This window comes from Cronobacter sp. JZ38 (genome assembly GCF_008932145.1).
GTDB classification, from domain to species: Bacteria; Pseudomonadota; Gammaproteobacteria; order Enterobacterales; family Enterobacteriaceae; genus Cronobacter; species Cronobacter muytjensii.
In genome coordinates this window covers 173015-286633 of the sequence record NZ_CP017662.1, presented here as the reverse complement: position 1 = coordinate 286633, position 113619 = coordinate 173015, and the positions used below count along the sequence as shown (strand labels likewise).

The 113619-nt window shown below is 57.8% G+C and carries 108 protein-coding genes, 1 tRNA gene, 2 rRNA genes and 5 pseudogenes (2 of these 116 only partly in view); 90 read left to right on the top strand and 26 right to left on the bottom strand.

Features of this window, described 5'->3' with window-relative positions; translation table 11 throughout:
* The 3 genes from BJP61_RS01310 to BJP61_RS01300 form a co-directional block, all read right to left on the bottom strand.
* Nucleotides 1–364: ribosomal RNA gene (locus tag BJP61_RS01310) — 23S ribosomal RNA — on the bottom strand (it extends 2539 nt beyond the left edge of the window).
* A gap of 201 nt (nt 365–565) precedes the next feature.
* Nucleotides 566–641: transfer RNA gene (locus BJP61_RS01305), tRNA-Glu, on the bottom strand.
* A gap of 78 nt (nt 642–719) precedes the next feature.
* Nucleotides 720–2262 (bottom strand): 16S ribosomal RNA (locus BJP61_RS01300).
* The 16S and 23S rRNA genes sit together here with 1 tRNA gene alongside, the layout of an rRNA operon.
* Before the next feature lie 464 nt (nt 2263–2726).
* Here BJP61_RS01300 and BJP61_RS01295 point away from each other — a divergent pair.
* Nucleotides 2727–3428, top strand: a complete 702-nt coding sequence (locus tag BJP61_RS01295) for a FadR/GntR family transcriptional regulator (RefSeq protein WP_171997674.1) — start codon at nt 2727–2729, stop codon at nt 3426–3428.
* Between the two features lie 13 nt (nt 3429–3441).
* A complete protein-coding gene (gene mdtD, locus BJP61_RS01290) occupies nt 3442–4836 on the top strand; it encodes a multidrug transporter subunit MdtD (protein ID WP_171997672.1) in 1395 nt (464 codons plus the stop codon).
* Here the strand turns inward: mdtD and rbsR are convergent.
* The 7 genes from rbsR to kup all read right to left on the bottom strand — a co-directional run bounded on the left by rbsR (nt 4833) and on the right by kup (nt 12703).
* Entirely contained in the window at nt 4833–5825 is a 993-nt protein-coding gene (gene rbsR, locus BJP61_RS01285) for a ribose operon transcriptional repressor RbsR (RefSeq protein WP_161579449.1), read from the bottom strand. The two genes, mdtD and rbsR, sit on opposite strands and share 4 nt — an antisense overlap.
* Nucleotides 5826–5831: 6 nt before the next feature.
* On the bottom strand, nt 5832–6761 hold the full coding sequence (gene rbsK / locus BJP61_RS01280) for a ribokinase (RefSeq protein ID WP_171997671.1): 930 nt from the start codon (nt 6759–6761) through the stop codon (nt 5832–5834).
* 68 nt (nt 6762–6829) lie between these two features.
* Nucleotides 6830–7717, bottom strand: coding sequence for a ribose ABC transporter substrate-binding protein RbsB (gene rbsB / locus BJP61_RS01275; protein WP_038866444.1), 888 nt, complete (start codon nt 7715–7717; stop codon nt 6830–6832).
* A gap of 26 nt (nt 7718–7743) precedes the next feature.
* Nucleotides 7744–8709 (bottom strand): ribose ABC transporter permease, encoded by a 966-nt coding sequence (rbsC, locus tag BJP61_RS01270; RefSeq protein ID WP_171997669.1) that lies wholly within the window; start codon nt 8707–8709, stop codon nt 7744–7746.
* 7 nt (nt 8710–8716) lie between these two features.
* Nucleotides 8717–10222: a ribose ABC transporter ATP-binding protein RbsA gene (gene rbsA / locus BJP61_RS01265; protein ID WP_171997667.1), complete on the bottom strand. Its 1506-nt coding sequence runs from the start codon at nt 10220–10222 to the stop codon at nt 8717–8719.
* A 7-nt stretch (nt 10223–10229) separates the two neighbouring features.
* A complete protein-coding gene (rbsD, locus tag BJP61_RS01260) occupies nt 10230–10649 on the bottom strand; it encodes a D-ribose pyranase (protein ID WP_038866439.1) in 420 nt (139 codons plus the stop codon).
* 182 nt (nt 10650–10831) lie between these two features.
* Nucleotides 10832–12703, bottom strand: coding sequence for a low affinity potassium transporter Kup (gene kup / locus BJP61_RS01255; RefSeq protein WP_038866437.1), 1872 nt, complete (start codon nt 12701–12703; stop codon nt 10832–10834).
* A gap of 220 nt (nt 12704–12923) precedes the next feature.
* Between kup and ravA the strand changes: the two genes are divergently transcribed.
* Nucleotides 12924–14423, top strand: coding sequence for an ATPase RavA (gene ravA, locus BJP61_RS01250; protein WP_171997665.1), 1500 nt, complete (start codon nt 12924–12926; stop codon nt 14421–14423).
* Complete coding sequence (gene viaA, locus BJP61_RS01245; protein WP_038866432.1) at nt 14417–15868, top strand: ATPase RavA stimulator ViaA; 1452 nt, start codon at nt 14417–14419, stop codon at nt 15866–15868. The genes ravA and viaA overlap by 7 nt, the downstream gene beginning before the upstream one ends.
* A 2-nt stretch (nt 15869–15870) precedes the next feature.
* Here the strand turns inward: viaA and asnA are convergent, their stop codons facing one another.
* Entirely contained in the window at nt 15871–16863 is a 993-nt protein-coding gene (gene asnA / locus BJP61_RS01240) for an aspartate--ammonia ligase (protein ID WP_075192903.1), read from the bottom strand.
* 153 nt (nt 16864–17016) lie between these two features.
* Here asnA and asnC point away from each other — a divergent pair, with 153 nt between their 5' ends.
* The 22 genes and pseudogenes from asnC to BJP61_RS01130 all read left to right on the top strand — a co-directional run bounded on the left by asnC (nt 17017) and on the right by BJP61_RS01130 (nt 39409).
* Entirely contained in the window at nt 17017–17475 is a 459-nt protein-coding gene (gene asnC / locus BJP61_RS01235) for a transcriptional regulator AsnC (RefSeq protein WP_004386178.1), read from the top strand.
* An 89-nt stretch (nt 17476–17564) separates the two neighbouring features.
* A complete protein-coding gene (gene mioC / locus BJP61_RS01230; RefSeq protein WP_038866428.1) occupies nt 17565–18005 on the top strand; it encodes an FMN-binding protein MioC in 441 nt (146 codons plus the stop codon).
* A gap of 380 nt (nt 18006–18385) precedes the next feature.
* Nucleotides 18386–20274, top strand: a pseudogene (mnmG, locus tag BJP61_RS01225) (tRNA uridine-5-carboxymethylaminomethyl(34) synthesis enzyme MnmG).
* A gap of 57 nt (nt 20275–20331) precedes the next feature.
* Nucleotides 20332–20955, top strand: a complete 624-nt coding sequence (gene rsmG / locus BJP61_RS01220; RefSeq protein WP_075192905.1) for a 16S rRNA (guanine(527)-N(7))-methyltransferase RsmG — start codon at nt 20332–20334, stop codon at nt 20953–20955.
* Between the two features lie 611 nt (nt 20956–21566).
* On the top strand, nt 21567–21947 hold the full coding sequence (gene atpI / locus BJP61_RS01215; protein ID WP_038866421.1) for a F0F1 ATP synthase subunit I: 381 nt from the start codon (nt 21567–21569) through the stop codon (nt 21945–21947).
* 8 nt (nt 21948–21955) lie between these two features.
* Nucleotides 21956–22773: pseudogene (gene atpB / locus BJP61_RS01210) on the top strand (F0F1 ATP synthase subunit A).
* Between the two features lie 50 nt (nt 22774–22823).
* Entirely contained in the window at nt 22824–23063 is a 240-nt protein-coding gene (gene atpE, locus BJP61_RS01205; protein ID WP_000429386.1) for a F0F1 ATP synthase subunit C, read from the top strand.
* Nucleotides 23064–23127: 64 nt separating this feature from the next.
* On the top strand, nt 23128–23598 hold the full coding sequence (atpF, locus tag BJP61_RS01200; protein WP_004386171.1) for a F0F1 ATP synthase subunit B: 471 nt from the start codon (nt 23128–23130) through the stop codon (nt 23596–23598).
* Between the two features lie 14 nt (nt 23599–23612).
* Entirely contained in the window at nt 23613–24146 is a 534-nt protein-coding gene (gene atpH, locus BJP61_RS01195; RefSeq protein ID WP_038866416.1) for a F0F1 ATP synthase subunit delta, read from the top strand.
* A gap of 12 nt (nt 24147–24158) precedes the next feature.
* Complete coding sequence (gene atpA, locus BJP61_RS01190; protein WP_024551308.1) at nt 24159–25700, top strand: F0F1 ATP synthase subunit alpha; 1542 nt, start codon at nt 24159–24161, stop codon at nt 25698–25700.
* Between the two features lie 50 nt (nt 25701–25750).
* Nucleotides 25751–26614: a F0F1 ATP synthase subunit gamma gene (gene atpG / locus BJP61_RS01185; RefSeq protein ID WP_004386168.1), complete on the top strand. Its 864-nt coding sequence runs from the start codon at nt 25751–25753 to the stop codon at nt 26612–26614.
* A gap of 26 nt (nt 26615–26640) precedes the next feature.
* Nucleotides 26641–28023 carry a F0F1 ATP synthase subunit beta gene (gene atpD / locus BJP61_RS01180; RefSeq protein ID WP_007677766.1) on the top strand — a complete coding sequence of 461 codons (1383 nt, stop codon included), beginning with the start codon at nt 26641–26643 and terminating at the stop codon, nt 28021–28023.
* A gap of 20 nt (nt 28024–28043) precedes the next feature.
* Entirely contained in the window at nt 28044–28463 is a 420-nt protein-coding gene (locus tag BJP61_RS01175) for a F0F1 ATP synthase subunit epsilon (RefSeq protein ID WP_038866414.1), read from the top strand.
* Nucleotides 28464–29108: 645 nt separating this feature from the next.
* Nucleotides 29109–30479: a bifunctional UDP-N-acetylglucosamine diphosphorylase/glucosamine-1-phosphate N-acetyltransferase GlmU gene (glmU, locus tag BJP61_RS01170; protein WP_171997664.1), complete on the top strand. Its 1371-nt coding sequence runs from the start codon at nt 29109–29111 to the stop codon at nt 30477–30479.
* Nucleotides 30480–30702: 223 nt separating this feature from the next.
* Entirely contained in the window at nt 30703–32532 is a 1830-nt protein-coding gene (gene glmS, locus BJP61_RS01165) for a glutamine--fructose-6-phosphate transaminase (isomerizing) (protein WP_171997662.1), read from the top strand.
* A gap of 83 nt (nt 32533–32615) precedes the next feature.
* The gene (locus tag BJP61_RS01160) at nt 32616–33233 is read left to right on the top strand and encodes a hypothetical protein (RefSeq protein ID WP_171997660.1); all 618 of its coding nucleotides are present in this window, start codon (nt 32616–32618) and stop codon (nt 33231–33233) included.
* A gap of 252 nt (nt 33234–33485) precedes the next feature.
* Nucleotides 33486–34526: a phosphate ABC transporter substrate-binding protein PstS gene (pstS, locus tag BJP61_RS01155; protein WP_038866405.1), complete on the top strand. Its 1041-nt coding sequence runs from the start codon at nt 33486–33488 to the stop codon at nt 34524–34526.
* A 139-nt stretch (nt 34527–34665) separates the two neighbouring features.
* Nucleotides 34666–35625: a phosphate ABC transporter permease PstC gene (pstC, locus tag BJP61_RS01150; protein ID WP_038866403.1), complete on the top strand. Its 960-nt coding sequence runs from the start codon at nt 34666–34668 to the stop codon at nt 35623–35625.
* Complete coding sequence (gene pstA / locus BJP61_RS01145; protein ID WP_038866400.1) at nt 35625–36515, top strand: phosphate ABC transporter permease PstA; 891 nt, start codon at nt 35625–35627, stop codon at nt 36513–36515. Before pstC ends, pstA begins: the two co-directional genes overlap by 1 nt.
* Before the next feature lie 50 nt (nt 36516–36565).
* Nucleotides 36566–37339: a phosphate ABC transporter ATP-binding protein PstB gene (pstB, locus tag BJP61_RS01140; protein ID WP_171997658.1), complete on the top strand. Its 774-nt coding sequence runs from the start codon at nt 36566–36568 to the stop codon at nt 37337–37339.
* Between the two features lie 58 nt (nt 37340–37397).
* Complete coding sequence (phoU, locus tag BJP61_RS01135; protein ID WP_007754112.1) at nt 37398–38123, top strand: phosphate signaling complex protein PhoU; 726 nt, start codon at nt 37398–37400, stop codon at nt 38121–38123.
* A 113-nt stretch (nt 38124–38236) separates the two neighbouring features.
* Complete coding sequence (locus BJP61_RS01130) at nt 38237–39409, top strand: alpha/beta hydrolase-fold protein (RefSeq protein WP_171997657.1); 1173 nt, start codon at nt 38237–38239, stop codon at nt 39407–39409.
* A 138-nt stretch (nt 39410–39547) separates the two neighbouring features.
* Here the strand turns inward: BJP61_RS01130 and yieH are convergent, their stop codons facing one another.
* Nucleotides 39548–40213 carry a 6-phosphogluconate phosphatase gene (gene yieH / locus BJP61_RS01125; protein ID WP_171997656.1) on the bottom strand — a complete coding sequence of 222 codons (666 nt, stop codon included), beginning with the start codon at nt 40211–40213 and terminating at the stop codon, nt 39548–39550.
* Nucleotides 40214–40382: 169 nt separating this feature from the next.
* Here yieH and BJP61_RS01120 point away from each other — a divergent pair, with 169 nt between their 5' ends.
* Nucleotides 40383–41720 carry an NCS2 family permease gene (locus tag BJP61_RS01120; RefSeq protein ID WP_075192912.1) on the top strand — a complete coding sequence of 446 codons (1338 nt, stop codon included), beginning with the start codon at nt 40383–40385 and terminating at the stop codon, nt 41718–41720.
* A 35-nt stretch (nt 41721–41755) separates the two neighbouring features.
* Here BJP61_RS01120 and BJP61_RS01115 read toward each other — a convergent pair whose 3' ends face one another.
* The 3 genes from BJP61_RS01115 to BJP61_RS01105 form a co-directional block, all read right to left on the bottom strand.
* Nucleotides 41756–42322 (bottom strand): NADPH-dependent FMN reductase, encoded by a 567-nt coding sequence (locus tag BJP61_RS01115; protein ID WP_038866384.1) that lies wholly within the window; start codon nt 42320–42322, stop codon nt 41756–41758.
* A gap of 29 nt (nt 42323–42351) precedes the next feature.
* Nucleotides 42352–43101, bottom strand: coding sequence for a hypothetical protein (locus BJP61_RS01110; protein ID WP_161579443.1), 750 nt, complete (start codon nt 43099–43101; stop codon nt 42352–42354).
* 228 nt (nt 43102–43329) lie between these two features.
* Entirely contained in the window at nt 43330–44190 is an 861-nt protein-coding gene (locus BJP61_RS01105) for a LysR family transcriptional regulator (protein WP_171997654.1), read from the bottom strand.
* A gap of 241 nt (nt 44191–44431) precedes the next feature.
* On the opposite strand from BJP61_RS01105, the gene BJP61_RS01100 reads away from it, so the two are divergent.
* From BJP61_RS01100 to BJP61_RS21630, 22 genes are all read left to right on the top strand, one after another.
* The gene (locus tag BJP61_RS01100) at nt 44432–45178 is read left to right on the top strand and encodes a 2OG-Fe dioxygenase family protein (RefSeq protein WP_075192915.1); all 747 of its coding nucleotides are present in this window, start codon (nt 44432–44434) and stop codon (nt 45176–45178) included.
* The gene (locus tag BJP61_RS01095) at nt 45162–45644 is read left to right on the top strand and encodes a GNAT family N-acetyltransferase (RefSeq protein ID WP_161579442.1); all 483 of its coding nucleotides are present in this window, start codon (nt 45162–45164) and stop codon (nt 45642–45644) included. The genes BJP61_RS01100 and BJP61_RS01095 overlap by 17 nt, the downstream gene beginning before the upstream one ends.
* Nucleotides 45626–46348: an AzlC family ABC transporter permease gene (locus BJP61_RS01090; protein WP_161581088.1), complete on the top strand. Its 723-nt coding sequence runs from the start codon at nt 45626–45628 to the stop codon at nt 46346–46348. The genes BJP61_RS01095 and BJP61_RS01090 overlap by 19 nt, the downstream gene beginning before the upstream one ends.
* Nucleotides 46324–46650: an AzlD domain-containing protein gene (locus tag BJP61_RS01085; RefSeq protein ID WP_038866364.1), complete on the top strand. Its 327-nt coding sequence runs from the start codon at nt 46324–46326 to the stop codon at nt 46648–46650. Before BJP61_RS01090 ends, BJP61_RS01085 begins: the two co-directional genes overlap by 25 nt.
* Before the next feature lie 94 nt (nt 46651–46744).
* Entirely contained in the window at nt 46745–48181 is a 1437-nt protein-coding gene (locus BJP61_RS01080; RefSeq protein WP_161579439.1) for a methionine--tRNA ligase, read from the top strand.
* Nucleotides 48178–48642, top strand: coding sequence for a hypothetical protein (locus BJP61_RS01075; protein ID WP_171997653.1), 465 nt, complete (start codon nt 48178–48180; stop codon nt 48640–48642). The genes BJP61_RS01080 and BJP61_RS01075 overlap by 4 nt, the downstream gene beginning before the upstream one ends.
* Nucleotides 48633–49103: a GNAT family N-acetyltransferase gene (locus BJP61_RS01070; protein ID WP_038866356.1), complete on the top strand. Its 471-nt coding sequence runs from the start codon at nt 48633–48635 to the stop codon at nt 49101–49103. The genes BJP61_RS01075 and BJP61_RS01070 overlap by 10 nt, the downstream gene beginning before the upstream one ends.
* Nucleotides 49091–50344: an alpha/beta hydrolase gene (locus tag BJP61_RS01065; RefSeq protein ID WP_171997652.1), complete on the top strand. Its 1254-nt coding sequence runs from the start codon at nt 49091–49093 to the stop codon at nt 50342–50344. The genes BJP61_RS01070 and BJP61_RS01065 overlap by 13 nt, the downstream gene beginning before the upstream one ends.
* Nucleotides 50345–50348: 4 nt before the next feature.
* Nucleotides 50349–51986, top strand: a complete 1638-nt coding sequence (locus BJP61_RS01060) for an amino acid adenylation domain-containing protein (protein WP_171997650.1) — start codon at nt 50349–50351, stop codon at nt 51984–51986.
* Nucleotides 51964–52611: a cupin domain-containing protein gene (locus tag BJP61_RS01055; protein ID WP_171997647.1), complete on the top strand. Its 648-nt coding sequence runs from the start codon at nt 51964–51966 to the stop codon at nt 52609–52611. Before BJP61_RS01060 ends, BJP61_RS01055 begins: the two co-directional genes overlap by 23 nt.
* Entirely contained in the window at nt 52611–53660 is a 1050-nt protein-coding gene (locus tag BJP61_RS01050) for an FAD-dependent oxidoreductase (RefSeq protein WP_171997646.1), read from the top strand. Before BJP61_RS01055 ends, BJP61_RS01050 begins: the two co-directional genes overlap by 1 nt.
* On the top strand, nt 53657–54571 hold the full coding sequence (locus BJP61_RS01045; protein WP_075192923.1) for a hypothetical protein: 915 nt from the start codon (nt 53657–53659) through the stop codon (nt 54569–54571). Before BJP61_RS01050 ends, BJP61_RS01045 begins: the two co-directional genes overlap by 4 nt.
* Nucleotides 54568–55443: an alpha/beta hydrolase gene (locus BJP61_RS01040; RefSeq protein ID WP_171997644.1), complete on the top strand. Its 876-nt coding sequence runs from the start codon at nt 54568–54570 to the stop codon at nt 55441–55443. Before BJP61_RS01045 ends, BJP61_RS01040 begins: the two co-directional genes overlap by 4 nt.
* Nucleotides 55444–55450: 7 nt before the next feature.
* Nucleotides 55451–55849 (top strand): rhodanese-like domain-containing protein, encoded by a 399-nt coding sequence (locus BJP61_RS01035; protein ID WP_007732908.1) that lies wholly within the window; start codon nt 55451–55453, stop codon nt 55847–55849.
* A gap of 94 nt (nt 55850–55943) precedes the next feature.
* A complete protein-coding gene (locus BJP61_RS01030; RefSeq protein WP_038866342.1) occupies nt 55944–56321 on the top strand; it encodes a nuclear transport factor 2 family protein in 378 nt (125 codons plus the stop codon).
* Nucleotides 56322–56333: 12 nt separating this feature from the next.
* Nucleotides 56334–57674 carry a SidA/IucD/PvdA family monooxygenase gene (locus tag BJP61_RS01025; protein ID WP_171997642.1) on the top strand — a complete coding sequence of 447 codons (1341 nt, stop codon included), beginning with the start codon at nt 56334–56336 and terminating at the stop codon, nt 57672–57674.
* 33 nt (nt 57675–57707) lie between these two features.
* Nucleotides 57708–59000 carry a diaminobutyrate--2-oxoglutarate transaminase gene (ectB, locus tag BJP61_RS01020; protein WP_038866337.1) on the top strand — a complete coding sequence of 431 codons (1293 nt, stop codon included), beginning with the start codon at nt 57708–57710 and terminating at the stop codon, nt 58998–59000.
* A gap of 10 nt (nt 59001–59010) precedes the next feature.
* The gene (locus BJP61_RS01015) at nt 59011–60225 is read left to right on the top strand and encodes an NAD(P)/FAD-dependent oxidoreductase (RefSeq protein WP_171997641.1); all 1215 of its coding nucleotides are present in this window, start codon (nt 59011–59013) and stop codon (nt 60223–60225) included.
* A 9-nt stretch (nt 60226–60234) separates the two neighbouring features.
* On the top strand, nt 60235–60498 hold the full coding sequence (locus BJP61_RS01010) for an acyl carrier protein (protein ID WP_038866334.1): 264 nt from the start codon (nt 60235–60237) through the stop codon (nt 60496–60498).
* A gap of 1 nt (nt 60499) precedes the next feature.
* Nucleotides 60500–61453 carry a hypothetical protein gene (locus BJP61_RS01005; RefSeq protein WP_171997639.1) on the top strand — a complete coding sequence of 318 codons (954 nt, stop codon included), beginning with the start codon at nt 60500–60502 and terminating at the stop codon, nt 61451–61453.
* A gap of 1 nt (nt 61454) precedes the next feature.
* Entirely contained in the window at nt 61455–62081 is a 627-nt protein-coding gene (locus BJP61_RS21635) for an MFS transporter (protein WP_255485445.1), read from the top strand.
* Nucleotides 62033–62731 (top strand): MFS transporter, encoded by a 699-nt coding sequence (locus BJP61_RS21630; protein ID WP_255485444.1) that lies wholly within the window; start codon nt 62033–62035, stop codon nt 62729–62731. The genes BJP61_RS21635 and BJP61_RS21630 overlap by 49 nt, the downstream gene beginning before the upstream one ends.
* Before the next feature lie 86 nt (nt 62732–62817).
* Here BJP61_RS21630 and mnmE read toward each other — a convergent pair whose 3' ends face one another.
* The 5 genes from mnmE to rpmH all read right to left on the bottom strand — a co-directional run bounded on the left by mnmE (nt 62818) and on the right by rpmH (nt 66675).
* On the bottom strand, nt 62818–64182 hold the full coding sequence (gene mnmE / locus BJP61_RS00995) for a tRNA uridine-5-carboxymethylaminomethyl(34) synthesis GTPase MnmE (RefSeq protein WP_171997637.1): 1365 nt from the start codon (nt 64180–64182) through the stop codon (nt 62818–62820).
* A gap of 105 nt (nt 64183–64287) precedes the next feature.
* Nucleotides 64288–65937, bottom strand: coding sequence for a membrane protein insertase YidC (yidC, locus tag BJP61_RS00990; RefSeq protein ID WP_171997635.1), 1650 nt, complete (start codon nt 65935–65937; stop codon nt 64288–64290).
* 2 nt (nt 65938–65939) lie between these two features.
* Nucleotides 65940–66197 carry a membrane protein insertion efficiency factor YidD gene (yidD, locus tag BJP61_RS00985; protein WP_004386003.1) on the bottom strand — a complete coding sequence of 86 codons (258 nt, stop codon included), beginning with the start codon at nt 66195–66197 and terminating at the stop codon, nt 65940–65942.
* Complete coding sequence (gene rnpA / locus BJP61_RS00980) at nt 66161–66520, bottom strand: ribonuclease P protein component (protein WP_004386002.1); 360 nt, start codon at nt 66518–66520, stop codon at nt 66161–66163. The genes yidD and rnpA overlap by 37 nt, the downstream gene beginning before the upstream one ends.
* A 14-nt stretch (nt 66521–66534) precedes the next feature.
* On the bottom strand, nt 66535–66675 hold the full coding sequence (rpmH, locus tag BJP61_RS00975) for a 50S ribosomal protein L34 (protein ID WP_000831330.1): 141 nt from the start codon (nt 66673–66675) through the stop codon (nt 66535–66537).
* Nucleotides 66676–67283: 608 nt separating this feature from the next.
* Between rpmH and dnaA the strand changes: the two genes are divergently transcribed.
* The 5 genes from dnaA (at nt 67284) to yidA (ending at nt 74550) form a co-directional block, all read left to right on the top strand.
* Nucleotides 67284–68669, top strand: a complete 1386-nt coding sequence (dnaA, locus tag BJP61_RS00970) for a chromosomal replication initiator protein DnaA (protein WP_038866323.1) — start codon at nt 67284–67286, stop codon at nt 68667–68669.
* A 4-nt stretch (nt 68670–68673) separates the two neighbouring features.
* Nucleotides 68674–69774, top strand: a complete 1101-nt coding sequence (gene dnaN, locus BJP61_RS00965; protein WP_038866322.1) for a DNA polymerase III subunit beta — start codon at nt 68674–68676, stop codon at nt 69772–69774.
* Between the two features lie 139 nt (nt 69775–69913).
* Nucleotides 69914–70987, top strand: a complete 1074-nt coding sequence (gene recF, locus BJP61_RS00960; protein WP_171997634.1) for a DNA replication/repair protein RecF — start codon at nt 69914–69916, stop codon at nt 70985–70987.
* Nucleotides 70988–71015: 28 nt separating this feature from the next.
* Nucleotides 71016–73430, top strand: coding sequence for a DNA topoisomerase (ATP-hydrolyzing) subunit B (gene gyrB / locus BJP61_RS00955; protein ID WP_038866317.1), 2415 nt, complete (start codon nt 71016–71018; stop codon nt 73428–73430).
* Nucleotides 73431–73737: 307 nt separating this feature from the next.
* The gene (gene yidA, locus BJP61_RS00950; protein ID WP_038866315.1) at nt 73738–74550 is read left to right on the top strand and encodes a sugar-phosphatase; all 813 of its coding nucleotides are present in this window, start codon (nt 73738–73740) and stop codon (nt 74548–74550) included.
* Between the two features lie 120 nt (nt 74551–74670).
* Here the strand turns inward: yidA and BJP61_RS00945 are convergent.
* Together BJP61_RS00945 and BJP61_RS21625 are read right to left on the bottom strand one after the other, a co-directional pair.
* Nucleotides 74671–74828: pseudogene (locus tag BJP61_RS00945) on the bottom strand (type I toxin-antitoxin system Hok family toxin).
* A pseudogene (locus BJP61_RS21625) lies at nt 74806–74886 on the bottom strand (DUF5431 family protein); the annotation flags it as partial. The pseudogenes BJP61_RS00945 and BJP61_RS21625, both read right to left, overlap by 23 nt.
* Nucleotides 74887–75326: 440 nt before the next feature.
* On the opposite strand from BJP61_RS21625, the gene dgoR reads away from it, so the two are divergent.
* From dgoR to BJP61_RS00900, 8 genes and pseudogenes are all read left to right on the top strand, one after another.
* Nucleotides 75327–76010, top strand: coding sequence for a D-galactonate utilization transcriptional regulator DgoR (gene dgoR, locus BJP61_RS00935; RefSeq protein ID WP_171997631.1), 684 nt, complete (start codon nt 75327–75329; stop codon nt 76008–76010).
* On the top strand, nt 76007–76891 hold the full coding sequence (locus tag BJP61_RS00930; RefSeq protein ID WP_038866310.1) for a 2-dehydro-3-deoxygalactonokinase: 885 nt from the start codon (nt 76007–76009) through the stop codon (nt 76889–76891). The genes dgoR and BJP61_RS00930 overlap by 4 nt, the downstream gene beginning before the upstream one ends.
* A complete protein-coding gene (locus BJP61_RS00925; RefSeq protein ID WP_171997630.1) occupies nt 76875–77492 on the top strand; it encodes a 2-dehydro-3-deoxy-6-phosphogalactonate aldolase in 618 nt (205 codons plus the stop codon). Before BJP61_RS00930 ends, BJP61_RS00925 begins: the two co-directional genes overlap by 17 nt.
* A complete protein-coding gene (gene dgoD / locus BJP61_RS00920; RefSeq protein ID WP_075192935.1) occupies nt 77489–78637 on the top strand; it encodes a galactonate dehydratase in 1149 nt (382 codons plus the stop codon). Before BJP61_RS00925 ends, dgoD begins: the two co-directional genes overlap by 4 nt.
* A gap of 404 nt (nt 78638–79041) precedes the next feature.
* Nucleotides 79042–80378 (top strand): annotated as a pseudogene (locus tag BJP61_RS00915) (MFS transporter).
* A 137-nt stretch (nt 80379–80515) separates the two neighbouring features.
* Entirely contained in the window at nt 80516–81826 is a 1311-nt protein-coding gene (locus tag BJP61_RS00910) for an MFS transporter (protein ID WP_171997628.1), read from the top strand.
* Nucleotides 81827–81835: 9 nt separating this feature from the next.
* On the top strand, nt 81836–82768 hold the full coding sequence (locus BJP61_RS00905) for a 2-hydroxyacid dehydrogenase (protein WP_171997626.1): 933 nt from the start codon (nt 81836–81838) through the stop codon (nt 82766–82768).
* Nucleotides 82769–82836: 68 nt separating this feature from the next.
* Nucleotides 82837–84099: a DUF3748 domain-containing protein gene (locus tag BJP61_RS00900; protein ID WP_171997625.1), complete on the top strand. Its 1263-nt coding sequence runs from the start codon at nt 82837–82839 to the stop codon at nt 84097–84099.
* Here BJP61_RS00900 and BJP61_RS00895 read toward each other — a convergent pair whose 3' ends face one another.
* Entirely contained in the window at nt 84100–84426 is a 327-nt protein-coding gene (locus BJP61_RS00895; protein ID WP_038866294.1) for a YceK/YidQ family lipoprotein, read from the bottom strand.
* A 305-nt stretch (nt 84427–84731) separates the two neighbouring features.
* Between BJP61_RS00895 and ibpA the strand changes: the two genes are divergently transcribed.
* The 6 genes from ibpA (at nt 84732) to BJP61_RS00865 (ending at nt 88524) form a co-directional block, all read left to right on the top strand.
* On the top strand, nt 84732–85148 hold the full coding sequence (gene ibpA, locus BJP61_RS00890; protein ID WP_007729390.1) for a small heat shock chaperone IbpA: 417 nt from the start codon (nt 84732–84734) through the stop codon (nt 85146–85148).
* A 110-nt stretch (nt 85149–85258) separates the two neighbouring features.
* The gene (ibpB, locus tag BJP61_RS00885) at nt 85259–85750 is read left to right on the top strand and encodes a small heat shock chaperone IbpB (protein ID WP_038866292.1); all 492 of its coding nucleotides are present in this window, start codon (nt 85259–85261) and stop codon (nt 85748–85750) included.
* 105 nt (nt 85751–85855) lie between these two features.
* Complete coding sequence (locus BJP61_RS00880; protein WP_161579418.1) at nt 85856–86644, top strand: phosphotransferase; 789 nt, start codon at nt 85856–85858, stop codon at nt 86642–86644.
* A gap of 38 nt (nt 86645–86682) precedes the next feature.
* A complete protein-coding gene (locus BJP61_RS00875; protein ID WP_038866287.1) occupies nt 86683–87030 on the top strand; it encodes a DUF202 domain-containing protein in 348 nt (115 codons plus the stop codon).
* Nucleotides 87020–87361 carry a DUF202 domain-containing protein gene (locus BJP61_RS00870; protein ID WP_038866285.1) on the top strand — a complete coding sequence of 114 codons (342 nt, stop codon included), beginning with the start codon at nt 87020–87022 and terminating at the stop codon, nt 87359–87361. Before BJP61_RS00875 ends, BJP61_RS00870 begins: the two co-directional genes overlap by 11 nt.
* A gap of 71 nt (nt 87362–87432) precedes the next feature.
* Nucleotides 87433–88524: a cellulase family glycosylhydrolase gene (locus BJP61_RS00865; RefSeq protein WP_171997623.1), complete on the top strand. Its 1092-nt coding sequence runs from the start codon at nt 87433–87435 to the stop codon at nt 88522–88524.
* On the opposite strand, the gene emrD is transcribed toward BJP61_RS00865, so the two are convergent.
* The 3 genes from emrD to tisB all read right to left on the bottom strand — a co-directional run bounded on the left by emrD (nt 88427) and on the right by tisB (nt 90443).
* Nucleotides 88427–89605, bottom strand: a complete 1179-nt coding sequence (gene emrD, locus BJP61_RS00860; protein ID WP_075192940.1) for a multidrug efflux MFS transporter EmrD — start codon at nt 89603–89605, stop codon at nt 88427–88429. The two genes, BJP61_RS00865 and emrD, sit on opposite strands and share 98 nt — an antisense overlap.
* Nucleotides 89606–89822: 217 nt before the next feature.
* Nucleotides 89823–90278: a GNAT family N-acetyltransferase gene (locus BJP61_RS00855; RefSeq protein WP_038866279.1), complete on the bottom strand. Its 456-nt coding sequence runs from the start codon at nt 90276–90278 to the stop codon at nt 89823–89825.
* Between the two features lie 75 nt (nt 90279–90353).
* Nucleotides 90354–90443, bottom strand: coding sequence for a type I toxin-antitoxin system toxin TisB (gene tisB, locus BJP61_RS00850; protein ID WP_032803729.1), 90 nt, complete (start codon nt 90441–90443; stop codon nt 90354–90356).
* A gap of 1238 nt (nt 90444–91681) precedes the next feature.
* Here tisB and BJP61_RS00845 point away from each other — a divergent pair.
* From BJP61_RS00845 to tssG, 22 genes are all read left to right on the top strand, one after another.
* Nucleotides 91682–92176 (top strand): hypothetical protein, encoded by a 495-nt coding sequence (locus BJP61_RS00845; protein ID WP_038866276.1) that lies wholly within the window; start codon nt 91682–91684, stop codon nt 92174–92176.
* 24 nt (nt 92177–92200) lie between these two features.
* Nucleotides 92201–92707, top strand: a complete 507-nt coding sequence (tssJ, locus tag BJP61_RS00840; protein WP_038866274.1) for a type VI secretion system lipoprotein TssJ — start codon at nt 92201–92203, stop codon at nt 92705–92707.
* A 24-nt stretch (nt 92708–92731) separates the two neighbouring features.
* Entirely contained in the window at nt 92732–94075 is a 1344-nt protein-coding gene (gene tssK, locus BJP61_RS00835) for a type VI secretion system baseplate subunit TssK (protein ID WP_038866273.1), read from the top strand.
* 17 nt (nt 94076–94092) lie between these two features.
* Nucleotides 94093–95328, top strand: a complete 1236-nt coding sequence (locus BJP61_RS00830; protein WP_038866271.1) for a DotU family type VI secretion system protein — start codon at nt 94093–94095, stop codon at nt 95326–95328.
* Nucleotides 95329–95330: 2 nt separating this feature from the next.
* Nucleotides 95331–98948 (top strand): type VI secretion system membrane subunit TssM, encoded by a 3618-nt coding sequence (gene tssM / locus BJP61_RS00825; RefSeq protein ID WP_038866268.1) that lies wholly within the window; start codon nt 95331–95333, stop codon nt 98946–98948.
* A 16-nt stretch (nt 98949–98964) separates the two neighbouring features.
* A complete protein-coding gene (tagF, locus tag BJP61_RS00820) occupies nt 98965–99675 on the top strand; it encodes a type VI secretion system-associated protein TagF (protein ID WP_171997622.1) in 711 nt (236 codons plus the stop codon).
* Nucleotides 99676–99684: 9 nt separating this feature from the next.
* Complete coding sequence (gene tssA / locus BJP61_RS00815; RefSeq protein WP_038866264.1) at nt 99685–100707, top strand: type VI secretion system protein TssA; 1023 nt, start codon at nt 99685–99687, stop codon at nt 100705–100707.
* 75 nt (nt 100708–100782) lie between these two features.
* Nucleotides 100783–101307, top strand: a complete 525-nt coding sequence (tssB, locus tag BJP61_RS00810; protein WP_007713494.1) for a type VI secretion system contractile sheath small subunit — start codon at nt 100783–100785, stop codon at nt 101305–101307.
* 3 nt (nt 101308–101310) lie between these two features.
* Nucleotides 101311–102810 carry a type VI secretion system contractile sheath large subunit gene (tssC, locus tag BJP61_RS00805; protein ID WP_038866262.1) on the top strand — a complete coding sequence of 500 codons (1500 nt, stop codon included), beginning with the start codon at nt 101311–101313 and terminating at the stop codon, nt 102808–102810.
* Between the two features lie 67 nt (nt 102811–102877).
* Nucleotides 102878–103297, top strand: a complete 420-nt coding sequence (locus tag BJP61_RS00800; RefSeq protein ID WP_161579451.1) for a Rap1a/Tai family immunity protein — start codon at nt 102878–102880, stop codon at nt 103295–103297.
* Between the two features lie 6 nt (nt 103298–103303).
* Nucleotides 103304–103738, top strand: coding sequence for a T6SS amidase immunity protein Tai4 family protein (locus BJP61_RS00795; RefSeq protein ID WP_171997617.1), 435 nt, complete (start codon nt 103304–103306; stop codon nt 103736–103738).
* Nucleotides 103739–103788: 50 nt separating this feature from the next.
* On the top strand, nt 103789–104187 hold the full coding sequence (locus BJP61_RS00790) for a Rap1a/Tai family immunity protein (protein WP_171997615.1): 399 nt from the start codon (nt 103789–103791) through the stop codon (nt 104185–104187).
* Nucleotides 104188–104392: 205 nt separating this feature from the next.
* Nucleotides 104393–104875, top strand: a complete 483-nt coding sequence (locus BJP61_RS00785; protein ID WP_007713486.1) for a type VI secretion system tube protein Hcp — start codon at nt 104393–104395, stop codon at nt 104873–104875.
* Nucleotides 104876–104924: 49 nt separating this feature from the next.
* Nucleotides 104925–105290, top strand: coding sequence for a T6SS amidase immunity protein Tai4 family protein (locus BJP61_RS00780; RefSeq protein ID WP_171997613.1), 366 nt, complete (start codon nt 104925–104927; stop codon nt 105288–105290).
* 25 nt (nt 105291–105315) lie between these two features.
* Complete coding sequence (locus tag BJP61_RS00775; protein WP_171997611.1) at nt 105316–105708, top strand: T6SS amidase immunity protein Tai4 family protein; 393 nt, start codon at nt 105316–105318, stop codon at nt 105706–105708.
* Nucleotides 105709–105935: 227 nt separating this feature from the next.
* Nucleotides 105936–107870 carry a type VI secretion system-associated FHA domain protein TagH gene (gene tagH / locus BJP61_RS00770; RefSeq protein ID WP_161579412.1) on the top strand — a complete coding sequence of 645 codons (1935 nt, stop codon included), beginning with the start codon at nt 105936–105938 and terminating at the stop codon, nt 107868–107870.
* Complete coding sequence (locus BJP61_RS00765) at nt 107867–108661, top strand: protein phosphatase 2C domain-containing protein (RefSeq protein ID WP_038866240.1); 795 nt, start codon at nt 107867–107869, stop codon at nt 108659–108661. The genes tagH and BJP61_RS00765 overlap by 4 nt, the downstream gene beginning before the upstream one ends.
* 18 nt (nt 108662–108679) lie before the next feature.
* Nucleotides 108680–109675 (top strand): hypothetical protein, encoded by a 996-nt coding sequence (locus BJP61_RS00760; protein WP_038866237.1) that lies wholly within the window; start codon nt 108680–108682, stop codon nt 109673–109675.
* 25 nt (nt 109676–109700) lie between these two features.
* Complete coding sequence (locus BJP61_RS00755; RefSeq protein WP_171997609.1) at nt 109701–110540, top strand: type VI secretion system accessory protein TagJ; 840 nt, start codon at nt 109701–109703, stop codon at nt 110538–110540.
* The gene (gene tssE, locus BJP61_RS00750) at nt 110533–111102 is read left to right on the top strand and encodes a type VI secretion system baseplate subunit TssE (RefSeq protein WP_038866233.1); all 570 of its coding nucleotides are present in this window, start codon (nt 110533–110535) and stop codon (nt 111100–111102) included. The genes BJP61_RS00755 and tssE overlap by 8 nt, the downstream gene beginning before the upstream one ends.
* Before the next feature lie 2 nt (nt 111103–111104).
* A complete protein-coding gene (tssF, locus tag BJP61_RS00745; RefSeq protein ID WP_038866231.1) occupies nt 111105–112976 on the top strand; it encodes a type VI secretion system baseplate subunit TssF in 1872 nt (623 codons plus the stop codon).
* Nucleotides 112973–113619: the 5' portion of a type VI secretion system baseplate subunit TssG gene (tssG, locus tag BJP61_RS00740; RefSeq protein WP_161579410.1), read on the top strand. The gene runs 397 nt beyond the window's last position; the window shows 647 of its 1044 coding nt (coding positions 1–647); it begins with the start codon at nt 112973–112975; the stop codon falls past the right edge of the window. Before tssF ends, tssG begins: the two co-directional genes overlap by 4 nt.

Genomic DNA, 113619 nt, shown 5'->3' with positions numbered 1-113619 from the left:
GCTCACAGCCTGTGTGCCTTCGTGTACGGGGCTGTCACCCTGTATCGCCGGCCTTTCCAGACCGTTCCACTGACACACAAGCTGATTCAGGCTCTGGGCTGTTCCCCGTTCGCTCGCCGCTACTGGGGGAATCTCGGTTGATTTCTTTTCCTCGGGGTACTTAGATGTTTCAGTTCCCCCGGTTCGCCTCACAGCACTATGTATTCATGCTGAGATAGTGCAACGAATTGCACTGGGTTTCCCCATTCGGACATCGCCGGTTATAACGGTTCATATCACCTTACCGGCGCTTTTCGCAGATTAGCACGTCCTTCATCGCCTCTGACTGCCAGGGCATCCACCGTGTACGCTTGTTCGCTTAACCTCACAACCCGAAGAAGTCTTCGTGCTGCGAGTTTGAGAGACTCTGACACACCGCGCATTCCTTATTACGGAAGAATGCAGCAGCGTGTCTGTTTCAATTTTCAGCTTGTTCCGGATTGTTAAAGAGCAAATATCTCAAACGTGACTTAACAGTCATTTTTGAGATATTAATCGGTAACGCCTTTCACTCATTACCAGCAGGTGGCGTCCCTTAGGGGATTCGAACCCCTGTTACCGCCGTGAAAGGGCGGTGTCCTGGGCCTCTAGACGAAAGGGACTTCGCTTTCGCAGACAACCCTGCTTCTTTACTTTCTATCAGACAATCTGTGTGAGCACGCGAGGTTGTATCTTGCAGGTAAGGAGGTGATCCAACCGCAGGTTCCCCTACGGTTACCTTGTTACGACTTCACCCCAGTCATGAATCACAAAGTGGTAAGCGCCCTCCCGAAGGTTAAGCTACCTACTTCTTTTGCAACCCACTCCCATGGTGTGACGGGCGGTGTGTACAAGGCCCGGGAACGTATTCACCGTGGCATTCTGATCCACGATTACTAGCGATTCCGACTTCATGGAGTCGAGTTGCAGACTCCAATCCGGACTACGACGCACTTTATGAGGTCCGCTTGCTCTCGCGAGGTCGCTTCTCTTTGTATGCGCCATTGTAGCACGTGTGTAGCCCTGGTCGTAAGGGCCATGATGACTTGACGTCATCCCCACCTTCCTCCGGTTTATCACCGGCAGTCTCCTTTGAGTTCCCACCATCACGTGCTGGCAACAAAGGATAAGGGTTGCGCTCGTTGCGGGACTTAACCCAACATTTCACAACACGAGCTGACGACAGCCATGCAGCACCTGTCTCAGAGCTCCCGAAGGCACTCCCGCATCTCTGCAGGATTCTCTGGATGTCAAGACCAGGTAAGGTTCTTCGCGTTGCATCGAATTAAACCACATGCTCCACCGCTTGTGCGGGCCCCCGTCAATTCATTTGAGTTTTAACCTTGCGGCCGTACTCCCCAGGCGGTCGACTTAACGCGTTAGCTCCGGAAGCCACGCCTCAAGGGCACAACCTCCAAGTCGACATCGTTTACGGCGTGGACTACCAGGGTATCTAATCCTGTTTGCTCCCCACGCTTTCGCACCTGAGCGTCAGTCTTCGTCCAGGGGGCCGCCTTCGCCACCGGTATTCCTCCAGATCTCTACGCATTTCACCGCTACACCTGGAATTCTACCCCCCTCTACGAGACTCAAGCCTGCCAGTTTCGGATGCAGTTCCCAGGTTGAGCCCGGGGATTTCACATCCGACTTGACAGACCGCCTGCGTGCGCTTTACGCCCAGTAATTCCGATTAACGCTTGCACCCTCCGTATTACCGCGGCTGCTGGCACGGAGTTAGCCGGTGCTTCTTCTGCGAGTAACGTCAATGGCCAAGGTTATTAACCTTAACCCCTTCCTCCTCGCTGAAAGTACTTTACAACCCGAAGGCCTTCTTCATACACGCGGCATGGCTGCATCAGGCTTGCGCCCATTGTGCAATATTCCCCACTGCTGCCTCCCGTAGGAGTCTGGACCGTGTCTCAGTTCCAGTGTGGCTGGTCATCCTCTCAGACCAGCTAGGGATCGTCGCCTAGGTGAGCCGTTACCCCACCTACTAGCTAATCCCATCTGGGCACATCTGATGGCATGAGGCCCGAAGGTCCCCCACTTTGGTCTTGCGACGTTATGCGGTATTAGCTACCGTTTCCAGTAGTTATCCCCCTCCATCAGGCAGTTTCCCAGACATTACTCACCCGTCCGCCACTCGTCAGCAAAGCAGCAAGCTGCTTTCTGTTACCGTTCGACTTGCATGTGTTAGGCCTGCCGCCAGCGTTCAATCTGAGCCATGATCAAACTCTTCAATTAAAGTTTGATGCTCAAAGAATTAAACTGTTAGTTCGTAATGAATTAACTGTTGTTCACTTGAGACTTGATATTCGTTTATCGTCCGAAGACGTTAAGATATCAGTGCCCCGAGTGCCCACACAGATTGTCTGATAAATTGTTAAAGAGCGGTGCGACGCGGCCTTCAGCCTGCTGTCGCGAGGTGGCGTATATTACGCTTTCCTCTTTCAGAGTCAAGCGTTTATTTTCGCTTTCGTCTGCCTGACGGGCCGGCTCGTTTGCCGTTGTGCCGTGTCAGTGGAGGCGCATTATAGGGAGTAATCAGAATCTGACAAGAGGTAATTTGAAAAAAGTTTTTAAGCGCGGTTTTTTTCACCATTTATCGCGTAAAACCGCCATACAGCCTGTTATTTGCCGTTTTTTGCATCAGATCGGGCCCTGCGGTGGCATACTCTTAGCGTTGTACAGCTAAAGGAATTGCCATTATGTCGTTACTGGCGCATCAACAGGCGGCCCAAAAAAACCTTTCTTATGTCCTGGCAGAAAAACTGGCGCAACGCATCCTTAAAGGCGACGTTAAGCCCGGCGAGATTTTACCTGGCGAAATGGAGCTGGGAGAACAGTTCGGCGTGAGCCGCACGGCGGTAAGGGAAGCCGTGAAAACCTTAACAGCGAAAGGATTGGTTTTGCCGCGCCCGCGTATCGGTACACGTGTGCTGCCCCAGAGTCAGTGGAACTTTCTTGATAAAGAGCTGCTCACCTGGTGGATGGGCATTGAAGATTTCCCTACCGTGGTGAATCATTTCCTGGTTATGCGCCACAGCCTTGAGCCTCAGGCCTGCGCGCTGGCCGCGCTTAACGGCAGCGACGCGCAAAAACAGCAGTTCAAAAACACGCTGGAAGAAATGCAGGCGCTGCAAGTCTCTTTTAACCGCGAACGCTGGATAGAAGTGGACATGGCCTATCACGAGCAAATCTATGAGATGAGCGGTAATCCCTTTATGACCGCTTTCGCAAGCCTGTTCCGCTCAATCTATTACAATTATTTCACGTCGATAACGCACAACCAGGTTATCAAGCCCGAAATTCATCAGGCGATTGCGGACGCTATTATTGCGTCCCGAAGCGATGAGGCGTACCGCGCCTGTCAGGCGCTGCTACAGGCTTCCGCGTCGCCAGGAAAATAACAACAGGATCCGCATGACTAAAAAAGCGCGCAGTATGGCGGGCCTGCCGTGGATAGCGGCGATGGCCTTTTTTATGCAGGCACTGGATGCCACCATTCTCAACACCGCCCTGCCAGCCATTGCTCAAAGCCTTAACCGTTCTCCGCTGGCGATGCAGTCAGCGATTATCAGTTACACCCTGACGGTCGCGATGCTTATCCCCGTCAGCGGCTGGCTGGCCGACCGCTTCGGCACCCGCCGCGTTTTTATGATCGCCGTTTCTCTCTTTACTTTCGGTTCACTGGCCTGCGCGTTGTCAGGTTCGCTTGGCGAGCTGGTTATCTTTCGTATCGTGCAGGGTATCGGCGGCGCGATGATGATGCCGGTGGCGCGTCTCGCGCTCCTGAGAGCCTATCCCCGCAGCGAACTCCTGCCGGTGCTGAATTTCGTCACGATGCCCGGTCTGGTTGGCCCCATCCTTGGGCCGCTGCTCGGCGGCGTGCTGGTGACCTGGGCAAGCTGGCACTGGATATTCCTGATTAACATCCCGATTGGCGTCGCGGGTCTGTTTTACGCCCGTAAATATATGCCGAACTTCACCACGCCGCGTCGCCGCTTCGATATGCCAGGCTTCTTTCTGTTCGGCCTGAGTCTGGTGCTGTTTTCCAGCGGCATGGAGCTTTTCGGCGAACGCATCGTCGCGACCTGGATTGCTTTGTGCGTGATTATCTGCGGGCTGTTATTGCTGGCCGCCTACATCTGGCACGCCCGCGGTCATAGCGCCCCGCTGATCTCGCTCTCCCTGTTTAAGACGCGCACCTTTTCCGTTGGCATTGCCGGGAATATTGCCTCCCGCCTCGGCACCGGCTGCGTGCCGTTCCTGATGCCGCTGATGCTACAGGTGGGGTTTGGCTATCCGGCGTTTATCGCAGGCTGCATGATGGCGCCGACGGCGGTCGGTTCGATTATCGCTAAATCAGGCGTAACGCAGGTGCTGCGCTGGTTCGGGTATCGTAAAACGCTGGTAGGCGTCACTCTGTTTATCGGGCTGATGATTGCGCAGTTTTCGCTGCAGTCGCCGGATAACCAGGTCTGGCTGCTGATCCTGCCGCTGTTTGTCCTGGGCCTCGCCATGTCCACGCAGTTCACTGCGATGAACACCATTACGCTTGCGGATCTCACAGATGAAAGCGCCAGCGGCGGCAACAGTATGCTGGCGGTAACGCAGCAGTTGTCGATAAGCCTTGGGGTGGCCGTCAGCGCGGCGGTGCTGCGCTTCTATGAAGGGTTTGATAACGCCAACACCGTCGAGCAGTTCCACTACACCTTTATTACAATGGGCGTCATTACCGTGGTGTCATCGCTGGTCTTTATGCTGTTGCGTCCTAAAGATGGCCGCAACCTGATCAAAGAGCGCCACAAGGCTTAAGCCGAGCCGCGCTCCATCAGCACCGGCGTCAGTTGCAGGCGCTGCTGCTGGAGCTCCGGCTGCGCCATGCGATGGATGAGCACGTCGATGGCGAGCTCGCCCAGTTCATCTTTAGGTTGATGGATAGTAGTCAGCGGCGGAGTCATATAGCGTGCCAGTTCAATATCGTCGTACCCCACCAGCGCGATATCCTGCGGAATGCGCAGCCCGGCCTGGTAGAGCGCCTGATAGGCGCCGACCGCCATGGCATCGTTACCCATAAATACGGCTTGCGGCGGTTCGGGCAGTGCCAGTAGCGACTGCATCGCTCGCAGGCCGCCCGCAAATTCAAAGTCGCCAATGACTTCATAACCTTCCGGCACCGGCAGACCTGCGCGCCGCATCGCGGTGCGATAGCCTTCCAGACGCTGACGCGCCGGCGTCTTGTCCAGCGGGCCGGTCACGCAGGCGATTCGCGTAAAACCTTTTTCAATAAGATGCCGCGTGGCGATATCACCGCCCAGCAGCGAGTTATCCTGTATTACATCGCTGTCGCCGTCGAAGGGCGACCAGTCCATCATCACCGTCGGGATCGCCGGGTAGCGCGTCATAATCGCGGGCGAAGGCTGGTGCGTTTCGGTGCAGAGCAGTAACAAGCCGTCGACGCGCTTTTGCAGCAGCGTTTCCAGGTTGCGGTTCATCCGCTGTTCGTCGCCTTCGGTATTACACAACACCAGGCTGTAGCCGCGCTCAAAGCAGCTGCGCTCCACACCGCGCACCAGCTCGGAATAAAAGGGGTTGGAGCTTGCGGTGATCAGCATGCCGATGGTACGCGTCTGATTCAGCTTCAGGCTGCGCGCCAGCGCTGACGGCGCGTAATTCAGCGTTCGGACGGCATCTTCCACCCGCACACGAATGGCGTCGCTGACGAAGCGGTCTTTATTAATGACGTGCGAAACGGTTGAGGTGGAGACACCCGCAAGGCGGGCGACATCTTTCATTGTCGCCACGATGGCTTACCCCTGCTGCTGTAAGAAGGCGTCGATCTCGTCACGCCAGGGAACGGAAGGCTGCGCGCCGGGGCGCGTCACGGCAATCGCGGCGGCGGCATGAGCGAAGCGGATAGCGTTAAGCATCGGCGTACCTTCCAGCAATGCGGTGACCAGCGCGCCGTTAAAGGTATCACCCGCAGCAATGGTATCGACGGCCTTTACGCTAAAGCCGGGCACGCGCTGCCCTTCACCATTAATGCTAAGCCATACGCCGCGGCTGCCGAGCGTGATAATCACCGTTTCAATGCCTTTCTGATGCAAAACAGCGGCAGCCTGCGCGGCGCTCTCATCATGAGCGACCTTCACGCCGGTCAGTTTTTCCGCTTCGGTTTCATTCGGGGTAATGATGTCCACCAGCGCCAGCAGCTCATCGGAAAGCACGCGGGCGGGTGCCGGGTTAAGGATAACGGTAGTCTGGTGTTCATGTGCGATACGCGCCGCTGCGATAACGCTTTCCACCGGCGATTCCAGCTGCATCAGCAGCGCGCGGGCGTTGGCGATTTTCTCCCGCTGTGCTTCAACACGCGCCGGCGTTAGCGCCGCGTTCGCGCCCGCATGAATGCCGATGACGTTTTCACCTTCACCATTGACGAAAATCAGCGCCACACCGGTCGATTCGCCAGTGACGGCGCTGATGGGAGAAACATCGATATTATCGCGTGAGAGCTGCTGGCGAATGCGCTCGCCGATATCATCCTCGCCCACGCAGGCGATAAACGCGATATCCGCGCCGCTGCGCCCGGCCGCCACGGCCTGGTTGGCGCCTTTGCCGCCGAACGCCACCTGATACTGACTGCCGGTCACGGTTTCGCCCGGGGTGGGAAAGGCTTCGAGGTTAAGGATGTGATCGGCATTAATGCTACCGAGGACGACGAGGTTGCCAGCGCTTTTCATGTGAGTGTTCCTGTAAAGGCGCCACGTCCTGTGGCGCATTGCCCTGCTTTTCTTTTTTATGCGTGGTTTTATTGGATAACCAGCTTCAGGTCCACCGGAATACGGGCGCGAACTTTCTCGCCTTTCAGCACTTTATCCGCGGTCTGTACGCCGATAACGCCGATCTGCTCCGGCTGCTGAGCGACGGTCGCGCTCATCTTACCATCCTGAACCGCTTTCACGCCGTCAGCCGTGCCGTCGAAGCCCACTACCATGACATCGGTTTTACCGGCGGTCTGCAACGCGCGCAGCGCGCCCAGGGCCATTTCGTCGTTTTGCGCGAAGACGGCTTTCACGTCAGGGTGCGCGGTCAGCAGATTCTGCATTACGTTCAGACCTTTAGTACGGTCGAAATCCGCCGGCTGGCTGGCCAGCACGTTCAGCTTATGCGCATCCACAGCCTGCTTAAAGCCTTCGCCACGCTCGCGCGCAGCAGAGGTGCCGGCGATACCCTGCAACTCGATAACTTTCGCGCCGTCACCGGCTTTTTTCGCAATATAGTTACCGGCAATTTTACCGCCTGCGATGTTATCAGATGCAATGTGGCTGACTACGTCGCCTTTCGCCGCCATACGGTCCAGTGTGATAACCGGGATTTTCGCCTGGTTTGCCATCTTCACGGCGTTGCCTACGGCGTCAGAATCGGTCGGGTTGATCAGTACCAGTTTGGTGCCGCGAACGGTCAGGTCCTGCACGTTCGCCAGCTCTTTCGCCGGGTTGTTCTGAGAATCCAGCACCACCAGATCGTAACCCAGTTTTTCCGCTTCTTTCTGCGCGCCATCTTTCAGCGACACAAAGAACGGGTTGTTCAGCGTTGAAACGACCAGAGCGATGGTGTCTTTCGCCATCGCGTTGGCGCTGACGGTCGCGCTTAACGCAACGGCGGAAACCAGTGTAGCCAGCTTTTTCATATTCATAATCAGATGTCCTGTTGAGTAATGAGTTACTGCTTTTTGTTATCCACCAGCACCGCCAGCAAAATGACCACAGCTTTGACGATCATCTGGTAGTAGGGAGAAACACCTAAAAGATTCAGGCTATTATTCAGGAAACCGAGGATCAGCGCGCCGATCAGCGTCCCAACAATGCGACCTTTACCGCCCGCCAGACTGGTGCCGCCAAGCACGACTGCCGCGATGGCGTCCAGTTCATAGCCCACGCCCGCCAGCGGCTGCGCCGAAGAGAGACGCGCCACTTCAATCACGCCCGCGAGCGACGCCAGCAGACCGGAGAGCGAATAAACAATAATCTTGATTTTGTTAACGCTGATACCCGACAGGCGCGTCGCCGCTTCGTTGCCGCCCAGCGCGTAAATGTACCGGCCCAGACGGGTGTGATGCAGCACATACAAGGTCACCAGAAACACCAGCGCCATGATCCATACCGGCGTTGGGATGCCGAGCGGACGGCCAATGCCGAACCAGCCAAACAGGTCGCCATTTTCGTTAAAGCCAGTGCTGACAGGGCTGCCGTTGGTGTATTCAAGCGTCACCCCGCGCAGCAACAGCATCATCACCAGCGTGGCGATAAACGCCTGCACGCGGCCTTTCGCCACGATCGCGCCGGTTACCGCGCCGATAGCCGCGCCAAGCGCGAGGGCGGCGGCCACCGCCACCAGCGCGTTGACCTCAATACCGACGAGCGAGGCGGCAACCGCCCCGGTTAACGCCAGCAGGGAACCGACGGACAGATCGATACCCGAGGTGAGGATCACCAGCGTCATTCCGACCGCCATGATGGCGTTCACTGAGGTCTGCTGGAGAATGTTGAGCAGGTTATTAACGGTAAAGAAATTGGGGCTCAGGGTGGAGACAATCGCAATCAGCACCAGCAGGGCTATCAGCGACTTCTGCTCCATCAGCCACGCTTTTGTGAAAAAGCGACGAGTCGCAACGGTCTGGGTAGTCATACGTCTTTTACTCCTGGGTCACGCGATTGAGCTTGCCGACAGCCGCCGCCATCAGCAGTTCCTGGGTGGCCTGCTCGCGTGTGAATTCACCGCCGAGATGCCCTTCATGCATCACCATGATGCGATCGCTCATCCCCAGCACTTCCGGCATCTCCGAGGAGACCAGGATGATGCTCAGCCCTTCGGCTTTGAACTGGTTAATGAGCTGATAAATTTCTTTTTTGGCGCCGACGTCCACGCCGCGTGTCGGTTCATCAAGGATCAGCACTTTCGGGCGCGTCATTAATCCGCGGGCGATCGCCACTTTCTGCTGGTTGCCGCCAGACAGCAGACCGATGGCCTGATCCATTGAGGGCGTTTTCACGTTAAAAAGGCGGATAAAATCGCTCACGGCCTGCTGTTCGTCTTTATGCTTCAGACTGCCGACATCGCGGCTGAAATAGCGCAGTGCGGTCAGCGACATGTTTTCTTTCACCGACATGCCGAGCACCAGCCCGTCGCGCTTACGATCCTCGGAAATATAAACGATGCCGTTCGCCAGACCATCCTGCGGCGAGCGCGTCACCACGTCGCGGTTATCCAGCGTGACGCTGCCGCTCGTGCGCGGCAGCGCGCCGTACAGCACTTTCATCAGTTCGGTTCGCCCGGCGCCCATCAGCCCGGACACGCCCAGAATTTCTCCCCGGCGCAGCGTAAAGCTCACGCCGTTCACGCCAGGGCCGCTCAGGTTGTCGACTTTCAGGCGGATCTCGCCCGGCGCTTTGTCGAGATGGGGGTACTGATCTTCCAGCTTACGGCCGACCATCATTTCGATAAGCGTCTCTTCCGTCAGGGAACTGACTTCACGCTCGGCGATAAACTGGCCGTCACGCATGACCGTCACGTCATCGCAGATCTCAAAAATCTCTTTCATGCGGTGAGAGATATAAACGATGCCGCATCCCTGCGCTTTTAGCTCGCGGATGGCGCGGAACAGGGAATCCGTTTCGGTATCGGTCAGCGCGTCGGTCGGCTCATCCATGATGATGACTTTCGACTCAAAGCTCAGCACCTTAGCGATTTCCACCATCTGCTGATCGCCAATCGACAGTTCGCCCACCAGACGGCGGCTGTTAAAACGCAGGTTGAGCTTCGCCAGCAGTTTATCCGCCTCGGCATACATTCTTTTCCAGTCGATTTTGCCAAAGCGGCTGACAAACTCGCGCCCCAGAAAGATATTCTCCGCAATGGAGAGTTGCGGGATCAGGTTTAACTCCTGATGAATGATGCCGATACCGGCTTCCTGGGAGGCTTTCGGGCCGCTGAAGGCGGTCTCCTGACCAAGCCAGACCAGCGAGCCGGCGTCACGGGTATAAATACCGGTGAGCACTTTCATCAGCGTGGATTTACCGGCGCCGTTTTCTCCCACCAGCGCCATAACGCGCCCGGCATAGACGTTCAGCGTCGCGCCAGAGAGCGCCTTAACGCCGGGGAAGGATTTATCGATGCCTTTAAGCTGGAGTAATGGTTGCATGACGGCCTCAGAACGTGACGCCGGCGCAGAGAATGATATTCGCAAACGGGGAACACTCCCCGCTGCGAATGACCGCCTGACTGTCTGCGGTTTTTTGTTTGAACTGTTCATGGGTAACGTAATGAACAGCGATGGTATTTCCCTGGTGCTGCTGCAGCTGCCCGATATGGCCGAGCAACGTTTCGTGGAGCTGCGGATTATGCTGTTTAATCTCTTCTGCAAGGATTGCCGCTTCTACCTGCATTTCACGTGTCACGACATCAACGACCTGTAAAAAACCCGGCACGCCCTGGGTCAGCGCGAGATCGATACGTTCAGTCGTGGACGGGATCGGCAACCCGGCGTCGCACACCACAATGGTGTCGGTGTGGCCAAGACGCGAGATGACGGATGAAATGCCGGAATGAAGAACGGTGCCTTTTTTCATTTTATGCTCCATTAGCGAAACGTTTCGCTGATGGGGAGTTTATCCGGCAGAAAGAACAATAAACAAACATCACGTAACGAAACTGTGATCGTCATCGAAACGTTTCGCTTAAGGTAAAAAAGCGCGCGCGTTCGCCCATAAAAAAACGCCTTCCGGTGGCCGGAAGGCGTTTCGCTTAAGGATTAAATCTCTACCTGCGTTCCCAGTTCGATAACACGGTTAGGCGGGATCTCAAACTGATCCGGCGCCCGAAGCGCGTTGCGCTGTAGCAGCAGGAATAGCTTGCCGCGCAGGCGTAAATACCAGGGCCGCTTGTCGCCGATAATGAGCGACTCATGCGACATAAAGAAGGAGGTTTCCATCATCCGGCAGCTTAATCCCTCAAGCCCGCAGCGGTGGAACACCTCTTCCACATTCGGCGTTTCACGCCAGCCGTAGCTCGCCACCACGCGCCAGAACGTCGGCGACAGCTGTTCGAGCGTCACGCGTTTGACGTTATGAACGTAAGGCGCGTCTTCGGTACGCAGCGTCAGGAGGATCACACGTTCGTGCAGCACTTTGTTGTGCTTGAGGTTATGCAACAGCGCGAACGGAATAACGTTCAGCGCGCGGGACATATACACTGCCGTGCCCGGCACGCGAACCGGCGGCGATTTCTCCAGCGAGGTAATCATTGCATCGAGCGAATTGCCATGCTCGTGCATCCGGCGCAGCAGGCGGAAACGCTCGCTTTTCCAGGTCGTCATAATGATGAACATTACCAGACCCAGGCTTAACGGCAGCCAGCCGCCGGAGAAGAGTTTTTCAAGGTTCGCCGAGAAAAGCGGCACATCGACGCACATAAACGCCACCAGCATCAGCCCCACCAGAATGCGGTTCCAGTGCCAGTTTTTACGCGCTACGGTAGTAAAGAGAATCGAGGTCAGCACCATCGTGCCGGTTACTGCGATACCGTAAGCCGCCGCAAGATTACTGGAGTGCTCGAAGCTGACGATAACAATCACCACGGCGAAATAGAGCATCCAGTTCACCACCGGAATATAGATCTGGCCCGATTCCATTTCCGATGTGTGAATAATGCGCATCGGCGACAGATACCCCAGACGCACCGCCTGACGGGTCAGGGAAAAGACGCCGGAAATCACCGCCTGCGAAGCGATAACCGTCGCGAGCGTCGCAAGGATGAGCATCGGGATAAGCGCCCAGTCCGGCGCCAGCAGGAAGAACGGGTTCTTGATAGCCTCCGGCGTTTTCAGCAGCAGCGCGCCCTGGCCGAAGTAGTTCAGCACCAGCGACGGCAGCACCACGGAGAACCACGCTACGCGGATAGGCAGTTTGCCGAAGTGCCCCATATCGGCATACAGCGCTTCCACGCCGGTAATCGACAATACCACAGCCCCGAGTGCGGCAAACGAGACGGCTTTATATTCCAGGAAGAAATGCACCGCCCAGGCCGGGTTCAGCGCCTGTAGCACTTCCGGGTTGCCCATAATGCCCCGCGCGCCCAATACGGCCAGGATCAAAAACCAGGCGAGCATAATTGGCGCGAAGAGTTTCCCCACCATGCCGGTGCCGTGCTTCTGAATAATAAACAGCAGCGTCAGCACGACAATCGAGAGCGGAACGATATAAGGATCCAGCGAAGGCGCGGCGATTTCCAGACCTTCTATGGCCGACATCACTGAAATAGCAGGCGTAATCACCACCTCGCCATAAAAGAAACTGCCGCCGATAAGCCCGAGGATCACCAGCACCGACGTCATGCGCGCCGAGGTATTGCGACCGGCAAGCGACATCAGCGTCAGAATACCGCCTTCGCCGGCGTTATCCGCGCGCATCACGAACGTCAGGTATTTAAAGGAGACAACAAAAACCAACAGCCAGAAAATTAATGAAAGAAAGCCAAAAACAGCGTCCCGTTCCACGCCAAACCCAAACTGACCGGAAAGACACTCTCGTAACGTATAAAGCGGACTGGTGCCGATATCGCCGTACACCACCCCGATGGCCGCCAGCGTAATCGCAGGCAACGATTGCTTATTCTCAGTGCTCATAGACTAGTCTTCGTTGAAATCCCGTGTGCGCTTAGTCCCTTGGCCCACAAAAAGCGCACAGTATGCACGATTCGTTAAAAAATCGTACCCCTCAATCACCGACTCTTTACCCAAATCAAGCCAAATAGATAATGGCATCAATCCATTATCAGCATGAATATGAAACGTCTATACTCGCACCAGAAACCAGGCGGCGTAGTCAGAATGCAGAGTAACTATTATGGCTCAACCCAATTTATTGGCGGAAAGAATTTCACGTCTCAGCGCAGCGCTGGAAAAAGGGCTGTTTGAACGCAGCCACGCTATCCGTATGTGCCTGCTGGCGGCGCTGAGCGGCGAGAGCGTCTTTTTACTCGGCCCGCCCGGCATTGCCAAAAGCCTGATCGCCCGACGGCTGAAATTCGCGTTCCAGCACGCCCGTGCTTTTGAATATCTGATGACGCGATTCTCCACGCCGGAAGAAGTGTTCGGGCCGCTCTCCATTCAGGCTTTAAAAGATGAAGGCCGTTATGAACGTCTGACGGCGGGTTATCTGCCGGAGGCGGAAATCGTGTTTCTGGATGAAATCTGGAAAGCTGGCCCGGCTATCCTGAACACCCTGCTGACCGCCATTAACGAACGTCGCTTTCGCAACGGCGCGCATGAGGAAAAAATCCCGATGCGCCTGCTGGTCACCGCCTCCAACGAACTGCCGGAAGCGGACAGCAGCCTTGAGGCGCTCTATGACCGTATGCTGATTCGCCTGTGGCTTGATCGGGTGCAGGAGAAAAACAGCTTTCGCGCGATGCTGGTCAGCCAGCAGGACGAAAATGAAAACCCGGTGCCGCCGGGGCTACAGGTCAGCGATGACGAGTATCAGCAATGGCAGACCAGTATCAGCAACGTCAAACTGCCGGACCCGGTATTCGAGCTGATATTCACCCTGCGCCAGCAGCTTGATGCGCAGGCGAACGCGCCGTATGTCTCCGATCGTCGCTGGAAGAAAGCTATCCGCCTGTTGCAGGCCAGCGCCTTTTTCAGCGGTCGCGACGCCGTGGCACCCATCGACCTCATCCTGCTGAAAGATTGCCTGTGGCATGATGCCAGCGCGATGTCATTAATGCAGCAGCAAATAGCGTTGCTGATGACCTCCCATGCCTGGGGACAGCATGCGATGCTCAGCCGTCTGGGCGCTATTACCCAGCGCCGGATGCAGTTAGAGCAGCAGCACAGCGATAAAACGGCGCTGCGCCTTGAGAAGCAAAGCGGCATGTTCAGCCGCCGCCCGCAATACCAGTTGCCTGCGAACCTCACGGAGCCAACATTAACGCTGCTGCTGCAAAAGCCGCTTAAGCTGCATGATATCGACGTTATCCATGTGGCCTTTGCGAGAGAGGCGCTGGAAACGTGGCTGCAAAAAGGCGGCGAGATCCGCGGCAAGCTGAACGGTATCGGCTTCGCCCAGGCCCTGAATCTGGAAGTGGACGCCAGCCAGCATCTGGTATTGCGCGACGTAAGCCTTCAGGGCACGCGGCTGTCGCTGCCGGGCGCGGCCTCAACGAGCGGCCTGCCGGAGGAGATTAAACAGCAGCTGGAAGAGCTGGATAACGAGTGGCATCTGCAACACTCGCGCTTCAGCGAACAGCAAAAATGCCTGTTTGTTGAAAGCGACTGGTTAGGGCGCATTGAGGCCAGCCTCCAGGATGTGGGCGAGCAGATTAAACAGGCGCGCCAATGCTGACAGCGGATTCACTGAATCTCATTCTGGCTATCAGTGAAGGCGAGATGATTGAAGAGATCGTGATTGCGCTGCTGGCCTCGCCGCAACTGGCGGTATTTTTTGAAAAGTTTCCCAGACTTAAACATGCGCTGACGCAGGATATTCCGCGCTGGCGCGAACAGCTCAAAACCCGGCTGAAAGAGGCGCACGTGCCGCCGGAACTGGAAGAAGAGGTGATCGGCTATCAGAAAAGCCAGCTTCTCTCTACCAGCCAGTTTATCGTCCAGCTGCCGCAAATCAGCGCGCTGCTTAGCCGCCTCGGCTCGCCCTTTGCCGAGCAGGCTGCCCGCCTTATCGCCGATAACCCCCATTTCACACCTGCCCTGCATACGCTGTTTTTGCAACGCTGGCGGCTGAGCCTGGTCGTACAGGCCACCACTTTTAATCAGCAATTGCTGGAAGAGGAGCGGGAACAACTGTTGAGCGAAGTGCAGGAGCGTATGACCCTGAGCGGCCAGCTCGAACAGGTGCTGGTGGAGAACGAGCATTCCGCCGGGCGGCTCTGGGACATGAGCGACGGCAAGCTGCGGCGCGGCGATTATCAGCTCATCGTGAAATATGGGGACTTCCTGGCCAACCAGCCGGAGCTTTTGCAACTCGCCGAACAGCTGGGGCGCTCCCGCGAAGCGAAATCCGTACCGAAAAAAGAAGCGCCGCTGGAAACCTTCCGCACACTGGTACGTGAGCCCGCCTCGGTGCCGGAACAGGTCGATGGCTTACAGCGCAGCGACGACATTCTGCGCCTGCTGCCGCCGGAGCTTGCGACGCTTGGCATTACCGAACTGGAGTATGAGTTTTACCGGCGGCTGGTGGAAAAACAGCTGCTGACCTACCGACTACAGGGCGACGCCTGGCGCGAAAAGGTGATGCAGCGGCCGGTGACGCGACAGGATTACGACGAGCAGCCGCGCGGGCCGTTTATCGTCTGCGTCGACACCTCAGGCTCGATGGGCGGCTTTAACGAACAATGCGCCAAAGCGTTTTGCCTGGCGCTGATGCGCATTGCGCTCGCGGATAATCGTCGCTGCTTTATTATGCTGTTTTCGAGTGAAGTGGTGCGCTATGAACTGTGCGGGCGGGACGGGATCGAGCAGGCGATCCGCTTTCTGAGTCAGCGCTTTCGCGGCGGCACCGACCTGGCGAGCTGTTTTCGCGCCATCGCCGAAAAACTCCAGGGCGGCGAGTGGTTTGACGCCGATGCGGTGGTGGTTTCCGATTTCATCGCCCAGCGGCTACCGGATGACGTGGTAAGCCAGGTCAAGACGTTACAGCAGATCCATCAGCACCGCTTTCATGCGGTGGCGATGTCTGCTCATGGCAAGCCCGGTATCATGCGCATTTTCGATCATATCTGGCGCTTTGATACCGGGATGCGCAGCCGTCTGGTGCGCCGGTTACGACGCTGACGTTACAGCAGTTCGGCAACCGCGGCCTGCACCTGCTCCGGCCATACGCCGCACTGCACCTGACCGATATGCGGCAGTTGCAACAACAGCATGGTCAGACGCGACTGCCCGATACCGCCGCCGATTGTCTGCGGCATCTCACCGTTGAGCAGCGCCTGATGCCACTCCAGCGCAAGGCGATCCTGATCGCCCGTGAGAGCAAGCTGACGTTTAAGCGCATCGGCATCCACGCGGATCCCCATTGAGGAGATCTCAAACGCGTCTTCCAGCTGCGGGTTCCAGACCAGAATATCACCGTTAAGCCCCGCGAAACCGCCTTCGGTCGGCGTTGTCCAGTCATCATAATCCGGCGCGCGTACGTCGTGGCGTTTGCCGTCGGCGAGCTTACCGCCAATGCCAATCAGGAAGACCGCGCCAAGCTCCTTCGCTATCGCGCGCTCGCGACCTTTCGCATCCAGTTCAGGGAAACGGCGTTGCAGGGTTTCGCTGTGCACAAAGTGGATGGCGTCTGGCAGAAACGGCGTCAGGCCAAAGCGCTCCGCCGCCGCGAGCTCGGTCGCCTTGATAGCCGACCAGATGCTTTCCACCGTCTGCTTCAGCGTGCCGAGGTGACGCTCACCGTCGCCCATCACGCGCTCCCAGTCCCACTGATCCACATACACAGAGTGTACCGGCGAGAGCCTGTCTTCATCCGGGCGCAGCGCTTTCATATGCGTGTAGAGCCCTTCACCAGCGCTGAAGTCGTGCTGGCCTAGCGTTTTACGCTTCCATTTCGCCAGCGAATGGACGACCTCAAACTGCGCCTGCGGCAGCGTTTTGACATTGACCTGTACCGCTTTCTCACAGCCGGAAAGGTTATCCTGCGTCCCGTCGCCGACACGGCTGAGGATCGGCGCCTGAACTTCAAGCAGGCCGAGTTTTTCCTCAAGCTGGCGGGAAAAGTGGGCTTTTACAAAGCTAATCTGACGCTGGCGAGTGATGTATGCGGTTTTCATTATCGGGGGCTCCTGTACCTCTGTTGCTTTTGATTAAGCAATAAAAAAGGGGTTACATTCAATAATCCTCAATAAAAAAGGCCAATCACATTTTAATTCGGTAATATAGGCGGTATAAAAATGACGATTACTGAATAATTATAAGGAAAACGTATGGAAAATTATCAGATCGATAATCTGGACCGCGGCATTCTGGAGGCGCTGATGGCGAACGCGCGCACCGCCTATGCTGAGCTGGCCAAACAGTTTGGCGTAAGCCCAGGCACCATTCACGTGCGCGTCGAGAAAATGAAGCAGGCGGGAATTATCACTGGCGCGCGTATCGATATCAGTCCGAAACAGCTTGGCTATGACGTCTGCTGCTTTATCGGCATTATCCTCAAGAGCGCGAAGGATTACCCGGCTGCGCTCGAAAAGCTGGAAAGCCTCGATGAAGTTACCGAAGCCTATTACACCACTGGCCACTACAGCATCTTTATTAAGGTCATGTGTCGATCGATAGACGCGTTGCAGCAGGTGCTTATCAACAAGATCCAAACAATTGATGAAATTCAGTCCACCGAGACATTGATCTCGCTGCAGAACCCAATCATGCGTACCATCCGCCCGTGACGGCTATTTTTAATACCCATATTATCCACAGGTAGATCCCAGCCCCTTCACAGCGTACAATACGCGTCGTTTACTCAAGGCGGACATCCATGACAGACATTACCCTGATCAGTGGCAGCACTCTTGGCGGCGCGGAATACGTGGCGGAACACCTGGCTGAAAAGCTGGAAGACGCCGGTTATAGCACCGAAACGCTGCATGGCCCGCTTCTTGACGATCTTAAGCCTGCCGGTATCTGGTTGCTGGTGAGCTCAACGCATGGCGCGGGCGATCTGCCAGACAACCTGCAACCTTTATATGACGCACTGGCTGAACAACGTCCCGATCTCAGTAACGTTCGCTACGGCGCTATCGGTATCGGCAGCCGCGAATACGACACATTTTGCGGCGCTATCGAAAAGCTCGACGTGGTACTGACGGAATGTGGGGCTAAACGCGTCGGCGAACCGCTTAAGATCAACATTCTCGATCATGATATTCCGGAGGATCCGGCGGAAGTGTGGCTGGGATCCTGGAAAAATTTACTCTGATCGGCGGAAAGATCGCCATTCAGCTGTGGATAAAAGTGCTTAAAAGCTTGGATCAACCCGTAGTTATCCAAGGTATAAGTGTTGTTCGTTTTTTGAGTTGTGTATAACCCTCATTTCTGATCCCAGCTTATACGGTCTGGGATCACCGATCATTCACAGCAAGCGATCCCGGATAACCTTTTGATCCCAAATGGGCGATCAGGGTTATCCACAAGGGATGTCGATCCTAATAAGAGATCACAATAAAACAGATCCTTTAAATAAAAGATCTTCTTTTTAATACCAACGATCCCGGCGCTTTCTCACCAGGCTAAAGTTGAGTAGAATCCACGCCCCGGGCTAGCTAACCCTCTTTCGCACAACCGCGAGGTCATACCAACATGTTTTATCCGGATCCTTTTGACGTCATTATCATTGGCGGGGTCATGCAGGTACCGAGGCCGCAATGGCCGCTGCACGCATGGGTCAGCAGACCCTGCTTTTGACACACAATATCGACACGCTGGGACAGATGTCCTGTAACCCGGCGATCGGCGGTATTGGTAAAGGACATCTGGTTAAGGAAGTGGATGCCCTCGGCGGGCTGATGGCGACGGCGATCGATCAGGCCGGCATTCAGTTTAGAATACTAAACGCCAGTAAAGGCCCGGCGGTTCGCGCCACTCGCGCTCAGGCGGATCGCGTGCTGTACAAGCAGGCCGTACGTACCGCGCTGGAGAATCAGCCGAACCTGATGATCTTCCAGCAGGCGGTAGATGACCTGATCGTGGAAAACGATCGTGTCGTGGGCGCCGTCACGCAGATGGGCCTGAAATTCCGCGCCAAAGCGGTGGTGCTGACGGTCGGTACTTTCCTCGATGGCAAAATTCATATCGGGCTCGATAACTACAGCGGTGGCCGCGCAGGCGATCCGCCTTCCGTACCGCTGGCGCGTCGACTGCGTGAATTGCCGCTGCGCGTCAGCCGTCTGAAAACCGGGACGCCGCCGCGTATCGACGCGCGTACTATCGATTTCAGCGTGCTGGATCAGCAGCATGGCGATAACCCGATGCCGGTCTTTTCGTTCATGGGATCAGTCAGCCAGCACCCGCGTCAGGTGCCGTGCTACATCACGCATACCAACGAAAAAACCCATGATGTAATCCGCAGCAACCTCGATCGCAGCCCCATGTACGCGGGCGTCATCGAAGGGATCGGCCCGCGCTACTGCCCGTCGATCGAAGATAAAGTGATGCGCTTCGCCGATCGCAATGCGCACCAGATCTTCCTGGAGCCTGAAGGGCTGACCAGCAACGAAATTTATCCGAACGGCATCTCGACGAGTCTGCCGTTTGACGTGCAGATGCAAATTGTCCGTTCCATGAAAGGGATGGAAAACGCGAAGATTGTGCGTCCGGGTTACGCCATTGAGTACGATTTCTTCGACCCGCGCGACCTGAAACCGACCCTTGAGAGCAAATACATTCAGGGGCTGTTCTTCGCCGGCCAGATTAATGGCACTACCGGTTACGAAGAAGCTGCGGCGCAGGGGCTGCTGGCGGGCCTGAACGCCGGGCGTTACTCCGCCGAGAAAGAGGGCTGGGCACCGGGCCGTTCTCAGGCTTACCTTGGCGTTCTGGTGGATGATCTCTGCACGCTCGGTACCAAAGAGCCATACCGCATGTTTACCTCGCGTGCGGAATATCGGCTGATGCTGCGCGAAGACAATGCGGATTTACGTCTGACCGAAGCTGGTCGCGAAATGGGCCTGGTTGATGATGCGCGCTGGGCGCGTTTCAACGAGAAGCTGGAAAATATCGAACGCGAGCGCCAGCGTCTGAGAAGTACCTGGGTGACGCCGTCTTCGACCACCGTGGAAGAGATCAACGCAACGCTCACCGCGCCGCTTTCCCGCGAGGCCAGCGGCGAAGATCTGCTGCGTCGTCCGGAAATGACCTATGCTCAGTTGACCATGCTCGCGGCTTTCGCCCCGGCGCTGGAAGACGCGCAGGCGGCGGAGCAGGTTGAGATCCAGGTGAAATACGAAGGTTATATCGCCCGCCAGCAGGATGAGATCGAGAAACAGCAGCGCAACGAAAGCACGCTGTTGCCAGCGACACTTGATTATCGCCAGGTGAATGGCCTCTCGAATGAGGTCATCGCCAAACTCAACGATCACAAACCGGCGTCGATTGGCCAGGCGTCCCGTATTTCCGGGATAACGCCCGCCGCGATTTCTATTTTGCTGGTCTGGCTGAAGAAACAGGGGCTACTGCGCCGCAGTGCCTGAGTCAACACGCTTTTCGGGCCAGCCTTTGTCTGGCCCTTTTTACATGGAAAAACCGTTGTGCTGAATACACTGACCCGCCTGCTGGATGATGCAGGGATTTCGCTGCCCGAACACCAGAAGGCGCAGCTGGTGGCCTATGTCGATATGCTGAACAAGTGGAACAAGGCCTATAACCTTACGTCCGTACGCGACCCGAACGAGATGCTGGTGCGCCATATCATGGACAGTATCGTGGTCGAGCCGCATCTGAATGGCTCGCGCTTTATCGATGTCGGCACCGGTCCTGGGCTTCCAGGCGTGCCGCTGGCTATCGTGCGCCCTGACAGCCACTTCACTTTGCTGGATAGCCTCGGCAAGCGCGTGCGCTTTTTACGTCAGGTGCAACACGAGCTGAAGCTGGCAAACATTACGCCTGTGCAAAGCCGCGTGGAGGATTTCCCCGCCGAGCCGCCGTTTGACGGCGTCATCAGCCGCGCATTCGCGTCGCTCTCCGATATGGTGAACTGGTGTCATCATCTGCCGGGTGAGCAGGGCCGTTTTTATGCGCTAAAAGGCCAGCGTCCTGATGATGAAATCACCGCGCTGCCGGCCAGCTTTGCTGTTGAAAATATCGTCAGACTGACGGTTCCCCGTCTCGATGGCGAACGGCATCTGGTTATCCTTAAAGCAAACAGAACTTAATATTTATCAAAAAAAGCAGAAATAAGCCGCGGGCCGTGTGTTGGAAAAAAGCGCAGGCCCGATCGGTATAACAACATTTTATTTCACTTTTTATTAACTTGTTTGCAGCTTAAACATAACGAAGCACCCTTTGCACCAAAAAAACAATAGTCACGCACGAAAATATAAGGGCGCTATATTCAGCGTGAGACATGATAACGGGACGTGAATTGTTTCCCGTAGATGTCAATAAAAGGTTTTAATCGTGTTTCGGGGTGTTTTAGAAAAATTATGCGTTAAAGAGTTTTAAATACAGATAGTTATTAGGTTCGCATTCCTAAATGACCTGACAAGGTCTGCGCAGTAATTGTTTATAATGTGATCTCGTGCACGCTTTATTCGCAAGGTTCAGGCGCAATTTGCCGTTTTCGCTTTTGCTTTGAGGTTTGCAGGAAAGTTGCAAAAACACGGCCCTGAAAATTATTTAAACATTTATTCACCTTTTGGCTACTTATAGTTTGAAATCACGTGCTCGCCCCGTATAATTTGAGCGCTTTTTGAGGCTTGACTCAGAGCGTCAAAGAACGTTTTATACGACACGCGACATACCTCAAAGGGAGCAGTAGCAAAAAATGTCTGCGTCGCTTATGAGCAAAAAAGTGGCCCGCAAGCTTCTGCTCATCCAGTTACTCGCGGTGCTGGCAGCAGGATTGCTGTTTTGCCTCAAAGACCCTTTCTGGGGCCTCTCTGCATTGAGTGGAGGGCTGGCAGTGTGGCTGCCGAATGTGCTGTTTATGAATTTTGCCTGGCGTCATCAGGCGCATACACCCGCTAAAGGCCGCGTGGCCTGGTCTTTCGCTCTTGGCGAAGCGTTTAAGGTGGTTGCGACCTTTACCCTGCTGGTGGTGGCGCTGGCGTGTTTGAAGGCGGTTTTTTTGCCGCTGATGATGACGTGGGTTTCGGTGCTGGTTGTGCAGATACTGGCGCCAGCTGTAATTAACAACAAAGGGTAAGAGGCATCATGTCTGCAGGAGAAATCTCGACGCCGCAGGATTACATAGGCCACCATCTGAATAACCTTCAGATTGACCTGCGTACATTCTCGCTGGTGGATCCGCATAACCCCCGGCCACCTTCTGGACGCTCAATATCGACTCCATGTTCTTCTCGGTGGTGCTGGGCCTGTTATTCCTGGTTCTGTTCCGTAAAGTCGCGAAGCACGCGACCAGCGGCGTTCCGGGCAAATTCCAGACAGCGGTAGAGCTGGTTATCGGCTTTGTGCATGGTAGCGTGAAAGACATGTACCACGGCAAAAGCAAGCTTATTGCTCCGCTGGCCCTGACGATTTTCGTCTGGGTATTCCTGATGAACCTGATGGATTTGTTGCCTATCGACCTGCTGCCGTACATCGGCGAGCATGTGTTTGGCCTGCCTGCCCTGCGCGTGGTGCCGTCTGCTGACGTGAACATCACCCTCTCTATGGCGCTGGGTGTATTTATCCTGATTCTTTTCTACAGCATCAAAATGAAAGGCGTTGGCGGCTTTACCAAAGAGCTGACGCTGCAGCCGTTCAATCACCCGGTATTTATCCCGATCAACTTGATTCTGGAAGGTGTGAGCCTGCTGTCCAAACCGGTTTCTCTCGGTCTGCGACTGTTCGGCAACATGTATGCCGGTGAGCTGATTTTCATTCTGATTGCGGGTCTTCTGCCGTGGTGGTCACAGTGGATTCTGAATGTGCCGTGGGCCATTTTCCACATCCTGATCATTACGTTGCAGGCCTTCATTTTCATGGTTCTGACGATTGTCTATCTGTCGATGGCATCTGAAGAGCACTGATTTTTTACTCAACACTACTGCGTTTTAACTGAAACAAACTGGAGACTGTCATGGAAAACCTGAATATGGATCTGCTGTACATGGCTGCCGCTGTGATGATGGGTCTGGCGGCAATCGGTGCTGCGATCGGTATCGGCATCCTCGGGGGCAAATTCCTGGAAGGCGCTGCGCGCCAGCCTGATCTGATTCCTCTGCTGCGTACTCAGTTCTTTATCGTAATGGGTCTGGTGGATGCTATCCCGATGATCGCTGTGGGTCTGGGTCTGTACGTGATGTTCGCTGTCGCGTAGTAAACGAAATTGTCTGAATTAACAGGCAATATCAGAACATTAACCAGATAAGAGGCATTGTGCTGTGAATCTTAACGCAACAATCCTCGGCCAGGCCATCGCGTTTGTCCTGTTCGTTCTGTTCTGTATGAAGTACGTATGGCCGCCAATTATGGCTGCCATCGAAAAACGTCAGAAAGAAATTGCTGACGGTCTGTCTTCTGCAGAACGCGCTAAAAAGGATCTGGAGCTTGCACAGTCCAACGCGACCGACCAGCTGAAAAAAGCGAAAGCGGAAGCCCAGGTGATTATTGAGCAGGCGAACAAACGTCGCGCTCAGATCCTGGACGAAGCGAAAGCTGAAGCAGAGCAGGAACGTAACAAAATCGTGGCGCAGGCCCAGGCCGAAATCGAAGCCGAGCGTAAACGTGCCCGTGAAGAGCTGCGCAAGCAGGTTGCTATCCTGGCTGTTGCTGGCGCCGAGAAGATCATTGAACGTTCCGTGGATGAAGCTGCTAACAGCGACATCGTGAATAAACTGGTCGCTGAACTGTAAGGAGGGAGGGGCTGATGTCTGAATTTGTAACGGTAGCTCGCCCCTACGCCAAAGCAGCTTTTGACTTTGCCGTCGAACACCAAAGCCTCGACCGCTGGCAGGATATGCTGGCGTTTGCCGCTGAAGTGGCCAAAAACGAACAGATGGCTGAGCTTCTCTCTGGCGCCCTGGCGCCAGAAACGCTCGCTAAGTCGTTTATCGCAATCTGTGGTGACCAGTTAGACGCCAACGGCCAGAACCTGATTCAGGTGATGGCAGAAAATGGTCGTCTGAAGGTGCTTCCTGATGTTCTTGAGCAGTTCATTCAGTTACGCGCAGCCCTTGAGGCTACCGTTGAAGTCGAAGTGACTTCTGCCAGCGCGCTGAGCGATGAACAGCTTGCGAAAATCAGCGCCGCGATGGAAAAACGTCTGTCACGCAAAGTGAAGCTGAATTGCAAAATTGATAAGTCTGTAATGGCAGGCGTTATCATCCGTGCGGGTGATACGGTCATTGACGGCAGCGTGCGCGGCCGTCTTGAACGCCTCGCAGACGTCTTGCAGTCTTAAGGGGACTGGAGCATGCAACTGAATTCCACCGAAATCAGCGAACTGATCAAGCAGCGCATTGCTCAGTTCAATGTTGTGAGTGAAGCTCACAACGAAGGTACTATCGTTTCTGTAAGTGACGGTGTTATCCGTATCCACGGCCTGGCCGATTGTATGCAGGGTGAAATGATCTCCCTGCCGGGTAACCGTTACGCTATCGCACTGAACCTGGAGCGCGACTCCGTAGGTGCCGTAGTCATGGGGCCGTACTCTGACCTCGCCGAAGGCATGAAGGTGAAATGTACTGGCCGTATTCTGGAAGTGCCGGTTGGCCGTGGCCTGCTGGGCCGCGTTGTAAACACCCTGGGTGCGCCGATTGACGGTAAAGGTCCGGTAGAACACGATGGCTTCTCGCCAATCGAAGTTATCGCACCGGGCGTTATCGACCGTCAGTCTGTAGACCAGCCTGTACAGACGGGTTATAAGTCCGTTGACGCCATGATCCCAATCGGTCGTGGCCAGCGTGAGCTGATCATCGGCGACCGTCAGACCGGTAAAACCGCAATGGCTATCGACGCCATCATTAACCAGCGCGATTCCGGTATCAAATGCGTGTACGTGGCTATCGGCCAGAAAGCGTCCACCATTTCTAACGTGGTTCGTAAACTGGAAGAGCATGGCGCGCTGTCCAACACTATCGTTGTAGTCGCGACCGCGTCTGAATCCGCTGCGCTGCAATATCTGGCACCGTATGCCGGTTGCGCCATGGGCGAATACTTCCGCGACCGCGGCGAAGACGCGCTGATCGTTTACGATGACCTGTCCAAACAGGCTGTCGCTTACCGTCAGGTTTCCCTGCTGCTCCGTCGTCCGCCTGGACGTGAAGCATTCCCGGGCGACGTGTTCTACCTCCACTCCCGTCTGCTGGAGCGCGCATCCCGCGTTAACGCGGAATACGTTGAGAACTTCACTAAAGGTGAAGTGAAAGGTAAAACCGGCTCCCTGACCGCACTGCCGATCATCGAAACCCAGGCGGGTGACGTTTCTGCGTTCGTTCCGACCAACGTAATCTCCATTACCGATGGTCAGATCTTCCTGGAAACCAACCTGTTTAACTCCGGTATTCGTCCGGCGGTTAACCCGGGTATCTCCGTATCCCGTGTGGGTGGCGCTGCTCAGACCAAGATCATTAAGAAACTGTCCGGGGGTATTCGTACCGCGCTGGCGCAGTATCGTGAACTGGCGGCGTTCTCTCAGTTCGCTTCCGATCTGGACGAAGCCACCCGTAAACAGCTGAGCCACGGCCAGAAAGTCACTGAACTGCTGAAGCAGAAACAGTACGCGCCGATGTCTGTTGCACAGCAGGGTCTGGTACTGTTCGCGGCAGAACGCGGTTACCTCGAAGATGTGGAACTGGCGAAAATCGGCAGCTTCGAAGCCGCTCTGCTGGCTTACGCTGACCGTGACCACGCTCCGCTGATGCAAGAAATCAACCAGAACGGTGGCTATAACGATGAGATCGAAGGCAAGCTGAAAAGCCTCCTTGACTCCTTCAAAGCAACCCAGTCCTGGTAACGTCTGGCGGCTTGCTGTAAGGCAAGCCGCAAGGCATTGAGGAGAAGCTCATGGCCGGCGCAAAAGAGATACGTAGTAAGATCGCAAGCGTCCAGAACACGCAAAAGATCACTAAAGCGATGGAGATGGTCGCCGCTTCCAAAATGCGTAAATCGCAGGATCGCATGGCGGCCAGCCGTCCTTATGCAGATACCATGCGCAAAGTGATTGGTCACCTTGCTACCGGTAATCTGGAATATAAGCACCCTTACCTGGAAGAACGCGACGTTAAACGCGTGGGCTACCTGGTGGTGTCGACTGACCGTGGTCTGTGCGGTGGCTTGAACATCAACCTGTTCAAGAAACTGCTGGCGGATATGAAAGCATGGTCCGATAAAGGCGTTCAGTGCGATATCGCAATGATCGGCTCCAAAGGCGTTTCTTTCTTCAATTCAGTAGGCGGCAACATTGTGGCGCAGGTCACCGGCATGGGAGATAACCCTTCCCTGTCAGATCTGATCGGCCCGGTAAAAGTTATGCTGCAGGCTTATGATGAAGGCCGTCTGGACAAGCTTTACGTGGTCAGCAACAAATTTATTAATACCATGTCTCAGGCTCCGACTATCACTCAGCTGCTGCCGCTGCCGGCATCAGAAGACGATGAGTTGAAGCACAAATCCTGGGATTACCTGTACGAACCCGATCCGAAGGCGCTGCTGGATACCCTGCTGCGTCGCTATGTCGAATCGCAGGTTTATCAGGGTGTGGTTGAAAACCTGGCCAGCGAGCAGGCCGCACGAATGGTGGCGATGAAAGCCGCAACCGATAATGGCGGCAGCCTGATTAAAGAGCTGCAGTTGGTGTACAACAAAGCTCGTCAGGCCAGCATTACTCAGGAACTCACCGAGATCGTCTCGGGGGCCGCCGCGGTTTAACCAGGTTATTTCGTAGAGGATTCAAGATGGCTACTGGAAAGATTGTCCAGGTAATCGGCGCCGTGGTGGACGTCGAGTTCCCTCAGGATGCCGTACCGAAAGTGTACGATGCCCTTGAGGTAACGAATGGTAATGAGCGTCTGGTGCTGGAAGTCCAGCAGCAGCTCGGCGGCGGTATCGTACGTACCATCGCGATGGGCTCTTCCGACGGTCTGCGTCGTGGTCTGCCTGTTGCAGACCTTGAGCACCCGATCGAAGTGCCGGTAGGTAAAGCGACGCTGGGTCGTATCATGAACGTCCTGGGTCAGCCTATCGACATGAAAGGCGATATCGGCGAAGAAGAGCGTTGGGCGATTCACCGCGCGGCGCCGTCCTATGAAGAGCTGTCCAGCTCTCAGGAACTGCTGGAAACCGGCATCAAAGTAATCGACCTGATGTGTCCGTTCGCGAAGGGCGGTAAAGTCGGTCTGTTCGGTGGTGCGGGCGTAGGTAAAACGGTAAACATGATGGAGCTGATCCGTAACATCGCGATCGAACACTCCGGTTACTCCGTGTTTGCAGGCGTGGGCGAACGTACCCGTGAAGGTAACGACTTCTACCACGAAATGACCGACTCCAACGTTCTGGATAAAGTATCCCTGGTTTACGGCCAGATGAACGAGCCGCCGGGAAACCGTCTGCGCGTTGCGCTGACCGGTCTGACCATGGCTGAGAAATTCCGTGACGAAGGTCGTGACGTTCTGCTGTTCGTCGACAACATCTATCGTTACACCCTGGCCGGTACTGAAGTATCCGCCCTGCTGGGCCGTATGCCTTCAGCGGTAGGTTATCAGCCGACCCTGGCGGAAGAGATGGGCGTTCTGCAGGAACGTATCACCTCTACCAAAACCGGTTCTATCACCTCCGTACAGGCGGTATACGTACCGGCGGATGACTTGACTGACCCGTCACCAGCCACCACCTTTGCGCACCTTGACGCAACTGTGGTACTGAGCCGTCAGATTGCTTCTCTGGGTATCTACCCGGCCGTTGACCCGCTGGATTCCACCAGCCGTCAGCTGGATCCGCTGGTGGTTGGCCAGGAGCACTACGACACCGCTCGCGGCGTACAGTCCATCCTGCAGCGTTACCAGGAACTGAAAGACATCATCGCCATCCTCGGTATGGACGAACTGTCTGAAGAAGACAAACTGGTGGTAGCTCGTGCGCGTAAAATTCAGCGCTTCCTGTCCCAGCCGTTCTTCGTGGCAGAAGTATTCACCGGTTCCCCGGGCAAATACGTTTCGCTGAAAGACACCATCCGTGGCTTTAAAGGCATCATGGAAGGCGAATACGATCATCTGCCGGAGCAGGCGTTCTACATGGTTGGCTCCATTGATGAAGCCGTGGAAAAAGCCAAAAAACTTTAACGCCTTAATCGGAGGGTGACATGGCAATGACTTACCACCTGGATGTCGTCAGCGCAGAGAAAGAGATGTTCTCTGGTCTGGTCGAAAAAATCCAGGTTACGGGTAGCGAAGGCGAGCTGGGGATTTACCCGGGCCACGCGCCGCTGCTCACCGCCATTAAGCCTGGTATGATCCGCATCGTGAAACAGCACGGCCACGAAGAGTATATCTATCTCTCCGGCGGCGTGCTGGAAGTGCAGCCGGGCAACGTAACCGTGCTGGCTGACACCGCGATTCGCGGCCAGGATCTCGACGAAGCGCGAGCCCTGGAAGCGAAACGTAAAGCGGAAGAGCATATCCGTAGCTCCCACGGTGACGTGGACTACGCTCAGGCTTCCGCTGAGCTGGCCAAGGCGATCGCCAAACTGCGCGTTATCGAGTTGACCAAAAAAGCGATGTAACACCGGCTTGAAAGTCAAAAGCCAGCCAGGGCGACCCGGCTGGCTTTTTTTATTTCCGCTGCATGAGATATGAAAAGCTGTTTTATAATTTTTGTGATTTGAGTCACAAAATATTGATCGGTTAAAAAAAGCAGCGTAGACTTGGTTTTGTGAGACGGGTCACATTTTAATCGCGGAGAGCCTGTGAAACTTATCAATAAAATTATCTCTTATTTCAATAATATGAGCGTATCTTTCGGTACTTTCAATCTGTAATCTTCCTTTGTTGCCGGTGCCTTTCAGCGCATGGCAAACTTGGAAAGGGTCGCCAGAGCGCGGCCTTTTTTGTTTTTGTACGCCGTCCTTCTCTTCTGCACTTCCATTTCTCCCTTAGTTCAACGCCATCCGGTGGATTTTCGTCCGTTTTTACAGCGCTTTATTCCAGACGCAAAAAAACAGCATCTCATTGTTTTCTTAAGCGATAAAATTAGCAGAGACACCCTTTAAGTTCTTTTTAGCGTTTTGGCATGCATTCAGCGCCTGCATAACATGGTAAAAAAGGATAAAAGCGGCGATTTGCCAGCAATACGTTTTATGCTGAAAAATATGTAGAATTTCGGGCGCTAAATCGCTTTACTTCACTCACTTTCATAAGACAGGACGACTATGTCTAGCCATGCTATGAGCGTTGTGATCCTTGCCGCTGGCAAAGGCACACGCATGTACTCCGATCTTCCAAAAGTGCTGCACACCCTGGCCGGGAAGCCGATGGTGCAGCATGTTATCGACGCCGCAAAGCGTGTCGGCGCGCAAAATATTCATCTGGTTTATGGGCATGGCGGCGATCTGCTGCAAAACACCCTGAAAGACGCCTCGCTCAACTGGGTGTTGCAGGCAGAACAGCTTGGTACCGGTCACGCGATGCAGCAGGCCGCGCCGTTCTTCAGCGATGATGAAGACGTGCTGATGCTCTACGGTGACGTGCCCCTGATCTCGGTCGAGACCCTGCAACAACTCTGCGCGGCGAAACCCCAGGGCGGCATCGGTCTGTTGACCGTCAAGCTTGACGACCCGACCGGCTATGGTCGCATCACTCGCGAGAACGGCAAGGTCTCCGGCATTGTTGAGCATAAAGATGCCAGCGATGAACAACGCCAGATTAATGAAATCAATACCGGCATTCTGGTTGCCAACGGCGCGGACCTGAAGCGCTGGCTGGGGCAGCTCAATAACAACAATGCGCAGGGTGAATACTACATCACTGACATCATCGCGATGGCCTGGAATGAAGGCCGTGAGATAGCGGCAGTGCATCCGCAGCGTTTAAGCGAAGTGGAAGGTGTAAACAACCGTTTGCAGCTGTCGCGACTTGAGCGCGTCTATCAGGCCGAGCAGGCGGAAAAACTGCTGCTGGCGGGCGTCATGCTGCGCGACCCGGCGTGTTTCGATTTGCGCGGTACGTTGAAGCATGGGAGGGATGTCGAGATCGACGCTAACGTCATTATTGAAGGCGATGTCGTACTGGGCGATCGCGTGAAGATTGGCGCGGGCTGTGTAATTAAAAACAGCACTATTGGCGATGACTGCGAGATAAGCCCGTACAGCGTGGTAGAAGACGCGCGTCTCGACGCCGCCTGCACTATCGGGCCGTTCGCGCGTCTGCGTCCGGGCGCCGAGCTACTGGAAGGCGCGCACGTCGGCAACTTCGTCGAGATGAAAAAAGCGCGGCTGGGCAAAGGTTCTAAAGCGGGTCACCTGACCTATCTGGGCGACGCGGAGATTGGCGATAACGTCAATATCGGCGCGGGCACGATCACCTGCAACTACGATGGCGCCAACAAGCACAAAACCCTTATCGGCGACGACGTGTTTGTCGGCTCCGACACCCAACTGGTGGCGCCGGTGACCGTCGCCAAAGGCGCGACCATCGCCGCCGGCACCACCGTCACGCGCAATATTGCGGAGAACGAGCTGGTGCTCACCCGTGTGCCGCAGGTGCATAAGCAGGGCTGGCGTCGCCCGGTGAAGAAAAAGTAACAACACGGCGGGGGCGCTACGCTTGCCCGCGCTGTTATTGCGTTTGCCTGACAGGTCTGACGGCCATCAGGCAAACCCGGGTGAGGAGATAACAATAATTTCCCCCCACAAGCAGTACCTATAACGATAACCCCACTCTCTACAAGGCTCGGGGCGCCCGGAAAACGGGTAAACACAGGTCGTCGACAACGCATGGCGAAATGCCATTGTCAGGAACTTAATTATGTGTGGAATTGTTGGCGCAGTCGCGCAACGTGATATTGCTGAAATCCTTCTCGAAGGCTTACGTCGTCTTGAGTACCGCGGTTATGACTCCGCCGGTCTCGCGGTCGTGGACAGCGCCGGGTATATGACCCGCCTGCGCCGTCTCGGCAAAGTGCAGATGCTGGTTCAGGCGGCGGAAGAACATCCGCTGCATGGCGGCACGGGTATTGCCCACACCCGCTGGGCGACCCACGGCGAACCGTCTGAAGGCAACGCGCATCCGCATGTCTCCGGGCATATCGTGGTGGTGCATAACGGCATTATCGAAAACCACGAGCCGCTGCGCGAGCTGCTGAAAACGCGCGGCTACGAATTTGTCACCGAAACCGATACTGAAGTGATCGCGCACCTGGTGCACTGGGAGCTGGAGCAGGGCGGCACGCTGCGTGAAGCCGTACTGCGCGCCATTCCTCAGCTGCGCGGCGCTTACGGCACCGTCATCATGGATAACCGCGATCCGAGCGTCCTGCTGGCCGCCCGTTCCGGCAGCCCGCTGGTGATTGGCCTTGGCATGGGCGAGAACTTTATCGCCTCCGATCAGCTGGCGCTGCTGCCGGTGACTCGCCGCTTTATTTTCCTCGAAGAGGGCGATATCGCCGAAGTCACGCGCCGTTCGGTCGCGATTTTCAATACCCAGGGCGATGCGGTTTTCCGTCCGGAAATCGAATCCAGTGTGCAGTATGACGCCGGCGATAAAGGCATCTACCGCCACTACATGCAAAAAGAGATCTACGAGCAGCCGAACGCGATTAAAAATACGCTCGCTGGGCGTATCAGCCACGGCGAAGTGGATTTAAGCGAACTCGGCCCGAACGCCGATGAACTGCTGTCTCAGGTCGAGCATATCCAGATTGTCGCCTGCGGTACCTCGTACAACTCCGGCATGGTCTCTCGCTACTGGTTTGAAGCGCTGGCAGGCGTACCGTGCGATGTCGAAATCGCCTCGGAATTCCGTTATCGCAAATCTGCCGTGCGCCGCAACAGCCTGATGATCACGCTGTCGCAGTCCGGCGAAACCGCAGATACGCTGGCGGCGTTGCGTCTGTCCAAAGAGCTGGGCTATCTTGGTTCGCTGGCCATCTGCAACGTGCCGGGCTCGTCGCTGGTGCGCGAGTCTTCGCTGGCGTTGATGACCAAAGCCGGTACGGAAATCGGCGTGGCGTCCACCAAAGCGTTTACCACGCAGCTGACCGTTCTGCTGATGCTGGTGGCGAAACTCAGCCGCCTGAAAGGCGCGGACGCGTCCATCGAGCACGATATTGTTCACGGTCTGCAGGCGCTGCCAAGCCGTATCGAGCAGATGCTCTCTCAGGACAAACGCATTGAGGCGCTGGCGGAAGATTTCTCCGACAAGCACCACGCCCTGTTCCTTGGCCGCGGCGATCAGTATCCGATCGCGCTGGAAGGCGCCCTGAAGCTCAAAGAGATCTCCTACATTCACGCCGAGGCGTATGCGGCAGGTGAGCTCAAGCACGGCCCGCTGGCGCTGATCGATGCCGATATGCCGGTTATCGTGGTGGCGCCGAACAACGAACTGCTGGAAAAGCTGAAGTCCAATATCGAAGAAGTCCGCGCCCGTGGCGGCGTGCTGTACGTCTTCGCCGATCAGGATGCCGGTTTTAGCAGCAGCGACACCATGAACATCATCCCGATGCCGCATGTTGAGGAGGTTATCGCGCCGATTTTCTACACGGTTCCGCTGCAGCTGCTGGCGTACCACGTCGCACTGATCAAAGGCACCGACGTTGACCAGCCGCGTAACCTGGCGAAGTCTGTCACCGTGGAATAATCCTTTTTCACGCGTATGCTTCTCTGAAGAGGTTGCCGTCCGGCAGCCTCTTTTTTTATCAACATCAGGGAAATGGATGTGTTATGTCGTTTATGCAGCGCCTGGCCGGCATGCGGTTTTACCAGCTCATCATCTACAGCGCTGAAGTGGATGACGATATCGCGCATCGCAGGCTGCATCAGCTGAAGCTCAAAATGGCGCAGCGCCAGCATCTGCCGAAAGCCCGCTTCATCGGCACCTCGTCGTTTTATCATGTGCTGGTGGGCAGCACCTACATGATGCTCTTTAGCGCGGCACTGAATGTCGCGGCGCTGCGCCCGCCCTTTCCGCCGCTCTGGATTTTTGGCGGAGTTCTCTGGCTGATACTGCTGATGGCGGTTGCGTTTATGGTTGAAAAAGGGCGCCGCAGCGGGCTTAAGTTGCTTCTCTTCGCCTGGGTATTCCATCTGTCGTTAAGCGGAGCCGCACTGGGTGTCGGGCTGGTGCGCTGGCCTTTTTCGTGGGTGTTCTGGTTATGCTGGGGTGGGGGCGTTTTGATGGTGTGGCTGGCCTGGCGGATGATGAACAGTCGCGAAATGTTTACGCTCGTTCACTGGTGTCTGGCGAATAAAATGCGTCGCATCCATACCAAAGAACTTCAACGCCCCTCAGAAAAACGTGTGTTGAAGCGAAGAAAAAACCGTGAAATGCGGAACAGATAATGCGCACGCATTTATGACAAATCGCCGTTTTAGACTACTTTTACTGTGTCATAAAAAGAAAATTTTTCCTTCATCTCTGTGTCATAAAACTGCGTAATTTATTGAATTAAATATATTTTATTTAAGCTAAACTCGCGGGTCCGGCGCTGTCATAAAACTGTCATAATTCGTACATTTATCTGTCACCAAACTGTCCTATTTTGCTCACCGTAGCCACGAAACAATAAATTACGAACACCAGCAGGAGACATTATGAAAGTTATGCGTACCACCGTCGCAACTGTTGTCGCCGCGACCTTTTCCCTGAGCGCTTTCTCCGCTTTCGCGGCAGCAAGTCTGACTGGCGCGGGCGCAACATTCCCGGCGCCGGTGTATGCCAAATGGGCGGATACCTACCAGAAAGAAACGGGTAACAAGGTAAACTACCAGGGTATCGGCTCCTCCGGTGGCGTGAAACAAATCATTGCTAACACTGTTGATTTTGGTGCTTCTGACGCACCGCTTTCCGACGAAAAATTACAGCAAGAAGGTCTTTTCCAGTTCCCGACCGTGATCGGCGGCGTGGTGCTGGCGGTTAACCTGCCGGGCTTCAAGTCTGGCGAACTGGTGCTGGATGGTAAAACCCTCGGCGACATCTACCTTGGCAAAATCAAGAAGTGGGATGACGAGGCTATCGCCAAACTGAACCCGGGCAAAAAACTGCCTTCGCAGAACATCGCTGTGGTGCGCCGCGCTGACGGTTCCGGTACTTCCTTCGTTTTCACCAGCTACCTGGCGAAAGTGAACGAAGAGTGGAAATCGAAAATCGGCTCTGGCTCTACCGTTAACTGGCCGACCGGCCTTGGCGGTAAAGGCAATGACGGCATCGCCGCGTTCGTACAGCGTCTGCCAGGCTCTATCGGCTACGTCGAATACGCTTATGCCAAGCAGAACAACCTGACCTACACCAAACTGGTTTCTGCTGACGGCAAGCCGGTCGCGCCGACCGAAGAGAGCTTCTCTAACGCCGCCAAAGGCGTGGACTGGAGCAAATCCTTCGCCCAGGACCTGACTAACCAGAAAGGCGACGACGCGTGGCCTATCACCTCCACCACCTTCATTCTGGTTCATAAAGAGCAGAAGAAACCTGAGCAGGGCGCCGAAGTGCTGAAGTTCTTCGACTGGGCCTACAAGTCAGGCGCGAAACAGGCTAACGACCTGGATTACGCCTCTCTGCCGGACAGCGTGGTTGAGCAGGTTCGCGCCGCATGGAAAACCAACGTGAAAGACAGCAGCGGTAAAGCGCTGTATTGATCGAGATTTACCGATGATGGCGGGTGGCGCTTCGCTTATCCGCCCTACAAAAATCCGGTAACACGCTGTTTTTTGTAGGCCCGGTACGCATCACGCTGCCGGGCATCATTCAAAACAGAGTTTAACTGAAGAGTGAAATATGGCTGCCACCAAGCCTGTATTTAACCCCCCAGGTAAAAAGGGCGATATGATCTTCAGCGCGCTGGTCCGACTGGCTGCGCTGATTGTGCTATTGCTGCTGGGCGGAATTATCGTGTCGCTGATCTTCTCTTCCTGGCCGAGCATGGAAAAATTTGGTTTTTCCTTCCTCTGGAATAAGGAATGGGACGCGCCGAACGAAACCTTTGGCGCGCTGGTGCCGATTTACGGCACGCTGGTGACTTCTTTTATTGCGCTGCTGATCGCGGTTCCCGTGAGCTTCGGCATCGCGCTGTTCCTGACCGAACTGGCACCCGGCTGGCTGAGACGCCCGCTGGGTATCGCTATTGAACTGCTGGCGGCTATCCCGAGTATCGTGTACGGCATGTGGGGCCTGTTTATCTTCGCGCCGCTGTTCGCGACCTGGTTCCAGGAGCCGGTCGGCAATGTGCTCTCCAACATTCCGTTTATCGGCGCGCTCTTCTCCGGCCCGGCGTTCGGTATCGGCATTCTGGCGGCAGGCGTTATTCTCGCCATCATGATTATTCCTTACATCGCCGCGGTAATGCGTGATGTGTTCGAACAGACCCCGGTGATGATGAAAGAGTCGGCTTACGGTATCGGCTGCACCACCTGGGAAGTTATCTGGCGCATCGTGCTGCCGTTCACCAAAAACGGCGTCATCGGCGGCGTAATGCTGGGGCTTGGCCGCGCGCTTGGTGAAACAATGGCCGTCACTTTTATCATCGGCAACACCTACCAGCTCGACAGCGCCTCGCTCTTTATGCCGGGCAACAGCATCACTTCCGCGCTGGCGAATGAGTTCGCCGAAGCGGAATCGGGCCTGCACGTCGCGGCGTTGATGGAGCTTGGCCTGATCCTCTTTGTGATCACCTTTATCGTGCTGGCCGTTTCACGACTGATGATTATGCGTCTGGCGAAAAACGAGGGGGCGCGCTAATGGCGACTATCGAACTGCAAACCCCTACGGCGCTGGCGGAATCACGCCGTAAAATGCAGGCGAAGCGGCGAATGAAAAACCGCATCGCTCTCACGCTCTCGATGGCGACGATGGCGTTCGGCCTGTTCTGGCTTATCTGGATCTTATTCTCCACGGTATCACGCGGTTTCGACGGCATGTCGCTGGCGCTGTTCACCGAGATGACGCCGCCGCCGAACACCGCGGGCGGCGGGCTGGCGAACGCCCTTGCGGGCAGCGGCCTGTTGATCCTTTGGGCGACGGTTATCGGTACGCCGCTTGGCATCATGGCGGGGATTTATCTGGCGGAATATGGCCGTAAGTCGTTCCTCGCTGAAGTCATCCGCTTTATCAACGACATTCTGCTCTCCGCGCCGTCTATCGTGGTGGGGCTGTTCGTCTACACCATCGTGGTGGCACAGATGGAGCACTTCTCCGGCTGGGCGGGCGTTATCGCGCTGGCGCTGCTGCAAGTGCCGATTGTAATCCGCACCACCGAGAACATGCTCAAGCTGGTGCCGGACAGCCTGCGTGAAGCGGCTTACGCGCTTGGCACGCCGAAGTGGAAGATGATCTCCGCCATTACGCTTAAAGCGTCCGTGTCAGGCATTCTGACCGGCGTGCTGCTGGCTGTGGCGCGTATCGCGGGCGAGACCGCCCCGCTGCTCTTTACCGCGCTCTCTAACCAGTTCTGGAGCACGGATATGATGCAGCCTATCGCCAACCTGCCGGTGACGATTTTCAAATTCGCCATGAGCCCGTTCGCCGAATGGCAACAGCTGGCCTGGGCTGGCGTGCTGATTATCACCCTTTGCGTTCTGCTGCTGAATATCCTGGCGCGCGTGCTGTTCGCCAAACGTAAACACGGTTAATTTTTTGACGGCGTGGCGTATCGCGACGCCGGATAAGGAAAACGATTGAGATGAGTATGGTTAATACGACCCCGAGCAAGATTCAGGTTCGCGATTTGAACTTCTACTACGGGAAATTCCATGCCCTGAAAAACATCAGCCTGGATATCGCCAAAAACGAAGTGACCGCCTTTATCGGTCCGTCCGGTTGCGGTAAATCCACGCTGCTGCGCACCTTCAACAAGATGTTCGAGCTCTATCCGGAGCAGCGCGCAGAAGGCGAAATCCTGCTGGATGGCGAAAACATTCTGAACCACGCCCAGGACATCGCGCTGCTGCGCGCCAAAGTGGGCATGGTGTTCCAGAAGCCGACGCCGTTCCCGATGTCCATTTACGACAACATCGCCTTCGGCGTGCGCCTGTTTGAGAAGCTCTCCCGCGCCGATATGGACGAGCGCGTGCAGTGGGCGTTGACCAAAGCCGCATTATGGAATGAAACCAAAGATAAACTGCACCAGAGCGGGTACTCTCTCTCCGGTGGTCAGCAGCAGCGTCTGAGCATCGCACGCGGTATCGCGATTCGCCCTGAAGTGCTGCTGCTTGATGAGCCGTGTTCCGCGCTGGACCCGATCTCCACCGGCCGTATCGAAGAGCTCATCACCGAGCTTAAGCAGGATTACACCGTGGTTATCGTGACGCACAACATGCAGCAGGCGGCGCGCTGTTCCGATCACACGGCGTTTATGTACCTCGGCGAGCTGATCGAGTTCAGCAATACAGACGATCTCTTCACCAAGCCGAAAATGAAACAAACCGAAGACTATATTACCGGTCGCTACGGTTGATATGCCCTGATATCTCATGTGGGCCGCTTTTGAATTTATCGGGCATGTGGAGTGCTAAATGGATAATCTGAATCTGAACAAACATATTTCCGGTCAGTTCAACGCTGAACTGGAATACATTCGCACCCAGGTGATGACGATGGGTGGGCTGGTAGAGCAGCAGCTCTCCGATGCGATCACCGCCATGCACAACCAGGACAGCGAACTGGCCAAACGCGTCATCGACGGCGATAAAAAGGTCAACATGATGGAAGTGGCGATCGATGAAGCGTGCGTGCGCATCATCGCCAAACGCCAGCCGACCGCAAGCGATCTGCGCCTGGTGATGGCCATCATTAAAACTATCGCCGAGCTGGAGCGCATCGGCGACGTGGCGGATAAAATCTGCCGCACCGCGCTGGAAAAATTCTCCCAGCAGCATCAGCCGCTGCTGGTCAGCCTCGAATCGCTGGGTCGCCATACCGTACAGATGCTCCACGACGTGCTGGACGCCTTCGCGCGTATGGATCTTGATGAAGCGGTACGTATTTATCGCGAAGATAAAAAAGTGGATCAGGAGTATGAAGGCATCGTGCGTCAGCTGATGACCTACATGATGGAAGATTCCCGCACCATTCCAAGCGTCCTGACCGCGCTGTTCTGCGCCCGCTCTATCGAGCGTATCGGCGACCGCTGCCAGAATATCTGCGAGTACATTTTCTATTTCGTGAAAGGCCAGGATTTCCGCCACGTCGGCGGCGATGAGCTGGATAAACTGCTCGCCGGTAAAGATCCGAAAGAATAAGCCTGCCGCCCTCGCCGCGCGCGAGGGCTTTTTTGGGGCAAAGATCGCCCCTTTTGCGGATTTTACTCAATACTATAAGGGGTTACCGAGCCCGTTATAAAAAGGACAAATCCGTGAAATTACCTTCCCGTACCGCTATCGCTATCGCCGCCCTGATAGGCTGCGCCAGTTTGCCTGTCTACAGCGCGCCGCTGCCAGCCACGCCCGACCCGTCCATTCCGGTCAGCCATTACATCACCCAGGTGAATCCGGATAAATCGATCACCTTCCGCCTGTTCGCGCCCGGTGCGCAGCGCGTGGCGGTGGTGCTCGGCGCGACGGCGGACAGTCAGGTATCGCATGAGATGCGCAAAGAGGCGAACGGCGTCTGGAGCTGGAAAAGCGCGCCGCTGAAGCCGGATCTGCATGAGTATTTCTTTGATGTTGACGGCTTTCGCTCCATCGATACCGGCAACCCTTATGTCAAACCGCAGCGTCAGCCCAATACCTCGCTGATTCTGGTGCCGGGCAGCATTATTGATGACCGGGCGGTGCCGCACGGCGAGTTGCGCACGCTGACCTACCATTCCGGCGCGCTGAAATCGGAGCGTCGGGTATATGTCTGGACGCCGCCGGGCTACAGCCATGAAAGCGAGCCGCTGCCGGTGCTCTACTTCTATCACGGCTTTGGCGATACCGGGCTTTCCGCCGTGACTCAGGGCCGTATTCCGCAAATGATGGATAACCTGCTGGCGGAAGGAAAAATCAAGCCGATGCTGGTGGTTATCCCGGATACCGAAACGGATATCGCCGACGCGGTGCCGGAGAATTTCCCGCCTGCCGAGCGACGTAAAGACTTTTACCCAATCAACGCCCGCGCGGCGGATAAAGAGTTGATGAACGACATTATTCCGCTGATCGGGCAGCAATTTAACGTGCGTCAGGACGCGCAGGGGCGCGCGCTGGCAGGGCTTTCACAGGGCGGTTATCAGGCGCTGGTATCGGGTATGACGCATCTGCAGAGCTTTGGCTGGCTGGCGTCGTTGAGCGGCGTTACCACCGCCACGGTGCCAAACGACGATGTAACGAAGCAACTGTCCCGCGCGGACGAAGTAAACAGCCAGCTGCGTAACTTCACCCTGGTCGTGGGCGATAAAGACAGCGTGACGGGCCGGGATATCGCCGGGCTGAAAACCGAGCTTGAGCGCGACGGCGTGAAATTTGACTATCACGTCTATCCGGGGCTTGGCCATGAAATGGCGGTGTGGCGCCCGGCCTATGCCGAATGGGTGCAGAAGATCTTTTAACGGGAGTCAATGTCGAGCGGTGGGTGCGCTGACGCTTACCCACCTGTACGCCACATCCAACCGCATCTCGCAGGGCGGGTATAAAACACCCCCTGCCATAACATTCAATACGCCAGGGCACCCGCGTTAACCCGAGGGTTAACGCGTCACCTCCCAGCCGCGCGCCCGCCACAATTCTGGCAGCTGCGCTAAATCAGTAAACACCGTCACATTAGGGTGTTCGAGCGGCGGGTTATGCGGGTCGGCGCAGAAATAAAACACCTGCATCCCGGCGGCGATACCGGCTTTCGCGCCCGCGGCGGAATCATCCACCAGAATACAGTGCTCCACATTCACCTGCATCGCATCGGCGGCAAAATGCATCAACGCCGGGTCGGGCTTCCAGCGCTGGATATCGTAGCCGCTGAAGAGTTTATCGGTGAAATAGCGCAACATGCCCGTTTTGCCGAGAGACTGCTGCATTTTGCTCACCGGGCCGTTCGAGACAATGCACATCGGCACATTCATCTTCGCAAGGAGCGCCGCCGCGCCCGGGATCTCCGCAAGCTCGGCGTCGAAAAGACGCGCAACTTCTGCGCGGTAGACAGGTTCGAGCTCGGCTTTTTGCAGGTTCACGCCATATTCATCATTGATCGTGTCAATGATTTCGTAGAGCTTTACGCCTTTGAAGCGTTTAAAAACCTCGTCCAGCTCAAGCGTAATGCCCGCCCGGGCAAACATATGCACATAAGCGCGGGAGCAGATAACTTCGCTATCCACCAGCGTGCCGTCGCAGTCGAAAAATACCGCTTCAATTCGGGACATGCCGTTTCCTGTTGTTGCAAGTTGAACGTTTACTCTAAGCGCTTTGCGTCACGCAATCGATGCCGTATAAGCAAATTCAATGAAAAAAAGTGTGCGACGACCATCAACACGGAGGCGTTTTGGTATAGGATAGCGACGAATTTTTCCCCTCCTTGTACGGAATTAGAGAATGAGCCAACAACAGACGTCCCAGGCCGAAGGGCAGGGATTGCTTGAGCGCGTGTTCAAATTACGCGCGCACGGCACCACGGCCCGCACCGAGGTCATTGCCGGGGTAACCACCTTCCTGACGATGGTGTATATCGTTTTTGTTAACCCGCAAATCCTCGGCGCGGCTGGCATGGACACCAGCGCGGTATTCGTTACGACCTGTCTTATCGCCGCCTTCGGCAGCATTCTGATGGGCCTGCTGGCGAACCTGCCGGTGGCGCTGGCGCCTGCGATGGGCCTGAACGCCTTCTTCGCGTTCGTGGTGGTTGGCGCGATGGGCCTCTCCTGGCAGGTGGGCATGGGCGCGATTTTCTGGGGCGCGGTTGGCCTGCTGCTGCTGACGATTTTCCGCGTGCGCTACTGGATGATCGCCAATATCCCGGTGAGTCTGCGTATCGGCATCACCAGCGGTATTGGTCTGTTTATCGGCATGATGGGGCTTAAAAACGCGGGCGTTATCGTCGCGAACCCGGAGACGCTGGTCGCTATCGGCAACCTCACCTCCCACACCACGCTGCTGGGCGTGCTGGGCTTCTTTATCATCGCCATTCTCGCCTCGCGCAACATTCACGCGGCGGTGCTGGTCTCTATCGTTGTGACCACGCTGCTGGGCCTGGCGTTTGGCGACGTGCATTTCAAAGGCGTTGTATCGGAGCCGCCGAGCGTGATGACGGTGCTCGGCCATGTCGATCTCGCGGGCTCGCTGGATATCGGCCTCGCGGGCGTGATTTTCTCGTTTATGCTGGTAAACCTCTTCGACTCCTCCGGTACGCTGATTGGCGTAACCGATAAAGCCGGGCTTGCAGATGAAAGCGGCAAGTTCCCGCGCATGAAGCAGGCGCTGTATGTGGACAGCATCTCGTCCGTCGCGGGCTCGTTTATTGGCACCTCTTCCGTGACCGCGTATATCGAATCCTCGTCCGGCGTCTCCATTGGCGGGCGCACCGGCCTGACCGCCGTCGTTGTCGGCCTGCTGTTCCTGCTGGTGATTTTCCTGTCGCCGCTCGCAGGTATGGTGCCGCCTTACGCCGCCGCTGGCGCGCTGATTTACGTGGGCGTGCTGATGACTTCCAGCCTGTCGCGCGTGAAGTGGGACGACCTGACCGAAGCGGTGCCGGCATTTATCACCGCCGTTATGATGCCGTTCAGCTTCTCCATCACCGAAGGTATCGCGCTCGGCTTTATCTCTTACTGCGTGATGAAAATTTTCACCGGTCGCCTGCGCGATCTGAACGCCTGCGTGCTGGTCGTGGCGCTGCTGTTCCTGTTGAAAATCGTCTTTATCGACGCGCACTAATCAAAAAGGCCAGCGATTCGCTGGCCTTTTTACGGTTAGCGGCGCACCCGCCTGATGTAATCCGCAAATGCGGTCAACTGCCCCGTCAGGTGATCCCGCGTGCTCTGGTCCACCACTTCGCCCGTCTGCGTGTCCACTTTGTTCTGAATCGCCCCGCCCATAAACTCCGGCTTGTTCATCACCATTGCATCAAGGAAGACCAGGATCTGGCGCAGATGATACTGACAGCGCGCGCCGCCGATGGCGCCCATTGAACTGGTCTGAATCAAGACCGGCTTACCGGCGAGCGGCTGGTCCGGCAGGCGTGACAGCCAGTCGATGGCGTTTTTCAGCCCGCCCGGCACCGAATAGTTATATTCCGGCGTGACAATCACTACGCCATCCGCCTGGCGGATCTGCTCTGCTATCGCTTCCACCGTTTGCGGAAACCCCTCTTCCTGCTGAATATCAGCGTCATAAATCGGGATATCGCGAATGGAAGGCAACTCGGCGACCGTCATACCGGCAGGGGCCAGTTTCGGCAGCGTGCGGGCTACCATCGCGTTAAATGAGCCTTTGCGCAGGCTGCCAATCAGTGTTACGACGTTTAGTGTTTCAGACATAGAAAACCTCCGGGAAGTGTTAACGCAGATTAGTTGATAATCATCGCCTTTTCCGAGGGCAGGCTGGTAAAGCGCATCAGACGCGTATCCGGGCTGGTGCTGCGTTTACGCATATCCGGCAGGCTGTGCCAGCCCTGCACGCTGTCATATTCCCACAGGTAGAGTTTTTCGATGGCGGGCGACACCGCGACCGTCCAGATCAGCACGTCTTCGGCATCGCAGGCCGCCTCCACCAGCGGGAACTGCGCCACGCGCAGCTTGCCGGAGCCCGGCAGGAGCTGGAATTGCTGGCCGCCGTCGTTCTGCTGGCCTGTCAGCTTCAGCAGGCTGCGACGCAGCGTCACCAGTTGAGTGCGCGCTTCCATCGGGTCGTTTTGATTATCTATCCAGATCGTTTCATTTTTACTGAGCGTATGGCCGGTCTGCGGCGCGAGCGGGTGCGTAAAGGTACGCGTGGCGGGCTGTAGTTCCATATCGAGCCCGCAACAGCCTTCCGTCGTGATCGCCACACCCAGCATGTTGCCGGTATAGGCGAGGGAGAAATCGGCGAGCCCGGCGTCGGCAAAGCGCGGACGGCCCTGCTCATTCACCACCACATCGGGCAGTACGGGAATGCCATAAAGCATGAAAACCAGCTCGGCCAGCAGCGAGCGCGACGCCAGGAAGCGGCTGCGGCGATGTTCCGGCAGGTTTTGCGCGGCTTTCAGCGCGTCGGCGGAGAGCCGGGGGGAGATACCAGGTTCGGGGCCAAGCATCCCTCTTGCAAAGTGCGTTGCCATTTTTCGCTCCGTGATAATGGTCAGTGACTGTTAGTTATGGAAATTACGAATGCGTAATCTGCAACTAATCAGTCCGATAATGTTTAGGTTTTAATGCCTAATTCGGATACTGAGAAGAGGGCTACACGGACATTTACAAAACTCTCACTCGCTACCGTCCACGCTCCGGTAAAAAGGCGCTTTCCGGGGCCGCCAGCGGAGGCTGGCGAGGGCTGCCAGCAACACGGCTTATGCGGTCAGTGGGATCTCAGGCAGATGCACCACATTGTTATAGAACGACTCCAGATCGTGCTCAGTCAGGATCGGCTCTTTCATTATCAGATGCACATCCAGAATATCTTCAAAGCCCGGCAGAATGGTCAGGCCGTTCGCCTGCGCCAGATCCTGGGAAATAATTCCGATGCTGCTAAAGCTTTTCATCAGCGACACGGTAATCAGCTCGCTGCCGGAGAAAATCACGCTCGCCTCCTGCAGTAGCGGTTTATGCCGGGTGGTGAATTTATCGAAGCTTGCCGAATAAGGGCATTCCGCCAGCGGCTGAACCAGCGTCGAGGCCGCCGCCGCGTTTTCTGCCGAGCAGGCGGCGATGACTTTGATATGCAGGCCGGTTAATTTGATGCTGTAAAAGCCCGGCGGCACGTTCCCGCCCAGCACCACCGCGATATCGGTTTCATCTTTCGATATTTTCACCAGGTTTTCCGGCGATTCCGACGTACTGAAAATCACGCTGTAATCGCTCAGTTTGTCGATCATAAAGTTGATGATTTTCTTGTTGGTATCGACAGAAAAGGTGCTGTTTAAGGCGATGCGAATCGGCGTAGAGGTGCTCTTTTTAAGCTGTTCGGCTTTCAGGCGCAGATGTTCAGAGGTTTTAACGACATTCATAATATACGGCAGCAAATGCTTGCCTTCCGGCGTCAGCACCGCGCCTTTATTGGTGCGGTTGAATATTTTAAATCCGAAATATTCCTCCGCTTTGTTAATCTGCGCCGCCAGCGCCTGAATGGTGAGGCTGGCTTCTTCCGCAGCACAGGTTAATGACCCAAGCTGCGCGGTTTTTAGCAGATTTCTCAATACTTTAATATCCATGACCACCTCCTGACGTGCCGGTCATTCCTTTATATCACGGCCATAAGAATTATCAATTGATAGCCAGACGTTACGCTGGTTGAAAACACCAGCTTCCCCATATTTTTTGGTCGGATAGTCCTCAAACACCCCTGATTAAAATGGTTATTAAGGCGCCTGAAAAAGAATTGAATATAAATAACTTAATTAGCTGGTAGGTTGAATCGAGACCAACCTAACCCTTCGGATGAATATAGAATATATGTTACAGCTCAATAAAAACATCGGCGACGACCTGAGAAAAAATAAAGCGGTAAATGTTCTGGGTTCTGATTTTTCACTTTCCGGCGGATTTAGCGATTTCGTTAAATTCACCCAAAGCTGGGAAACCATGGGCGTGGATAAATTCTACGGGCAGGCCGATCGCGGCACGCGTTATCGCCGCTATAGCGATTTTGACTATAACCCGGTCACCAAAACATTAACGCCGCTCGGCCATCGCGCTTATGAACAGTCTGTCGAGCACAATAAATATGTCGGCGGTATTGAACGTCACTTTGATGATATTACCACTGAGGTATTACATTCTCCGGTATTACGTTCGCTGGTGGAGCTGGATTTCAACGTTTATAAAGAAGTGCTGCCGCCGGAATTGCATAATGAAATCTGGCAGTGCCAGATCCATCAAATCCGCATTGAAATTAAGCCTGGCTGCGAACTGGAGATCACGCCGGAGGGTATCCACTGCGACGGTTATCCGTTCAGCGGCGTGCATTTCTGGGGCCGTCATAACGTCGAAGGCGCTATGAGCCAGGTCTTTAAGAAAGATGGCACGCTGGTGGATTCCGGTACGTATCGCAATATTCTGGATACCACTTTCTTCCTCGATCGCGAAATGCTGCATTACGTCACTACGGCGTTTAATCCAACAGATAACGCGATGGGCTTTCGCCAGATTATCGCCGTTTCGTTTTCAAGACCGGGGACGGAATATGATATCATCAAATAATCTTCAGCTTATTTCCTCTGACGCCGATAAAAGCGCCGCGCCGGAAGGGTTGGTTATTTCTAAAGCTACATTAAATGACGCCTGCGATATCGTCAGCTTTTTAAAATTCTTTAAAGAGGTGGCCTTTTGTGAATGGCAGGATGAAGAGCATATTCGCAAAATCGTCGCGGCAGAAAATGCCCGCTGTTATTTAGCCAAAGATGAAAGCGGCGCCCTGGTGGGCGCCATTATTGGCGGTATGCTGGGCACCCGCGCCACGTTAAATCACATCGCGATTTCGCCGATTTTCCGCAAAAACAAGATTGGCACCGTGCTGACAAAAACCATTCTGAATGATTTTTATCTTAGCGGTATTAAACGTGTCTTTCTGTTTATTGAAGATAAAAACCAGGTCGCGTTCAATTTCTGGCGCTCCCAGGGGTTTCAACCGACCACAGGAGAAACGACGTGCGAACTGGATCTTTAAAAAACCTGAATTACGCCGAGCGTAGCGATTTTAAAGAGAGCCTGATTAACGCCTCGCCAATCATGGCGGGGTATTTCGTCGTCGCGTTTGTTTTCGGCGTGATGTGCCTGAACGCCGGGCTGCCGGTCTGGTTCCCGGCGGCGATGTGCCTGTTCGTTTACGCGGGCACCTCGCAGTTTGCCGCACTGACGCTCCTTACCTCGGGCGCCTCGCTGCTGCCCATCGTGCTCTCGACGCTGCTTATCAATTCCCGACACATTTTAATGTCGATGTATATGTCGAAGAAAATCGGCCCGGTCGGTATGTCAGCGTTTAAAAAATCGCTCTACGCGTTCGGCCTGACGGATGAATCCTTCGCGATGCACAGTCAGCGTCTTGAGAGCCGCATCGCCACTACGGCGAGCTATCTGCTGAGCTTCAACGCTTTTTGTCATCTGTCATGGATAGCGGGCGGATTGGCGGGGGCGGTGGCCTCGGAATATCTGGCGAAATTTATCAGCTTCCGGCTCGATTACGCGCTGACGGCCATGATGCTCTTTGTGCTGGTAGCGCTGTGCAACACCACCGGTAAACGCATCGTCGCGCTGGTCTCCATCGCGACCACTATCGGCATGAATTTTATCCATATTTCACCGCTCAACGTCTTTGTGGCGACGGCGGTCGGCTGCGGAGTGGGCGTATGTCTCAAGAAATCTTCCTCCTGATTGTCATCTTCTCAATGATGGCGGTGACGTTCGCTATCCGGCTGGTTCCGCTGCATCTGCGCCCGGAGCGCACGCCGCGCGTTATTAACGCGGTGATTGAGTACATTCCGGCGGCGGTCATTTCCAGCATTACGATCCCGGCGCTGTTCTTTCCGCAAAACGCCGGGTTCAGTCTGTATAACGCCAGCGTTCTGGCAGCGGTTCCGGTCGTATTAACCGCGTGGTTTACCAAAAATTTGATTGTCAGTGTGGTGGTGGGCGTTATCTGTCAGGTTCTCGCCAGCCATTTTCTTTTTGGGTAATTCGGTTTCGTTTTCAGCAGTAATTACGTTGTCGCCTGGTGTCAACGGGCGACGGATTCAGGCTTGCTTTATCACGGATTCAGGGTAATTCCCGATGGCGAAATATATTGTGACGATAACCCCGCCTACGCCGAACGGCGATCTGCATCTGGGGCATCTTTCCGGGCCATTTCTGGCTGCGGATGTGATGCGCAGAACGCTGCGCGACCGCGGGCATGACGTCTTATTTGTCTGCTACAGCGATGATTATCAAAGTTACTTACCCCGCAAAACCAGCGTGCTGATGCGCCAGCCGTTCGACTATGGCCGGCTGATGCGCCGCGCCATGAGCCTCTCGCTTGAGCTTGCGGATATCCATCTCGACCACTTTATGCAGGCGGCCGACAGCAGCGCTTACCGGCTTTCCGGCGAGCACTACGCCGCCTGCGTGTCGCATCAGGTCTCGCTGCGTCCGGCGAAAACCTTCCACTGCGCGGCCTGCGATCTCTATGGCTATGAAGGCTTTGGCCGCACCCACTGCAACTGGTGCGGCACCTCGTCTGACACCAGCCAGTGCGAACACTGCGCCCGCGTGCCGGATGTCGAACAGATAGAGACCATGACGTGTATGTCCTGTCAGGGGCCGATGACGCCCGTGCGTGTGAAGCTACACGTCTGGGATATCGGGCAAAACTATCCGGCGGTCGCCGCGGCGCTGCGTCCGCGGCCGCAGCGCGCCTGCCTGACGCAATTCCTTGACGAGGTGCTGGCCGACACCGGCGCGCAGTGGCACATCACGCGCCCCGGCGACGCGGGCCTGCCGGTCGCCGCGCTCGATTACTACCCGCTCCATACCTGGTTTTTAGGTATGGCGGGCTACCGCGCGAGCGTGATGTCTTATCTTGAGGAAAACCCGGCGCGCGGCAGTTTTGCCGAGTGGTGGTCGCCGCAGACGGAGCTGGTGCACTTTCTGGGGTTCGATTGCTCATACAGCCATGCCGTCGCCTACAGCAGTCAGTTGCTGGCCGATGACACCGGGCCGCGTCCCGGCGCGTTTCTGACCAACCGTTTCCTGAAGCTGGATGGCGAGGATTTTTCCACCAGCCGTGGTCACGCCATCTGGATAAAAGATCTCACAGGGCTTTATCCCGCCGATGCGATCCGCCTCTATTGCGCGCGCTACGCCCCGGAAACCGAAGTGAAAAACTTCAGTCGCGCCGATTTCCAGCACTGGTATCAGACGCAGTTTCTGCCGCTGACCGCGCATATCGCCGATGCCGCGCCTTTCACCGCTTCGCTGTCGCCTGCGCAGGAAGCGCAGCTGCTTGACCATCCGGCGCGCCTTAAATGGCTTGAGGCTTCCACGCTGAACGCGTTTTCCATTTCCGCAATGGCGGAGGCGCTGCTGGAACTGGCAACGTTTATCCAGGCGACGCCTGCGTTCGCCACATCGGCGCAGGCGTGGGAAGTGCTGGCGGAGATGGCTTCGCCGCTCTGTCCGGGGCTTGCGCAGAGCATGCAGCATTCGGTTAAGCGGAGCATTGCGGCATGAACCCGTTTCTCTATCAACCGCGCAACGCCGGGTTTCACGGCGTGCTGGAGCTCGACGCCCGACGGCTCAAGATTTACCGCATCGCAAGCCAGGAACAGGCAGAGGTGCCGCTGCCAGAACGTGAGCAGCAACGCGCGCTGTTACGCGAGGCGCTGAGCGAAGACCGCTGGCCGACCGATCATCAAATTGGGTTTGCGATTTTTCACTTTGCCAATGACGGCGTTTATCTGCTGGTCAGCAGCTGGTGCGACGCCAATATGTTGCGCCACCAGGTATTCACGATATCGCCGCAGGGCAGGCTTGAGCCGCTGGATGCCAGCCGCATCGTCGCCTGCGTCTGGGAACTCGCGATTATCTGGCACGAACGCAATCTCTGGATCCAGGAGGCGATGGCGCAGGCAGAGTTCAGCCCGGCCGGCGTACAGCGCTACCTTTCGCAAGGATATGAAGGATGGGTCTGATGATTCGCCGGTTGCAGCCGGAAGATTTAACCCAGCTGGTGGCGCTGTGCGCCGACCATGCCGCCTACGAAAAGCTCGACTATGTGCCGGATAACCAGGCGGAGCGGCTTCAGCAGGCGGTGTTCGGCGAACCGGCGCGGCTTTATGTCTGGGTCGTCGCCGACGGGCAGCAGTTGCGCGGTTATCTCTCCGCCACGCTCGATTACTCCACCTGGTCGGCAGCGCCGTTCGCCTATATGGATTGTCTCTATTTACAGGCGCCGATGCGCGGCCAGGGATGGGGCCGCAAGCTGTTAGCAACGCTTGCGGCGTTCGCCGAAGAAAACGGCTGCCGCCAGATCCAGTGGCAGACGCCGCCGGACAATCTGTCGGGCATCGGGTTTTATCAGGCCATCGGCGCGCACTCGCTGCCAAAAAGCCGGTTTCATCTCAATAAGGGCGTCGGATTATGGGAAAGCTAAGCGCGTCGCTTATCGACAACCTGCTGGAGGAGCTGACCGCCCGTGACGAGCAGGCGTTAAGCCGCCTGCGTCTGTCGCTGTCGCCAGACGCCATTGATGCGGCGTTGCTGGCGCGCAGCCCGGTCACGCGCAAACTGCCTGAGCCGACGCGCAGGGAAAGCATCGCGCGCCTGCATATGTCGCTTCAGGGGGCGCATGGCGAGGAGATTGCCGATACGCCGCTGTTTACGCTGCTGCTGGACGGCCTTGCCGACGCGCTGCTGGCCGACGCCGGGCTGAATACGCTGAAACCCGCGCCGGACGTCGCGAGCCTCTCCCTGCCGCACGCGCTGGAAACCCTGTTTGAGCGCCATGAAACGGCTCGCGGCGCGGTGTACATCAGCAAGCAGCAGGGCACGCCGCTGGTGGTAATCGGCGCGCTGGGAATTCCGCTCCAGGCATGGCAGCGGCTGGTGGCGGAGCCGCAGGGCTGGCGGCTGATCCTGCCTGAGCTGCCGTGCGGTACGCTGCTGGAGGGCGGGATGCGCAGCGAGGCGGACGTGCATGAGTACGCCGATATCCTCACGGAACAGCTCGCCGCCCTGACGCTTCCCGCGCGGCCCTGGCTGCTCGGCTGGTGCAATGGCGGACGTATCGCGCTGGAGCTGGCGCGCCGCCTGCGTGAGCGCGTCGAGGGTCTGTTTTTACTCTGCCCGACGCTTCGCGACGCCAGCGCGCCGCAGGATGGCAGCGCGTATGAGAACAAACTTCAGCAACTGTTCAGCCTGGTGCTCGGCAACCCGAAAACCGCGCCGTCAGTCGCGGTCATGGCCAGCAAACTGCTGGCGGCCCCGGACACCTCGCGTATGCACGGCGCGGATTATCTGGCGGCGCTGCGCGGTTTGCCGCGCCGGTCGATGGCGGGCGCGCTGAGCGTGCCGATGCAGGATGCCGGGGCGCTCCTTAATTACGCCAGGCGCACCGCCAAAGATGAAGCCTTCGCCCGCGGCCGTGATTATCACCATCTGCCGATGCCGGTTTATCTGATCCAGGGCGCGGATGACCCGGTGGTATCCAACACGCAGGCGAGGCGCTGGCTGCGCGAGCGGCTGACGACCTTCGACACGTTTCAGATAACCGGCGCCGGCCATGTTCCGCAGGATTTGCAGTTTCCCTGGCTGATGGCGCTACTGAACCATGCCCGGCAGGGCCAGCGCTCGTCGTTGCCGCGCCGCGTTATTCACTATCATGGAGAGCATTAAGACGATGCCAGTTTCCCCTTACTGGGCTTATCAGGCGGACGCCGGTCAGACGCGCGACTACGCGCCCGGCGAACTGTTCGCTTACGGCGTTGCCCTGCACCCCGATAAGCTTGCGATTAACGACGGCAAGCGCCACTACACCTTCGCCCAGCTGGAAGCGATGGCGACACGTCTCGCCCACTGGCTGGCGGCGCAGGGCGTCAGCGCGGGCGGCAGAGTGCCGGTGCTTTCACAGAAACACGCGCTGATGCCGGTTATCGCCGCGGCCTGCTGGAAGCTTGGCGCCGTCTATGTGCCGCTTGATGGCCAGCTGCCGGAAAACCGCCTGCGCAAGCTGCTGGCGCGTCTCTCCGGGCGCGTCGTGCTTTCGCTCAGCCGTGCGCCGCTGGCGGACACCGGTACCTGGCTTGGCGGCGAGGCGCTGATGACCGTTTGCGAAACCGGGCAGGCGGCGCCGCTCACCTGCGCCGTTCCGCATGATGACGATACGGCCTATATCATTTTTACTTCCGGCTCGACCGGCGAGCCGAAAGGCGTCGAAATCAGCGTCGGCAGCATGAAGACCTATTTTCGCGCGCATAACGAGGTGCTGCGTTTTACGCCTGATTCGCGCGTATTCAGTTTGTCGCCGTTTCACTTCGACGTATCCATTGAAGATACGCTGCTGCCGCTCTCGCTGGGCGCTTATGTTTACCAGTTCGCCAATCTGCACGCCGGGCCGGTTATGCGCGCGGCGATCGCTCGCGAGCAGATAACCCATCTGATTGCCGTGTCGACGCTGCTGACGCTGATTACTGAAGGCGGAAAACAGATTTCGGCTGCGCATTTCGCGTCGCTGCAAATGGTGATGACCGGCGCGGAAGTCTGCGATCCGAAAATCATTAACCTCTGGAAGCAGAACCTGCCGGGTATTCGCCTCATCAATGCTTACGGCCCGACGGAAACCACGATCGTCTGCCTCTGTTACACCATCACGCAGGCGGATCCCCAGCGTGTCACCAGTTGGCCCATCGGTGAACCACTGCGGGATGTCGAATGCCTGGTGCTGGGCGATAACGGCGAACCTGTGCCGCCGGAAACGCCTGGCGAACTGTGCATCGGCGGGCCGCTGGTGATGAAAGGCTATCTCGGGCAGCCTCAGGAAACCGATAAGGTCATTTTCGTGCGCGACGGCGTGCGTTACTACCGCACCGGCGACATCTGTCTGATGCAGACAGATGGCAACGTGCGCTATATCGGGCGACGCGACGACGAGGTCAAAATCGCCGGGCGACGCATCCACCTGGGCGAAATCCGTCAGAAATGCCTCTCAAGCGCTGGCGTGGAGCGCGCCGCCGTTCGCGTGATGGAAGTGCGCGGCAAAGCGCACATCGGGGTGGTGCTGACCGGCAAAAACGTGGCGCGGCTGCCGCATATCGAAGAGTACCTGCGAAGCGAGCTGCCGCATTACATGCTGCCGACCATCTGGGGCTGGGCGGATGACGTTAACCTCAGCTCCACGGGTAAAACCGACGAACGCACCCTGCTCGATCAACTTTTTAGCGCGGCGAATGCAACCCCGAGCCGCTATTTTCAGCGCCCGGAGGGCGACACTTTTATCCCGTTAAACGGAGTGGGCTATGAATCAGCAATCCCCCTTTGAACACATTGAGCAGGCAATCCGCGCAAGCGTCGCCGCCATGCCAGCCGTTCCGCTGGAGGCGCATACCGAGCTTTACACGCTGGGCGTCGACTCGCTCACCACCATCAACATTCTGCTGGCGCTTGCCGAAACCTATCAGGTGTCGCTGGAACAGTTTGTCGATGAGATCGGCACGCTCGCGACGGTCGGCGATTTAACCGCGCTCGCCGGAACGTTCGCCGCTGCGGCAACGCCCGCGCCGGGCGCGCAGGTGAAGTTTTTTAGCGAGCAAACGCTGCATTATGAATATGGGCTGGACGGCATACGCACCTTTCCGTGGGAGGGCGTTAACACGCCGATAGGCTCCGGGTACTGCATCGTGCGGCCCATGACCGAAACGCTGCGTCATGTGAATCAGCCTGCCGATGAAGATGAGCTGTTTATCGGTATCGAAGGGCACGCCACGGTGATTATTGATGACCAGGCGTATCCGTTTACCAAAGGCGATCAGATTTTTATCCCGCGCGGCAGCAGCCATTTTGTACGTAACGATGGCGATGCGCCGTTCCATTTCTTCACCATCTGGTGGAACCAGGCGGGCGCGCGGGCGTATCTGGATCGCGAAACCGGCACGGGGGCGCGTTGATGAGCCCGACGCGGGATCTCATCATCATCGGCGCGGGGCTTGCGGGCAGCGCGCTTGCGGCGAACGCCAGCCGTCTCGGCCTGCGTGTGCTGGTGCTTGACGCTACCACGCCGGGCGCAGGGGGCGCGACGGCCCACTCGCGCGGCATCGTGCGCGTTTACGATCAGCATCCGGTGCTGATGGAAATGAACCGCGATGGCGTGGCGGAGTGGGCGCGCACGGCGCAGCGCTGGCCTGGCGTCTTTACCCGCTGCGGCGTGCTCTATCTGCTGAAAGAGGAACATCACGATAACGCCCGGAGCGCCATTGAAGATTTTTCCGGCGACGACTATCCGATGGCGCTTATCGAACCGGCGCGCGCGCGGCACATGCTGCCCGCGCTGACGCCAGACGCGGGCGACATCATTTTATGGGAGCCGCTGGGCGGGTATGTGAATCCGCGCTTCGCCTGTCAGGCGTTTATCGCCGAGGCGCGCCAGCAGGGCGCTCAGGTGCTGGAGGGCACCAGCGTCAGCGCGGTCAGCCAGACCCGGGAAGGCGCGAGCGTAACGGCGGGAAGCCAGACCTTTACCGCCCGGCTGGCGGTAGTGGCGGCGGGCGCCAGCAGCGTCACGCTCGCCGCGAACAGCGCGGTGTTCAGCCGCACCATTCCGCTCAGCAGTCTGTATAGCGCCACGGGCGACGCGCCCAGCGTCTGCCTGCTGGATGAGCGCAGCGGCGGGTATATTCGCCCTGACGGCCGCGACGTCGCGTTCGTCGGCGGCGCGCCGCAGCATGACGCCGCGAGGCCGGAGCAACTGCAATGGAGCAAAGCGAACCAGCGCTATCACCAGAAGCTGACGCAGCGCCTGCTGCCCGGCAGCGAGTTAAGCGTGGTCGACGGGCGTGACGGTTATGACGGGTATACCCACGATCTGCTGCCGGAGATGCGTCTTGAAAAAGGCGAGGCCATTGCGCTGTTTTGCGGCTTTTCCGGGCGCGGCGCGAAATATATTCCCGCCGCCGCCCGCCGCTTCAGCGAAAGGATAAAGGAGCGACTCTACCCATGAAACGTATCGCCTGCGTGGCCTGTCTCGATCCGAAATTTTCCATCCATACGCACACGTTTTTACGCGCGGTAGTCCTGGCGCGACACAGCCTGCTGGGGTCTGATGTGCAGCTCCGGCTGTTTGACGATAGCGCCAGCCGGGAAGGCGCGCTACGCGCGGCGCGCGAGGTGCTGGCCTGGGCGCCGGATGCGGTCGTCGGACATTTTGCGTCCTCGGCCGCTGACGCCGCCGCGCCGCAATACGCCGCCTACGGCGTGCCGCTGTTTTTACCGGCCGCGACCGCCAGTCACCTGACGCGTAACGCCACCACCTGGCGGTTATGCGACAACGATGCGGATTACGTGGCCTGGCTGGGCGAGCTGATTGCGCAGGCGCAGTGGGCGATCGCGCCGCCGGAGCATGACGGTTCGCTGCACGGGATTAGCGTCGCGGAGCAACTGGCGGACTGTCTTGATCTGACGCCCTACGGCGCGACCCGAATTTTCTCCGGGCGTTACGCGGCATCGGTTCGCTATGCCATTCGCTGGGCGCATACCGACCTGCCGGGCAGGCTGATCCTCACCGATGACGCCGGCTCGACGGCGCTGGTGCCGGATCTGCTGGCGCACGGCGTCGACCCCGACCAGCACGACATTCTGATTGCGGGCATTTGTCCACACCCTGCGGGTGAAACCGCGCGGCGCGTCCGCCAGGCGTGGCGGCGACGCTGGGGCGGCGAGCCGGGAACGTATCTGTGGGAAACGCTGGCGGCGTTGCAGACCGCGGCGCGCTACCCGGAACTGCCTGCCCGGACGGTGCTGGGGCCGCTGCGCTTTGACGAGCAGCGGGAAAGCCGCCCGTCCAGTTTCCGGCTCTGGCGCGTGACGCGCCGCGGGCTGATGGCCTGGCAGCCTGTTACGGAGGCGGTATGACGCAGACGCAACCGCTGGCAAAAGATTTCGTCAGCCTGCTGGCCGTGCGCAATGTGATGATGTCCGCCCGCGTGACGAACGAAACCGACTATGGCCGCGCGCGCGTGGCGCGCTGGATTTCAGGCCTTTCCGCGCCGCTTGCCTGCGACATGCGCGAGGAGGCGGGCGTCCGGCGCTTTTATCCGGAGGTGGTGCGCAATCCGCAGCCGATTTTTTATCTCCACGGTGGCGGGCTGGTCTATTACTCCACGGCGACGTTCGCGCCATTTTTAAGCGCGCTGTGCCAGCAAACCGGGCGTGAGGTTTATGCGTTCGATTACCCGAAAGCGCCGGAGACGCCAATGCAGGATTGCGTTGACGCGCTGGAAAGGCAACTGGCAGAGTGGGTAACCCCTGAGCGCCGTCCGGCGCTGGTGGGTGACAGCGTCGGCGGCCTGCTGGCGCTCTGGTTCGCCAGCGGCCCGTTCGCGGGCGCGTTTTCCAGCCTGCATTTGATTTATCCGGTGCTGGCTTGCCACCACGATTTCGCGTCGTTTGACGAATTCGGCGAGGGCTATCTGCTGGACGCGCAGACAATGCGCGGGTTCGCCCGCCACTGGCTGTCGTGGTGCGGCGAGCAGCGGTTCGATCCGCTCAGCCCGGGCTTCGCATACCGGGCGTTGCCTTCCTGTACGGTGCATACCGCCGGATATGACGTTCTGAAGGATGAAGGCCTGGCGTTTGTCGCTCAGGCCCGCGAGCAGGGATGTTCGCTAACGCATTATCACCACCCCACGATGCCGCATGATTTCTGTCTGTACGCGGGGAAACTACCAAGCGCACAGCGTGCTGTGGATGTCATTGCAGACGCGCTAACCAACCGAACGGAGTAAGAAAGCTATGTCAAACCTTGAACAGCTGGCGTATTACCAGAAAAAACTCTCCTTTGAAGCCGATTCATGGGATCTCTATCTCGCGCTCAAAGCCGGGGAAAATATCGTGGTCGTGGATGGTCGTAGCGAAGAGGCGTACCAGCGTGAGCATATTCCGGGCGCGATTAACCTGCCGCATAAAGCGCTGTGCTTTAACAACACTACCGAGCTGGATAAATCCAAAGTGTATATCTGCTATTGCGACGGCATCGGCTGTAACGGCTCGACCAAGACCGCGATGAAGCTGCTGACGCTGGGTTTCCAGGTGAAAGAGCTTATCGGCGGGCTGGACTGGTGGAAACGCGACGGTTACGCCACTGAAGGTCATCAGGGCCGCGACGGCACACCGGTAAGCTGCGGCTGCTGATAATACCCTGAAGGCGGATAAGCCTCGCTTCTCCGCCCCTCATTAAAAATAACGCTTTTTTCAGGAATTAATCACTAATTCTGACGGGGTTGCTATGTCCGCAAATAATGCTCAGCGGGTTGCTGCGGTATGCGAAAAATTCCGCACGCTGGATATGGAAATCATTATGTCCTGTTTTACGAAAGATGTGACGGTGAATTATAACCAGCTGGAAACGCTGCACGGCAAAGCGGCGTTAAATGAATTCCTGACGCCGCGCTACCGGGTGCTCGGCGATTACCGGCTGGATAAAAAAATTATTATGGAAGAGGGCGATCGCGTCTGCGTTGAAGTGCGCGCGAACTATGTCAATAAAAATACGCAGGTCGCTTTTCAGAGCCGTATTTTTGAAGTTCTGGTGTTTAAAGAAGATCTTATTTCCCACTGGGATTATATCGGCCACAGCGAAGAAATTATTTCCTGGTCAATTTAATGGAGCGCGCAAATGACCACGCAAATGAATGATGCCGGGAACACTCCTGGTAATGAAACGGAATACGATATTATCGGCATTGGTTTTGGCCCGGCGAATATTGCGCTGGCGATTGCATTAGAAGAGTTTGGCTTTAAAGGAAAATGCCTGTTTCTGGAGCGTCGTGACGGCCCCTGCTGGCAGCCGCAAATGCTGCTGTCGGGCAGCGATATCCAGAATCATCCGGCGCGCGATCTGGTGACGCCGCGCAACCCGCGTAGCCGCTATACCTTTCTCAACTTTCTGTTTGAGAAGAACCGGTTGTTTGAGCATCTCAACCTGGGGCTCGAATTCCCCCTGCGCCGGGAGTTTGCGGAATATGTCACCTGGGTGGCGCAGGCGTTTTCGCATCAGGTGAAATATGGGCAGAATGTCACCAGAATCAGCCTTGATAAAAGCGTGGAGCCGCAGCGCTATCAGGTGGAAACCGCCGACGGCGCCGTATGGCGCGCCCGCGCGCTGGTGGTGGCGCCGGGCCGCACGCCGCTTATCCCGGAAGTCTTCACCCACGCCAGCCGTGAGCGGGTTTTCCACCTGACCTCGTATCTGGAAAGCCTGGAGATGCTCAATGCGCGTCGTCCGCTGCGCCGGATTGCGGTCGTCGGCGGCAGCCAGAGCGCGGTGGAAATCCTGCTGCATCTGCGCCAGAGCTGGCCGCAGGTGGAGGTTATTAATATTCAGCGCGGCTATGGGTTTCGCCTGAAGGATACCAGCCCGTTTAGCGAACATGTCTATTTCCCGGAGTTCGTGGATTACTACTTCTCCAGCTCTGCGGCGGCGAAGCAAAACATCAACCGTCATCTGCATTACACCAACTACTCGTCGGCGGATAAAGACGTTATTCACCAGCTCTATGTTGGCCTGTATGAAGACAAACTCGCCGGCCAGCAACGGGTGCAGATCCTCGCTAACCAACAGATAACCGGCTATCACGAAACGGCGTCGGGCTGCACGCTGCATCTGACCGACAGCCATACCCACCGCCTGCAAACCATAAGCGACCTGGACGGCGTCGTGCTGGCGACCGGTTTTCGCAATCTCGGCAACGGCGAGAGCGAAGAGCTGTGCCCGCCGCTGTTAAGCGAGCTCTACCCGATGATTGAAACCCAGGAGAGCGGCTTTTTGAAAATCAACCGCGACTACAGCCTGAGCTCCCGGCCCGGTTGCGCGCTGCCGCCGCTGTTCCTTAACGGCCTGTGTGAATCCTCTCACGGCTATGGCGATGCGGGATCTTTCAGCCTGTTATCGCTGCGTGCGAAGGATATCTGGCTGTCGCTCTCGCCGCTGCTGCAGGAGCAGGAAGTACCGGTCTGACTTTCTCTTTTTTCTCTGGAAACGGTAAAAAATATGACTACGCATGAGACGCTTTTCGATGTTTTTGCCCGCCATGAGTCCTCGGCGCGCAGCTACTGCCGCAACTTTCCGGTGGTGTTTCAGCGCGCGAGCGGAAGCTATCTGTATGACGCGCACAATAACGCCTGGCTCGATTTTTTAAGCTGCGCCGGGGCGGTGAACTACGGCCATAACCCCAACGCCCTGAAGCAGGCGCTGCTGGAATATGTGGCCAATGACGGCATTCAGGCCGCGCTGGATCTGCATTCCGAAGCCAAGATGGCGTTTATCCTCGACTTTAACCGGCTGATCCTGACGCCGCGCGCGCTGGATTACCGGATGCAGTTTACCTCCCCGACCGGCACCAGCGTGGTGGAGTCGGCCATCAAGCTTGCCCGCAAAACCCGCGAGCGCGCCACCATCGTGGCGTTTACCAATGGCTTTCATGGGATGTCGTCGACAGCGCTGGGGCTGACCGGCAATCGCGATAACCGCCAGCCGTGGGCTGACGCGCATGTTTTTCGTCTGCCGTATGAGGGCTACCTTGATGGTCTGGATTCTGTCGCGTATCTGGAAAGGCTGCTGACGGATAACAGCTCCGGGCTCGACGTGCCGGCGGCGGTTATCCTGGAAACCGTTCAGGGCGAAGGGGGCGTGAATGTCGCCTCCGCCGGGTGGCTGCAACGGCTGCGCGAGCTGACACGGCGGCACAACATTTTGCTGATCGTGGATGATATTCAGGCGGGCTGTGGGCGTACCGGCGAGTTTTTCAGTTTTGAGTTCGCGGGTATTGAGCCGGACATCGTCTGCCTGTCTAAATCGTTAAGCGGCTATGGTCTGCCGTTCTCGCTGCTGCTCTACAAGCCGGAGCTGGATCAGTGGAGCCCTGGCGAAGACAACGGCACCTTTCGCGGCAACACGACGGCATTCGTCACCGCCCGCGCCGCGCTGACCACCTTCTGGGCCGACGATGCGCTGAGCCAGCACGTGTTTCAGCTTGAGAGCGTGGTGAAGCAGTGGCTGGCGGAAATCCATCTGCGCTTCGCGCCCTTTATCAAAGCAACCCGTGGCCGCGGGCTGTTTTACGGTATTGAGTTCCACCAGCCGGAACACGCCCGCGCCGTGTCGCGCGCCTGCTTTGAACAGAAGATGATTATTGAACGGGCAGGCGACCGCGACCAGGTGGTGAAACTGATGCCCGCGCTGACCATCAGCGAGGCGCAGCTGCGCGACGGGCTCGACATTCTGCAACGCGCGATGGAAGGCGTGCTGGCCGACGCGCTTCTTGACCAGCCGATCGCCGTATAAGGAGCCGACCATGACCTATGACGTGTTAATTGTCGGCGGCGGCGTGGGCGGAAGCGCCTGCGCCATCCTGCTGCGCCAGTTGGGAATGACGGTGCGCCTTATCGAAAAAATGCCGGACGCGCAGCGCTATAAAAAGCTCTGCACCCATTTTATCCAGCCCGCCGCGATACCGGTGCTGGAGCAGCTCAACATGGCGGCGCTTGCCAGCCCGCCTTACAGCGTGCGCACCAAAGCGGCGTTTATTACCGCCGCCGGGTATATCGACCCGGAAGGCGGCTATGGCCCGGCGAGCGAGGGCTATGCGCTGAATCTTGAGCGTTCGGTGCTGGACCCGGCGCTGCGCCAGCAGGCGGAAAACGCGGGCGTGGAGAGCGGATTTGGCGAGCGCGTGACGGCGCTTGAACGCACCCCGGACGGCTGGACGCTGACCGTTGAGAAAGACGCGCAGTCTCAGTTGCTAAGAGGCCGGATGCTGGTGGCGGCCGATGGCCGCACCTCCGTCATCGCCCGGCTGACGGGTAACGAGGCCGTGGCGCATGAAAATCAGCGCGCGACGTTCTTCGCGTATTGCTCGGGCATTGCAGCGCCGGCACAGGGGCGCTCGCTTTTTGCCCACAGCGCGGGCGGCATGGCGTTTCTCTATCCGCTGACGGGCGGGCGCACGTTGCTGTCGGCTTATGTAGATAAAGAGATGGCGAAACGCTGGCAGGATGAGCGCGCAGAACAGGCGTTGCTGCGTTACTTCGCGGCCGTGCCGCAGATGCCGGACGTGCGTAACGCGCGCTTTGAGACGCCGGTTTACGGTTATCAGGATTACCCAAGCCTGGTACGCCAGCCGGTGCACGCGGATATCGCTTTTATCGGCGACGCGGCGCTTTCGCTCGACCCGATGAGCGGCGTGGGATGCAGCTTTGCGCTCCAGGCGGCGTCGATGCTTGCGGCATCGCTGGGCGAGCAGGCGAGCCTGCCGGCGGCGCTGAAGGCTTACGCGCAGCGTTTCAACGGATATTTCCCGGCCCACGCGCGCGGCATTATCGCCGATTCGCTGATAACCAAAGATGAAGCCCGCCAGCAGCAGCTGTATCAGGCGATTCTGGCGGATCCGATGCTGCAACGGCAGTACCGCGATCTGACCGGGCGTCTGCTGTCGCCGCCGGCGTTTCAGAATGCGTATCTGGTGAGTAAAGCGCGTCAGCGTACCGCCACGGCGCGGGCAGGCGCATAAGGAGAGAGGATGTCTGAGCAATCTGTCGCCGCGCTGGAGGCGGTGATTCTGGAAAAACTGGCGCTACAGCTGCCTGATAAAGGGCCGTTTGGCGCGCAGACCCCCTTCGCGTCGCTGGGCGTGGATTCGATAGGTGTGGTTATCCTGGTGGCGGAACTGGAGAGCGAGCTGGATTTTGTGTTCGACCCCGCCGATCTGGATATGACTCACTTTACGCATGCCGGGCGTCTCGCCTCGCTGTTACACAGTAAATACCAGCTCACAGGAGAGTGACATGATGACGGATATTCTCTATCCGCACGATGCGCAGCTCTATGACCGACGCTTTATGAACTGCGCCGAGCGTCACGCCGTGGTGTTTCTTAAAGAGCGCCGGGCGCAAACCGATCTGCTTTTTTACCGCGCGCTGGTAAGCAGCGATGAGATTTTTCGCCAGATTATCCAGCAAAAAAAGCCGAAATATAATTTCGTGAATGGCTGTTTCAGTGAACCGGATCTAAACGCGCTGGGTATTTATCCGCACGAACTACGCGGCGAATGTTTTGCGCAAATTAAGCCGGATATCGACGCGCTTATTCGGCAGCATGGATTTGTGCTCATTTCCGGTTCGGTATTTTATTTCCCGCACTGCCCGGAATACCGACAGAAACATTTACATCATCTGGTGGTGTTGAATGGCACAGATGAAGCGCATGGCCGTTATCAGGTCGCCGATGATAATCCGGCAAGCGTACTGTGCCAGTATCAATATGGATTACAGGACGTGGCGGGATTTTTTGATAATAACGGCGACCGACTGGCGCGCTGGTTTACGCTTGATAATTACGATAGCGACGAAGCGACTCACTATTTCCAACATGCGCTGCGCGATTACCTTAGCCATTATCAGGACAGCCAGCAGTTTTTATCCGACATTGAGGACTATCTGAAAGATAATTTTGAAGCACGTGAAATTAAATTGCAGTTATTACATGACGGATTCAGTTTACTATCAGGATCGCGAACGCTGTTCGCTCACTATTTATCGCTTCAGCATCCCGACCAGGACGCCATAACTGAACTGGCGCGCCAGCTCGGCCAGCAGGCGTTTATTCTGAAAAGCCTGGTGGTGAAAGCGCGCATTACCCAGCGGCTGGATATTGCCGACCTGGCGACGCGCGCCCGACAGTTTCAGGAGCAGGAAAGCGCTTTGTTACAGGCATTACGCACTCTGCTGCGAGGACATTGAGATGACCACAACGGTACAGAAAAAAGGCTACGGGGAGCTGCTGCGTGAAAAACGCTTCTTTCCTTTCTTTTACAGCCAGATCCTGACGAACCTGGGCGACGGGCTGTTTTCCGTTTCGCTTATCTATTACGCGCTGAAGATTGGCTCGTCGGCGGCGACGCTTGGGGCCATCGTGTTTGCCATCACGCTGACACGCGGCCTGCTCGGGCCGCTGGGCGGCGTCATCAGCGACCGGCTTGACCGGCGCAGCTATGTCATTTGCCTCGAAGTGTTGCGCACCCTGAGCGTGCTGGCGATCCCGGCGCTCTATTATGCGGGCTGGCTTAACATTTACGGACTGTCGGCTATCGGCGTGTTTATCTCCACCCTGTTTGCGATCTCCGTGCCGGCGGCGAAAGCGCTGATCCCGACGCTTGCCGGAACCGAACGTCTGCAGCTGGCGAACGGGTTGATCCAGACGGTCACCTGGCCCGCGTTTTTCCTCGGCTCCGGCCTGCTGGCGCTGCTTCAGGACCGCATTCCTTCCCAGATGCTGTTTGTGGTGACGGGCATGGTCTTCGGCGTTTCAAGCCTGCTGCTGTGGACAATGCCAAAGAGCGAACCGCGTCCCGCCCCGCGAACCGCCTGACGCCGGGTGTGTTTTTTCAGGAGCTGCGCAACGGGTATCAGGTGTTGCATGTTGATCCGGTGATGCGCACCCGCGTCTGGCTGTATGGCGCGTTTACGTTCTTCTGGCGCGGCAGCCTGCAAATCTGCATCCCGATCCTTATCCTGCGCACGCTGGAAAGCCCGCCGTGGCTCTACGGCGCGCTGATGTTCGCCAACGGACTGGCGGAGCTGCTGGCGAATTTGTGGGTCGGGAAGCGGTTCTTCCAGCGTCCGCTGCTGTTTACCTACTCCTGCGAAGTCCTTCTCGGAAGCGGCCTGCTGCTGCTGGCGCTGAGCCTGTGGCTGCCGTTCACTTACCTCTGGCTGTTCTCGGCGGTGGTGCTGATTGGCGTCGCGGCCGCGACCATTGATATCCCGCTGCTGACGGTTATCCAGAAGCAGATCCCGGCGGAACATGTCGGGAAGGTGATCAGCTACTGGTTTACCATCGGCTCCTGCGGCGGCGCGGCGGGCTCGCTGCTGCTGGGGATGCTGTTCGACCTGGTGCCGGTCGGCACCGGCATTATGATGACCGGCGCGGCATGCCTGTTTATCGGGCTCGCGTTTTACAGCTGGGCGCACAAGCGCAACACGTTTACGGAGGAGCGCGGCGTGGACGCGGTGGTGTGATGTCACGAGGCCGAAAGATTAAAAACCCGCATTAACAGCGCGTTAATGCGGGTTAGTGGATGCTTACTTACCGATGTGAAGCGGCGTTACTTACCGATACAGAAGCTTGAGAAAATGCGGCCCAGCAGATCGTCGGAGGTGAATTCGCCGGTTATCTCGCTTAACGCCTGTTGCGCCAGACGCAGCTCTTCGGCCAGCAGCTCGCCCGCCCAGGCACCCAGCAGCTGCGCTTTGCCCTGTTGCAGATGGTTGGCTGCTGTTTCCAGCGCCTGCAGATGACGGCGACGGGCCAGGAAACCGCCTTCCATGCTGGTGTCAAAGCCCATGCTCTGTTTCAGATGGCTGCGCAGCACGTCCACGCCGTCGCTGGTGCGCGCGGAGAGGCGAACAAGTGAGTGACCATTTACTTCGCTGATACCCGGCAGCTCGCCAGTAACGTCCGCTTTGTTACGCACGACGGTAATCGGCAGTGTCGCGGGCAGACGAGCGATAAAATCGGGCCAGATCTGCGCCGGGTCGGTGGCGTCGGTCGTGGTGCCATCTACCATAAACAGCACGCGATCAGCCTGTTCAATCTCCTGCCAGGCGCGCTCGATACCGATGCGTTCCACCTCGTCGCTCGCTTCACGCAAACCGGCAGTATCGATGATGTGCAGCGGCATGCCGTCGATATGAATATGCTCGCGCAGCACGTCGCGGGTGGTGCCGGCGATATCCGTGACAATCGCCGCCTCGCGGCCCGCCAGCGCGTTCAGCAGGCTCGATTTGCCCGCGTTCGGGCGCCCCGCAATCACCACTTTCATCCCTTCACGCAGCAGGCTACCCTGGCGCGCTTCGGCGCGGACGGCGTCAAGATCGCCGATGACCTCATTAAGCTGCGCCTCGATTTTCCCGTCCGAGAGGAAATCGATCTCCTCATCCGGGAAATCGATAGCCGCTTCGACAAAGATACGCAGGTGGGTGAGCGCCTCGACCAGATGGTTCACGCGGGCCGAGAACGCGCCCTGTAAGGAGTTGAGCGCCGAACGGGCCGCCTGCTCGGAACTGGCGTCGATAAGGTCGGCGATGGCTTCCGCCTGGGCGAGATCGAGCTTGTCGTTAAGAAACGCGCGCTCGGAGAATTCGCCAGGACGCGCGATGCGCACGCCGGGAAGGGTGAGGATACGTTTTAACAGCAGATCGAGGATCACCGGGCCGCCGTGGCCCTGTAATTCCAGCACATCTTCGCCGGTAAAAGAGTTGGGGCCGGGGAACCACAGCGCGATCCCCTGATCGAGCGCCGTGCCATCGGCGTCTTTAAACGGCAGGTAATCGGCATAGCGCGCTTTCGGCAGTTTGCCCAGCACCGCCTGCGCCACGTCCCGCGCCTGCTGGCCGGAGATGCGCAGAATGCCCACGCCGCCGCGTCCGGGAGGCGTCGCCTGGGCGACAATAGTGTCGTTATGGCTCATGGTTTGTCTCATGTCATACCAATAAAAAGGGCGGTCATCAGACCGCCCTTAACGTTATATTCCTTTGCCGGATGGCGGCTTCGCCTTATCCGGTTTACTACCGAATCAGGACTTCTTCTTCTCGCGGCTATGCAGACCGCGTTTTTCCAGACCGCGGTAGATCAGCTGCTGCTGAAGGATGGTGACCAGGTTGCTGACGATATAGTACAGCACCAGACCGGACGGGAACCACAGGAAGAAGACCGTAAAGATGACCGGCATAAAGGTCATGATCTTCTGCTGCATCGGGTCGGTCACGGTGGTCGGCGACATCTTCTGAATGAAGAACATGGTCGCGCCCATCAGGATCGGCAGAATGTAGTACGGGTCCTGCGCGGAAAGGTCATGGATCCACAGCGCGAACGGCGCGTGACGCAGTTCCACAGAGCCCATCAGCATGTAGTACAGCGCAAGGAAGATAGGCATCTGGATCAGCAGCGGGAAGCAGCCGCCCAGCGGGTTCACTTTCTCCGCTTTGTACAGCGCCATCATCTCCTGGCTCATACGCTGCTTATCGTCGCCCAGACGCTCGCGCATAGCCTGAATCTTCGGCTGCAGCAGGCGCATTTTCGCCATGGAGGTGTACTGCGCTTTGGTCAGCGGGTACATCACGCCACGAACGATAAAGGTGATGGCGATAATCGCAAAGCCCCAGTTGCCGAGGAAGCCGTGGATCCATTTCAGCAGCTTGAACAGCGGCTGAGAGATAAACCACAACCAGCCGTAGTCAACGGTCAGGTCAAGGTGCGGCGCAACGGCGGCCATTTTGTCCTGAATTTCCGGGCCGACCCACAGCGTGCTCGCAAGCGATGCTGTCTGGCCTGGCTGTACCTGAACCGGTGCGGATTTGTAACCGATAGCGGCCACGCCATTACCCAGGTTCGCGGTATAGAAGTTGTTGGTGCCGTTGTTCGTCGGAACCCATGCGGTTGCGAAGTACTGCTGGAGCATCGCTACCCAGCCGCCTTTGGCATTCACGTTCAGATTTTCATCGTCGGCGATAGTATCGAACTTATATTTCTCATACTTCTCGTCCGGCGTGGAGTAGGCCGCGCCGCGGAAAGTATGCAGAGCAAAGTTGTTGCTGCCGGTGTCGCGATGGCTCGGCAGATCGATGGTCTGCTTCAGCTGGCCGAACGTGGAGACTTCAAGCGGCTGCGTGCCGGCGTTCTTCACGTTGTAACCCACATACACGGCGTACTGGCCGCGTTTCAGGGCGAACGTTTTGGTGAAGGTGTTGCCTGCCGCGTCGGTGAAGGTCATCGGGATCAGCAGTTCATTCTGACCGTCAGCCAGGACGTAAGTGTCGCGCTCGACATTATAAAGCGGGCGACCCTGATTGTTATTCGGGTTGTCCGGGCCGTTACGACCGGTCAGGCCGCTCTGTGCCTGATAAACGAATTCCGGCGTGGTTTCCAGCAGCTGGAACGGCTCGCTGGAGCCCAGCTCTTTCGGGTATGCCAGCAGAAGTGCCTGCTCGATGTCGCCACCACGGGTATTGATGGTAAGAGAAAGGACATCGGTCTTAACGGTAATGAGTTTCCCCTGGCCACTGGCCGGTACGCCCTGGCTTGCGGCGCTACCCGCTGCGGTGGTCGTAGTCTGCGTGGTCTGCTGAACCTGGGGTTTTGGAGCTTTATCTTGCTCCCAGGCTTGCCAGATCATGAAAGACACGAACAACAAAGCGATGACAAAAAGATTGCGTTGCGAATCCATCGTTAGTGTTCTCTGGTATCAAAAGGTCCTGGCGGGACGGGGTCGTCTCCACCCGGGTTCAAAGGGTGGCATTTTAATACGCGTTTCACTGTCAACCAACTGCCTTTTAACACCCCAAACCTGCGCAATGCCTCAATTCCGTACTGCGAACAGGTGGGGTGAAAACGGCAATGCGGCCCGAGAAGCGGACTAATGAAGCGTTGATAGACCCGGATGAGGGCTATCAGGAGCCGCGAACCAGGCGACAATGACGACGCCATAATTTTTCCAAAGCTTCCGAAAGCTCCCGGTTATCGAGGTCGGCAATCCCGCGCTTCGCCACCACCACGAAATCCATAGGCGGAAGTTCATGCTGACGTAAACGGAAGCTTTCACGCGTCAGACGTTTAATCCGATTGCGTTCATGGGCGCGTTTGACGTTTTTCTTGGCGACGGTAAGACCGATGCGGGGATGCCCCAGCGAATTAAGGCGGCCGAGGATGGTGATTTGCGGCGTGCCAGCCCGTTGTGGCTGCTGGAAGACGAAGGTGAAATGAGCGGGAGTTAACAAACGTAACTCCCTGGGAAATGCGAGCTTAACCACTAAGGGGTTAGCTATTACTTGGAAACGGTCAGACGAGCGCGGCCTTTAGCACGACGACGTGCCAGAACCTGACGACCATTTTTAGTAGCCATACGAGCACGGAAGCCGTGAGAACGGTTGCGCTTCAGTACAGACGGTTGAAAAGTGCGTTTCATGGCGATTTCTACCTAAACTTGAATAAATTCACTGACTTTGCGTATGCGCGAACGGCCTGCCGGACGACTTACGCCAAAGTAATCGACGATTAAAGAGGCCGGATTGTAATAATTGTACACTCCGGAGTCAATTCACTTTCCTTATTTCCCGCGCTTTTCACCTCAATCAGAGGATAAAAAACACGCAAAATTCAGGCGATAAACCGCGCTTTACGCACCGGGTGGGGAATTATACGGGCTCGCCGGCAAAGCGCAAGGATCGCGCGGGATCTTCGTTAGATCGATAAAGCGAAATTTTCGCGATCGTCATTAATTTTTCCGATATGCCGGTCAAATCGTGCCGCAGCCATGAAAGGATCGATTACACTTAAGCGTCCTGACGCGGCCCTGTGGATAAATCGGGAAGAATCTGTGAGAAACAGGAGATCTCTGTCTCGCTTTAGGCTATGATCCGCGGTCCCGATCGGGATCCCTGATCTCAGGCATCGGGTAAAAACCGCAAATAGCGGTTCGCACGCCTCCCGGCTCGGGGCTTGTCGGCGTGTGTCAACAATCATGAATGTTTCAGTCTTCGTCTTTTATCGACTTTTGTTCGAGTGGAGTCCGCCGTGTCACTTTCGCTTTGGCAGCAGTGTCTTGCCCGATTGCAGGATGAGTTACCAGCCACTGAATTCAGCATGTGGATACGCCCCCTACAGGCGGAACTGAGCGATAACACGCTGGCTTTGTATGCGCCAAACCGGTTTGTGCTCGATTGGGTAAGGGACAAATACCTCAATAATATCAACGGATTGCTGAATGATTTCTGCGGCTCTGACGCGCCGCTGCTGCGCTTTGAAGTTGGCACTAAACCGCTGACCCAGACGACGCCAGCGCCTGCAAGCCAGGCGGTCAAGCCGGCGCAGGCCGCGCCCGCCGCGGCACCTGTGCGCCCGGCGTGGGACAACGTGCCCGCGCCGGCGGAGCCGTCCTACCGCTCTAACGTCAACGTCAAACACACCTTTGATAACTTCGTTGAGGGTAAATCCAACCAGCTGGCCCGCGCGGCGGCGCGTCAGGTGGCGGATAACCCCGGCGGCGCGTATAACCCGCTCTTCCTTTATGGCGGCACGGGTCTTGGTAAAACGCACCTGCTACATGCGGTCGGCAACGGCATCATGGCGCGCAAGCCCAATGCCAAAGTCGTCTATATGCACTCCGAGCGTTTCGTGCAGGACATGGTGAAAGCGCTGCAAAACAACGCCATCGAAGAGTTCAAACGCTACTACCGTTCGGTGGATGCGCTGCTTATTGACGATATTCAGTTCTTCGCCAATAAAGAGCGATCCCAGGAAGAGTTTTTCCACACCTTTAACGCCCTGCTGGAAGGTAATCAGCAGATCATCCTTACCTCGGATCGTTATCCAAAAGAGATCAATGGGGTTGAGGATCGTCTGAAATCGCGCTTCGGCTGGGGTCTCACGGTAGCTATTGAGCCACCGGAGTTAGAAACTCGCGTGGCGATCCTGATGAAAAAGGCGGATGAGAACGATATCCGTCTGCCAGGCGAAGTCGCCTTCTTTATTGCCAAGCGTCTGCGATCCAACGTGCGTGAGCTCGAAGGCGCGCTGAACCGTGTCATCGCCAACGCCAACTTTACTGGTCGCGCCATTACTATCGATTTTGTGCGCGAGGCGCTGCGCGATCTGCTGGCGCTCCAGGAAAAACTGGTCACTATCGACAATATTCAAAAGACGGTGGCGGAGTACTACAAGATCAAGGTGGCGGATTTGCTCTCCAAGCGGCGCTCCCGCTCGGTCGCGCGTCCGCGCCAGATGGCGATGGCGCTCGCCAAAGAGCTGACCAACCACAGTCTGCCGGAAATCGGCGATGCGTTTGGCGGCCGCGACCACACCACGGTGCTGCACGCCTGTCGCAAGATAGAGCAGCTGCGTGAGGAAAGCCACGATATCAAAGAAGATTTCTCCAATTTAATCAGAACATTATCTTCGTGACGCTATGAAATTTACCGTTGAACGTGAACATTTATTAAAGCCGCTCCAGCAGGTCAGCGGCCCGCTGGGCGGCCGTCCGACGCTGCCTATTCTCGGCAACCTGTTGCTCCAGGTCGCGGACGGTGCGCTGTCGCTGACCGGCACCGATCTGGAAATGGAAATGGTGGCGCGCGTCGCGTTGGTGCAGCCGCACGAGCCAGGCGCCACTACCGTACCGGCCCGTAAATTCTTTGATATCTGCCGCGGCCTGCCGGAAGGCGCGGAAATCGCCGTTCAACTGGATGGCGACCGCATGCGGGTGAGCTCGGGGCGCAGCCGTTTTTCGCTCTCCACGCTGCCAGCGGCGGATTTCCCGAATCTGGACGACTGGCAGAGCGAAGTGGAATTCACGCTTGCCCAGGCGACCATGAAGCGTCTGATCGAGGCCACGCAATTTTCGATGGCGCATCAGGATGTCCGTTACTACCTCAACGGCATGCTGTTTGAAACCGAAGGCGAAGATCTGCGTACTGTGGCGACTGACGGCCACCGTCTGGCGGTTTGCTCAATGCCGGTTGGCCAGCCATTACCGAACCATTCGGTGATTGTGCCGCGTAAAGGCGTGCTGGAGCTGATGCGTATGCTCGACGGCGGCGACGCCCCGCTGCGTATTCAGATAGGCAGCAACAATATCCGCGCGCACGTCGGCGATTTTATCTTTACCTCGAAACTGGTCGACGGCCGCTTCCCGGATTATCGCCGCGTACTGCCGAAAAACCCGGACAAAACGCTGGAAGCCGGCTGCGATATCCTCAAGCAGGCGTTTGCCCGCGCGGCGATCCTCTCGAATGAGAAATTCCGCGGCGTGCGTCTGTATGTGAGCGAAAACCAGCTGAAAATCACCGCCAATAACCCGGAACAGGAAGAGGCGGAAGAGATCCTCGACGTCACCTACGCGGGCACGGAGATGGAAATCGGCTTTAACGTCAGTTATGTGCTGGACGTGCTTAACGCGCTGAAGTGCGAGAATGTGCGCATTCTGCTGACGGATTCGGTGTCGAGCGTGCAGATTGAAGACGCGGCGAGTACATCCGCAGCCTATGTCGTCATGCCCATGAGGCTTTAGAAAATATCGGGCTATCTTACTTGTTATTCTGGCTCCGGGCAGTGCTCGCAATCCTCACGTACTTCAGTACGCTCCGGTTGCTGCGCGCTGGCCGAAACCAGAATAACTGCGCCGATAACGCCCTGGCTAAGAATGAATCATGTCGCTATCCCGTTTACTCATCAAAGATTTCCGCAATATCGAAAACGCGGATCTCGCGCTCTCTCCCGGTTTCAACTTTCTGGTTGGCGCTAACGGCAGCGGAAAAACCAGCGTGCTGGAAGCGATTTACACGCTGGGCCACGGGCGCGCGTTTCGCAGTCTGCAAATCGGGCGAGTGATCCGCCACGAGCAGGATGCTTTTATTCTCCACGGGCGGTTGCAGGGCGACGAGCGTGAAGTGTCGGTCGGTCTCACAAAAGATCGCAACGGCGACAGCACGGTGCGTATCGACGGCAGCGACGGCCACAAAGTGGCTGAGCTGGCGCAACTGATGCCGATGCAATTAATTACCCCTGAGGGGTTTACTTTGCTCGGCGGCGGCCCCAAATACAGAAGAGCGTTCCTCGACTGGGGATGCTTCCATAACGAGCCAGGCTTTTTTGTCGCCTGGAGCAACTTAAAGCGCCTGCTCAAACAGCGCAATGCCGCGCTGCGACAGGTGACCCGCTATGAACAACTGCGCCCGTGGGACCGCGAACTGGTCCCGTTGGCCGAACAGATAAGTCAGTGGCGCGCCAGCTACAGCGAGGCGATCGCCCACGATATGGCTGATACCTGCGCTCAGTTTTTGCCGGAATTTACGCTTACCTTTTCTTTCCAGCGCGGCTGGGAGAAAGAGAGCGACTATGCCGACGTGCTGGAGCGCGGTTTTGAGCGCGACCGGATGCTGACCTATACCGCGCACGGCCCGCATAAGGCTGATTTTCGCATTCGCGCCGACGGCGCGCCGGTGGAAGATACGCTGTCGCGCGGGCAGCTCAAGCTGCTGATGTGCGCGCTGCGTCTGGCGCAGGGTGAGTTTCTCACCCGAGAAAGCGGACGATGCTGTCTTTATCTGATAGATGATTTTGCCTCTGAACTCGACGACGCCCGACGTGGGCTTCTGGCGCAGCGCCTGAAGGCTACGCAGTCGCAAGTCTTTGTCAGCGCGATTAGCGCCGAACATATTCTCGACATGACGGACAAAAATTCGAAGATGTTCGCTGTCGATCAGGGTAAAATAACGGATTAACCCAAGTTAAAATGAGCGAGAAACGTTGATGTCGAATTCTTATGACTCCTCCAGTATCAAAGTCCTGAAAGGGCTGGATGCGGTGCGTAAGCGCCCGGGTATGTATATCGGCGATACGGATGACGGCACCGGTCTGCACCACATGGTATTCGAGGTGGTAGATAACGCTATCGACGAAGCGCTCGCGGGTCACTGTAAAGATATCGTCGTGACCATTCATGCCGATAACTCTGTCTCGGTATCGGATGACGGGCGCGGCATTCCGACCGGTATTCACCCGGAAGAAGGCGTTTCGGCGGCGGAAGTTATCATGACCGTTCTGCATGCGGGCGGTAAATTTGATGATAACTCTTATAAAGTCTCCGGCGGTCTGCACGGGGTAGGCGTTTCCGTCGTAAACGCCCTGTCGCAGAAGCTGGAACTGGTTATCCGCCGCGAAGGCAAAATCCACCAGCAGACTTACGTGCATGGCGTACCGCAAGCGCCGCTGGCTGTGACCGGCGACACCGAGCAGACCGGTACTCAGGTCCGCTTCTGGCCAAGCCACGAAACCTTTACCAACGTCACCGAATTTGAATATGACATCCTGGCAAAGCGCCTGCGCGAGCTGTCGTTCCTGAACTCCGGCGTCTCTATTCGTCTCGTCGATAAACGCGACGGCAAAGAGGATCATTTCCATTACGAAGGCGGCATCAAGGCGTTTGTTGAGTACCTCAACAAGAACAAAACGCCGATCCACCCGAACATTTTCTATTTCTCCACCGAGAAAGACGGTATCGGCGTGGAAGTGGCGCTGCAGTGGAACGACGGTTTCCAGGAAAACATCTACTGCTTTACCAACAACATTCCGCAGCGCGACGGCGGTACGCACCTGGCGGGCTTCCGTGCGGCGATGACCCGTACGCTGAACGCCTATATGGATAAAGAGGGCTACAGCAAAAAAGCGAAAGTCAGCGCCACCGGCGATGACGCGCGCGAAGGTCTGATCGCTGTGGTTTCCGTAAAAGTGCCGGATCCGAAATTCTCCTCCCAGACCAAAGACAAACTGGTCTCCTCCGAGGTGAAATCGGCGGTTGAACAGCAGATGAACGAACTGCTGGCGGAATACCTGCTGGAAAACCCTAACGACGCCAAAATCGTGGTCGGCAAAATCATCGACGCCGCGCGCGCCCGTGAAGCGGCCCGTAAAGCGCGTGAAATGACCCGTCGTAAAGGCGCGCTGGATCTCGCAGGCCTGCCGGGCAAACTGGCGGACTGCCAGGAGCGCGACCCGGCGCACTCCGAACTCTACCTGGTGGAAGGGGACTCCGCGGGCGGTTCTGCAAAACAGGGCCGTAACCGTAAGAATCAGGCGATCCTGCCGCTGAAAGGGAAAATCCTGAACGTGGAGAAAGCGCGCTTTGACAAAATGCTCTCTTCCCAGGAAGTCGCGACGCTTATCACCGCGCTCGGCTGCGGCATCGGCCGTGACGAATATAACCCGGATAAGCTGCGTTACCACAGCATCATCATCATGACCGATGCGGACGTCGACGGCTCGCACATTCGTACGCTGCTGTTGACCTTCTTCTATCGTCAGATGCCGGAAATCATCGAACGCGGTCACGTCTATATCGCGCAGCCGCCGCTGTATAAAGTGAAGAAAGGCAAACAAGAACAGTACATTAAAGACGACGAAGCGATGGATCAGTATCAGATCTCCATCGCGCTGGACGGCGCGACGCTGCATGCGAACGCGAGCGCGCCAGCTATCGCCGGCGAAGTGCTGGAGAAGCTGGTGTCTGAGTACAACGGCGCGCAGAAGATGATCAACCGTATGGAGCGTCGCTACCCGCGCGCGCTGCTAAAAGAGCTGGTCTATCAGCCGACGCTGACGGAAGAGGCGCTGGCCGATGAAGCGAACGTGACCCGCTGGGTCTCCGCGCTTATCACCACGCTTAATGAAAACGAGCAGCACGGTAGCGTCTGGAAGTACGACATTCGTGAAAACGCTGAAACGCGTCGTTTCGAGCCAGTGGTGCGCGTGCGTACCCACGGCGTCGACACCGATTACGTGCTCGACCACGAGTTCGTGACCGGCGGCGAATACCGTCGTCTCTGCACGCTCGGTGAGAAGCTGCGCGGTCTGATCGAAGAAGATGCGTTTATCGAGCGCGGCGAACGCCGTCAGCCGGTAGCGAGCTTCGAGCAGGCGCTGGACTGGCTGGTGAAAGAGTCCCGTCGCGGTCTCTCGATTCAGCGTTATAAAGGTCTCGGCGAGATGAACCCGGAGCAGCTGTGGGAAACCACGATGGATCCGGAAAGCCGCCGTATGCTGCGCGTTACCGTCAAAGACGCGATTGCCGCCGACCAGCTCTTCACAACGCTGATGGGCGACGCCGTTGAACCGCGCCGCGCCTTTATCGAAGAAAACGCCCTGAAAGCGGCGAACATCGATATCTGATAGCCGTTGTGGCGGGTGGCGCTTCGCTTACCCGCCTACGCGCGCAGTCTGTACAGATACAGGGCGGGTAAGCGTAGCGCACCCGCCTTTATCATTTATATTCGTCATCGGGCGCAGGGAGGCTTAACGCTCACACTTGCCTCGCGCGCGTCATCATCGTCGTTAACCCGCGCTTCCTTTCTCTTTAACCGGCGCATTAACCGGCATTTTCCCCGCAGATTCATCCCCTTTTCTCGCCCCGACTGCTACTGTTTTTTGAGCACAATCGCGTTAGCATGCCAAAAGGCTCATTTATGCAGGGGAACTCATGGCTATCAAACTTATCGCAATTGACATGGATGGCACTTTATTGCTGCCCGATCACACCATTTCACCGGGCGTAAAAAACGCCATTGCCGCAGCCCGTGAACAGGGCATCAACGTAGTGCTGACGACCGGACGGCCTTTTGCGGGCGTGGAGAGTTATCTGCGCGAGTTGCATATGGATAAACCGGGCGATTACTGCATCACCTACAACGGCGCGCTGGTGCAAAAGGCAAGCGACGGCAGCACCGTAGCGCAAACACCGCTCAACTATGACGATTATCGCTATCTGGAGCAGCTTTCACGCGAGGTCGGCTCGCACTTCCACGCGCTCGACCGCACCACGCTCTATACCGCGAACCGCGATATCAGCCGTTATACCGTGCATGAATCTTTTGTCGCCACCATTCCGCTGGTGTTCTGCGAAGCGGAAAAAATGGACCCAAACATGACCTTTCTGAAGGTGATGATGATCGACGAGCCGGAGATCCTCGACAAAGCTATCACGCGTATTCCGCAGGAAGTAAAAGAGAAATACACGGTGCTGAAAAGCGCGCCGTATTTCCTTGAGATCCTCGATAAGCGCGTTACCAAAGGCACCGGCGTGAAATCACTGGCTGACGTCTTAAACATCCAGCCGGAGGAAGTGATGGCAATAGGCGATCAGGAAAACGATATTGCGATGATCGAATACGCGGGCATCGGCGTGGCGATGGAAAATGCCATCGATGCAGTGAAAGAGGCCGCCAACGTCGTGACCCGCTCGAATCTGGAGGATGGCGTCGCGTACGCTATTGAGAAATTCGCGCTGCGTTAATGGAGTGACGCGCCGCCCGTTAATCGGCGGACGGCGCGTCAGAAAGGCGCTTTCGGCTGCATAGCCACGCAAAGTCTCGCCTGGCCTGAAAGGGCGGGGTTACCCCCGCCCTGCGGGTTGCTACTTACCGGATTCGTAAGCCAGAAACGCAGCAAACTCCCTTTGCCCGTCCTTCAGCCTTAGTTCGCACAGCGAATGACGCGCAGAAATGTAAATACTAACAACGTGATACAGAGCGTTACTACGCACCAGAACAGGGTACTTCGCAGCAGTTTCATGGCCTTCCTCTCCTTGCCTTTCGGCGGGTAAGAGGCTGCGCTGATGGGGTCCAGGCATCAGTAGGCCTCGTGGGTTAATTGAAAAATTACCTTCGGGGCTTTCTTCTTTCTGCCTCACCACATTTTGCATTTCTGCCGACCGCAAGAGGCAAAAAGCCTCAAGCGCCGCCGCCCTTATAAATTTCTCTTCCTGCGCTAAACCATCAAAACCCTGCGGGCGTTTTGCTGAATTTTTGTGCCTTTTCCCTGCTGAATTTCTGCCCTTCGCGTCATTTTCTACCATCATCAGCTCACTTGATGAATCCCGCGCAGCTATCTCTCCCGATATATCCTTTTGTCGTTTTTGTGATCTAAATTGTAGTACAACAAATATGGATTGTACTACATTGAACCCATCAGCACGGCCACCCGCGTCACGGTTGTACTTCAAAAATGCGGCGAAATTCGGCGGTCAGGGTAAAGTAGGCGAAGAAACCTCGCGTGAAAGGAACCCAAAAGATGACCAAAACCGACCGCATTATTGTGACGCTGGGCCGCCAGATCGTAGGCGGGAAATATGTACCGGGCGCCGCGCTCCCCGCCGAAGCGGAGCTGTGCGAAGAGTTTGAAACCTCGCGCAATATCATCCGCGAGGTGTATCGCTCGCTGATGGCGAAGCGGCTGATTGAGATGAAGCGCTATCGCGGCGCGTTTGTCGCGCCACGCAACCAGTGGAACTACCTCGACACCGAAGTGTTGCAGTGGGTGCTGGAGCACGATGACGACCCGCAGCTTATCGCCTCCATGAGTGAAGTGCGCAATCTGGTTGAACCTGCTATCGCCCGCTGGGCGGCGGAGCGCGCCACGTCAAGCGATCTGGCGCGCATTGAGGCGGCGCTCAACGACATGATTGCCAACAACCAGGATCGCGACGCGTTTAATGAGGCAGACATCCGCTATCACGAAGCGGTGCTGGAGGCGGTGCATAACCCGGTGCTGCAACAGCTCAGCGTGGCTATCAGCTCTCTGCAACGGGCTGTGTTTGAGCGCACCTGGATGGGCGATGAGGCCAACATGCCGAAAACGCTCCAGGAACATAAAGCGCTGTTCGATGCGATACGGCATCAGGACGGCGAGGCGGCGGAGCAGGCGGCGTTAACCATGATCGCAAGCTCCACAAAACGGCTGAAGGAAATCACATGACATCTCGCTACATCGCTATCGACTGGGGTTCCACGAATCTTCGCGCCTGGCTTTTTCAGGGCGAACAGTGCCTGGAGAGCAGGCAATCGGAGGCGGGCGTCACCCGCCTTAACGGCAGAACCCCCGAAGCGGTGTTAGCGCAGGTGACGGAAGGCTGGCGCGATGCCGCCACCCCTGTCGTCATGGCCGGGATGGTGGGCAGCAACGCTGGCTGGACTGTCGCTCCTTATCTTCCTTGCCCGGCGCGTTTCGCCGATATCGGCAGCCAGCTCACCACCGTCGCCCCCAACGTCTTTATTATTCCAGGCCTGTGCGTTACCCGTGGCGATAACCGCAACGTGATGCGCGGCGAGGAGACCCAACTGCTGGGCGCCCGCGAGCTTGCCCCCGCGCCGCTCTACATCATGCCCGGCACGCACTGCAAATGGGTGCAGGCCGACGCCGCGCAGGTCAGCGATTTTCGCACCGTCATGACCGGCGAGCTGCATCATCTGCTGTTAAGCCACTCCCTTATCGGCGCGGGTCTGCCGGAACAGCAGCCGGACGCTGCCGCCTTCGACGCGGGCCTTGCGCAGGGCGTGGAAACCGACGCGCCCCTGACACGCCTTTTTGAAGTGCGTGCCGCCCATGTGCTGGGCGAGCTGGCGCGCGAGCACGTCGCTGAATTTCTTTCCGGGTTGCTGATTGGCAATGAAGTGGCAAGCCAGCTTCGCCACTGGCAGCCAGATCGCCCGCAACCCCTCACGCTGGTCGCCAGCCCATCCCTTGCCAGACGATACCAGCGCGCGCTGACGCTGCTCGGTTACACGGCCCGGACGCTGGAGGGCGACAGCGCATTTCAGGCAGGCATAAGGAGTCTCGCTCATGCAGTGGCACACTGATCTCCCTCTTATCGCAATCTTACGCGGCATTACCCCGCCGGAAGCCGAAGCGCATGTCGCCGCGGTGCTCGACGCCGGTTTCGACGCGGTAGAGATCCCGCTTAACTCGCCGCAGTGGCAGCAGAGTCTGCCGACGCTCGTGAAGGCGTTCGGCGAGCGCGCGTTGATTGGCGCGGGCACGGTGCTGAAGCCGGAGCAGGTGGATGAACTGGCGCAGATGGGCTGCAAGCTTATCGTCACGCCGAATATTCAGCCCGACGTCATCAAACGCGCGGTGGGTTATGGCATGACCGTCTGCCCCGGCTGCGCCACGGCAACGGAGGCGTTCACCGCCATTGAGGCGGGCGCGCAGGCGCTGAAAATTTTCCCGTCCTCCGCTTTCGGGCCGGACTACATCAAAGCGCTAAAAGCCGTGCTGCCGCCGGACATCCCGGTCTTCGCGGTCGGTGGCGTCACGCCGGATAACCTGGCGGTGTGGCTCAACGCGGGCTGTGTCGGCGCCGGGCTTGGCAGCGATCTCTATCGCGCCGGACAGTCCGTATCGCGCACGACGGAGCAGGCGAAAGCATTTGTTAAGGCGTATCGAGAGGCAGTGCAATGAAAATTACCAGACTAACGACGTACCGTTTACCCCCCCGCTGGATGTTTCTCAGGATTGAGACGGATGAAGGCGTGGTCGGGTGGGGCGAGCCAGTTATCGAAGGGCGCGCCCGCACGGTCGAAGCGGCGGTGCATGAGCTTGGCGAATACCTGATTGGTCAGGATCCGGCCCGCATCAACGATTTATGGCAGGTGATGTATCGCGGTGGTTTTTATCGCGGCGGCCCAATACTGATGAGCGCCATCGCGGGTATTGACCAGGCGCTGTGGGATATCAAAGGTAAAGTGTTGAACGCGCCGGTCTGGCAACTGATGGGCGGCCTGGTGCGCGATAAAATCAAAGCCTACAGCTGGGTAGGGGGCGACCGACCGGCGGAAGTTATCGCCGGTATTAAAACGCTGCGCCAGATAGGCTTTGACACCTTTAAATTAAATGGCTGCGAAGAGTTAGGCATTATTGATGATTCGCGTAAAGTCGACGCTGCGGTAAATACCGTTGCGCAGATCCGCGAGGAATTCGGCAGTGAAATAGAATTCGGGCTTGATTTCCACGGACGCGTCAGCGCGCCGATGGCGAAAATATTAATTAAAGAGCTCGAACCTTATCGCCCGTTATTTATTGAAGAGCCGGTATTAGCTGAACAGGCTGAATATTATCCGCGCCTCGCCGCGCAGACGCATATTCCGATTGCGGCAGGCGAACGCATGTTCTCGCGTTTTGAATTTAAGCGCGTACTGGAAGCTGGCGGCCTCGCTATCCTGCAACCCGATTTATCGCACGCGGGCGGTATTACCGAATGCGCGAAAATCGCCGCGATGGCGGAAGCCTATGATGTCGGCCTCGCGCCGCACTGCCCGCTCGGGCCGATTGCGCTTGCGGCCTGCCTGCATGTGGATTTCATCTCGCGCAACGCGGTATTCCAGGAGCAGAGCATGGGCATTCACTATAACCAGGGTGCCGAGTTGCTTGATTTTGTTAAAAATAAAGACGACTTCAAAATGGAAGGCGGCTATTTCCAGCCTTTAATGAAGCCGGGTCTGGGTGTCGAGATTGATGAGGAGCAGGTCATTGAACGCAGCAAAGCGTGCGCTGACTGGCGTAACCCTTTGTGGCGGCACCCTGACGGCTCCGTCGCCGAATGGTAATGCCCGGCATATTTCGCGCTGCAACGGCGTTGGCTGCGTTAATTCGCCCCAGTCACTTACTTTTGTAAGCTCCCGGGGACTCATTAACTTGCCGCCTTGTTGCAACACGAACTATTTAGGGCATTGCGCGTCATATTTCGCGCTGCAACGGCGTTGGCTGCATTAATTCGCCCCAGTCACTTACTTTTGTAAGCTCCCGGGGATTCGTTAACTTGCCGCCTTCCCACAACGCGAATTATTTAGCGCGTTGCGTACATTGGCTTTTCATGCAACGCGAACTCTTCAGGACAAGGTAATTCCGGTTTTTACGAAAATTATTTCGCGTATTGATTAAATGAAAATGAGCCCGGCTCGTCGGGCGGTAAACCCAATATAAAAAACACACCCTCTGTATTTTACAGGGCATGGTGAGGGGCCTCGCTATGCCTTATTCTGGAGACAGAACGTGATGGATATTTCTGTAACGGCTGTAAAACCCGGGCGTCGTCGTTATCTGACGCTCGCGATGATATTTATTACCGTGGTGATTTGTTATGTCGACCGCGCCAATTTAGCGGTGGCGTCGGCGCATATTCAGGAAGAGTTCGGCATTAGCAAAGCGGAGATGGGCTATGTCTTTTCCGCCTTCGCCTGGCTCTACACGCTCTGCCAGATCCCCGGCGGCTGGTTTTTAGACCGCATGGGCTCGCGGCTGACCTATTTCATCGCGATTTTTGGCTGGTCAGTGGCGACGCTGTTTCAGGGCTTCGCAACGGGGCTGCTGTCGCTCATTGGCCTGCGCGCCATCACCGGCGTTTTTGAAGCGCCCGCATTCCCGACTAACAACCGCATGGTCACCAGCTGGTTCCCGGAGCATGAGCGCGCCTCGGCGGTCGGTTTTTACACCTCCGGGCAGTTCGTCGGGCTCGCGTTTCTCACGCCGCTGCTTATCTGGATCCAGGAGCTGCTGAGCTGGCACTGGGTGTTTATCGTCACTGGCGGCATTGGGATCCTCTGGTCGCTGGTCTGGTTTAAGGTTTACCAGCCGCCGCGCCTCACCAAAGGCATCAGCCGGGCGGAGCTGGATTACATCCGCGACGGCGGCGGCCTGGTGGACGGTGATGCGCCCGCAACAAAAGCCGAACGCCAGCCGCTCTCCCGCGCGGACTGGAAATTAGTGTTTCATCGCAAACTGATTGGCGTTTATCTCGGCCAGTTTGCGGTCACGTCCACGCTCTGGTTCTTTCTCACCTGGTTTCCGAACTACCTCACTCAGGAAAAAGGCATCACGGCGCTCAAGGCGGGCATTATGACCACCGTGCCGTTCCTCGCCGCGTTCTTCGGCGTGCTGCTCTCCGGCTGGCTTGCGGACAAGCTGGTGAAAAAAGGGTTCTCACTCGGCGTGGCGCGTAAGACGCCGATTATCTGCGGCCTGTTAATCTCCACCTGCATCATGGGCGCCAACTACACCAACGATCCGACCTGGATTGTCGTGCTGATGGCGCTGGCGTTCTTCGGCAACGGGTTTGCGTCGATCACCTGGTCGCTGGTGTCATCGCTGGCCCCGATGCGCCTGATTGGCCTGACCGGCGGCATGTTCAACTTTGTCGGCGGGCTGGGCGGTATCACCGTACCGCTGGTGATTGGCTACCTGGCGCAGGATTACGGCTTCGGCCCGGCGCTGGTGTACATCTCTGTCGTGGCGCTTATCGGCGCGCTCTCTTACATCCTGCTGGTCGGCGAGGTGAAACGCGTAGGCTGAGGCCCGTCATGAAGGGCAGGGACGCCTGCGACGGAATGCGCAGATAACGCGCCGCCTTGACCTGCGCGCGTGACGTATCGACTGATAACAACCATAAACCTGCCGGGTGTGCCACGGCAGGAGACGAGGGTTCTGCTATGCATACCGATCTGTACTCGACCACCCTGCGGCAGCTCAACGCGAAGATAATCCCGTTTATTATCCTCTGCTACTTTGTCGCTAACCTCGATAAAACCAACATCTCCATCGCAGCGCTGCAAATGAACGCCGACCTCGGCCTGAGCGCCAGCATGTACGGCCTCGGCGTCGGCATGTTCTACATCTCCTACATCATTTTTGAAATCCCGAGCAACGTCATCATGACGAAGGTGGGCGCGCGCGTCTGGATAGCCCGCATCATGATAACCTGGGGCATCGTCAGCGCCGGGATGTCGCTGGTGCAGACGCCCACGCAGCTTTACGTCATGCGCTTTTTGCTGGGTATGGCGGAGGCGGGCTTTACGCCGGGCATCATCTACTACATCTCCTGCTGGTTCCCGAAGACTAACCGCGCGCGGGCGATGTCGTTCTTTTACATGGGCTCGGTGATGGCGTCGATCATCGGCCTGCCGATCTCCGGCTCTATTCTGAATATGCACGGCCTCGCCGATATCGCCGGCTGGCGCTGGCTCTTCGCCCTTGAAGGCATGCCGGCCATTGTGCTCGGTATTATGGTGCTCTGGCGGCTGCCGCAGACGCCGGATCACGCGCCGTGGCTCTCCGGCGAGCAAAAAAGCTGGCTTAAGGCGCAACTTGCGCGCGATAACGCGGGCGTGGAGGTCGGTAGTAATCACAGCTGGCTCAGCGCGCTGAAAAACAGAACCGTGCTGCTGCTGAGCCTGGTCTGGTTTCTGCAGGCGTTCGGCTCCATCGGCATTACGCTGTTCCTGCCGCTCATTATCAAAAGCATGGCCAGCGAGCAGAGCAACATCGTGATTAGCCTGCTCTCCGCCGTGCCGTTTATCGCCGCCTGTCTGTTTATGTATCTCAATGGCCGCCATTCGGATACCACCCACGAGCGCGCCTGGCATCTCGGCCTGCCGCTTATCATCTCCGGGGTATCGCTCGCCATCGCTATTTACTCCAGCAACCTGCTGGTGGCGTATGGCTTGCTGGTGCTGACCGTGGGCTTTAACTTTGCGCTGACGCCGATTTTCTGGGCGGTGACGACCGAGAAACTGGCGGGCGTGGCGGCAGCGGCGTCTATCGCGTTTATCAACACCGTGGCGAATTTCGTCGGTCTCGGCCTGCCGCCGGTGCTCGGCAAAATCAAAGACGCGACGGACAGTTACCACTATGGGCTGTTGATTGTGGCGGTGGCGCTGATCCTGGGCGGCATTATTGGCGTGCTGGTCTCGCGTCCGGCGCGCCAAGGCGGCCTTAAGCAGCCCGCTTCACGCCTCTCTTAAGGAGCCAGCATGAAACAGAAAGTCCTCAAGCAGGCTTACCTGCCGGACGCGCTTACCGGGGCGCTTCGCGAACGCTACGATCTGCGTGAACTGTCGTCGCTGTCGCAAGACGAGCTTGCCGCCATTGCCGGTGACATCACCGTGGTGATCACTAACGGCGAGGCGGTAGTGACGCGTGAGTTCATCGCATTGCTGCCCGCGCTGAGGCTGATTGCGGTGTTCGGCGTCGGTTATGACGGCGTGGACGTGGCGGCGGCGCGTGAGCGGGGCGTGCAGGTGACGCACACGCCAGGCGTGCTGACAGACGACGTGGCCGATCTCGCCATCGGCCTGATGCTGGCGACCTCGCGCAGGATCGTGGCGGCACAGCGGTTTATCGAACAAGGCGGCTGGCAGCAGGGCGGTTTTCCGTGGACGCGTAAAGTCTCCGGCGCGCGGCTCGGTATTTTCGGTATGGGCCGCATCGGCCAGGCGATCGCGCGTCGCGCGCAGGCGTTCGATATGGCGATCCGCTATACCAGTCGCCATCCACAGGCTGCGCTGCCGTACCGTTTTGTGCCTGATTTACGCGAGCTGGCGCAGGAGAGCGATTTTCTGATGCTCTGTGCGCCCGGCGGCGACGCGACTCGCGGGGTGGTGAATGCGGCGGTGCTGGCGGCGCTCGGCCCGCAGGGTATGGTCATTAACGTTGGGCGCGGCAGCGTAGTGGATGAAACGGCGCTGATTGAGGCGCTGGACAGCGGCATTATTGCGGGCGCGGGGCTGGATGTTTTTACGGATGAGCCGAACGTACCCGCCGCGCTGCAACAGCGCGACAACGTGGTGATCACGCCGCACATGGCGAGCGCCACGTGGGAAACGCGGCGGGAGATGTCGCGGCTGGTGCTGGAGAACGTCAACGCCTGGTTTGCCGGCGAGCCGCTCGTCACGCCGGTGCCCTGACGCGCAATTGCCCGCTTCGCGTTTATCTTTTACCCTGAGGCCCTCTTTGGCTTCAGGGTTTTCTCTTGATGAAACAGCTCACGTTCGCCCCGCGTCACCATCAGCTCACCAATATTAACGTCTGGACCCCGGACAGCCGCTGGCTCGCCTTTGACGTCCGCCCGTCCGGCGCGTCGTTTACCGGCGAAACCATTGAGCGCGTCAATGTGGAAACCGGCGAGGTCGAGGTGATTTATCGCGCCACGCAGGGCGCGCACGTGGGCGTGGTGACGGTGAGCCCGACGGCGGAGCGGTACGTGTTCATTCACGGGCCGGAAAACCCGGATGACGCCTGGCGCTACGATTTTCACCATCGCCGCGGCGTAGTGGTGGAAAACGGCGTGGCGCAAAACCTTGATGCGATGGCGATTACGCCGCCATACACGCCGGGCGCGCTGCGCGGCGGCAGCCATGTGCATGTCTTCAGTCCGGACGGCGCGTGGCTGAGTTTCACCTACAACGACCATGTGTTGCATGAGCGCGATCCGGCGCTTGATTTGCGCAACGTCGGCGTGGCGCTGCCGTTCGGCCCGGTGACGCCTGAAATGCATCATCCCCGTGAATATGCCGGCAGCCACTGGTGCGCGCTGGTGAGCCGCACCACGCCTGCGCCGCGCCCCGGCAGTGATGAGATCAACCGCGCGTATGAAGAAGGCTGGGTGGGCCATAACGGCTATCAAAAAGCAGACGGTCGCTGGCAGCCGCGCGCGCTGGCGTTTATCGGCGATACGCTGACGCCTGCGGGCGTAAAAGCGCCGGAGCTGTTTATCGTCGATTTACCGGAAGATGAGGCCGCGTGGAAAACGCCAGGTGATGCGCCGCTCGAAGGGACGACGGATAGCATGCCCGCGCCGCCGGCAGGCATTATACAGCGCCGTCTGACCTTTACGCATGACCGCCGCTATCCGGGGCTTGCCACCACGCCGCGCCACTGGATGCGCAGCAACCCGCAGGGCACCGCCATTGCGTTTCTGATGAAGGATGACAACGGCGTGGCGCAGCTGTGGCTGATATCGCCGCAGGGCGGCGAGCCGCGTCAGGTGACGCATGACGCCTGTGGCGTGGCGTCGGCGTTTAGCTGGCACCCGTCGGGCGAGGCGCTCGGGTTTATGCAGCGCAACCGGATTGTCCTGTGCGATGCGCAAACAGGAGAGTTAACAGCGCTGACGCCGCCGCAAGCCGACGCTATTTCCGCGGATGCGGTAGTGATATCGCCGGACGGCAAGTACATTGCCTGGATGCAGGAGACAGACGGTTTCCGCCAGTTATGGATGACGGAAACCGGGCGCTGATCAGGGCGCGGGCGGGATCACGGAATTAATCGCGAAGGACTTCTTTTCGCTCTCTTCGACCCGTGACTTCACCGATTTATCGGTACGGAAAGCATCCCACGGGATCAGTAGTGTATCCATAATCGCTGTGAAAGGGAGATCGAGCGCCACCAGCGGCTTTAAGCCCCAGCTGGTGTCGTCATCGCTTAGCATCGTCGCGCTGGCGCGGGTGCCAGGGTAATAGCCCTGCTCGCCGCCGCCGGTGTGCGACATCACGCTGGAGCAGCCGCAAAGCAGCATCACGCCGCTGAAAAAAAGCACTTTCCCGAGAGTATTTTTCATTTTCATTCTTCTTTTATGTTGTCGCACCGCAGGCGTCAGTCATGAGATATAACGCCCCTGAATCAGAATGAATAGCGCGCTTTAGCCGTCCTGTGGCAGCGCTCGCAGTTTAGCATTAGTTGCTGTTATTCCCAGTCTACGCAAAGAAATGTAAATCGCCAAAAAAAGGCCGATTTCGGCCCTTGAAAACCGGCGGGCCGCACCCATTTTCTGGAATGTGGACACAGGGGGCACGCCGAACGGGGCTCCCGCCACAGCCGCCTGTCCTTTAAGGAGGGCGATGTTAAACCTCGCTGATTTCAGGAGTATGTATGCGTAACTTTGATTTATCCCCGCTGTATCGTTCCGCCATCGGTTTTGACCGTCTGTTCAACCTGCTTGAGAACAACCAGAGCCAGAGCAACGGCGGCTACCCTCCGTACAACGTCGAGCTGGTGGATGAAAACCACTACCGTATCGCCATTGCCGTGGCAGGGTTTGCGGAAAGCGAGCTGGAGATCACCGCTCAGGACAACCTGCTGGTGGTGAAAGGCTCCCATGCGCCTGAGCAGAAAGAGCGTACCTATCTGTACCAGGGTATCGCCGAGCGCAATTTCGAGCGCAAATTCCAGCTGGCCGAAAACATCTTCGTGCGTGGCGCTAACCTCGTGAACGGCCTGCTCTACATCGAGCTTGAGCGCGTGATCCCGGAAGCGAAAAAACCGCGCCGTATCGAAATCGGTAACTAATTTTTTGGGGCCGCTGCGGCGGCCTTGACTGTCGTCTCGTGCTCGCCGAACGGGAGCACAGCCAGTACACGCACTGGCGTTTTCACTCGCTTCAATGAAGGAGAGATAATATGCGTAACTATGATTTATCCCCGTTTTTCCGTCAGTGGATCGGTTTTGACAAACTGGCCAACGCGCTGATGAGCTCCGCCGAAAGCCAGACCTTCCCGCCCTATAACATCGAAAAAAGCGACGATAACCACTATCGCATCACCCTTGCGTTAGCCGGGTTCCGTCAGGAAGATCTGGAAATCGAACTGGAACACACGGTGCTGCGCGTGAAAGGCACGCCGGTAAAACCGGAAACCGAGCCGAAATGGCTCCATCAGGGCCTGGTTATCCAGCCTTTCAATCTGAGCTTCACGCTCGCTGAGCATATGGAAGTTTCCGGCGCCAGCTTCACCAATGGGCTGCTGCACATCGATCTGGTGCGCAACATCCCCGAAGCCCTGGCCCCGCAGCGTATCGCCATCGGCCAGCCGCGCGCTCAGGACGATGAGCGCGTTATTGAGGGCGAACGCCCGGCGCTGAGCCACAGCGACAGCAACACCGATAGCCAGTAATGGCGTGACGAGAAAAAGGCCTCCGTAGTGGGGCCTTTTTTATGCCTGTCGTACGGCGCGCTGTTTTATAGTCAATGCTGTCCTTACCCACATTACGGAGAGCCGATGACACAGGAAAACCTGGCGCAAATGGGCGCGGCCCGTGTGCGCAAGTGCGAGCGCGACGGCCAGCCGCTCATCGAAAAGCGCGGCGCGAGCAGGGTTGAAATCGCGTTCTATTGTCACAGCGCCGGGGCGCTTCGCGAGCGCGGCATCCACACGCCTGCGCTGCTGGGAGTAGAGGCGCAAACCGCGACGCTCTGGCTGGAGTGGCTCCCGCACACGGTATCGCTTGAGGCACTTTGCGACGATGAGGCGCTTTACCGTACGCTCGGCGCGCTTCACGCCGCCACGCCTGCTCCCGGCGCGCCGCTGCACCCGCACTGTTGGAGAGTGGAAAATCAAACGCTACTGTGTGAGGTGCTCTCACTCGCCCCGGACGCGGTAGCCATCCTGCAAGAGATCGCCGCGCGCAGCGACAGTCTGTTTACGGCCAGGACGCTTATCTCTGGCGACACTAATGCGGGCAACTGGGGACGGCGTGACAACGGCGATCTGGTGCTGTTTGACTGGGAGCGCATCGGGTATGGCAATCCGGCTATCGATCTCGCGCCGCTGATAAAAGGCATGGGTAGCCTCGTCGCGTATAACGCCATGATTGATCGCTACACGCCATGGGCGGCGCATGAGAAAACAGACGATCTCCTTCAACCGTTGATTATCGCGAAGGCGTGGATAGCCACCGAAGTGGTCAGTCTGCTGCACCAGCGTCAGAACCCGCAGCGCGAGCGCTATGTTGACTGGTATCGACAGGTGCTGCCGGGCTGGCTGCGTGAAATGGCCAGCGTGTTGTAAACTGGCTGTTCCTGCCGAAGCGGCGACAAGGAGCCCTCATGAAAATTTCCCGTCTCGGCGAAGCGCCGGACTATCGTTTTTCACTCGCCAACGAACGCACGTTTCTGGCATGGGTGCGCACCGCGCTGGGGTTTCTGGCGGCAGGTGTTGGGCTTGATCAGCTGGCGCCCGATTTCGCGACGCCCGTCGTGCGCGAAGCAGTGTCGCTGCTGCTATGTTTTTTCGCCGGCGCGCTCGCGATTTACGGCTATCTGCGCTGGTTGCGCAACGAAAAGGCGATGCGCCTGAAACAGGAGCTGCCCTACACGCGTATGCTGGCGTTTATCAGCGGCGTGATGGCGGTGGTCGCGCTGGCGGTGATGCTGGTGGTGTTTTATGCCGGTTAGCCCGCGCGATCCGGGCCTGCAACCGGAGCGCACGTCGCTTGCATGGGTGCGCACGCTGCTGGGCTACGGCGCGTTGCTGGTGCTGGCGCTGCGTCACGCATGGAGCGACGCGGGCCTGCTGTTATGGCTGGCGCTGGGATGCCTCTCGGTGGTGGCCGGGCTGATTTACGCTTACGCCCGCACACGTCACCTGACCACGCTTATGCGTGAGGATTTCGCCGCGCCCGGTCAGGTGCGTGCGAAACTGCTTATCGCGCTGGCGGTCTGCGCGCTGGCGCTACTGTTTCTGGTCACGCACGTGCGCGCGCTTATGCAATTGCTAAGCAGTTAATACCGGCGGCCTACCCGACCTGCGTCAATCCGTGCTACATATTCCTGATTCTTCTTCCCGATACGATAGCCATGAACAAGCTGCTTCCGCTCGCTTTCCTGCTGCTCATTACCTCGGCTCACGCCGCCCCGTCTGCCAGTGCTGGCGAGCCGCTGACGGCCCAGCGCTACGCTGCCGAACTCGGCGTGGGGATGGATGTCGACTGGGCGCGCACCGATCGCGGCATCCGGGAGTTCGACCCGCTGGCGGTACGCGATTTTCAGCAGCGGGGCATTCGCCATGTGCGGGTGAGAGTGGCGGGCGACGCCACCGAAGCGCGGCTCATTCATTTGCGCAAAATCGTTGAGGCGTGCGAGCGCTACAACATCATCCCGATAATCTCCTACCAGGCGGACGCCTTTAAAGCCGACCCGAGCGCGCAAAACGCCGCGAAAGTGGTCGCCTGGTGGAGCGCGGTGGCGAACTATTTCGGCGAGCAGCATCCGCTGCTGGGGTTTGACGTCATCTACGAGCCCGCCGACCGGCTCAACCATAATCCGCAGCAGCTCAACCGGCTCTACAGCGACGTTATCAAAACGCTTCACCACGCAGATGCGCAGCGGATGGTTTTTATTGCGCCGCGTTTTCGCGCCGTGCCTGAAGATCTCTCCATGCTGAAACTGCCGCCGCAGAGCAGCCATTACGTGCTGGCGCAGTGGCATATTTTCCCGTGGGGGCCGCTGCGCGCCAGCGGCAAATATCCGTGGACGTCCGGTACTGCGGCGGAAAAGGCGGCAATCCGCGAGCGCATTAACAGCGCGCGCCGCTGGCAGCAGAAGACCGGGCATGTTAGCTGGGTGGGGGGATGGTCGGCGGCGCAGACGGTGAAAACCACGCCGTCTGCGGCCACGCTCGCGTTTGCCCGTTTCATGGCGTGCGAGCTGAAAAAAGCGGGCATTCCGTATGCGCTGAACGCCGCGAATCAGTTTTACGACGGAGAAGAGGGCGCGTGGCGCCCCACGCAGGCGACGCTGCTCGACGCCATGATCAACCCGACGTGCGCAACGGAGCGCGCGTCGGGCCACCTTACACCGTCTGCTCCGGTATCCGCTCACGGTGCGCCAGCGGCAACCAGCACGCCAGCATCAGCACACCCATCGCTGTCATCAGCATCCCGAGGCTAAACTGCCCGTTCTGCGGCAGCAGCGCGGACGACCATGCCAGCAGCCCGGAACCGCAGTTTTGCAGCCCGCCCACCAGCGCGCCGGCGGTGCCCGCCAGGAACGGAAACGGCTCCATCGCGCCGCTGGTGGCAAGCGGAAACAGCATTCCGGCGCCGAAGAAAAAGAGCGCGGCCGGGATAAGCAGCGTCCAGATATTCATTATGCCAAGCCAGCCCGGCAGCCACATCAGCACACCCGCCGCAAGACAGCTCAGTACCGCCTGCCACATCAGGGTGGTAAAACGCTTATGGGCGCGCCCGGCAAACCAGGCGCCGAAAAACGCCGCCGGGATCGGCAGAATAAACAGCACGCTCACCGCAAGGCTGCTGAGCCCGAGGCCCGCGCCCATCAGCACCCCGGAGCACGCCTCAAACACCGCGACGCCCGCGAGTCCGGCAATCAGCATAATCAGATAGCAGTTAAAGCTGGCGGTGCCAAACAGCAGCCTGTAGCTCGCCAGCAGGCGAGGGCGCTGCGCCTGTACCGGGCGGGTTTCCGGCATCCAGCGGAACATACAAAATGTCACCACGACCGCCAATGCCAGCAGAAATGCAAAGCAGGCGCGCCAGCCCCACCAGGTGTCGAGCAGGCCGCCGAGCAGCGGCGCCACCAGTGGGCTGACCAGAATGCCCATGTTCAACAGGCTGTTGGCGTGACGCAGCGCCGGGCCTTCATAGAGATCGCGCGGCAGCGTTCGCGCCATCACGCCGCCGACGCCGGTGCCCATCCCCTGTAAGCAGCCCGCCAGAATCAGCACCGGCAGGCTGCGTGCCTCCAGCGCCACCAGCGTCGCGAGGATAAAAATCACCAGCCCCGTCATGATCACCGGGCGGCGACCGACGCGGTCGGATATCGGCCCGTAAATCAGCTGCGAGACGCCGTAAGTCAGCAGATACGCCGCCATCACGCTCTGCACGGCCCCTTCGCGCACGTTCATTTCCAGCGCGATACCGGCGATAGCCGGGATATAAATCGTCTGCGCCATCTGCCCGACGGCGACAAGCAGAATCAACATCATTAATAAATGACGGTTAGCCAACATTCTCATCATGATTATTCGATACGCACAGGTGAAGAAACAGGATATATCTCTGCATGGATATTAAATGCGAGAGAAATATACCGCATGCGCAGGGATTATCCAGTCGGCTATCACGCCATCAATATAAATAGCAGGCAGCTTTTACGGACACTTTTCGGAAACATTTATTGCCACTGACGATGCCCCCGCCGCGCGGCCATGCGCGGCCGCGACAGGCTCAGGCCAGCGCAGGCAGCGTCAGCCGGTGCGTAATGTGCGGCTGGTGCGTCACGGGTAAAAAGCCGGCCTGTAAATAAAAGCTGAAGGCGGATTCTGGCGCGCGAATATTGAGATAATCGAACGCGTTGTGGGCATGATGGGCGATGGTTTTCAGCAGCTGATTGCCGACGCCAACGCGGCGTACCGCATGGCTGACATAGAGATGACGCACGCGTCCGGCGCGCGGATGAGTATCGAAAGGGTCGCGGTTCAGCCCGCCGACGCCAACCAGCGCTTCGCCAAGAAACGCGCCGAGCAGACGTTCGCCAGGAGCCGAAAAGCCGTTGCTGCCGTCCATCCAGTGGACGGCGAGCCGGTCAAGCATCGTAAAGCCGAGCGCCTGACTCTCTTCACGCAGCCGGTCAAAATCGATGCCGACCGGGGTAACAGACCTGATAGTGATGATTCCTGACATCGTTCCCTCCTGGTGGATGTACCGTGTTAAAGAGGGGCGGTTGCCCGCCCCTCTTTGGTGCGGCCTGAACCTGAGTTACCGAAGGAACTTCAGGACAGCATCAAGCAGTTGCAGGACTGCAACAATGAGTTTCAGGATAAGGATAAACAAATCCACTCCGCTCATACGCGTCTCCTCTGGTAAAGGAGCACCAACTGGCGTACCTCTCCGCTGCCTGTTGCCAGTTGTTTTGTTGGCGTAACACAGTGTGCTCTCTCGGGGTTAAGGCACTGACGGCACCACCCGTTTCAGCCAGGACTCTTTATTGCGCCCGTTTAAATGCGGCCCCGTATCGCACGCTGTGACAGCAACATCATTATAGATAGATACTGTATAAATGAACAGTATTTTCTGGACAAGAAGCGGAGGGCTGGATCATACTGATCAAAAGCCACGACTGCGCCAGCGGCCCGCCAATTGCGGGAGCAGGCATTTCGTCGTATAGTTACGCTGTTGACGTAACACAGTGTGCTTTGCGGCTACCAACCGCAACAGTAGCTGAAAAAACCTCGCCTCTGGCGGGGTTTTTTTGTTTCTGCGCCCGCCCGCCGCGCTGTTTTCCTTTCTGCCGCGCAGCGACAGAGGGTAATAATCACGCTAAATAATATTCACTTCTGTAGCAAAAAGGCAGGCTGAAAAAGCGACATGAACGACATAATTCGCACTGTTTGCAAGGAAAATCTGATGACGAAAAAGGGCAATCCACTGCCATTATGCTTTTTTAACAAATACGATTTTTGAGAAGCGTAAATGCAATAGCACTATTTGCTGTCATCATTTATTAAAGAAATTTTACTTAAGATCCTGTAGTGTCATTTTTAACGTCAAATTTCACACCCACTAAATATGGTAGCTGGATATATACATGCCCGCTTAATAATCTGTTTTCAGATTAATCTTAATGTATGACCACCCCACTATTTCCCGCCTCGTTATCGCACGTAACCGTTACGCTTTCCTGTTAATTGTTCTTTTAAAACAAACACTTAATATAGATAATTTTAATGAATAACGGTGGAGGTATTCGTGTCTTTCACGATTATTTCCTGTTCGAAGGGGCGGAAAAATCCTAAAAATACGCTATTCAATTAAACGGGCAGGCATTTTCACCAGAATGCCCGCCAGGTCTGGTGTTGAATTGTCATGAGGGTTATGTAGAATTTTCTCGCTCTGCCTCAGAAATATGCGTAAAACGTCCGGGTTTACTTCGGTAAAGCCCGTGCGGTAGCTATCTCTGAAGAAAATGAAATTCCTTCACCGAAATGGCATAATCTTCCCTGGCAATGACAAACTTTTAGTCATAGCCTGAATCCAGAAGCCGTTATTTCTTTGTATACAGAATATATTTGCAACGGAAACCATCGATGAATATGCGAATCGTATTAGCCCTGCTGTTTGTGTTAGGCGTAGCTGGTTGTAAAGCGCCGCCTCCTGCCGTTACGGATGACACTATCGTGACCAGTGTGGTTAATGGCGTCACGCTCACCCACCGCCACGCGGTGACTCCGCCAAAAGAGTTCCAGCCTGTCAACGAAGAATACCGCGCAATGTACCCGGCGTCGGTCATGACCCGCCCGGATTTCGGCGGCAAAGTGGTTCGTCAGCTGGAAACCGGCAAAACCTATAACGTACTGGGCCAGGTTGAAGGTTATTGGCTGGCGCTGGCCGATCAGGGCGAAGAGCAGCTGATTGGTTATGTTCCGCTGCGCGCGGCAGTGAAGAGCGATCTTTATGAAGCAACCGTTCGTAAAGAGATCCCGAAACTGCGTCGTAAAGCTGCCAAAGCTAACTGCGTGACGGTGGATGGCAACAGCAAAGCCTGTAAAAACACCAAAAGCGGAACCTGGGTTATCGATTAATCCTGATTCAATGAGCCACACCTCATGAAAAACCGTACCGTTTTACGCCAGGGCTTCCTGGCGTTTTTGCTTGCCGCTCTCACCTTGCTGAGCGGCTGTTTATCGTCTTCACGCAGCGTTCCTTCCCAGTACAGCCTGCATTTTCAGGCTCACCCACAAATTAATAATTCCGCACCGCTAAAAGTCCGGGTGCTGCTTCTGAAATCTGACGCCGACTTTATGTCCGCCGATTTCTTTTCGCTGCAAAACAATGCTCAGACCGTGCTGGGAGCGAACCTGCTCAACAGCGACGAGTTCTTCCTGATGCCGGGCCAGCTGGATAAAACCCTCAGCGGCCAGAGCTCGCTTGAGGCGCGCTATATCGGCGTGATGGCGGAATATCAGGCGCTCGACGGTAAAAAGTGGCGTATCTCGCTCCCGCTTCCCGCACCCAGTGACTCCAGCATTTATAAATTCTGGAAATGGTCATCCGACGAACTTGAGGCAAAAGTGTTTCTTGACGTCAACGGGATCCGCGTCATCAACGAATAATCAGCGCCCTTACAGGACACCAGTATGAACAAAGCAGAAAAAGTGGTCTGGACCGAAGGGATGTTCCTGCGTCCGCACCACTTCCAGCGCGCGGAAAGTTTCCTGCAAAACCACATCCGCGAATGGGGTTCACTGCAACGCCCGTATCTCTGGGGGTTTCTCGATCTGGAATTTGACGAGGCGATGCTGCGTCAGGGACGCGTGGCGCTGAGCTACGCCAGCGGTCTGCTGCCGGATGGCACCCCGTTCGCCTTTCGCGACGCCCGCCACGGCCCGGCGCCGCTTGCCATTCCGGACAACCTGACGCACGAACGGGTGGTGCTGGCGCTGCCGGCCCGCCGCGCCGGACGCGAAGAGGTCATTTTCAGCGAGGCGGCCGATTCGCTCGCGCGCTACGCCACGTTTGAAGAAGAAGTCGAAGATGACAACGCGATGTCGGTTGGCGCCGCGACGGTACAGTTTGGCCGCCTGCGTCTCAAGCTGATGCTGGAGAGCGAGCTGACCGCCGAGTGGACCGCCATCGGCGTCGCGCAGGTGATTGAAAAGCGCAACGACAATCAGGTGCGCCTCGACACTGGCTACATTCCGCCGATGCTCAACGCTATCAACAGCGGACAGCTCTACAGCATGCTGAACGACCTGCACGGCCTGCTTGGCCAGCGCAGCCAGCAGATAAGCCAGCGTCTGCGCCAGCCGGGGCGTTTTAACACCTCCGAGATGGTGGAGTTCATGCTGCTGTCGCTGATTAACCATCATCTGGGCCACGTCACGCATTTAAAAACCCTGCCGCTGCTGCACCCGGAAACGCTGTGGCGCGACTGGCTCGCCTTCGCCTGCGAGCTCGCCACCTGGACTGCGCAGCGCGCGCCGGACGCCACGCTGCCGGTTTATGACCATGACAACCTGGCGGGCTGTTTTGGCAAACTGACGCTGATGCTGCGCCAGGGCCTGTCGCTGGTCATGGAAGAGAGCGCCATCCAGTTGCCGCTTACCGAGCGCTCCCACGGCCTCAACGTCGCTACCGTGCCGGAAAGCAACATGGTGCGCGAGTTCGGTTTCGTGCTGGCGGTCAAAGCCAACGTGCCGGGCGAGGCGCTGCAAACGCACTTCCCGGCGCAGATGAAAGTCGCGCCGGTCACCAAAATTCGCGACCTGGTGCAGTTGCAACTGCCGGGTATGGTGCTGCGCGCCATGCCTGTCGCGCCGCCGCAGATCCCGTGGCATGCCGGCTACAGCTATTTCGAACTGGAAAAGGGCGGCGAACTCTGGAAAGAGATGGAAAAATCCGGCGCCTTTGCGCTGCATCTCGCCGGTGAGTTCCCGGGCCTTGATATGGAGTTTTGGGCCATTCGCAGTACGAATGAATAACACGACGAGCGCTCACTATGGAACCACAAGCCACCGGCAGCGATGCCATTCTTTCCGGCGCCAGCAGTAATAATCCGCTGGTCGCGGCGGCCAATCCGCTGCTTAACGCGATCCCGCAGATTCGTCATTCTGTATCGCATGAAGATCAGGCCGGGCTGCGTCAGCGCCTGATTGACGAGATCCGCCGCTTTGAAGTGCGCTGTCAGCAGGCGGCGCTGCCTTATGAAGTCATCGTCGGCGCGCGCTACTGCCTGTGTACGGCCCTCGATGAGGCGGCGGCGCTCACCCCGTGGGGCAGCCGCGGCGTCTGGTCCGGCAGCGGTCTGCTGGTGACGTTCCACAATGAAACCTGGGGCGGCGAGAAATTCTTCCAGCTACTGGCGCGACTGTCGCAAAACCCGCGCGAGCACATCTTCTTGCTGGAGATGATCAACTACTGCCTGCTGCTCGGGTTCGAAGGGCGCTACCGCGTTATGGACAACGGCCGCACGCAGCTGGAAACCATCAAGCAGCGCCTGTGGCAAATGATCCGCAGCGTGCGCGGCAGCTACCCGCCGCCGCTCTCGCCGCATCCGGAAGATCAGCCGGTGATGCGCAAACTCTGGCGTCCTGTGGTGCCGCTGTGGGCCTGCGTGGCGCTGGCCGGTTTCCTGGCCTGCCTGTTCTTTATCATTCTTAACTGGCGGCTTGGCGACAACACCAGCCCGGTGCTGGCGAAGATCTATCAGACGCCGCTGCCGGAAATCACCGTTCAGCAGCCCGCTCGCGAAGTGGCGCCGGTGCTTAACCTGCGCGGATTCCTGCGCCCCGAAATTGAAGCGGGCCTGGTGGCGGTACGCGACGAAGCCGATCGCAGCGTCGTTATCCTCAAAGGCGACGGCCTGTTCGCGTCGGCATCGACCGTGGTGCGCGACCGTTACGAGTCGGTCATCGACCGCGTGGCGCAGGCGATGAACAACGTCAGCGGCAAAATCCTCGTGGTGGGTTACAGCGATAACGTGCCTATCCGCAGCGCGCGTTTCGCCTCGAACTACGAGCTGTCGCTCTCGCGCGCCGAATCGGTACAGAAAATGCTCCAGGCGCACCTCGCCGACCCGAACCGCGTCAGAGCGCAGGGCCGCGGCGAGATGGACCCTATCGCTCCGAACAATACGCCGGAAAACCGCGCCCGCAACCGCCGTGTAGAGATAACTCTGCTGGTGTCGCCGGATAACACCCTGGCCGAGCTGAACGGATTGCCGCAAGGAAACTAAGGATGCTGAATATTCTCCTTTCAATAGTGACCAACCGCATCTTGTGGGGGTTCATGGGCGTTACCGCGCTGTCGGCGGTCGTCTGGATGATAGGGCCGCTGCTGTCCATCGTCGACAGTCGCCCGCTGGAGTCGGAAACCAACCGTATCATCAGCATTGCGCTTATCTACCTGATCTGGGTACATAGCCACATCGTGCCGCGGCTCTACAACGCCTGGCTGAACCGCAAGCTGATGGACAAACTCAACGACGGGAAACCGGCGGAAGAGGGCGGGGATTTCAAACGCCTGGGCAACGACGATCAGGTGCTGGCGGACCGTTTCGACGAGGCCGCGCAGATCCTCAAAAAAGCGCACTTCAATGCGCCCGGCCAGCGCGGCCAGTGGACGCAGCGCTTTAGCACCCAATACCTTTATCAGCTACCGTGGTATGTGATTATCGGCGCGCCCGGCTCCGGGAAAACCACGGCGCTGGTCAACTCCGGCCTGCAATTCCCGCTGGCGGACCGCTTCGGTAAAACGGCGCTGCGCGGTATCGGCGGCACGCGTAACTGCGACTGGTGGTTTACTAACGAAGCGGTGCTGCTTGATACCGCCGGGCGTTACACCACGCAGGAGAGCGAGCAGGCGCAGGACGCGGGCGAATGGCTGCGTTTTGTCGATCTGCTGCGTAAATACCGCCGTCGTCAGCCGATTAACGGCGTCATCATCACCATCAGCGTTTCCGATCTGTTGACCCAGTCGGCCGAAGCGACCCAGCAGCAGGCGGTCAACCTGCGCCAGCGTCTGGCGGAACTGCACGAACAGCTCGGCATTCGCTTTCCGGTCTACGTGCTGGTCACCAAAGCGGACCTGCTGAAAGGCTTTCGTTCTTACTTTGGTCGTTTTGATAAAGCCCAGCGCGACCAGATCTGGGGTTTCACCTTCCCGTGGGAGCAGTCAAAGCAGGCCGATTTCGATCTGCTGGCGGCGTTCACGCAGGAGTTCGCGCTGCTGCAACAGCGTCTGGACGCTGGCCTGCCGGATACCCTGCTCGCGGAAAGCGACCCGAAAGCGCGCGCCGAGTGCTATCTCTTCCCGCAGGAGTTCGCGGCGCTGCGTCCGCTGCTGGCGGACTACCTCAGCACCGTGTTTGCCCGCTCCAATTTTGAAACTGAATTCTCGCCGCGCGGCATTTATCTTGCGAGCGGCACCCAGGAAGGGCTGCCGTTTGACCGCGTCATGGGCGAACTTAACCGCGCGCTGTCGCTGCCGACGGGCGGTAAAGAGGGCGATAACTGGGATTCGGTCAGCAAAGAGGCGCCGATCCCCGGCGGCAAAGGGCAGAGCTTCTTTATTAAAAACCTGCTCCAGAATGTGATTTTCCAGGAAGCGGGCATCGCCGGTCAGAACCGCTGGTGGGAGCTGCGCAACCGCGCGGTGATCTGGTCGGGCTATGCCGCGCTCACCGCGCTGTTAGTGGTGCTCGGCGGTTTGTGGCTCACCAGCTACGGCAATAACAAAGCGTACCTGGCGGAAGTGAACGCCAAAGTGCCGGGCGTCGAGCGTCAGAGCAAAGCGCTGCAAACTTCGACGGGGCGCGATCTCTTCAGCATGCTGCCGCTTTTCAACAGCCTGGTCGAGCTGCCCAGGAGCAAAGAGTTTGACCTGAACTCGCCGCCGGTGACGTATCGCATGGGGCTGTATCGCGGGGATGACGTCAACGACGCCTCGCAGGCGCTCTACCAGAAAGCGCTGCAGGAGATGCTGATGCCTGCCGTGGCGCAGCTCATCACCGGCTGGGTACGCAGCGACAATGGCAGCGACGTGGAATACAGCTACGAAGCGCTGAAGGCGTACCAGATGCTCTACCAGCCGAAGCATTACGACGGCAAATTCCTGCACTCCTGGGTCATGCTCAACCTGGAGCGCAACCTGCCGCAGAATGTCACCCAGGCGCAGTTGAACCAGCTCGAATGGCACCTGACGCAACTGCTGGAGCCGCAAATCCAGACCTCGCCGTACGCCAAAGACGAGTCGCTGATTAGCCGCCAGCAGGCAATGATCAACCAGAAGCCGCTGTCGCTGCGCGTCTATGGCCGCCTTAAGCGTCTGCTGGAGCGCGACGAGAACTTAAAGCCGGTGTCGCTGGCGACCCTCGGCGGCCCGCAGAGCGAGCTGGTCTTTTCGCGTAAAAGCGGCAAGCCGGTGAGCGACGGCGTGCCGGGGCTTTACACCCCGAAAGGCTACTGGGAAAGCTTCAACGGCCAGATAGACAACGTCACCGCCTCGCTGCATGACGACGACGCCTGGGTGCTTGGGCTTTCCACCGCCCAGGAAGACAAAGCGCAGACGGACAACGCGGTGCGCCAGCTCTATATGCGCGATTTTATCAGCCAGTGGGACAGCTACCTGGCGGATATCCAGCTTAACAACAGCGCCGACCTGAACCAGCGCATCAACACGGCGCGCGTGCTCTCCAGCAGCAACTCGCCGCTGCGCCGTCTGGTGATGAACTTAAGCCAGGTGCTGACGCTCTCCCGCGCGGAACCGCAGCCGGGCGAAACGGAAAACAAAGAGCAGGGTAACCGCGCCACCCGCACGCTGGAAGCGCTGTTCAGCGACCGGGAAAGCGGGGCGACGACCGCCGCCGCTGCGCCGCAAACGCCGGAACAAGTGGTGACCGATCACTATGCGCCGATTATCGAACTGGCGCAGCCGCTGGAGAAAGGCGGTAAAGCCATCGTGTTTGATGACTTTATCAAGCAGATCGATGAGCTCTACCGTTACCTGACCGCCGTGCAGGACGCCGCTAACAGCGGCATGCCGCCGCCGGGTGGCGAGGCGATAAGCCGCCTGCAGGCCAGCGCAGGGCGTCTGCCGGGCGGGCTGCAAAACATGTTCAGCCGCATGGCCGTTGGCGCCAGCAGCGATACTCAGCAGCGCGAACTGGAAAACGTGCGTAAACGTATCAGCGTGGAAGTCGGCAGCTTCTGCCGCCAGGCGATCGCGGGCCGTTATCCGCTGGTGCGCTCCGCCAGCAGCGAAGTGACGCCGGACGATCTGGCGCGGATGTTCGCGCCGGGCACGGGCCTGATGGACAGTTTCTTTCGCGACAACCTGACCAACAAAGTGGACACCACCCAGGCGCGCTGGCGCTTTACGCCGGGCATCGACGGGAAAACGCTGCCGGGCAGCGAAGGGGTGCTGCGTCCGTTCCAGCAGGCGCAATACATTCGCGACGCGTTCTTCGCCAACGGCGCTACCACGCCGTCGTACCGCGTGACGGTGCGCACTGTGCGGATGGATAACGACATTCTGACGCTGTCGCTGGACGTTGACGGCCAGCTGCTGCGCTACAGTCACGGCCCGCAGGCGGTGCAGTTGATGAGCTGGCCGGGCAGCGGCGGCACGAATCAGGTGCGTATGCAGCTTGGTCTTGCCAACGGCACCACCTCGACGCTGGTGACGAACGGCGCCTGGGCGCTGAACCGCTTTTTCGATCGCGCCCGCATCGCGCCGGGTGCAGGAAGCCTGAGCCGCCAGGCGACGTTTTCGGTTGACGGACACAGCGTGACGCTGGAATTCACGCCAAACAGTATCCGCAACCCATTCCAGCTCCCTGGCTTCGCATGCCCTTAACCGCAAGGAACGGATAATGAGTCATTACCCTGCGATTAGCTGGTACGGGAAACTGCCCAGTGCCGGCGACTTTCTCCAGCGCCGCTTTCCCGATGCCCTGCAACGCCAGTGGTCGCACTGGTTTCAGGTAGGGCTGCTGAACTGGCAGAAAGAGGATGAACAGCGCGAGACGGGCAACCGCCAGTTCTCCAGCGCGCCGGTCTGGAACTTTGTGGTTCCCCCGATGCTCGGCAGTCAGCAGGTACAGATGGGCTGCCTGATGCCGGGACGCGACAGCGTCGGGCGTCAGTATCCGCTTCTCGCGACGGTGGCGTTCAGCCCCGCCGAGTGGACGCCGCAGCATCTGGCGTTAGCGGAGGCCTGGTATCAGCAGCTCGGGCGCATCCTGCATCACGCGGTGCGCAACGCGTTCTCCGCTGAACAGCTCGACCAGGCGGTGCTGGCCATTCCGTCACCGGCGCTGCCCGCGCCGGAAAATCGCTCGGAAATTCTTGATGTCATCGGTTATGAAGAGACGCCGGTGACGCTGAGCTGGCGGCAGGCGGCGGAGTGTTTCGATCCGCAGCGCCAGACCAGTTTCTGGTGGACCAACCGCAGCGACGGTTATCCGCTCTACACGCATGTACACAGCGGCAATTTTACCGGGCAGCTCTTTTCGCTGTTGTTTGATCCGGCGGGCGGTGCGCGTCCGGGTCGCCACGGGCTCTACCCGCCCATGTTCGAATAAGGCAGTTCGATGGATATTGAAACCCTTCTCGCTCCGGTGAGCCCGGAGCAGCCGTGCGGCGACAATCTGGAGTACGACGCCGATTATCAGGCGATGGAACAGGCAAGCCAGGGCAAAGCGGAACAGCAGTTTGGCGACACCATTATTCCGGCAGAGCCGGCGGACTGGACTAAAGTTGAAAAGCTGGCCCTGGCGCTGCTTGAGCGCACCAAAGATCTGCGCGTCATGCTGGCGCTCACCCACGCGTGGGCCAAACGCCGCGGGCTGCCGGGCTATGCCGACGGGCTGTTGCTTATCCAGGAAGCGCTGACGCGCTACTGGGAGCCGCTCTATCCGCTGCTGGAAGAGTATGGCGAAAAAGATCCGTTCTACCGTATTAACGCGCTGGCGGGCCTCGGCGATAAATCCGCCCTGACCGCGACGCTGCGCGGCGCCACATTGCTGCGCAGTAACGGCGATGAAATTACGCTGCGCGACGCCCAGTCGTTGCTGGATAACAGCAAAAGCGAATGCCCCGGCTATCCGGGCGGACGTCCGCGGCTGGTGGACGAACTCGCGCGCGGCGATCAGCCGGGCATCGAGGCGATAATCCAGATCCACGCGCGTCTGGAAGCTATCCGCAGCATTCTGGTCAGCCACTTCGGCGAGAGCGGCGTACCGGAAATGGAGCAGCTCCAGAAGCTCACCAGTATTGTGGCGCAGGCCTGCCAGCCAGGCGAAGGGCACGCGCCGCAGGATGTCGAAGAAACCCAGACGCAGGCGGAAAACGCGCCTGCCGCCGTCAGCGCCAGCGCCCCGGCGCGGGTGGTGGAAACTGACTGGCGTAACGTGCAACTGCAAACGCGCGACGACGCCCAGTTGATGCTTGAGAAAGTGAAGCAATATTTTGCCCGGCACGAGCCGAGCCATCCCGCGCCGCTGATGATTGAGCGCGTGCAGCGACTGATTGAAATGAATTTCATGGATCTTATTCGCGACCTGGCGCCCGACAGCGTGCATCAGGTGGAAAACATTATCGGACGCCGCGAGTAACGGCGTTTCTTTTTACGGCGGCAGGCATGAGGCCCGTCGCCCGAATTTCACCGCGCATCTTTGATGGAGAACATCATGCCAATGAGTAACAGTGGGCAGAAATTTATCGCCCGTAACCGCGCGCCGCGCGTGCAGATCGAATACGACGTGGAAATCTACGGCGCGGAACGCAAAATTCAGCTTCCGTTTGTGATGGGCGTGTTTGCTGATCTGGTTGGGAAGCCGGTCGACCCGCAGCCTGCGGTGGACGAGCGTAAATTCCTTGAAATTGACATCGATAACTTCGATGAGCGTATGAAAGCGCTCAAGCCGCGCGTGGCGTTCCAGGTGGACAACACCCTGACCGGCGAAGGCAAACTGAGCATCGATCTCACCTTCGACAGCATGGACGACTTCCTGCCGGACGCCGTGGCGCGTAAGGTCGAGCCGCTGAACAAGCTGCTGGAAGCCCGCACCCAGCTCTCTAACCTGCTGACCTACATGGACGGTAAAAACGGCGCCGAAGAGCTTATCGCGAAAGTGCTTCAGGATCCGACGCTGCTCAAATCGCTGAGCCAGATGCCGAAAAATGACGATGGCACGAAAGGTAACGAGGAGTAATCGATGAGCAATCCTTCTCAACAGCAAGAGCTGCAATCGCAGCAGGCGTTCAGCCAGGACGAATTCAGCGCGCTGCTCAGCAAAGAGTTCCGCCCGAAAACCGACCAGGCCCGTTCGGCCGTCGAAAACGCGGTGAAAACCCTGGCGCAACAGGCGCTGGAAAACACCGTCACCTTCTCGAACGACACCTACCGCACCATTCAGAACCTGATTGCCGGTATCGACGAGAAGCTGTCTCAGCAGGTTAACCAGATTATTCACCACGACGAATTCCAGAAGCTGGAAAGCGCCTGGCGTGGCCTGAACTATCTGGTCAACAACACTGAAACCGACGAGATGCTGAAAATCCGCTTTATGAGCATCTCCAAGCAGGAGCTGGGCCGCACCCTGAAACGCTTTAAGGGCGTGGGCTGGGATCAGAGCCCTATCTTCAAAAAAATCTACGAAGAAGAGTATGGCCAGTTCGGCGGCGAGCCGTTTGGTTGCCTGGTGGGCGACTACTACTTCGACCACAGCCCGCAGGATGTTGAACTGCTGAGCGAAATGGCGCGCATCGGCGCGGCGGCGCACTGCCCGTTCATCACCGGCACCGCGCCGAGCGTGATGCAGATGGAATCCTGGCAGGAGCTGGCGAACCCGCGCGACCTGACCAAAATCTTCCAGAACACCGAGTACGCCGCCTGGCGCAGCCTGCGCGAGTCGGAAGATGCGCGCTACCTGGGTCTCGTCATGCCGCGTTTCCTGTCGCGTCTGCCGTACGGCATTCGCACTAACCCGGTGGACAGCTTCGACTTTGAAGAAGAGACCGATGGCGCCAACCACGCCAACTACAACTGGTCCAACGCGGCCTACGCGATGGCGGCCAACATCAACCGTTCTTTTAAAGAGTACGGCTGGTGCACCTCCATTCGCGGCGTGGAATCGGGCGGCGCGGTAGAAAACCTGCCGTGTCACACCTTCCCGAGCGACGACGGCGGCGTGGACATGAAGTGCCCGACCGAAATCGCCATCAGCGACCGTCGCGAAGCGGAGCTGGCGAAAAACGGCTTTATGCCGCTGATCCACCGCAAAAACTCCGACTTCGCCGCCTTTATCGGTGCGCAGTCGCTGCAAAAACCGGCGGAATATCACGATCCGGACGCGACCGCGAACGCCCGTCTGGCAGCCCGCCTGCCGTACCTGTTCGCCTGCTGCCGTTTCGCGCACTACCTCAAGTGCATCGTTCGCGACAAGATCGGTTCTTTCCGCGAGCGCGACGAAATGGAACGCTGGCTGAACGACTGGGTGATGAACTATGTGGACGGCGACCCGGCGAACTCCTCTCAGGAAACCAAATCCCGTAAGCCGCTGGCGGCAGCCGAGGTGCAGGTTCAGGAGATCGAGGACAACCCGGGCTACTACGCCGCCAAGTTCTTCCTGCGTCCGCACTACCAGCTGGAAGGCCTGACCGTTTCTCTGCGTCTGGTCTCCAAGCTGCCGTCGCTGAAGAGCAACGACGCGTAAGTCTGGCTCAGGCCGTAAGGGTACGCCTTGCGGCCTGTCACTGACCTCGCAATCACAGGGAGACGTGATGAAAATGCTTAGGGTACTGGCTGTTGGTTTGCTGGCGTGGTCGGCACTGGCAGCCGCGCAAACCACGGTTTATGAATACCCCCGGGCAGAGGATTTGCCTGAAGACGGCACGACGTTTTTGACGCGCGACCCGGCGCTGCTAAATGCCTTCGACAACCATCTGTCCGCCGCGCGTTTTTTCAATGCATGGAGCAACAGGCAGAACGAGCGCGAGCGTATCAAAGCCGATATGTATTTCGTGGGCGTGATGGATGCAACCGAAGGAATATTGTGGTGTCCTGAACGACCGTCGAAACCGGGCACGTTGCGCAGTATCGCCTACGACTATTTTGCTACATCATCGCCTGAGCGGCTTAAAAACGCGCAAGCCAAAACGCTTATCGTTGAGGCGTTAAAAGAAAATCATGCCTGTAAGTAAACGCTCATGAAAATCCCTTTTTCGCTGTTGCTGTTTATCTGCACAAGCGCGTTAGCGAATTCTGCTCAGGAGTCAGCCGCGTTTTTTAAAGTTTTACCTTATAAACAGGTTTTTAAAGACATGGTGCTGGCCCGCTGTCTGGCACAGGTGTCCACTGACGACAGCGCTTTTAGTACCGATGCGGGCTTCAGCGCTTATGCCTTAATGCAATGGATCCCCTTAGACATCGACACAGGGAATGAAAAGGTCAATGCGCTCATCCTGAAATATCGCGACCAGCGAAATGGTTTTTCGCCGGAAGCATTAGCAGGTCGTTCTATTAAGGGCGTGACGCTTAACTGTTTACGCCTCTATCACAGCCCGGCGCTGGAACAGTTAAGTAAGGAAGTCCTTATTGGTGATGCGAGCCAGAGCTGGATGCAAGACAATCCCTCCTGGTAGAGCGATTAACCCGCCCCGGATCGTTAAGGAAATAACGAATAAGGACATTCATGAAACGTTCTTTTGCTCTGGCATGCGCGCTGAGTGCCGTCATGCTGAGTGCGCCGGTGCTGGCAGGAATATGGGTTATCGACCCCGACGAGAGCCAGAAAAACCGTTTCGATCCAGACAGAGGCAACGTGACAGGCGAGCAACTTTTAAAGGCCTGGAATGACAGAGCAGATAAAGAAGCCTCGCTACAGGCGCAAATCTATTTGCTGGGTCTTTTTGATGCGACAGAAGGCATGGGCTGGTGCAAAAGCAAAACCACGATGCCCTCCGCGCTTCGCGAATGGACATACGGTTACTTTAAAACATTACCGCCCGAACGGCTTAAAGAGAAAGCCAGCGTCCTGATGCTTGAAGCGCTTAAACACTATTTCCCTTGTCACAATAACGCTGACAAATAAGACCGTTATACCCGCAGTAATCAATCACCTATTTTAGCGGCTCGCGTTGGGCGGGCTGCTGAGATCGCCTGACGGAATAAACATGCCGTCAGGCTGAGAGGCAGAGGTAAAATATGGATGGTTTTATTCAGCCCCATGCTTTCCTGTTTGCCATATTAAGCGCTTTTTCGAAAGCAATAATCGTCATTAACGAAGAGTAGATATTATGGCTATTGATATGTTCCTGAAAGTAGACGGTGTAACCGGCGAATCTAAAGATTCCAACCACACCGGCTGGACCGACATCACCTCTTTTTCCTGGGGCGCATCCCAGCCGGGTAACATGAGCGTGGGCGGCGGCGGCGGTGCCGGTAAAGTGAATTTCAACGATCTGCATGTTAACGCGCTGATCGACAAATCCACCACCGCTATCCTGAAGCACTGCTCCAGCGGTAAGCACCTGACCAAAGTTGAGCTGTCTGTCTGCAAAGCTGGCGGCCAGCAGGTTGAATACGCGCGCATCACCCTGGAAGACGTGCTGGTAACGTCCGTACAGTACACCGGCGCAGACAACGGCGACACCGTAGGTGTTACCTACGCATTCCAGGCGGCTAAAGTGAAACAGCAGTACTGGGAGCAGACGTCTTCTGGTGGTAAAGGCGCAGAAACCAGCGCTGGCTGGAACATCAAAGAAAACAAAGAAGCGTAATCATAGTGAGCCCGCAAGGGCTCACTTTACCTTTTTGAAGGGCGCAGGGATGGCGACGAGATTTAAGTGGGTCATGGTGTCAGTGGGCTTATTTTCTGTGCAAGCCATTGCTCGCACAGCGTACAGCCCGGAAGAATATTTGAAAAATTATGCGCTAAGCACCTGCATTGCGCAGGGTTATGAATCTACAGAAGTGAAAAACGATGCGTCGGCCGCTGCCAGAGGTTATCTGGAATTTGGGGAATATTCTCTCGAAGCGCATACGGCAGTCATTGAGCTTGGTAAAACCTTCCTTGCGAGAAAATATGGCAGCCAGTCAGGCGAGCCGATGACGCTCGCGAAATGCATCGATTTCATACATAGCGACGAACTGGCAGCGCTTATTCGCCGCTATAAAGGCCAGCCGGATCATTAAGCGGGCCGCGATAAGGACGCTCCTTATGTTAAAAAGATACAGCGCGGCGTTAGCGGTTTTCGCGTTTTCTTGCCACGCCGCGCTGGCGCAGCCGTCCATCAGCGATTTTACTCAGCCACAGATTTTTACCCAGTGGGTGCACAGCCGCTGTATCGGCGCTATCGCTGACAGCGCCGCGCTGAAAGCGGACGCTAACGCCAGCGCCGCCGCGTGGCTGGAGGCAAGCGATTTACCGATTGCGGCGTTTAACCAGGCGGATTCCGTTATTGCGCAGGCGCTGAAAACGCCCCTCGGCGGCACCACCAAAAACGATTACCGCGTGCTGAAATGCGCGTTGATTGCGCAAAGCCCGGAAACTGACGCGTTGTATAAGCGTTTCAGCAGGCAAAAGACCGCGCGAGGCGTGGAAAATTTTTAAATCACCGCCGGGCGACAGCAACTATGTTTATGCGCAGCGATGATGTTAATAGCGCTGATATACATATTATCAATAGAATAAACCCGTCCGGTTGTGAGGCGCGAGGCTTAACGACAGGCAGTCACGGGCCGCGCGCAGACGCGGCTCTGTTCCTTAGCTCTCAAACGTCGGGCGTCTGATAAGACCCGCGACGTTTGAGCGCTAATAACCCCAGGCAGGAATACGCTATGCGATTCACGATTATCACCAACAAGCCCGGCCACCAGCCTCCTCAGAGCAGCTGTGACTTCTACCCGCCGGGCGGCACGATTGGCCGTGGTACGGATAACAATCTGGTACTGCCGGACGACGAGAGAACGATTTCCCGCCTGCAGGCGATTGTCCATATCTCTGCGGACGGTGAATGCCGCATCACTAACCGCGGCAACGTCACCCGCGTGGTGCTGAACGATATCCCGCTGGAGCGTGGCCGTCAGGTTGAGTTGCAGGACGGCGACGTACTGGGCATTGATGAATATCGCGTACAGGTCAGCGATCTGGCGCTGAACGCGCAGCCGGTCATCGCGATGGCCGCGCCGAAACCAAACGTCGCGCCGCAGCCGCAAGTGCAACCGCAGGCGCCTCAGCCAGCACAAACCGCGCAGCCGCAGCCGTCGTCAAACGCGGCCGCACAGGAACCTACCGCGGTGCCGACCGAAATCTGGGACAGCCTGATGCAGGAGTTCTCTATCTCCGACAGCATCAGCCAGGGGCAGAGCCAGAGCGCGCGCCCGAAAGCGCCGGAAGCGCAGCCGTTCAACCCGTTTAACGCCCCGAAAGAGGCGGACCGCAACCCGGAAGATCCGCTGGCGCACTTTACCAGCGGCGGCAGCGAGCCGCTTTTTGGCAATGAAAGGGTCAACCCGGACAGCCTGTTCAAAGATGACACGCCGTTCGATAAAGACAGCATTTTCAACGACGTAACGCCGACAACGCTGGTGCCGCCGTCTGACAACCGTCAGGCTGCGAAACCGCTGGCGCCGCATAAAGAAAACGAAGAAGAGCTTGACCCGCTGGCGCTGTTCGGCGGCGTGGGCTCGACGCCTGCCCAGAGCCGTAGCGACGATCCGCTCGGCCTGATGATGGGCGGCGCGGTGCCGCTGACGCCGCCGGATGAGCTCTCCGCAGGCGCGGCCCCGCTGACGCCACCGCCGCCACAGGCCGCGAAACCGGACGTGGAGCCTGCGAAACCGCACACCCCACCGGAAAAACCGCAGCCGGAGATGACCTCGCCGCTGGCGCCGAAGGCGGACGATAATCTGGATCTGGCCTCGCTCGCCGGTTCGCCGCTGTTCCCGGAAGAAGTGCCGGAAGAACCGCCGGTGACGCGCGTGGAAGTGCAGCCGGAGCCGCCGGAAGTGCAGGATTACGCGGGTATCACCCTGCCGACCCCGCAGGCCGTGGCGCGCAGCACCGCGCAGACGCCGAAAGGCCGCCTGCGCATCGACCCGGTGCAGTCGCCGACCAGCCAGGGCGGCGTGCCGACGGCTTCCAACGGCGACGTGCTGAACGGCGAACTGCTGGAAGCGCTGCTTGAAGGCATGGGCCTCGGCGAGCTGCAACCGACGCCGCAGTTCGACCGCGACAATATGCGCCAGCTCGGCCAGATGCTCAGTATGTTCTCGCAGGGCACCGTAGCGCTGCTCTCCTCGCGCTCTATTCTCAAGCGCGGCGTGAAAGCGGACATGACGATGGTGCTGGATGACGCCAACAACCCGTTCAAGCTGCTGCCGTCCGGGAAAACCGTGCTGATGCAGATGTTCGGCACCCGTATGCCGGGCTTTATGCCGCCGAAAAAATCGGTGCGTGACGCGCTGATTGATCTCCAGGCGCACCAGCTCGGGATGATTGCCGGGATCCGCGCCATTATCGCCGCCATGCTGCAATCCTTTAACCCGGAGCAGCTTGAGGAAGAGGCGCGTCGCGACGGCGTGGTCTCCCGCCTGGCGCTGCCGGCGAGCCGCAAAGCCGCGCTGTGGGATTACTTTGTGCGCCACTACAGCGATACCGCGGGCGAGATCGAAGACGATTTCCACACGCTGTTTGGCGAAGCCTTCCTGCACGCTTATGACATGGAAGTGAATCAATACAAAGACTCACAAAGCGGATCGGAAGAAGAATGAATATCAGCACGGCCTCACTCTCCAGACAGGGCGAGCGCGCCAGCAACCAGGATCAGACGGGCGAGACCGTCGGCGAACGCGCCGCCTGCTTCGTGGTGTGCGACGGGATCGCCGGCCTGCCGGGTGGCGACGTCGCCGCGGCGCTTGCGCGCAACGCCATTCTCTCGCGTTTCGACGGGGAGCAGCATCTCAACGCCCAGTACATCCGCGAGTATGTGAATCAGGCGAACAAGGCGATCCGCGCCGAACAGAAGGCGGTGCAGGATTACCACCGCATGGGCACGACGCTGGTGAGCCTGTTTATCGATCGCGACTATCATCTGGCCTACTGGGCGCACGCGGGCGACAGCCGCCTGTATCTGTTTCGTCGCGGCTGGCTCTACCACGTCACCACCGATCACAGCCTGGTGCAGCAGATGAAAGATGCCGGTCATCAGACCGACGGCGTGAACAGCAACCTACTGTACTTCGCGCTCGGCATGGGCGATGAGGGCCGCGAGCCGAGCTACAGCGACGTGGTGCCGATTGAAGATGGCGACGCGTTTTTGCTCTGCACTGACGGTTTCTGGCACGGCGTGAGCGAAGAGCAGATGAAAAAATCCCTTCATATGGTGAATACCCCAGATGAATGGCTCACTTTGATGAATCAAATACTGTTGAAAAATGGTGAGCAGGGGCATGATAAACAGGATAATTACAGTGCCGTTGCGGTCTGGGTAGGATCGCCCCAGGAAACGACGCTGCTGCATACGCTCTCTGACGCGGCGCAGTTTTTCCCCCTTCGAGATTAAAGGCTAACAAGGACTTTTATGAAACTTTGGCTTCCGGGTCTGGCTCTGCTTGCGGCGTCATCCAGCGTCTGGGCAGATAATTACCGTATCGTTCAGTCAAATACCCTGAAACTGGATGTCTGGGTAGACAACATCAAAGACAACACCCCGCAAAGCTGGTGCGGCCCTGAACTGCCGCTGCGTATCGTGACCAGCGGCGACAAAACGCCGAAGGTGCTGGATAACTTTATGCCGCGTCTCGGCTCGCTGCTGGAAAGCCAGTGCGGCAAGCTGAAAACCGTGCGCTGGCAGCTGAACGACACCCAGGGCAAAGCGCTGGCGAACGGCACCGCCACCAAAAGCGGTGACTGGAACCCGGTTGTGACGCCCGCCGCCGCGCCGGAGCAAACCACGGCCGCCACGGCCACGCCAGCCGTTCCTGACACGCTGCCGCAGGGCCGTCCGGAAGATCTCTCTCCGCCCGCGGACCGCACTCCGTGGCTGGAATTTAATCTTCAGGACGGCTGCCACCTGCGCACCTTCTGGAAAGGCGGCGCTGACGCGCAGGCCCTGTTTATTCCAGCGAAAGACGACGGCATCTGCGAAAAAGGCGGCTGGCTGAATGGCCGCAGCGAAGTCACCCAGATGGGCGACGCGGGCGAGAAAAAAGTCGCGGTCACCTTCGTGCACGGCTTCCCGATTGTTGGCATTAACGCAAGCGTTGACGCCGATCGTCTGCTTATCACCAGCGTTAACAACGAGCGCATGGTGGTCAGCGATGGCCGCTCCGCTCAGAGCTGGATGATCCTGCCGTATAACCGCGAGCAGAACGTCTGGCAGGCCCAGGGCACCGTCGCGGTAGAAATCTCCCGCGAGCAGGCCAGCGACGACGCGCGTCTGCGCGCGCGCCTGGATGAGGTGCGCAAGGTCTGGTCCGCATATCTGGCACCGGGCGCCACGCTCAATATTCTGCTGATCGAAGCGCTGCATCCGCAGCTGCGCGACCCTGCGGCGGGCGCTTATCGCGCGCTGTAATTACCGTTAAACGCCAGGAGCCGTTATGAATACGCTGTATCAACAACTGGCCGGCGCGAGCGTCAGCGACGCGCTGACCCGTCTTGAGGGCGATATCAAAGCCCAGCCGGGCAACGCCGATCGCCGCGCCGCGTTTGTGCAGTTTCTCTGCCTGAACGCCAACTGGACCCGCGCGCTGACCCAGCTGAAAAGCTGGGCCGCGCTGGCCCCGCAGGCGCAGCCCACCGTGACGCTGCTGCAACAGGCTATCGCAGGCGAGCAGCAGCGCGCCGAAGTGATGGCGGGTCGCGCGCGTCCGCGTATGCCGGGCGAACAGTGGCCGTGGCTGGATCTGCTGCTGCAGGCGCTGGCCGAAACCGACCCGGCGCGCGTAAGCGCGCTACGCAGCGACGCGCTGGAGCAGGCCGAGGCCAATCCGGGCGAGCTGACGATGGCGACGGGCGAGTCAGGCGAACCGGGCGAACCGACGCGCTTCGACTGGCTGATGGACGGCGATGCCCGTCTGGGGCCGGTGTGCGAGCTTATCGTCAACGGCAACTACTTCTGGGTGCCGTTCAGCGCCATCGCCTCCATTCGTTTCCAGGCACCGGCGAGCGTCACCGATCTGGTGTGGCGTCACGCGATGGTGCAACTGGTGGATGGCACCGAACAGGTCTGTCAGATCCCGGCGCGCTACCCGCTGGAAACCGGCGCGGAAGATCGCTTCCTGCTGGCGCGCACGACCGAGTGGCAGCCGCTGGACGCCGAAGGCATTCACTATCTCGGCGCGGGTCAGAAAGTCTGGCTGAGCGGCGACCAGGAGTTCGCGCTGCTGACGCTGGATATGCTCGCTTTCGGGCTGCCGGACGACGCGTCGCATGAATAAACCGTATCAGGACGACAGCGGCGATCTGCTGCGCCACGGCTATCGCTCGCGCCGCAACCCCTCGGCGGTCAGCGCGCGCGACAAAATGCAGCCGTCGCTGCTTGATCGCCTGACCGACGACGCGCCGGACAAGCGCCAGGAGCCGGCGAACAGCAATCTCGTCTCCCACAGCGCGCTGCGTCGCCATGTCCTGCGCGATTTGCAGTGGCTGTTTAACACCATCAACAACGAAGCGCAGCAGGATCTCAGCCGGGTGGATCATGTGCGCCGCTCGGTCTGGAATTTCGGCGTGTCGCCGCTCGCGGGCCAGCGGATGTCGGAGATCGAGTGGCCCGACATCCAGCAGCGGCTCACCGAGGCGATTCTGAACTTCGAGCCGCGCATCATGCCGCAGGGCTTACAGGTGCGCTGCGTCTGCGATACCAAATCGCTCGACCTGCACAACGTATTATCGATTGAGATCAAAGGCCGCCTGTGGTGCGTGCCCTGGCCGCTGGAGTTTCTGTTCCGCACCGATGTGGATCTGGAAAACGGCCATTTTGAGCTGAAAGACGCGGGGTAAACATGGACAGTAAACTGCTCGAATACTACAACCGAGAGCTGGCGTATCTGCGCGAAATGGGCGCGGAGTTCGCCGAACGCTACCCGAAAGTGGCGGGCAGGCTCGGTATGCGCGGGATAGAAGTCGCGGACCCGTACGTCGAGCGCCTGATGGAAGGCTTCGCCTTTCTCACCTCCCGCGTACAGCTCAAAATGGACGCCGAATTTCCGCGTTTCTCCCAGCGTCTGCTGGAGATGCTCGCGCCGAACTACCTGGCGCCGACGCCGTCGATGGCCATCGCCGAACTGCATCCGGACAGCGCCAAAGGGGATTTGAGCAACGGATTCGTGGTGCCGCGCGGCACCATGATGGACAGTCAGCTGCTGAAAAAGAACGGCGTCACCTGTAGCTATGCCACCGCGCATGACGTCCGCCTGCTGCCGCTGCACATAAGCCAGGTAGAGCTTGGCGGCGTGCCGGCGGACGCGCCGCTAAGCCAGCTCGGTTTAAGCCAGCGCGGCGCGGTCAGCGCCCTGCGCGTGCGCATCGCCTGCGACGGCCCGGTGATGCTCAATCATCTCGATTTCGACCGTCTCGATTTCTTCCTGAGCGGGCCGGATCTTCAGGCGCTGCAACTGCTGGAGCTTTTGATGGAGCACCGCGTCGGCATCTTCTGCCAGACCGTCGGCCCGAAACCGGCGCGCGTGGTGCTTGGCGACGACGCGCTGCGTCAGGAAGGCTTTGACGCCGACCAGGCGCTACTGCCGGACGATCTGCGCAATTTCGACGGCTATCGCCTGTTGCAGGAATACTTCGCCTTCCCGGCGCGCTTTCAGTTCTTAAGCCTGAGCGGCCTGACAAAACTGCTGGCCCAGAGCGGCCAGTCGAATGCGTTCGATATCATTATTCTGCTGGATAAAACCGACACGCCGCTGGAGCGGGTGGTGGATAAAAGCCACCTGGCGATGCACTGCACGCCAGTTATCAACCTGTTCCCGAAAATCGCCGAGCGCCAGAAGCTCACCGAAGGCTTAAGCGAGTATCACCTGGTGGTGGACAACATCCGCCCGCTTGATTACGAGATTTTCTCGGTCAGCAAAATTTACGCCAGCGAAGACGGCCAGCGCGACGATCAGGTGTTTCGCCCGTTCTGGAGCACCTGGAGCCGCGACGGCGGCAACTACGGGGCCTATTTCTCGCTGCGCCGCGAACAGCGCGCGCTGTCGGAACACGCGCTGCGCTACGGCACGCGTACCGGCTATATCGGCTCCGAGGCGTTCGTCTCGCTGGTGGACGCAAGCCACGCGCCGTGGCGCGACGAGCTGCGCTACATCACTGCCGAAGTGATGTGCACCAGCCGCGACCTGCCGCTGATGCTGGCGCAGGATATGGGACAGTTTGTGCTGCCGGATTCCATGCCGGTGCGCGCGCTTACCATGCGCAAAGGGCCGACGCCGCCGCGCCCGGCGCTGGCGGAGGGCTTCAGCACCTGGCGGCTTATCAGCCAGCTGCAAATGAACTATTTAAGCCTGATGGACGCCGAAGACGGCGAGGGCGCCGCCGCGCTGCGTCAGCTGCTCGGACTGTACGCGCGTCTCGCGGAGGCGCCGGTGGCGCGCCAGATAGACGGCATTCGGCACTGCGTGCTGGAGCCGGTGCATCGCCGCGTACCGGAGCCAGGCCCGATTGTCTTTGCGCGCGGCGTCGGCATTACGATGACCGTCGACGAACAGGCGTTTTCCGGCTCCAGCCCGTGGCTGCTTGGCAGCGTGCTGGAGCGCGTCTTCGCGCGGCTGGTTTCCATGAACAGCTTCACCGAATTTACCCTCAAGAGTCAGCAGCGCGGCGATGTCGGCTACTGGGGGCCGCGAATGGGTAAAAGGGCGCTGTTATGAGCGAAACGCTGCCACAGAACGCGCCGGTAAAGCGCGTGTCCCGTCTGCCGGAAGGGTACTGGCAACAGATGATGGCGGCGCCCTGGCGCTACGATCTGTTTCAGATGCTGCGCCGTCTCGACGCGCAGGGCGGCGAGCGTTACCGTTTAGGCCGCGCGCCGCTGCCGCGCTTTGAGCCGCTGCGTATCGGCCAGCAGCCGTCGATGGCGTTTGCGCCCTCGACGCTTGCGACAGTCAAACCGCGCGAAAACACGCCGCTGTATGATGTGTCGATTTTAAGTTTCGGTCTGTTTGGCCCGAATGGCCCGCTGCCGGTGCACCTCACCGAATATGCGCGCGAGCGGCTGTATCATCATCAGGATGACAGCATGAGCGCGTTTGCGGACCTGTTCCACCACCGCCTGACACTGCTGTTTTACCGCGCCTGGGCCGACGCCCAGCCGACCGCGTCGCTCGACCGCCCCGACGGGCCGCGTATTGAAAAATATCTCGCCTCGCTTATCGGCATGGGCCAGCCGGGGCAGATGGAAAAGGGCAGCCTGAGCCATCACGCGCGCTATTCGCTGGTCGGCCACCTGACGCGCAACGGGCGCGACGCTGAAGGGCTCGAAAAAATCCTGCGCCACTACTTCCGCGTACCGGT

What these genes read in the sequence shown, in the direction of transcription:
- yidD (WP_004386003.1), bottom strand. Translation starts at nt 66,197, where the DNA reads ATGGCGTCGTCATTGTCGCCTGGTTCGCGGCTCCTGATAGCCCTCATC.
- BJP61_RS00905 (WP_171997626.1), top strand. Translation starts at nt 81,836, where the DNA reads ATGAAACAGAAAGTCCTCAAGCAGGCTTACCTGCCGGACGCGCTTACC.
- BJP61_RS00900 (WP_171997625.1), top strand. Translation starts at nt 82,837, where the DNA reads ATGAAACAGCTCACGTTCGCCCCGCGTCACCATCAGCTCACCAATATT.
- BJP61_RS00800 (WP_161579451.1), top strand. Translation starts at nt 102,878, where the DNA reads ATGAAAATGCTTAGGGTACTGGCTGTTGGTTTGCTGGCGTGGTCGGCA.
- BJP61_RS00875 (WP_038866287.1), top strand. Translation starts at nt 86,683, where the DNA reads ATGAAAATTTCCCGTCTCGGCGAAGCGCCGGACTATCGTTTTTCACTC.
- atpI (WP_038866421.1), top strand. Translation starts at nt 21,567, where the DNA reads ATGTCTGCGTCGCTTATGAGCAAAAAAGTGGCCCGCAAGCTTCTGCTC.
- gyrB (WP_038866317.1), top strand. Translation starts at nt 71,016, where the DNA reads ATGTCGAATTCTTATGACTCCTCCAGTATCAAAGTCCTGAAAGGGCTG.
- BJP61_RS01050 (WP_171997646.1), top strand. Translation starts at nt 52,611, where the DNA reads ATGAGCCCGACGCGGGATCTCATCATCATCGGCGCGGGGCTTGCGGGC.
- BJP61_RS00790 (WP_171997615.1), top strand. Translation starts at nt 103,789, where the DNA reads ATGAAACGTTCTTTTGCTCTGGCATGCGCGCTGAGTGCCGTCATGCTG.
- BJP61_RS00910 (WP_171997628.1), top strand. Translation starts at nt 80,516, where the DNA reads ATGCATACCGATCTGTACTCGACCACCCTGCGGCAGCTCAACGCGAAG.
- BJP61_RS01015 (WP_171997641.1), top strand. Translation starts at nt 59,011, where the DNA reads ATGACCTATGACGTGTTAATTGTCGGCGGCGGCGTGGGCGGAAGCGCC.
- BJP61_RS00775 (WP_171997611.1), top strand. Translation starts at nt 105,316, where the DNA reads ATGTTAAAAAGATACAGCGCGGCGTTAGCGGTTTTCGCGTTTTCTTGC.
- tssE (WP_038866233.1), top strand. Translation starts at nt 110,533, where the DNA reads ATGAATAAACCGTATCAGGACGACAGCGGCGATCTGCTGCGCCACGGC.
- BJP61_RS01025 (WP_171997642.1), top strand. Translation starts at nt 56,334, where the DNA reads ATGACCACGCAAATGAATGATGCCGGGAACACTCCTGGTAATGAAACG.
- pstA (WP_038866400.1), top strand. Translation starts at nt 35,625, where the DNA reads ATGGCGACTATCGAACTGCAAACCCCTACGGCGCTGGCGGAATCACGC.
- tagF (WP_171997622.1), top strand. Translation starts at nt 98,965, where the DNA reads ATGAGTCATTACCCTGCGATTAGCTGGTACGGGAAACTGCCCAGTGCC.
- BJP61_RS00845 (WP_038866276.1), top strand. Translation starts at nt 91,682, where the DNA reads ATGAATATGCGAATCGTATTAGCCCTGCTGTTTGTGTTAGGCGTAGCT.
- tagH (WP_161579412.1), top strand. Translation starts at nt 105,936, where the DNA reads ATGCGATTCACGATTATCACCAACAAGCCCGGCCACCAGCCTCCTCAG.
- pstB (WP_171997658.1), top strand. Translation starts at nt 36,566, where the DNA reads ATGAGTATGGTTAATACGACCCCGAGCAAGATTCAGGTTCGCGATTTG.
- BJP61_RS01035 (WP_007732908.1), top strand. Translation starts at nt 55,451, where the DNA reads ATGTCAAACCTTGAACAGCTGGCGTATTACCAGAAAAAACTCTCCTTT.
- BJP61_RS01010 (WP_038866334.1), top strand. Translation starts at nt 60,235, where the DNA reads ATGTCTGAGCAATCTGTCGCCGCGCTGGAGGCGGTGATTCTGGAAAAA.
- yidC (WP_171997635.1), bottom strand. Translation starts at nt 65,937, where the DNA reads ATGGATTCGCAACGCAATCTTTTTGTCATCGCTTTGTTGTTCGTGTCT.
- BJP61_RS01110 (WP_161579443.1), bottom strand. Translation starts at nt 43,101, where the DNA reads ATGGCAACGCACTTTGCAAGAGGGATGCTTGGCCCCGAACCTGGTATC.
- rpmH (WP_000831330.1), bottom strand. Translation starts at nt 66,675, where the DNA reads ATGAAACGCACTTTTCAACCGTCTGTACTGAAGCGCAACCGTTCTCAC.
- glmU (WP_171997664.1), top strand. Translation starts at nt 29,109, where the DNA reads ATGTCTAGCCATGCTATGAGCGTTGTGATCCTTGCCGCTGGCAAAGGC.
- BJP61_RS00865 (WP_171997623.1), top strand. Translation starts at nt 87,433, where the DNA reads ATGAACAAGCTGCTTCCGCTCGCTTTCCTGCTGCTCATTACCTCGGCT.
- pstS (WP_038866405.1), top strand. Translation starts at nt 33,486, where the DNA reads ATGAAAGTTATGCGTACCACCGTCGCAACTGTTGTCGCCGCGACCTTT.
- BJP61_RS01095 (WP_161579442.1), top strand. Translation starts at nt 45,162, where the DNA reads ATGATATCATCAAATAATCTTCAGCTTATTTCCTCTGACGCCGATAAA.
- atpA (WP_024551308.1), top strand. Translation starts at nt 24,159, where the DNA reads ATGCAACTGAATTCCACCGAAATCAGCGAACTGATCAAGCAGCGCATT.
- BJP61_RS00755 (WP_171997609.1), top strand. Translation starts at nt 109,701, where the DNA reads ATGAATACGCTGTATCAACAACTGGCCGGCGCGAGCGTCAGCGACGCG.
- dgoR (WP_171997631.1), top strand. Translation starts at nt 75,327, where the DNA reads ATGACCAAAACCGACCGCATTATTGTGACGCTGGGCCGCCAGATCGTA.
- ibpA (WP_007729390.1), top strand. Translation starts at nt 84,732, where the DNA reads ATGCGTAACTTTGATTTATCCCCGCTGTATCGTTCCGCCATCGGTTTT.
- tssB (WP_007713494.1), top strand. Translation starts at nt 100,783, where the DNA reads ATGCCAATGAGTAACAGTGGGCAGAAATTTATCGCCCGTAACCGCGCG.
- BJP61_RS00765 (WP_038866240.1), top strand. Translation starts at nt 107,867, where the DNA reads ATGAATATCAGCACGGCCTCACTCTCCAGACAGGGCGAGCGCGCCAGC.
- BJP61_RS01160 (WP_171997660.1), top strand. Translation starts at nt 32,616, where the DNA reads ATGTCGTTTATGCAGCGCCTGGCCGGCATGCGGTTTTACCAGCTCATC.
- BJP61_RS01065 (WP_171997652.1), top strand. Translation starts at nt 49,091, where the DNA reads ATGGGAAAGCTAAGCGCGTCGCTTATCGACAACCTGCTGGAGGAGCTG.
- BJP61_RS01045 (WP_075192923.1), top strand. Translation starts at nt 53,657, where the DNA reads ATGAAACGTATCGCCTGCGTGGCCTGTCTCGATCCGAAATTTTCCATC.
- mioC (WP_038866428.1), top strand. Translation starts at nt 17,565, where the DNA reads ATGACAGACATTACCCTGATCAGTGGCAGCACTCTTGGCGGCGCGGAA.
- BJP61_RS01005 (WP_171997639.1), top strand. Translation starts at nt 60,500, where the DNA reads ATGATGACGGATATTCTCTATCCGCACGATGCGCAGCTCTATGACCGA.
- viaA (WP_038866432.1), top strand. Translation starts at nt 14,417, where the DNA reads ATGCTGACAGCGGATTCACTGAATCTCATTCTGGCTATCAGTGAAGGC.
- emrD (WP_075192940.1), bottom strand. Translation starts at nt 89,605, where the DNA reads ATGTTGGCTAACCGTCATTTATTAATGATGTTGATTCTGCTTGTCGCC.
- yidA (WP_038866315.1), top strand. Translation starts at nt 73,738, where the DNA reads ATGGCTATCAAACTTATCGCAATTGACATGGATGGCACTTTATTGCTG.
- BJP61_RS01030 (WP_038866342.1), top strand. Translation starts at nt 55,944, where the DNA reads ATGTCCGCAAATAATGCTCAGCGGGTTGCTGCGGTATGCGAAAAATTC.
- rbsK (WP_171997671.1), bottom strand. Translation starts at nt 6,761, where the DNA reads ATGAAAAGCGCTGGCAACCTCGTCGTCCTCGGTAGCATTAATGCCGAT.
- ibpB (WP_038866292.1), top strand. Translation starts at nt 85,259, where the DNA reads ATGCGTAACTATGATTTATCCCCGTTTTTCCGTCAGTGGATCGGTTTT.
- rbsA (WP_171997667.1), bottom strand. Translation starts at nt 10,222, where the DNA reads ATGCAACCATTACTCCAGCTTAAAGGCATCGATAAATCCTTCCCCGGC.
- BJP61_RS01120 (WP_075192912.1), top strand. Translation starts at nt 40,383, where the DNA reads ATGAGCCAACAACAGACGTCCCAGGCCGAAGGGCAGGGATTGCTTGAG.
- tssF (WP_038866231.1), top strand. Translation starts at nt 111,105, where the DNA reads ATGGACAGTAAACTGCTCGAATACTACAACCGAGAGCTGGCGTATCTG.
- atpG (WP_004386168.1), top strand. Translation starts at nt 25,751, where the DNA reads ATGGCCGGCGCAAAAGAGATACGTAGTAAGATCGCAAGCGTCCAGAAC.
- rbsB (WP_038866444.1), bottom strand. Translation starts at nt 7,717, where the DNA reads ATGAATATGAAAAAGCTGGCTACACTGGTTTCCGCCGTTGCGTTAAGC.
- tssA (WP_038866264.1), top strand. Translation starts at nt 99,685, where the DNA reads ATGGATATTGAAACCCTTCTCGCTCCGGTGAGCCCGGAGCAGCCGTGC.
- BJP61_RS01055 (WP_171997647.1), top strand. Translation starts at nt 51,964, where the DNA reads ATGAATCAGCAATCCCCCTTTGAACACATTGAGCAGGCAATCCGCGCA.
- mnmE (WP_171997637.1), bottom strand. Translation starts at nt 64,182, where the DNA reads ATGAGCCATAACGACACTATTGTCGCCCAGGCGACGCCTCCCGGACGC.
- atpD (WP_007677766.1), top strand. Translation starts at nt 26,641, where the DNA reads ATGGCTACTGGAAAGATTGTCCAGGTAATCGGCGCCGTGGTGGACGTC.
- BJP61_RS01100 (WP_075192915.1), top strand. Translation starts at nt 44,432, where the DNA reads ATGTTACAGCTCAATAAAAACATCGGCGACGACCTGAGAAAAAATAAA.
- glmS (WP_171997662.1), top strand. Translation starts at nt 30,703, where the DNA reads ATGTGTGGAATTGTTGGCGCAGTCGCGCAACGTGATATTGCTGAAATC.
- BJP61_RS00830 (WP_038866271.1), top strand. Translation starts at nt 94,093, where the DNA reads ATGGAACCACAAGCCACCGGCAGCGATGCCATTCTTTCCGGCGCCAGC.
- tssJ (WP_038866274.1), top strand. Translation starts at nt 92,201, where the DNA reads ATGAAAAACCGTACCGTTTTACGCCAGGGCTTCCTGGCGTTTTTGCTT.
- BJP61_RS00855 (WP_038866279.1), bottom strand. Translation starts at nt 90,278, where the DNA reads ATGTCAGGAATCATCACTATCAGGTCTGTTACCCCGGTCGGCATCGAT.
- BJP61_RS00780 (WP_171997613.1), top strand. Translation starts at nt 104,925, where the DNA reads ATGGCGACGAGATTTAAGTGGGTCATGGTGTCAGTGGGCTTATTTTCT.
- BJP61_RS00895 (WP_038866294.1), bottom strand. Translation starts at nt 84,426, where the DNA reads ATGAAAATGAAAAATACTCTCGGGAAAGTGCTTTTTTTCAGCGGCGTG.
- mdtD (WP_171997672.1), top strand. Translation starts at nt 3,442, where the DNA reads ATGACTAAAAAAGCGCGCAGTATGGCGGGCCTGCCGTGGATAGCGGCG.
- dgoD (WP_075192935.1), top strand. Translation starts at nt 77,489, where the DNA reads ATGAAAATTACCAGACTAACGACGTACCGTTTACCCCCCCGCTGGATG.
- BJP61_RS00925 (WP_171997630.1), top strand. Translation starts at nt 76,875, where the DNA reads ATGCAGTGGCACACTGATCTCCCTCTTATCGCAATCTTACGCGGCATT.
- BJP61_RS01075 (WP_171997653.1), top strand. Translation starts at nt 48,178, where the DNA reads ATGAACCCGTTTCTCTATCAACCGCGCAACGCCGGGTTTCACGGCGTG.
- tssK (WP_038866273.1), top strand. Translation starts at nt 92,732, where the DNA reads ATGAACAAAGCAGAAAAAGTGGTCTGGACCGAAGGGATGTTCCTGCGT.
- ectB (WP_038866337.1), top strand. Translation starts at nt 57,708, where the DNA reads ATGACTACGCATGAGACGCTTTTCGATGTTTTTGCCCGCCATGAGTCC.
- asnA (WP_075192903.1), bottom strand. Translation starts at nt 16,863, where the DNA reads ATGAAAACCGCATACATCACTCGCCAGCGTCAGATTAGCTTTGTAAAA.
- atpH (WP_038866416.1), top strand. Translation starts at nt 23,613, where the DNA reads ATGTCTGAATTTGTAACGGTAGCTCGCCCCTACGCCAAAGCAGCTTTT.
- tssM (WP_038866268.1), top strand. Translation starts at nt 95,331, where the DNA reads ATGCTGAATATTCTCCTTTCAATAGTGACCAACCGCATCTTGTGGGGG.
- atpE (WP_000429386.1), top strand. Translation starts at nt 22,824, where the DNA reads ATGGAAAACCTGAATATGGATCTGCTGTACATGGCTGCCGCTGTGATG.
- BJP61_RS00785 (WP_007713486.1), top strand. Translation starts at nt 104,393, where the DNA reads ATGGCTATTGATATGTTCCTGAAAGTAGACGGTGTAACCGGCGAATCT.
- ravA (WP_171997665.1), top strand. Translation starts at nt 12,924, where the DNA reads ATGGCTCAACCCAATTTATTGGCGGAAAGAATTTCACGTCTCAGCGCA.
- recF (WP_171997634.1), top strand. Translation starts at nt 69,914, where the DNA reads ATGTCGCTATCCCGTTTACTCATCAAAGATTTCCGCAATATCGAAAAC.
- phoU (WP_007754112.1), top strand. Translation starts at nt 37,398, where the DNA reads ATGGATAATCTGAATCTGAACAAACATATTTCCGGTCAGTTCAACGCT.
- dnaN (WP_038866322.1), top strand. Translation starts at nt 68,674, where the DNA reads ATGAAATTTACCGTTGAACGTGAACATTTATTAAAGCCGCTCCAGCAG.
- BJP61_RS01115 (WP_038866384.1), bottom strand. Translation starts at nt 42,322, where the DNA reads ATGTCTGAAACACTAAACGTCGTAACACTGATTGGCAGCCTGCGCAAA.
- asnC (WP_004386178.1), top strand. Translation starts at nt 17,017, where the DNA reads ATGGAAAATTATCAGATCGATAATCTGGACCGCGGCATTCTGGAGGCG.
- BJP61_RS00760 (WP_038866237.1), top strand. Translation starts at nt 108,680, where the DNA reads ATGAAACTTTGGCTTCCGGGTCTGGCTCTGCTTGCGGCGTCATCCAGC.
- BJP61_RS01070 (WP_038866356.1), top strand. Translation starts at nt 48,633, where the DNA reads ATGGGTCTGATGATTCGCCGGTTGCAGCCGGAAGATTTAACCCAGCTG.
- BJP61_RS01085 (WP_038866364.1), top strand. Translation starts at nt 46,324, where the DNA reads ATGTCTCAAGAAATCTTCCTCCTGATTGTCATCTTCTCAATGATGGCG.
- yieH (WP_171997656.1), bottom strand. Translation starts at nt 40,213, where the DNA reads ATGTCCCGAATTGAAGCGGTATTTTTCGACTGCGACGGCACGCTGGTG.
- BJP61_RS01040 (WP_171997644.1), top strand. Translation starts at nt 54,568, where the DNA reads ATGACGCAGACGCAACCGCTGGCAAAAGATTTCGTCAGCCTGCTGGCC.
- BJP61_RS00795 (WP_171997617.1), top strand. Translation starts at nt 103,304, where the DNA reads ATGAAAATCCCTTTTTCGCTGTTGCTGTTTATCTGCACAAGCGCGTTA.
- pstC (WP_038866403.1), top strand. Translation starts at nt 34,666, where the DNA reads ATGGCTGCCACCAAGCCTGTATTTAACCCCCCAGGTAAAAAGGGCGAT.
- tssC (WP_038866262.1), top strand. Translation starts at nt 101,311, where the DNA reads ATGAGCAATCCTTCTCAACAGCAAGAGCTGCAATCGCAGCAGGCGTTC.
- BJP61_RS01295 (WP_171997674.1), top strand. Translation starts at nt 2,727, where the DNA reads ATGTCGTTACTGGCGCATCAACAGGCGGCCCAAAAAAACCTTTCTTAT.
- tisB (WP_032803729.1), bottom strand. Translation starts at nt 90,443, where the DNA reads ATGAGCGGAGTGGATTTGTTTATCCTTATCCTGAAACTCATTGTTGCA.
- rbsC (WP_171997669.1), bottom strand. Translation starts at nt 8,709, where the DNA reads ATGACTACCCAGACCGTTGCGACTCGTCGCTTTTTCACAAAAGCGTGG.
- BJP61_RS01080 (WP_161579439.1), top strand. Translation starts at nt 46,745, where the DNA reads ATGGCGAAATATATTGTGACGATAACCCCGCCTACGCCGAACGGCGAT.
- BJP61_RS00880 (WP_161579418.1), top strand. Translation starts at nt 85,856, where the DNA reads ATGACACAGGAAAACCTGGCGCAAATGGGCGCGGCCCGTGTGCGCAAG.
- rbsD (WP_038866439.1), bottom strand. Translation starts at nt 10,649, where the DNA reads ATGAAAAAAGGCACCGTTCTTCATTCCGGCATTTCATCCGTCATCTCG.
- BJP61_RS00930 (WP_038866310.1), top strand. Translation starts at nt 76,007, where the DNA reads ATGACATCTCGCTACATCGCTATCGACTGGGGTTCCACGAATCTTCGC.
- BJP61_RS01175 (WP_038866414.1), top strand. Translation starts at nt 28,044, where the DNA reads ATGGCAATGACTTACCACCTGGATGTCGTCAGCGCAGAGAAAGAGATG.
- BJP61_RS01105 (WP_171997654.1), bottom strand. Translation starts at nt 44,190, where the DNA reads ATGGATATTAAAGTATTGAGAAATCTGCTAAAAACCGCGCAGCTTGGG.
- BJP61_RS00870 (WP_038866285.1), top strand. Translation starts at nt 87,020, where the DNA reads ATGCCGGTTAGCCCGCGCGATCCGGGCCTGCAACCGGAGCGCACGTCG.
- BJP61_RS21635 (WP_255485445.1), top strand. Translation starts at nt 61,455, where the DNA reads ATGACCACAACGGTACAGAAAAAAGGCTACGGGGAGCTGCTGCGTGAA.
- kup (WP_038866437.1), bottom strand. Translation starts at nt 12,703, where the DNA reads ATGAGCACTGAGAATAAGCAATCGTTGCCTGCGATTACGCTGGCGGCC.
- BJP61_RS01060 (WP_171997650.1), top strand. Translation starts at nt 50,349, where the DNA reads ATGCCAGTTTCCCCTTACTGGGCTTATCAGGCGGACGCCGGTCAGACG.